Genomic DNA, 115,343 nt, shown 5'->3' on the forward strand with positions numbered 1-115,343 from the left:
ATGACTGAAAATGAACAAATTTTTTGGAATAGGGTCTTAGAGCTAGCTCAAAGCCAGTTAAAGCAGGCAACTTATGAATTTTTTGTTCATGATGCTCGTTTGATCAAGGTAGACAATCATGTCGCAACAATTTTTTTGGATCAGATGAAGGAATTGTTTTGGGAAAAAAATCTCAAAGACGTTATCCTAACAGCAGGATTTGAAGTTTACAATGCTCAAATTGCTGTAGACTATGTCTATGAGGATGACTTGATGATTGAGCAACAGCATCAGGGACAGCAAGGATATACTGAACAAGCCTTTCAGCAATTCCCAACAGTACAGTCCGATTTAAACCCTAAATACAGCTTTGACAACTTTATCCAAGGTGATGAAAATAGGTGGGCTGTTGCTGCATCAATAGCGGTAGCTAATACACCAGGAACAACCTATAATCCTTTATTTATCTGGGGAGGTCCAGGTCTTGGTAAGACCCATCTTTTAAATGCTATTGGAAATTCAGTTTTACTGGAAAATCCAAATGCTAGGATTAAATACATTACGGCTGAAAATTTTATTAATGAATTTGTTGTTCATATTCGTCTAGATACTATGGACGAGCTAAAGGAGAAATTTCGCAATCTTGATCTCCTCCTAATTGATGACATTCAATCCCTAGCTAAAAAAACCTTGTCTGGTACACAAGAGGAGTTCTTTAACACCTTCAATGCTCTACATAACAATAACAAGCAAATTGTTTTAACAAGTGACCGAACCCCTGATCACCTCAATGACCTAGAAGATCGCCTAGTGACTCGATTTAAGTGGGGACTAACGGTTAATATTACACCGCCTGATTTTGAAACACGTGTTGCTATTTTGACCAATAAAATTCAAGAATATAATTTCGTTTTTCCACAGGACACCATCGAATATTTAGCCGGCCAGTTTGACTCTAATGTCAGAGACTTAGAGGGAGCTTTGAAGGATATTAGTCTTGTGGCCAATTTTAAGCAAATTGATACGATTACAGTAGATATAGCAGCAGAAGCTATTCGAGCTAGAAAACAAGACGGTCCTAAGATGACTGTCATTCCAATTGAGGAAATCCAAGCTCAGGTTGGAAAATTCTATGGGGTTACGGTTAAGGAAATCAAGGCGACCAAACGCACACAGGATATCGTGCTTGCTAGACAGGTTGCTATGTTTTTAGCTCGTGAGATGACAGATAATAGTCTACCAAAAATCGGTAAAGAATTTGGAGGACGTGATCATTCAACTGTGCTTCATGCTTATAACAAAATAAAAAACATGATTGGACAAGACGAAAGCCTCAGAATTGAAATTGAAACCATCAAGAACAAAATCAAATAAGCAATGTGGATAACCTTTAGCAAAAAGGAAAATTTATCCACAGCTTGTGCACAAGCGTTTTAACTAGTAACGACTGGTACAAGGAGACTTATCCACTATTTTAACAAGACCTACTACTACTACTAGCTATAATACTTATATAACAAAGGAGTTACCATGATTCAATTTTCTATCAATAGAGCCCTTTTCATTCAAGCTTTAACAGCCACTAAAAGGGCTATCAGCAGTAAAAATGCTATACCGATCTTATCAACCATCAAGATTGAGGTTAATCCATCAGACATTACCCTGACTGGCTCTAACGGTCAAATCTCTATTGAAAATACCATTCCTGTTAGCAATGAAAACGCAGGCTTGTTGATAACCTCAACAGGGGCTGTTCTTTTAGAAGCCAGCTTTTTTATCAATATTATCTCAAGTCTTCCAGATGTTAGCTTAGAATTTAAGGAAATTGAACAGCATCAGGTGGTGCTAACCAGTGGGAAATCTGAAATCACCTTAAAGGGGAAGGATATTTCTCAATACCCACGTCTTCAAGAGGTATCAACTGAAAATCCATTAATTTTAAATACAAGACTCTTAAAATCTATCATTGCTGAGACAGCCTTTGCTGCTAGTATGCAGGAAAGTCGTCCTATTTTGACAGGTGTACACATTACCTTAAGTCAACATAAGGACTTCAAAGCGGTAGCAACAGATTCACATCGTATGAGTCAACGTTTGATTACTTTGGATAAAACCTCAGCCGATTTTGATGTGGTCATTCCAAGTAAATCCTTGAGAGAATTTTCAGCTGTCTTTACAGATGATATCGAAACTGTTGAAGTGTTCTTTTCTGCTAGTCAAATGCTATTTAGAAGCGACTACATTTCTTTTTACACCCGTCTATTAGAAGGTAATTATCCTGATACTGACCGTTTGCTGATGAAGGATTTTGAGACAGAGGCTGTTTTTAACACACAATCCTTACGACATGCTATGGAGCGTGCCTTCTTAATTTCAAACGCTACGCAAAATGGTACAGTGAAGCTTGAAATTGAAGCAAACCGTATTTCAGCTCATGTTAACTCTCCAGAGGTTGGTAAGGTTAACGAGGATCTGGACGTGGTGAGTCAAGCAGGGAGTGATTTAACTATTAGCTTTAACCCAACCTATTTGATTGAAGCCTTAAAAGCCATTAAAAGTGAGACGGTTAAGATTCACTTCCTATCGCCTGTTCGTCCTTTCACCTTAACACCGGGAGATGATGAAGAGAGCTTTATCCAATTAATCACACCAGTTCGTACAAACTAAGCGAAAAATGCTCCCTTTTAGGAGCTTTTTTTGTTATGATAAATAATAAGTATAAGAGATGAGTGAGTGGTAAAGTGATGTATCAAGTTGGATCCTTAATTGAAATGAAAAAGCCCCATGCCTGTGTAATCAAAGAAACAGGAAAAAAGGCAAATCAATGGAAAATCACAAGAGTAGGAGCAGATATTAAGCTGCAATGCACTAACTGTAATCATGTTATCATGCTAAGTCGTCATGATTTTGAGCGTAAGATGAAGAGGGTCTTGCAACCATAGAAGCTCTATTGTCATAAGGTTTTTAACTGTCTTCGCAACCAATTATTGCGTCAAAAATTGCTAGCTTGCCTTTTAAAAAAGAGTTATTGTAAAGGTATCAAAAAGGAAAGGCGGTCATTAGTGATGACTAAATTCGCAGAACAATTAAAGAAGTATCGGCTTGAAAAGCAGTTGTCGCAGGACACCTTAGCTGAGAAGCTTTTCATCTCCCGTCAGGCTATTTCAAAGTGGGAAAATGGAGATGCGACACCAGATTTGGAAAATTTAGTTACATTGGCAGCTGTTTTAGAGGTGACTTTAAATGAATTGGTGACCGGAAAAGAGTCTGCAATCAAGGTTACCAAGAAAACTGAAAAGCCAATGAACGTATGGGAATTTTTAACTGAGGAATCTAAACGGCCAATGAGTAAAGGTGATCTTCTCATGCTGTTATTGGTTCCGATTGTCTTGTTGGGTGTGTATCTTATTGTGATCCATTTTAGTTAAAGATCATTACTAGGCAAGCTTTTTCTTCTTTTTTTTGCTATAATGATAAGGATTGAAAAAATATAACGGAGACCGAAAAAAATATGGCTTTAACAGCAGGCATCGTTGGTTTGCCAAACGTTGGGAAATCAACCTTATTTAACGCAATTACAAAAGCAGGGGCAGAGGCTGCTAATTATCCTTTTGCTACAATTGATCCTAATGTTGGTATGGTAGAGGTTCCAGATGAGCGTTTACAGAAGTTGACAGAGCTTATCACGCCTAAAAAAACAGTACCTACAACCTTTGAGTTTACAGATATCGCAGGTATTGTAAAGGGGGCTTCAAGAGGAGAGGGACTTGGAAATAAGTTCTTGGCTAATATCCGCGAGGTTGATGCTATTGTTCATGTGGTTCGTGCCTTTGATGATGAAAATGTCATGCGTGAGCAGGGGCGTGAGGATGCCTTTGTGGATCCTTTGGCAGATATTGATACGATTAATCTTGAATTAATCTTGGCTGACTTAGAATCAATCAATAAACGCTATGCGCGTGTCGAAAAAATGGCTCGTACACAAAAGGATAAGGATTCTGTAGCAGAATTTGCTGTCCTTGAAAAAATTAAGCCAGTGCTTGAAGAAGGCAGGTCTGCTCGTACCATTAGCTTTACAGATGATGAGCAAAAAATTGTTAGGCAGTTATTTTTATTAACGACTAAGCCAGTGCTTTATGTGGCAAATGTTGATGAGGATAAGGTAGCAACTCCAGACGCTATTGATTATGTGAAGCAGATTCGTGACTTTGCAGCAACTGAAAACGCAGAGGTTGTTGTGATTTCAGCTCGTGCAGAAGAAGAGATTTCAGAGCTAGATGATGAAGACAGGAGTGAATTTTTAGAGGCTATCGGTCTGACAGAATCTGGTGTTGACAAGCTGACACGTGCAGCCTATCATTTGCTTGGACTTGGGACCTACTTTACAGCTGGTGAAAAGGAAGTGCGTGCATGGACTTTCAAGCGCGGCATTAAGGCACCGCAAGCGGCTGGTATCATTCACTCAGATTTTGAGCGCGGTTTTATTCGTGCGGTGACGATGAGCTATGATGATTTGATTAAGTATGGCTCAGAAAAAGCTGTTAAAGAGGTAGGTCGTCTGCGTGAGGAAGGAAAGGAATATATCGTTCAGGATGGCGATATTATGGAGTTTAGATTCAACGTTTAGTGATAACAATATCGTGTTCTAGGGTTGGGATAGTATTCCAGCCCTTTTGGTGCCTATCAAAAGCTTAGAAAGGACAAAAAATAGTGGGGGAAGAAGCTGATAAAGCTTTAATAATGATAGCAGGCTGCTATCATACCTCATTTCTCTGGTGTATTAGTATGGTAAAAATGATAGTAGGCTTAGGAAATCCAGGCTCAAAATATCAGCAAACAAAGCATAATGTTGGTTTTATGGCAGTTGACAGACTTGTCAAAGATCTTGACATTAGCTTTACAGAAGATAAAGCCTTCAAGGCTCTTGTTGGGAGTGCTTTTATTAATCAAGAAAAGGTTTATTTTGTTAAGCCGACTACCTTTATGAATAATAGTGGTCTTGCTGTTAGGGCTTTATTGACCTATTATAATATTTCAACTAAAGATTTAATGGTTATCTATGATGATTTAGATATGGCAGTTGGTAAAATTCGCTTACGTCAAAAAGGCTCTGCAGGGGGGCATAATGGTATAAAATCCATTATTGCTCATATCGGTACACAGGAATTTGACAGGGTTAAAATTGGTATTGGAAGACCAAGTCATGGAATGAGTGTTATTAATCATGTTCTAGGAAAATTTGATACAGATGATATGATAACAATCAATGTAGCACTTGATAAGGTTGACAAAGCAATCAACTATTATTTACAGGAAAAAAGCATTGAGAAAACAATGCAGCAATTTAATGGGTAGTTATGAATATTTTAGAATTATTTAGTCAAAACAAGTCAATCCAGACCTGGCAAAGTGATGTTACAAGCTTAAAACGGCAATTAGTTATGGGGTTGTCAGGCTCAAGTAAAGCCGCAACTATTGCCTCAGCCTATCTTAGCTTTCAAGGGAAGCTGGTCGTGGTGACGTCAACTCAAAATGACATGGAAAAATTAGCTAGTGATCTGTCAGCCTTGCTTGATGAGGACTCTATTTTTCAATTTTTTGCAGATGATACTGCTGCAGCTGAGTTTATTTTTTCGTCTATGGATAAAACAATCTCTAGAATAGAAGCACTGGCTTTTTTATCAAATCCAGAAGCAAGAGGAATATTGGTCATAAGCTTAGCAGGACTCAGAGTCCTACTTCCAAGTCCTAAGACTTTTCAGCAGGGTCAGATTGACTTAGCAGTAGGGATTGACACTGATCTTGACAAGATTGTCAAGAAGCTTGTCAAGATTGGTTATCAAAGGGTAGCTCAGGTTGTTAATCCTGGTGAATTTAGCAGACGAGGCGATATTTTAGATGTTTACGAGGTAACACAGGACTTGCCTGTTCGCATCGAATTTTTTGGTGATGAGATTGATGGTATTCGGAGCTTTGATGTGGAAAGTCAAAAATCTCTCCAAAGGAAGGACAGCACCAGTATCAGGCCTGCAAGTGATGTGATTTTTGAGCCGGAGGATTTTGATAGGGCTATCCATAATCTTGAAAAACAGCTTCAGCTTGCTAAGGCAGAACATAAAGGCTATCTGGAGGAGCTGCTCGCCGTAATAAAAGAAGGCTTGAAGCATAAGGATATTCGTAAATTTCAATCACTGTTTTATGATAATGAATGGACAATTTTAGATTACCTTCCTAAGGGAACACCAGTATTTTTTGATGATTTCCAAAAGTTAGTTGACAAAAATGCTACATTTGATTTAGAGCTTGCTCATTTGTTGACAGATGATTTACAACAAGGAAAGTCACTTCCATTTCTCCATTATTTTGCTGACAATTATCGTGAGCTGCGACACTATAAGCCTGCCACCTTCTTTTCAAATTTTCACAAGGGGCTTGGTAATATTAAATTTGATAAAATGCACAGCTTGACACAGTATGCCATGCAGGAGTTTTTCAATCAATTTCCATTACTCATTGATGAGATTAAGCGGTATCAAAAATCAGGAGCAACTGTTCTTTTACAGGTTGAATCTCATCAGGCCTATGAACGGTTGGCAAAATCCCTTGAGACTTATCAATGTCAATTGCCCCTTGTTTCTGCTGATGCAATAGTATTACGTCAAGCACAGATCATTATTGGTCACCTAGCAGGTGGGTTTTACTTTGCTGATGAAAAATTAGTTTTAATCACTGAGCATGAGATATATCATAAAAGGCTGAAGCGTCGTGCTCGTCGCACCAATATGAGTAATGCTGAGCGCTTAAAGGATTACAATGAATTGTCTAAGGGTGATTATGTGGTCCACAGTGTGCATGGGATTGGTCGTTTTTTAGGCATTGAAACGATTAATATACAAGGAATACATCGAGATTATGTCACCATTCAGTATCAGCAGTCAGATCGAATTTCTTTGCCTGTTGAGCAGCTTGAAAGCTTATCGAAATATGTGTCAGCAGATGGTAAAGAGCCAAAGATTAATAAATTAAACGATGGTCGTTTTCAAAAAGCAAAGCAGAGGGTTAAAAAGCAGGTTGAGGATATTGCAGATGACCTGTTGAAGCTTTATGCAGAGCGTAGTCAGCAAAAAGGATTTCAGTTTTCTCCAGATGATGAGTTACAAAGAGCATTTGAGGAGGATTTTGCCTTTGTTGAGACTGATGATCAAGTTAGGTCCATAAAAGAGGTTAAAAAGGATATGGAAAGTATCAAGCCTATGGACCGTTTACTAGTTGGTGATGTTGGCTTTGGTAAGACCGAGGTGGCTATGAGAGCTGCTTTTAAGGCTGTTGGTGACCATAAGCAGGTAGCTATCCTAGTGCCAACAACTGTTTTGGCACAGCAGCATTATGAGAATTTTAAGGAAAGATTTGAAAACTATCCAGTTGAAATTGCTGTCTTAAGCCGCTTTCGCAGTAAAAAGGAGCAAGCTGAAAGTCTAGAAAGACTAAAAAAGGGACAGGTTGACATTATTATTGGGACTCATAGGTTGCTGTCAAAGGATGTGATTTTTTCAGATTTAGGCTTGATTGTCATTGATGAAGAGCAGCGTTTTGGTGTTAAGCATAAAGAAACCCTAAAGGAATTAAAGACCAAGGTTGATGTCCTTACACTGACTGCAACACCTATTCCTCGTACCCTGCATATGTCTATGCTTGGTATTCGGGATTTATCAGTGATTGAGACGCCTCCTACGAATCGTTATCCTGTTCAGACCTATGTTTTAGAAAACAATCCTGGCTTGATTAGGGAAGCTATTATTCGAGAAATGGATCGTGGTGGTCAAGTCTTTTATGTTTACAATAAGGTTGACACCATTGACAAGAAGATGGCAGAGCTGCAAGAATTGGTTCCAGAGGCTTCTGTTGGCTTTGTTCATGGTCAAATGAGTGACATTCAGCTTGAGAATACCTTGATGGATTTTATCAATGGTGAGTATGATGTCTTAGTTGCAACAACTATTATTGAAACAGGGGTTGATATTTCTAATGTCAATACCTTGTTTATTGAAAATGCTGATCATATGGGACTATCAACCTTGTATCAGCTTCGAGGTCGTGTTGGAAGGAGCAACCGTATTGCCTATGCTTATCTCATGTATAAGCCTGATAAGGTATTAACAGAGGTTTCCGAAAAAAGATTGGAAGCTATTAAGGGCTTTACAGAGCTGGGGTCTGGCTTTAAAATTGCTATGCGAGATTTATCTATTCGGGGAGCAGGAAATATATTGGGTGCTTCGCAAAGTGGTTTTATTGACTCAGTTGGCTTTGACATGTATTCTCAGCTGCTAGAGCAGGCTATTGCAAGTAAGCAGGGAAGAGCGTTGACGCGACAAAAAGGCAATGCAGAGATTAATCTCCATATTGATGCTTATTTACCTAGTGATTATATCAAAGACGAGCGTCAAAAAATTGATATTTATAAGCGCATTCGTGAGATTGACTCTAGAGCAGCTTATTCTGATTTGCAAGATGAAATCATGGATCGTTTTGGTGATTATCCTGATCAGGTAGCCTATTTACTGGAGATCGGCTTGTTGAAATACTATTTGGATACAGCCTTTGCTGAATTAGTTGAGAAGAGGGACCATCAGGTTATGGTTAGGTTTGAGGTTGCTTCGCTTCAATACTATTTGACACAGGATTATTTTGAGGCTCTGTCAAAAACAAGCTTAAAAGCAAGGATTAGTGAGCATCAGGGTAAAATTGAAATTATCTTTGATGTTAGACATCAGAAAGACCATGTCATTTTAGAAGAATTGATACTTTTTGGAGAGACACTTGGTGAGATTAAATCTAGAAAAGCTTCCTCATAAAACTAAGCAATCAAGTCTTCTGATTGTTATTAGTGGTTTTATGTCAAAATTATTAGCAGCCAGTTACCGTATCCCTTATCAAAATTTGGTAGGGGATAGGGGCTTTTATGCTTACCAACAAATCTATCCTTTGCTAGGTATTATTTCAGCTTTAGGTCTAACTGCTTTACCCAATGTGATTGCCAGTATGGCCCAGAAAAAAAAGCAGCTACAGCTAGCAGCTCTATTTAAGTTGCAATGCTGTACCAGCTTCTTATTGTCAGGAATATTGGTGCTGAGTCATAAGGCATTGGCTAGCTGGATGGGAGCACAGCAGCTGGCACCATCAATTGTCATAACAGCAATGGTTTTGTTAACAGTACCCTTTATATCCTTTTACAGAGGCTTGGCCCAGGCTGATATGAATATGGCTCCTACAGCTCTGAGTCAGGTTCTTGAGCAGATCATAAGAGTTGCTATAATCATTGTTGCTGCACTGTGCTACAGGGTGCTTGGTTGGACGGTTTATTTAACAGCAAATGTTGCTGCTTTTGGAAATTTAGTAGCGAGCTTGGTTATTTTAGCTTATCTGAAGCGCTATAGCACTTATTCGTTAAAAAGCTTTTTCTCAGGAGATACGATTGCTATTAGAGATTTAACAAGTCTGGGCTTGCCGACCTTAGTTTTTTTACTTTTTTCAGTTTACCTGCTTGTTTTTCAATTAGTAGATTCTCTTTTGGTGAAAAATACTTTGGTTAATTCAGGCTTATCAGAGCTAACAGCTGAAATGACTAAGGGTGTTTACGATAGGGGACAGCCCTTGCTGCAATTTGGTCTCATTTTTTCGACAGCCTTATTTACAGCCTATTTACCGAATTTAACAGCCTTATTTCATGTTGAAAGGGGGATCTATAAAGAGCAGAGTCAATGTTTCTTTGAGTTTATCTTTTATTTTAGCCTGACGTTGACTGTTGGCTTTATTAGTATTCTCCATCTGATGAATCGAGCCTTATTTGAGGACAATAAGGGCTGGATGGCCTTAGTGATTTACCTGATGATTATAGCAGTGTCAAGTATGATTCAATTCTTTCATCAAAAATGCTTCATTGAGGATCACATCAAGCAGTCTTTGCTTATTTTGCTGTTTGGCTTTTTATTAAAATTAGGCTTAACACCTATATTAACTTACTATTACGCTATTGTTGGAAGCTCCTTATCAACTCTAATCCCCTTGCTGGTCGTTTTACTCCTATATACTGTGCTGGCTGATATTGATTTTAAAGCGATAGTGAATGCTAAATATGGGCTTGCTTTAGTGATCATGCTCATGTGTGTGCTTACAAGTCAATATTGTTTGCCATTATCAGGTCGGCTTGGTGCGCTGATTAGTCTTTTGGTGTCATCTGCTGTTGGTTTATCCTCTTTTTTAATAGCTTGCAAAAAGCTAGATGTCTTTAAGAAGAAATTGTGGTCTTTTCTACCATTTGTCAAAGAAAAATGATAGAATGAAAGGGATTGTGAGGCAAAAGATATGAGATTAGATAAATATTTAAAGGTATCAAGATTGATTAAGCGTCGATCAGTGGCCAAAGAGGTTGCAGATAAGGGACGTATTAAGGTTAATGGTATCCTTGCGAAAAGCTCAACTGATTTAAAACAAAATGATCAGGTTGAAATCAGATTTGGCAATAAGTTGCTGACTGTTCGTGTGCTTGACATGAAGGACAGCACGAAAAAAGAAGATGCTGTTAAAATGTATGATATTATCAGCGAAACAAGGATAAAGAGCGATGAAGAAGCCTAGTATCGTCCAGTTGAATAACCATTATATCAACGAAGAAAATATCAAAAAACGGTTTGAGGAAGAGGAAATTCAAAAACGGAACCGTTTTATGGGTTGGATCTTGGTTAGTATGATGTTCTTGTTTATTCTGCCAACCTATAACTTGGTCAAGGGTTATGTTTCACTGAAAAAACAAGGTCAGCAGATTATTACATTGGAAAAAGAGTATCGTGAGTTAGAAAAAAAGACTAAGTCTGAAAAACAGTTAGCTGAGCAGCTAAAAAATGATGATTTTGTCAAAAAGTATGCTAGGGCTAAATATTACTTATCAAGAGAAGGAGAGGTTATTTATCCAACTCCTGGATTATTACCAAAATAGTAATTGACTATGGATAATATTGTCGAAAAAATTGAAACATTTCTTGCCTTTTCTGATGACAAATTAGCAGAGCTAGAAAAGGAAAATCAAAAGCTGAAGAAAGACCATCATCACACAGAAGTAAAATAGGAAGGAGCCATTGTGAAAAAATTATTAGCAGCTATGTTAATGACATTTTTCGTGACTCCTTTGAAGGTCATTAGTACAGAAAAAATTCCAGTGTTTTCTGAAGCAACACGATACCATTTAAGTCAGGATATTGTTAGCTCTACTCTTTATTATAGTCGGATTCCGACTAATCCCAATGTTTTTGAGGAGACAGTTGCTTATAGGGATCCCGAATTGAGTGTGCCAAAGACGATGATCGCACCAGACAATAGAATTGTTATCAAGGATGTTTTGCTAAACAAGGCAGCTATTCCTGTCTTTAGACTGGCAGATGACACTTACCTTGAAGCTAGTCGTCAGATTGTTTACGAGGATATTATGTTTGAGCAGACAGCTGTGGATTTGGATTTTTGGACTCAAAAAAAGATGACCATGTATGCTGAGCCCTATGTTTTAGGGGTTCAGCCAATTGCATCAGATAGTGAGCCTGGCAGAAAGGTTCATGCTAGTAAGATGGCTCAAACAGAGCATGGGAGCTATTATTTCATTGATCATAAGGGCTGGGTTAATCAAAAGGAGTTGTCACCTACCGATAATCGCATGTTGAAGGTTCAGGAAATGCTATTGCAAAAATATAATAAAGAGAATTATTCTATTTTTGTAAAGCAGCTTAACACGCAGGCCAGTGCAGGTATCAATGCTGATAAACAGATGTATGCGGCAAGTATTTCCAAATTAGCAACCCTGTACAGTGTTCAAAAAAAACTGAAGTCAGGTAGCTTATCTGAAGGTAAGAGCTTAAAATACATTGATGAGGTCAATCATTTTTATGGTGATTACGATCCAACCGGCAGTGGTAAAATTAGTAAAATAGCTGACAAAAAGGACTATAATGTGATGGAGCTTTTAAAGGCTGTGGCTCAGCAGTCTGACAATGTTGCTACTAATATCTTAGGCTACTACCTATGTAATCAATATAATCAAGCCTTTCAATCAGAGATTAGGGCGTTAGCTGGAGTAGATTGGGATATGGAAAAGCGCTTGCTTTCTTCTCATGCAGCAGCAAATCTCATGGAAGCTATCTATTATCAAAATGGTCAGATTATTTCTTATTTGTCACAGACAGCATTTGATGATCAGCGCATTTCAAAAAATATTTCTGTGCCAGTGGCTCACAAGATTGGAGACGCCTACGATTACAAGCATGATGTTGCTATTGTTTATGGTGATAATCCCTTTATCTTATCCGTTTTTACAGATAAGGCTTCCTATGACGACATCACAGCAATTGCTGACGATGTTTATTCGATTTTAAAATGACTTATCAACATATTTATAATATCATAAAAAAGAAGGCCTATTTTGACGCTCATCAGGCTGTTTTGATAGCTGTATCTGGTGGAGTAGATTCGATGAATTTACTGCACTTTTTGCATGCTTTTCAAGCAGAATTGCAAATTCGGATTGGCATTGCGCATGTCAATCACAAGCAAAGACCAGAATCAGATGACGAAGAGGCTTATTTGAGGTCTTGGGCTAAAAAGCATGCTATTCCTATCTATGTTGCTTATTTTCAGGGCGCTTTTTCTGAGAATGCTGCGCGTCATTTTCGCTATCATTTTTTTGAAGAGATCATGCAGCAGGAGCATTATTCGGCCTTAGTCACAGCACATCATGCTGATGATCAGGCTGAAACTATTTTGATGAGGCTGATTCGTGGCAGTCGATTGCGTCATTTAGCTGGTATCAGAGAGGTTCAGCCCTTTGCTACTGGTCAGTTGATACGACCGTTTTTAACGGTATCAAAAGAAGAGTTGCCTAATCCCTTTCATTTTGAAGATCATTCTAATGACAGCATGGCTTATTTTCGCAATCGTGTTCGTCATCATTACCTGCCAGATTTCAAAAGAGAAAATCCTCAGGCTACTCAATCTTTGATTGCTTTATCTGCGGAAAGTCGCCTGCTGCTTCAGGCCTTTGATGATTTAACACAAGGACTTGCATTTCATCGATTAGATTGTTTTTTAGCTCAATCAGCTGCTGTTCAGTTTTTTTTGCTTCAGCATTATTTAGAAACGTTTCCGCAGCTAGCTATTAAAAAATCACAATTTGATGATCTTTTACACATTATCAGACGGCAAAAGCAGGGGATTTACCCAATTAAAAATACTTATTGTCTCCTCATTGAAAAAGAGTCTTTTGTTATTAAAAAAATCATTCCAAAGACTGATTTAAATCGAGAATCAAAAATGGTATCATACGGTGATCCTTTAGACTATAGGGGGTATCGATTTGCTTTTTCAGGTGATTTGACTGATAAAGGACATGATATAGCTATTCCTCTATATGGCTTATCACCAGTTACCTTGCGTCACAGGCAAGCAGGAGATCGGCTTTTTCTTGGTGAATTTTCAAAAAAATTAAGACGATTATTTATCGACGGAAAGTTTACAAACGAGCAGCGTCAAAATGCCATCGTAGGAGAACAGGCCGGAGTTATTATTTTTGTGCTGGTTGGCGATGAAACATATTTGAGAAAAGCATCTAAACATGATATAATGTTGGCTAAACTGTATATTGATAAATTAGAAAAAAGGTGACAGTATGCTTGAGCAAGATATTCAAAAAATTCTTTATTCTGAAAATGACATTATTCAAAGGACCAAAGAGCTTGGTGAGCAGTTGACGAAGGATTATCATGGTAAAAATCCATTGATGGTCGGTGTCTTAAAGGGCTCTGTTCCATTCATGGCTGAGCTCATGAAGCACATTGACACTCACGTTGAAATTGATTTTATGGTTGTTTCTAGCTATAATGGTGGAACAACTAGCAGTGGAGAGGTTAAAATCTTAAAAGACGTTGACACCAATATTGAGGGAAGAGATGTCATCTTTGTTGAAGATATTATTGATACTGGTCGAACACTCAAATATTTGCGTGACATGTTCAAATATCGTAAGGCTAATTCCGTTAAGATTATCACACTATTTGACAAGCCAGAGGGTCGTGTGGTAGACATTGAAGCAGATTATGTATGCTACAATGTTCCTAATGAATTTATTGTGGGCTTCGGATTGGATTATGCAGAAAATTACAGAAATCTCCCTTATGTCGGTGTTTTAAAAGAGGAAGTCTATTCAAAATAGGAGAAGGTCAATTATTGTTGTATGAAAAATAATAAAAATAATGGGTTTGTTAAAAATTCTTTTATATACATATTGATGATTGTTATTGTTGTAGCAGGGTTTCAATATTATTTAAGAGGAACTAGTACACAAAGCCAGCAAATTAGCTATTCAAAATTAATTAAGCACTTGAAGGCAGGTGATATAAAATCACTTAGCTATCAGCCTAGTGGCAGCATTGTTGAGGTCAAAGGAAAATACGAAAAACCTCAAAAGGTGTCTATTGACACAGGCTTGTCATTTTTAGGTAATAGTGCAGCCACTGAGGTAACCGAATTTACAGCCTTCATTTTACCGTCTGATTCTGTGTTAAAGGAAATGACTTCTGTCGCAGATAAAAATGGAACAGAAATTACTGTAAAACAAGAAAGCTCAAGTGGGGCTTGGATTACCTTTCTTATGAGCTTTCTGCCGATTGTGATTTTTGCAGCCTTCATGATGATGATCATGAATCAAGGCGGTGGTGGTGCTCGTGGTGCCATGAGTTTTGGTAAAAATAAGGCTAGATCACAAGCAAAAGGTGATGTAAAGGTTAGATTTACAGATGTGGCTGGTGCTGAGGAAGAAAAACAAGAACTGGTAGAGGTTGTTGATTTTCTAAAGAATCCTAAGAAATACAAGGTACTTGGTGCGCGCATTCCTGCTGGTGTTCTTTTGGAGGGACCTCCAGGAACAGGTAAAACATTGCTTGCAAAGGCTGTTGCTGGAGAGGCGGGAGTACCATTCTTTAGCATTTCAGGCTCAGATTTTGTTGAGATGTTTGTTGGTGTTGGTGCCAGTCGTGTGCGTTCTTTATTTGAAGATGCTAAAAAGGCTGAGCGAGCGATTATTTTCATTGACGAAATTGACGCTGTTGGTCGTCGTCGTGGTGCCGGCATGGGCGGTGGTAACGATGAGCGTGAGCAAACCCTTAATCAGCTTCTTATTGAGATGGATGGCTTTGAAGGTAATGAAAGCATCATTGTCATTGCTGCAACCAACCGTAGTGATGTTTTAGATCCAGCCTTGTTAAGACCAGGTCGCTTTGACCGTAAGGTGCTTGTTGGTCGACCAGATGTTAAGGGGCGTGAGGCGATATTGCGTGTTCACGCTAAAAATAAGCCGCTTGCCGAAGATGTCAATCTAAAGGTTGTTGCTCAACAAACTCCAGGCTTTGTCGGTGCGGACCTTGAAAATGTCCTTAATGAAGCTGCTCTTGTTGCAGCGCGTCGGAATAAAGCTAAAATTGACGCTAGTGATATTGATGAGGCAGAGGATCGTGTTATTGCAGGACCTTCTAAGAAGGATCGTAGCATTTCACAGAGAGAGCGCGAAATGGTGGCCTACCATGAAGCAGGTCACACTATTGTTGGTTTAGTTTTATCTAATGCTCGTGTTGTACACAAGGTAACAATTGTGCCTCGAGGCCGAGCAGGCGGCTATATGATTGCGCTTCCAAAAGAAGATCAAATGCTTTTATCTAAGGATGATCTGAAGGAGCAGCTTGCAGGTCTTATGGGTGGTCGTGTTGCAGAAGAGATTATTTTCAACGCTCAAACCACAGGTGCTTCAAATGACTTTGAACAGGCTACTCAAATGGCCAGGGCTATGGTCACAGAGTATGGTATGAGTGAAAAGCTAGGACCAGTCCAATATGAAGGCAATCATGCTATGATGCCAGGGCAATTGTCACCTGAAAAATCCTATTCTGCTCAAACAGCCCAAATGATTGATGATGAGGTTCGTGAGTTATTAAACGAAGCTCGTAACAAGGCTGCTGACATTATTAATGATCATCGTGAAACTCACAAGCTGATTGCTGAAGCACTTCTTAAGTATGAGACGTTGGATGCTGCTCAAATTAAGTCCATTTACGAGACTGGAAAAATGCCACATGATCCAGAAAATGATGAAGCAGAAGTGCATGCCTTGTCCTATGATGAAATCAAAGATAAAATGACAGAAGCTAACGAATAATGCTTAGTTGTTGTCATTACCTAAGATGAGTTAGGCTTCGTTCCTGGCTCATTTTTTAATAGGTTTTAAGCTATATTGGGGTCGTTTTAGTGAAATTTACAATTGTCAGGAACTATGATAAACTAAGTAGAACCATTTTAAGACTAGAAAGTGACAAGATGACAATCTTTCGTAAAAAAAGACAAGCTATTAATAAAACTGAGATGAATAGGCACTTAAAAATGCTGGATTTGATTTTTTTGGGCTTAGGATCAATGGTAGGAACAGGTATTTTCACTATTACAGGCATAGGAGCAGCTAACTACGCAGGGCCGGCATTGACCATTTCTATTATCCTTTCTGCTATTGCGATTAGTATTCTAGCCCTCTTTTATGCTGAATTTGCTTCACGAATTCCAGCAAATGGTGGGGCTTATAGCTATGTTTATGCGACATTAGGTGAATTTCCAGCTTGGATTGTTGGCTGGTATATTATCATGGAATTTTTAACAGCAATTTCAAGTGTAGCTGTTGGCTGGGGAAGCTATTTAAAAGGCTTGCTGGCTAATTATGGCTTACAATTGCCCACTGCTTTAAATGGTACCTTTGATCCTCAAAAAGGAACCTATATAGACTTACTTCCAGTATTGGTAATGCTCCTAGTTACCGCAATTGTATTGATGAACTCAAAGGCAGCATTGCGATTCAATAGCTTTTTAGTTCTGTTAAAATTTTCAGCCCTAGCTTTATTTATCATTGTAGGCTTATTTTTTATTGATACAGCTAACTGGTCACCTTTTGCGCCTTATGGCTTTGGCCAAATTTATGGTGGTAAGTCAGGTATTTTTGCTGGAGCATCAGTCATGTTTTTTGCTTTCTTGGGCTTTGAGTCTATTTCCATGACAGTGGATGAGGTCAAAGAACCACAAAAAACAATTCCAAGAGGTATTGTATTATCCTTAACGATTGTAACGATCTTATATGTTATTGTTACAATGGTTTTAACTGGGATTGTTCACTATACAAAATTAGATGTACCTGATGCAGTTGCCTTTGCTCTAAGAAGCATTGGATTGCGTTGGGCAGCAGATTATGTCTCAGTTGTTGCAATTTTAACCCTAATTACAGTTTGTATTTCAATGACCTATGCCTTAGCAAGAACGGTTTACAGTATCAGCAGAGATGGACTTTTACCAAGAGCCCTTTGTCAAATCACAGAAAAAACAAGAATTCCTAAAAATGCAACCTTAGTTGTTGGTGTATTATCTATGATTTGTGCAGGAATATTCCCCCTAGCTAGTCTTGCTGAGTTTGTCAATATCTGTACTCTTGCCTATCTTGTTATTATGTCCTTTGCTATCATTAAGCTAAGGAAAAACGCTGGAGAGCCTCAAAGTGGAGAATTTAAAACTCCTTTTGTGCCTCTTTTGCCAATTTTAGCTATTATTATCTGTGTAACCTTTATGAGTCAGTACATGGTATTTACGTGGATTGCTTTTGGTATCAGCACTGTACTTGGCATTTTAGTCTATACATGCTATGGCTATACCCATTCCCAAGAAAGAAGAAAATAAAAGTTCAAAACTAGTTGACAAGTGTCGGTAAGATATCGTATACTAATGAAGCTGTCGGCGAGCACTAGCTCGTTAATGAAAAAAGGTAAAAAAAGTAGTTGACAAAGGTAGCCTAAGCTGATAGAATGTAATAGTTGTCTCGTAAGACAAAGACCTTTGAGAACTGAATAAGACGACCAAACGTGCGGGTTACGGAAGTAACCTGTCAATAAAGAAACAAGTCAGTAATGACGTCGAGTTAAGAGCTCAAACTAAATTAAAGAGAGTTTGATCCTGGCTCAGGACGAACGCTGGCGGCGTGCCTAATACATGCAAGTAGAACGCAGAGGTCAGGTGCTTGCACTGGACTGATGAGTTGCGAACGGGTGAGTAACGCGTAGGTAACCTACCTGATAGCGGGGGATAACTATTGGAAACGATAGCTAATACCGCATAAAAGCCAATGACCCATGTCATTGGCTTGAAAGAAGCAAACGCTTCACTATGAGATGGACCTGCGTTGTATTAGCTAGTTGGTAGGGTAAAGGCCTACCAAGGCGACGATACATAGCCGACCTGAGAGGGTGAACGGCCACACTGGGACTGAGACACGGCCCAGACTCCTACGGGAGGCAGCAGTAGGGAATCTTCGGCAATGGGGGGAACCCTGACCGAGCAACGCCGCGTGAGTGAAGAAGGTTTTCGGATCGTAAAGCTCTGTTGTTAGAGAAGAACAGTGATGGGAGTGGAAAGTCCATCATTTGACGGTAACTAACCAGAAAGGGACGGCTAACTACGTGCCAGCAGCCGCGGTAATACGTAGGTCCCGAGCGTTGTCCGGATTTATTGGGCGTAAAGCGAGCGCAGGCGGTTTAATAAGTCTGAAGTTAAAGGCAGTGGCTTAACCATTGTATGCTTTGGAAACTGTTAAACTTGAGTGCAGAAGGGGAGAGTGGAATTCCATGTGTAGCGGTGAAATGCGTAGATATATGGAGGAACACCGGTGGCGAAAGCGGCTCTCTGGTCTGTAACTGACGCTGAGGCTCGAAAGCGTGGGGAGCAAACAGGATTAGATACCCTGGTAGTCCACGCCGTAAACGCTGAGTGCTAGGTGTTAGGCCCTTTCCGGGGCTTAGTGCCGTAGCTAACGCATTAAGCACTCCGCCTGGGGAGTACGACCGCAAGGTTGAAACTCAAAGGAATTGACGGGGGCCCGCACAAGCGGTGGAGCATGTGGTTTAATTCGAAGCAACGCGAAGAACCTTACCAGGTCTTGACATCCCGATGCTATTCTTAGAGATAAGAAGTTACTTCGGTACATTGGAGACAGGTGGTGCATGGTTGTCGTCAGCTCGTGTCGTGAGATGTTGGGTTAAGTCCCGCAACGAGCGCAACCCTTATTGTTAGTTGCCATCATTAAGTTGGGCACTCTAGCGAGACTGCCGGTAATAAACCGGAGGAAGGTGGGGATGACGTCAAATCATCATGCCCCTTATGACCTGGGCTACACACGTGCTACAATGGTTGGTACAACGAGTCGCAAGCCGGTGACGGCAAGCTAATCTCTGAAAGCCAATCTCAGTTCGGATTGTAGGCTGCAACTCGCCTACATGAAGTCGGAATCGCTAGTAATCGCGGATCAGCACGCCGCGGTGAATACGTTCCCGGGCCTTGTACACACCGCCCGTCACACCACGAGAGTTTGTAACACCCGAAGTCGGTGAGGTAACCGTTAAGGAGCCAGCCGCCTAAGGTGGGATAGATGATTGGGGTGAAGTCGTAACAAGGTAGCCGTATCGGAAGGTGCGGCTGGATCACCTCCTTTCTAAGGAAAAATGGAAGCATGTTTGGAAGTCTTATTTAGTTTTGAGAGGTCTTGTGGGGCCTTAGCTCAGCTGGGAGAGCGCCTGCTTTGCACGCAGGAGGTCAGCGGTTCGATCCCGCTAGGCTCCATTATCTAGGATACAAAGAAATGTTTGGGTTACCTAATTTTCTGTATTCTAAGATATATAAGATATCGTTCAAGTAATTGAACACGACCTCATTTTTTAGGAAAAAAGATAAATCTCCTCGTGTGTAAAGCACACATCGTCGATTTCCTATTTTTCTACAAAAATGCCCAACAAGTTGGGACGGTCTTAGTATCTTAATCTTGTCCATTGAAAATTGAATAACTATATCACATTCCGCAATCAAAAAAGATTGTAAGAAAGTAACAAGAAATAAACCGAAACGCTGTGATAACGAGTTTAAGAAAAAATAAGGTTAAGTTAATAAGGGCGCACGGTGGATGCCTTGGCACTAGAAGCCGAAGAAGGACGTGACAAACGACGAAATGCTTTGGGGAGCTGTAAGTAAGCAAAGATCCAGAGATGTCCGAATGGGGGAACCCACTAGCTAATGGCTAGTATCCATAACTGTTAAGGTTATGAGAAGGAAGACGCAGTGAACTGAAACATCTAAGTAGCTGCAGGAAGAGAAAGCAAACGCGATTGCCTGAGTAGCGGCGAGCGAAAAGGCAGGAGGGCAAACCGAAGAGTTTACTCTTCGGGGTTGTAGGACTGCGTTGTGGGACGACAAGATTATAGAAGAAGGCCTTGGGAAGGGTCGCCACAGAGAGTAACAGCCTCGTATTCGAAATAGTCTTTAACCCTAGCAGTATCCTGAGTACGGCGAGACACGAGGAATCTCGTCGGAATCTGGGAGGACCATCTCCCAACCCTAAATACTCACTAGTGACCGATAGTGAACCAGTACCGTGAGGGAAAGGTGAAAAGCACCCCGGGAGGGGAGTGAAAGAGAACCTGAAACCGTGTGCCTACAAGAAGTTCGAGCCCGTTAATGGGTGAGAGCGTGCCTTTTGTAGAATGAACCGGCGAGTTACGTTTACGTGCGAGGTTAAGTTGAAGAGACGGAGCCGAAGGGAAACCGAGTCTTAATAGGGCGCAAGTACGTGGACGTAGACCCGAAACCATGTGACCTACCCATGAGCAGGTTGAAGGTGCGGTAAGACGCACTGGAGGACCGAACCAGGGCACGTTGAAAAGTGCTTGGATGACTTGTGGGTAGCGGAGAAATTCCAAACGAACTTGGAGATAGCTGGTTCTCTCCGAAATAGCTTTAGGGCTAGCGTCGATATAAAGTCTCTTGGAGGTAGAGCACTGTTTGGGTGAGGGGTCCATCCCGGATTACCAATCTCAGATAAACTCCGAATGCCAATGAGATATGATCGGCAGTCAGACTGCGAGTGCTAAGATCCGTAGTCGAAAGGGAAACAGCCCAGACCACCAGCTAAGGTCCCCAAATAACTGTTAAGTGGAAAAGGATGTGGGGTTGCACAGACAACTAGGATGTTAGCTTAGAAGCAGCTATTCATTCAAAGAGTGCGTAATAGCTCACTAGTCGAGTGACCCTGCGCCGAAAATGTACCGGGGCTAAAACAGTTTACCGAAGCTGTGGATTACCGTTAAGGTAATGGTAGGAGAGCGTTCTATGTGTGATGAAGGTATACTGTGAAGAGTGCTGGAACGCATAGAAGTGAGAATGCCGGTATGAGTAGCGAAAGACAGGTGAGAATCCTGTCCACCGTAAGACTAAGGATTCCAGGGGAAGGCTCGTCCGCCCTGGGTTAGTCGGGACCTAAGGAGAGACCGAAGGGTGTATCCGATGGACAACAGGTTGATATTCCTGTACTAGAGTATATAGTGATGGAGGGACGCAGTAGGCTAACTAAACCGGACGACTGGAAGAGTCCGGCTAAGCAGTGAGGTGTGATGTGAGTCAAATGCTTACATCTATAACATTGAGCTGTGAAGGGGAGCGAAGTTAAGTAGCGAAGTTAGAGACGTCACACTGCCAAGAAAAGCTTCTAGCGATACGTATACTCTACCCGTACCGCAAACCGACACAGGTAGTCGAGGCGAGTAGCCTCAGGTGATCGAGAGAACTCTCGTTAAGGAACTCGGCAAAATGGCCCCGTAACTTCGGGAGAAGGGGCGCTGACTGCAAGTCAGCCGCAGTGAATAGGCCCAAGCAACTGTTTATCAAAAACACAGCTCTCTGCTAAATCGCAAGATGATGTATAGGGGGTGACGCCTGCCCGGTGCTGGAAGGTTAAGAGGAGTGCTTAGCGCAAGCGAAGGTATGAATTGAAGCCCCAGTAAACGGCGGCCGTAACTATAACGGTCCTAAGGTAGCGAAATTCCTTGTCGGGTAAGTTCCGACCCGCACGAAAGGCGTAATGATTTGGGCACTGTCTCAACGAGAGACTCGGTGAAATTTTAGTACCTGTGAAGATGCAGGTTACCCGCGACAGGACGGAAAGACCCCATGGAGCTTTACTGCAGTTTGATATTGAGTATCTGTACCACATGTACAGGATAGGTAGGAGCCATAGAAGTCGGGACGCCAGTTTCGATGGAGGCGTTGTTGGGATACTACCCTTGTGTTATGGCTACTCTAACCCACTAGGCTAATCGTCTAGGGAGACAGTGTCTGACGGGCAGTTTGACTGGGGCGGTCGCCTCCTAAAATGTAACGGAGGCGCCCAAAGGTTCCCTCAGATTGGTTGGAAATCAATCGCAGAGTGTAAAGGTATAAGGGAGCTTGACTGCGAGAGCAACACCTCGAGCAGGGACGAAAGTCGGGCTTAGTGATCCGGTGGTACCGTATGGAAGGGCCATCGCTCAACGGATAAAAGCTACCCTGGGGATAACAGGCTTATCTCCCCCAAGAGTTCACATCGACGGGGAGGTTTGGCACCTCGATGTCGGCTCGTCGCATCCTGGGGCTGTAGTCGGTCCCAAGGGTTGGGCTGTTCGCCCATTAAAGCGGCACGCGAGCTGGGTTCAGAACGTCGTGAGACAGTTCGGTCCCTATCCGTCGCGGGCGTAGGAAATTTGAGAGGAACTGCTCCTAGTACGAGAGGACCAGAGTGGACTTACCGCTGGTGTACCAGTTGTCTCGCCAGAGGCATAGCTGGGTAGCTATGTAGGGAAGGGATAAGCGCTGAAAGCATCTAAGTGCGAAGCCCCCCTCAAGATGAGATTTCCCATAACGTTAAGTTAGTAAGAGCCCTGAGAGACGATCAGGTAGATAGGTTAGGAGTGGACGTGTGGTGACACATGGAGCGGACTAATACTAATAGCTCGAGGACTTATCCAAAAGATGAAACCAGTCGCTATTGACAGCTTAAGGAATTCTTGTTAGACTATAGTTATTCAATTTTGAGTGGAGAAGACTCGTAAGTTAAGTGACGATAGCCTAGGAGATACACCTGTACCCATGCCGAACACAGTAGTTAAGCCCTAGAACGCCTGAAGTAGTTGGGGGTTGCCCCCTGTGAGATACGGAAGTTGCTTAGCTTAGATCCACTTGGGGGAGTTTAGCTCAGCTGGGAGAGCATCTGCCTTACAAGCAGAGGGTCAGCGGTTCGATCCCGTTAACTCCCATAAGTTATGAATAGGTCCCGTAGTGTAGCGGTTATCACGTCGCCCTGTCACGGCGAAGATCGCGGGTTCGATTCCCGTCGGGACCGTAGGACTCGTTAGCTCAGTTGGTAGAGCATTTGACTTTTAATCAAAGGGTCACTGGTTCGAGCCCAGTACGGGTCATAAAGGCGGGTTTGGCGGAATTGGCAGACGCACCAGATTTAGGATCTGGCGCTTAACGGCGTGGGGGTTCAAGTCCCTTAACCCGCATAAGATAGGCCGGCTTAGCTCAGTTGGTAGAGCATCTGATTTGTAATCAGAGGGTCGCGTGTTCAAGTCATGTAGCCGGCATTGATAGAGTTGCGAACGTAGTTCAGTGGTAGAACACCACCTTGCCAAGGTGGGGGTCGCGGGTTCGAATCCCGTCGTTCGCTTTTGGGGAGCCGGGGTGGCGGAACTGGCAGACGCACAGGACTTAAAATCCTGCGATGGTTAACATCGTACCGGTTCGATTCCGGTCCTCGGCATAGCATAAGGAAAAGCACCCTTAGCTCAATTGGATAGAGTACCTGACTACGAATCAGGCGGTTAGAGGTTCGACTCCTCTAGGGTGCATAGTTACGGGAAGTAGCTCAGCTTGGTAGAGTACTTGGTTTGGGACCAAGGTGTCGCAGGTTCGAATCCTGTCTTCCCGATTAGTTTGATGGCGGTGTAGCTCAGCTGGCTAGAGCGTCCGGTTCATACCCGGGAGGTCGGGGGTTCGATCCCCTTCGCCGCTATTTTGTTTTTGGATTGCTTTGGACCTTTAGCTCAACTGGTTAGAGCACTCGGCTCATAACCGAGCGGTCGTAGGTTCGAGTCCTACAAGGTCCATAATGGTGGAGGATTACCCAAGTCCGGCTGAAGGGAACGGTCTTGAAAACCGTCAGGCGTGTAACAGCGTGCGTGGGTTCGAATCCCACATCCTCCTTTAAAGAATATCGCGGGATGGAGCAGTTAGGTAGCTCGTCGGGCTCATAACCCGAAGGTCGTAGGTTCAAATCCTGCTCCCGCAATTATATTAATGATATATGATGGTTGGCTCGGTAGCTCAGTTGGTAGAGCAATGGATTGAAGCTCCATGTGTCGGCGGTTCGATTCCGTCTCGCGCCATTTTAGCGGGTGTAGTTTAGTGGTAAAACTACAGCCTTCCAAGCTGTCGTCGCGAGTTCGATTCTCGTCACCCGCTTTATAGTTTTCCCAAGCTATAGTATGCTTGGGCGCGTAGCTCAGGTGGTTAGAGCGCACGCCTGATAAGCGTGAGGTCGGTGGTTCGAGTCCACTCGTGCCCATCATTATTTGGAGAATTACTCAAGAGGCTGAAGAGGACGGTTTGCTAAATCGTTAGGTCGGGTAACTGGCGCAAGGGTTCGAATCCCTTATTCTCCGTATTGTAAAGGTGATTATCAGTATGATAATCGTTTTTTTATTTTTAGAGGTGATTTTATTGAAAAAGCTTAACCTATCTCGTCTCTTTTTTTGGTTAACATCATTAGCTTTACTGGCTTTGACCTTGGTTCTTCTTTTTAGAGTAGCTATTTCTCCATATTTATCAATGATTATCCGAAATCCCGTTACAAAAATTGATGCTATAATGTCTAAGCCTTTTGCTGTTATAAAGGAGGGTGCAAAGGAATTAGATAGCTTGATGTCTGCTTTTTCTGAAAATAAGCATTTAAAAAAGGAGCTTAGGTCCTATAAATTGGATCAGTTACAGGTTGACAAGCTAAAATCTGAAAATCGAGAGCTCAAGGAGCTGTTAGGGTTGAATTATAGTCCTAATAATCAATTTGCTGCCAGAATGATATCAAGAAATCCTTATAGCTGGAATAAATCGCTGGTCATTGATAGCGGCAAAAGGGAAATTAAGGAGAAGTCCTTGGTTACTTCAGAGCTTGGACTTATTGGTCGTGTTACAGCTGTTAGCCAGTCATCTGCTCATGTTGAATTGTTAACATCTGGGAAGAATATTGATTTGCCAATTAAAATTGTAGATAAGGATAAGGTGATTTATGGCAATTTAAAGGCATTTAAATCAGAAAGTAAAACAATAGTTGCCAGCGAATTTAATTCTAATGACTCAATATCATTAGATGCTAAGGTTTATACAAGTGGATTAGATGGTGAGACTGTGGCAGATATTCCTGTTGGAAAGGTTACGGGATTTAAAAATGCTGCTGATAAGCTAAAGCGTCGTATTTTTATAAAATTGTATGCTGATACTGATAATCTTGACTATGTTCTTGTTGTTGGAAAAGAGTGAATATGAAAAAATCTTCAGAGCTATTAGTCCTTTTGCCTTTTCTTTTATTTTTTGTTGATGCACACGTGTCAGACCTGATCAGCTCAATGTTACCTGAGGGTTACTCGGTAGTATCACACCTCTTTTTACTGTTTTTCCTGATCCTTATGGTAGCGTTTAGATCTAAGGGAGTTATTTGTTTCTTCTCTCTTCTTTTAGGATTATTGTTTGATTATTATTATTTTGATCATATAGGGATTTTGTCTCTTGCCTTGCCTTTTGGAACAATGATCGTTCTAGGGCTATTAAGGTTCTTTTCTGGTTCCATTAGTCAGCTACAATTTTTCCTTTTCTTTACTCTTTATATGTTTCTTGTAGATGTATCAAGCTTTATTTTGGCAAACAGCTATCAGTTAACTGATATGACTTTTCCTTATGTAATGACGTTTCAGCTTGCTCCGACTTTAATCGTCAATCTCCTTATTTTGTTTTGCTTTAGAAAATTAATATTAAGTCAATTTTATTGATTATTACATACAACTGTAACAGATGCGTAACATTAAACGCTTGATTTTTTGATAGAATATAATGTGTCTTATCGAAAAGGAGTAATTTTTTTAGTATGAAAAAAAGAATTCTATCAGCGGTTCTTGTAAGCGGTGTGACCCTTGGAACAGCAACTACAGTGGGAGCGGATGATTTAAGTGCTAAGATTGCCGAGAAAGAATCACTTATTTCAACTCTTACTAAAGAGCAACAGGCAGCGAAGAAGCAAGTAGTGGCTTTGCAAAGTCAGGTTAGCTCATTACAATCTGAACAAGAAAGGTTAGTCGCTAAAAATGGTGAGCTTGAAGTGCGATCTGCTCAGTTTGAGCAGGAGATTCAAGTGCTTGCCAGTCAAATTATTGCTCGTAATGAAAAGTTAAAAGGACAGGCTCGTAGTGCTCAAAAGGGAAATACGTTAGGTTACCTCAATGCACTTTTGAATTCTAAGTCAATTTCTGACGTTATTACTCGTTTGGTTGCTATTAATAGAGCTGTGTCAGCCAATGCACAGATGTTGGAAAAGCAAAAGGCTGATAAGCTTTCTCTTGAAGAAAAGCAACAGGAAAACCAAGAAGCGATTAATACAATTGCTTCAAATATTACAGCAATTGAATCAAACCAAGTAGCTTTAAAGACTCAACAAGCAGATTTAGAGGTTGCCAAGGTAGATTTGGCGCTTCAATTAGCAACTGCTGAGGACGAGAAGGCTAGCTTGATTACCCGTAAAGAGGCTGCAGAGCAGGCAGCAGCTCAAGCCAAGGCTCAGGCAGAGCAGGAAGCAGCAGCCAGAGCAGCACAGGCTCAAGCTCAAGCACAGTCTGTAGCGGCAGCTCAAGCAGCAGTGACTCAAGCCGTACCAACACCAGCTCCAGCGCAGGCACAGCCTGTTGTGGCGCCAGCAGCTATGGTTTCAGCACCAGCGGTGTCGTATGCGTATGATCCTTCTAATCCGTACCCTGTCGGCCAATGTACTTGGGGAGTTAAGGCTTTAGCTCCTTGGGTTGGCAATTATTGGGGAAATGGTGGTCAATGGGCATCAAGTGCAGCGGCAGCAGGTTTCCGTGTAGGTGGAACACCAATGGTTGGCTCTGTTGTTGTGTGGAATGATGGTGGCTATGGTCACGTTGCTTACGTAACAGGTGTTCAGGGTGGACAGATTCAAGTTATGGAAGCCAACTATGCTGGAAATCAATCTATTGGCAATTATCGTGGTTGGTTTAGCCCAGGTGCTGTATCGTATATTTATCCAAATTAGAAAATAAGTAAAGGTAAGAATCAGGATTCTTACCTTTTTATTTCCATTGAAAAATTGATTGAAAAGGGTTAAAATGGTATAGGATCAAAACTTTGGAGGAAAAAATGTCTTATTCTGATTTAAAGCTGTTTGCATTATCGTCAAACAAGGAATTAGCAGAAAAAGTTGCTGCTGCGATGGGAATTCAACTTGGGAAGTCTACGGTTCGCCAGTTTTCAGATGGTGAGATTCAGGTCAATATTGAGGAATCAATACGTGGACACCATGTTTTTATTTTGCAGTCAACAAGCTCGCCTGTTAATGATAACCTAATGGAAATTCTAATTATGGTTGATGCTTTAAAGCGTGCCAGTGCTGAGAAAATTTCTGTGGTAATGCCTTATTATGGCTATGCTCGTCAGGATCGTAAGGCTCGTTCGCGTGAGCCTATTACCTCTAAATTGGTTGCTAATATGCTAGAGGTGGCGGGTGTTGATCGTTTATTGACTGTTGATTTACATGCTGCGCAGATTCAAGGCTTCTTTGATATTCCTGTTGATCATCTCATGGGAGCACCTTTAATTGCTGATTATTTTGATCGTCATGGTCTAGTAGGTGATGACGTTGTTGTTGTTAGTCCAGATCATGGTGGTGTGACGCGTGCTCGTAAGCTGGCACAATTCCTCCAAACGCCAATTGCTATTATTGATAAGCGTCGTAGTGTTGATAAAATGAATACCAGTGAGGTGATGAACATCATTGGTAGTGTCGAAGGTAAAAAATGTATTCTGATTGATGATATGATTGATACTGCTGGCACTATCTGTCATGCCGCTGATGCGCTTGCTGAAGCAGGAGCAACAGCAGTTTATGCGTCATGTACTCACCCAGTGCTGTCAGGACCAGCTCTTGATAATATTCAAAAATCAGCGATTGAAAAATTGATTGTTTTGGATACGATCTATTTACCAGAAGAAAGACTGATTGATAAGATTGAACAAATCTCTATTGCAGATTTGATTGCGGAAGCTATCATTCGTATCCATGAAAAACGTCCATTGTCACCCCTATTTGAATTAGGGAAGTGATCGGGTTAGCCTGAGGTAGTAAGCCTTAGGCTTTTTTGTGTTTTAAAAGGCTGTTTGACTATCAAAGCAGTGTTTGATCTAACGTTATAGATGTGTTGCGATGTTTTGTGGTAGGTGCTGAGCTATTATAATAAAAAGTCACATGTAGGTGCTATGTTCAAATAGCTAGCCTTGTGATTCATATAGCTATGGCTAGTGACTGTTGAGCTTCTTATGCTCAGAGTCGTTAGGATCCTTAAATCCAGTGTTAGTCATGCAATTTTCCTGGATTTTGGGTATAATATAGCTGTATTAAGGTGCTTTAAAGTCTAGTAAGAAAGGCATGAGTATTAGCTGAGAAGCTTGGTTGTGGAGATGTATGCGTATTCAGAGATCACTTGGTATTGTCTTGTACAATAAAAATTATCGTGAAGATGATAAGCTCGTAAAAATATTTACAGAAGCGGCAGGCAAGCGTATGTTTTTCGTGAAACATAGCGGTCGCTCTAGGCTAGCTCCTGTGATTCAGCCTTTAACAGCTGCTGATTTTCTCTTGAAAATCAATGATTCGAGCCTTTCTTATATAGAGGATTATAATCAGGTGGAGGCTTATCGGCACATTAATGAAGATTTTTTTAGGCTATCTTATGCTAGTTATGTCTTGGCTCTGGCTGATGCGGCTATTTCAGATAATGAGCCTGATCCTCATTTGTTTGCTTTTTTGAAAAAGACACTTGATTTGATGGAAGAAGGGCTAGATTATGACATTTTAACGAATATCCTTGAGATCCAGATTTTGGATCGTTTTGGGGTGAGAATGAATTTTCATGATTGTGTTTTTTGCCACAGAACCAATCTGCCCTTTGATTTTTCGCATAAGTATTCAGGTGTTCTTTGTCCGCAGCACTACCATGAGGATGAGGGGCGATATGGCTTGGATCCCAATGTGATTTATTTGCTTAATCGCTTTCAAACGATTAATATTGATGAGCTAAGGACTATTTCTGTGAATACTGGTATGAAAAAAAAGCTTCGTCTTTTTATTGATGCCTTGTATGAGGATTATGTCGGTATTCGTCTAAAAAGTAAGGTTTTTATTGATGATTTGGCTAAGTGGGGAGATATTATGAAAAACAAGCAGGGCTTGTGAGCTATTCAGGTGTGGATTTGTCCTTTTATGGGAATTGTCTGGGGAATATGCTATAATAGTTACGTTATTCTCTAGGATATTTTTCGTTAAGAAAAATAGGATTAAAGGAGCAAAAATGAAAAAAATTGCAATAGACGCTATGGGTGGTGATCATGCCCCTAAAGCTATTGTTGAGGGTGTTAATCAGGCGATAGAGGTCTTTTCAGATATTGAGATTCAGCTTTATGGCGATCAATCAAGGATTGAGTCTTACTTGGTTAAATCAGATCGTGTGTCCATTGTTCATACAGATGAAAAAATTAATTCTGATGATGAGCCAGCAAAGGCTATTCGTCGTAAGAAGAATGCTTCTATGGTTTTAGCTGCAAGGGCAGTTAAGGATGGTCGGGCTGATGCAGTTCTTTCGGCAGGTAATACAGGCGCCTTGTTAGCTGCTGGTTTGTTTATTATTGGTCGTATCAAGGGAGTGGATCGTCCTGGTTTGCTATCAACTCTACCAACAGTTGATGGTTCAGGCTTTGACATGTTAGATTTGGGTGCCAATGCTGAAAACACAGCAGAGCATTTACACCAATATGCTATTTTAGGCTCTTTTTATGCAAAACATGTGCGTGGTATTGCCAAGCCTCGGATTGGCTTGCTTAATAATGGTACTGAGGCAACTAAGGGTGATTCTCTTCGCAAGGAGGTCTATAATTTTTTAGCTTCAGACAGCAGCCTACAGTTTATTGGGAATGTTGAGGCAAGAGATTTGATGTCTGGCGTGGCAGATGTTGTGGTAGCAGATGGCTTTACAGGAAATGCTGTTTTGAAGTCGATTGAAGGCACTGCTATGAGTATTATGGGACAATTGAAATCAGCTATAGCAGCAGGTGGTGTCAAGGCAAAGCTTGGAGCTCTTTTATTGAAGGGAAGTCTTTATGACTTAAAGCATACTTTAGATTATTCTAGTGCGGGCGGGGCTGTATTGTTTGGCCTTAAAGCACCTCTTGTGAAATCACATGGTTCTAGTGATGCCAAGGCTATTTTTCATACCATCAAGCAGGTTCGTACGATGCTAGAAACAGATGTAGTTAGCCAATTAGTTAAGGAGTTTTCTAAGGAGAGTGATGTAAATGACTGAGGAAGTTATTTTAGAGAAAATCATCGCATTAATCAAGAAGCAAAGAAGTCGTATAGACTTTGATATTACAGAAAAAACAGCACTAAAGGATGATTTAGGAATAGATTCGATTGAGCTGGTAGAGTTTGTTATTAATATCGAAGATGAATTTGGTATTGATATTCCTGATGAAGATGTTGATGGCATGGTATCTATGGGAGATATGCTAAATTATTTGGTCAAGCGTTTAAACCAAAGCTAAATAGTTTTAAAAGAGCACCAGCTCTTTTTTGTTTCCGAAAAACGAACATTATAAGTTTATTTTATATTAAATGTAAATAAATGTTGAATATTTAGTATGTTTGTGGTATTGTTTAGATATCAAATGCAAAGAAAGGCGAACAAATAAGTGTCTAATCAACTCATTTATTCAGGTAAGGCAAAGGATATCTATGAAACAGCCGATGACGGGATTGTCTTAATCTCCTACAAGGATCAGGTCACTATGCTAAATGGAGCACATAAGGAAATGATTGAAGGAAAAGGGAGCCTTAATAATCAGATTTCTGCCTTAATCTTTGATAGGCTAAATAGGGTTGGCGTATCAACTCATTTTATTAAGCAATTATCCGAGACAGAACAGTTAAATAAAAGGGTTGCGATTATTCCTTTGGAGGTTGTTTTACGAAACGTGGCCGCTGGCTCATTTTCAAAGCGCTTTGGTGTTAAAGAAGGTCAGGCTTTGGACGAGCCAATTATTGAGCTTTATTACAAGAATGACGCTTTAGATGATCCTTTCATTAATGATGAGCATGTCAGCTTTTTAAAGCTTGCGACTGATGAGCAGATAGCCTACATCAAACAAGAGACGCATCGTATTAATGCTTATTTGAAGGAGTGGTTTGCTAGTGTTGGGTTGACACTGATTGATTTTAAACTAGAATTTGGCTTTGATAAGGAGGGAAGGCTTATCCTTGCTGATGAGTTTTCTCCGGATAATTGCCGCTTGTGGGATCATACGGGGCGTCATATGGATAAGGACGTTTTTCGTCGTCAGCTTGGCAGTTTGACGCAAGCCTATGAGACTGTTTTAGAAAGGCTAAGAGCATTGGATCAATAAAGACCAGCTTATTTGTTGTCAGTTAAGAAAGGGAGCTCTTTTTTGTCCGTCATGTAAGAAAATAAATCAGTTCAGACTATTTGAGCTGCTGTCTAAGAAAGGCTGTCTGCTATTGGAGAAAAGAGTCAGGCTAGTTCTTATTTTGGGCTGGTTTCTGATTGGACTTGGTATATTAACTATGAATAAACGTATTTTTGTTGAAAAGAAGGCTGATTTTCAGATTAAGGCCCAGGCCTTGTTAAAGGAATTGAGACATCAGCTGCAGTTAAAGACACTGGTTGAGTTGCGTATTGTGCAGGTTTATGATGTGTTTCATTTGGATCAGGAGCTGCTTTTAATAGCTATAAAGCATGTTTTCTCTGATCAGGTCACTGATCAGGTATTGTCAGAAGAAGCTTTACAAGCAGATTTAAAAAGGTATGCCTTTTTTGCGATTGAAGCTCTGCCTGGACAGTTTGATCAGCGTGCGGCAAGCTCTCAGGAAGCCTTATTGTTGTTAGGAGCCTCAACTGATGTGACTGTTTTGACCTCACAGCTTTATTTGGTCAATCAAGACATTGCTGCTGAAGAATTAGAAACTTTAAAGCAGTACTTGTTAAATCCAGTGGATTCTAGGTTTAAGGACATATTAGCCGGTCTTGACGATCAGAATTTTTCAGTAGCAGATAAAGTGATTCCAACGCTTGATGTTTTTAATGATTATACAGCGGAAGATTTTGCTCGTTACAAGTCTGAGCAGGGTCTAGCAATGGAAGTGGAGGATCTGCTGTTTATTCAGGATTATTTCAAGTCAAAGGGGCGAGTGCCAACAGAGACTGAATTAAGGGTTTTGGATACGTATTGGTCTGATCATTGTCGCCACACAACCTTTGAAACAGAGCTGAAAACGCTTGATTTTTCAGCTTCTCATTTTGAAAAGCAGCTCCAAGCTACCTATGAGACCTACCTTGCTATGCGTGATGAGCTAGGTCGATCTGAAAGGCCTCAAACGCTTATGGATATGGCTACCATTTTTGGACGTTATGAAAGAGCTAATGGTCGTTTAGAGGATTTGGAGGTTTCAGATGAAATCAATGCTTGCTCAGTGGAAATTGAGGTAGATGTTGATGGTGTCAAGGAGCCTTGGCTGCTCATGTTTAAAAATGAAACACATAATCACCCAACAGAAATTGAACCCTTTGGGGGTGCTGCAACCTGTATTGGTGGAGCTATTCGTGATCCTCTGTCAGGCCGTTCCTACGTTTATCAAGCCATGCGGCTTTCTGGTGCAGGAGACATTACAAGCCCGCTGTCAGAGACTCGTAAGGGCAAATTACCACAGCAGGTTATTTCGAGGCAAGCAGCACATGGTTACTCGTCATATGGCAATCAAATTGGGCTAGCGACTACTTATGTTCGTGAGTATTTTCACCCAGGCTTTGTTGCCAAACGTATGGAGCTTGGTGCGGTAGTTGGTGCTGCACCCAAGGAAAATGTGGTTCGTGAAAAGCCAAGGACAGGTGACGTGGTGGTTTTGCTTGGTGGGAAAACAGGACGTGATGGTATTGGTGGTGCGACAGGATCATCTAAGGTTCAGACAGTTGAGTCTGTAGAAACAGCTGGTGCAGAGGTCCAAAAAGGAAATGCCATTGAGGAGCGTAAAATCCAACGTCTTTTTCGTCGTGGCGATGTGACACGCCTCATCAAAAAGTCAAATGATTTTGGTGCTGGTGGTGTTTGTGTAGCCATTGGGGAGCTTGCTGCTGGTCTTAACATTAACTTAGATAAGATTCCTTTAAAATATGCTGGGCTAAATGGAACAGAAATTGCCATTTCAGAATCCCAAGAGCGTATGGCTGTCGTGATTTGTCCAAAGGATTTAGAGGCCTTTATGAGCGCCTGCCATAAGGAAAATATCCATGCTGCTGTTGTGGCAGCTGTGACAGAAAAACCGAATCTTGTTATGACCTGGAATGGGCAGACGATTGTTGATATTGAACGCTCATTTTTAGAGACAAATGGTGTGCGCGTGTCTGTTGCTGCTAAGGTTGTTGACAGTGGTGCGCCAATACCAGAAGCTCGTCAAACTACTGCTGAGACACTTGAAGCAGATACCATTGCTGTCTTATCAGACCTGAACCATGCTAGTCAAAAGGGTTTGCAAACACTATTTGATAGCTCAGTGGGTCGCTCTACAGTAATACATCCGCTTGGTGGGCGCTATCAAATGACACCTGTTGAAGGCTCTGTTCAGAAATTACCAGTTCAACATGGAGTGACAAAGACAGCCTCTGTCATCGCTCAAGGCTATCACCCTTATATAGCCGAATGGTCACCTTATCATGGTGCTGCTTATGCTGTGATTGAGGCGACCGCTCGCCTGGTTGCAACAGGTAGCCATTGGCATAAGGCACGCTTTTCATATCAGGAATATTTCCAAAGAATGGATAAGCAGGCAGAGCGCTTTGGTCAACCGGTGGCAGCCTTGCTTGGAGCAATTGAAGCACAGGTTCAGCTTGGCTTGCCTTCTATTGGAGGTAAGGATTCAATGTCTGGTAGCTTTGAGGAATTGACAGTGCCGCCGACCTTGGTTGCCTTTGGTGTGACGACTGCTCATGTAGATCATATCCTTTCACCAGAATTTAAAGCTGCTGGCGAGAATATTTACTATATTCCAGGACAGGCTATTTCGGAAGTGATTGATTTTGAGCTGATCAAATCCAATTTTAGGAGCTTTGCAGCCATTCAGGCAAGGCATAAGATTAGCTCAGCTTCAGCTGTTAAATACGGTGGTATTATTGAAACACTTGCTCTTGCAGCCTTTGGTAATCAGTTAGGGGCTTGTGTAACCTTGGCAGAGCTTGACAGGAGCTTAACAGCTCAGCTTGGTGGCTTTATCTTTACATCAAAAGAGGAAATCACAGGTGTTATCAAGCTTGGTCAGACCACTAGTGACTTTACATTGGTTGTCAATGATGTCAAGCTATCTGGAGCTCGTCTCTTAAAGGCTTTTGAAGGGAGCCTGGAGCAGGTTTACCCGACGGTATTTCAGCAGGCAGGTGACTTACAGCCTGTTCCTGTAGTGACAACAGCACTTGCTGCTCAGTTTAAGGAAAAAATAGCTCAGCCAGTTGTGTATATTCCAGTTTTTCCAGGAACTAACTCAGAATATGATTCGGCTAAGGCCTTTGAAAGAGAGGGCGCAAGGGTGAACTTGGTGCCTTTTGTTACCTTGAATGAGGCAGCTATTGACGCTTCAGTTAACACGATGGTTGACCATATTCACCAAGCTCATATTATCTTCCTTGCAGGTGGTTTTTCAGCGGCAGATGAGCCAGATGGTTCGGCTAAATTTATTGTTAATATCCTGTTGAATGAAAAGGTTCGGGCAGCGATTGACACCTTTATTGAAAAGGGCGGCTTGATTATCGGTATTTGCAATGGCTTTCAAGCTTTGGTCAAGTCAGGGCTGTTGCCATATGGACGTTTTGAGGCTATACATGAGGCTAGTCCAACTCTGTTTTATAATGATGCCAATCAGCATGTGGCTAAAATGGTAGAAACGCGTATTGCCAATACCAATTCTCCTTGGCTAGCAGGTGTCAAGGTGGGTGATATTCATGCTGTTGCAGTGTCGCATGGAGAGGGCAAGCTTGTGGTAACAGAAAGAGAATTAGCAGAGCTTTGTGAAAATGGTCAGATTTTCAGCCAGTATGTTGACCTTGATGGCAAACCAAGCATGGATAGCAGGTATAATCCAAATGGCTCTGTCAATGCTATTGAAGGTCTTACCAGCAAAAATGGTCAGATTATCGGTAAGATGGGACATTCAGAGCGCTTTGAAGAGGGACTTTTCCAAAATATTCCGGGCAGTAAGGATCAATTCTTATTCCGAAGTGCGGTGCATTATTTTAGAGGAAACCATGCGGACATTAACTGATCTTGGATAGGAGCTTGCAATGTCTAAGATAGCTGGTATTATTGCTCAGCCTAGCTGCTGATCCTAGCTTAGTTAATGACACAATCATAATTAAAAGGGCATTGGCCCAGAGGTAAAGATGATATATGACGTAAAATCTCTTAACGAGGAGTGTGGTGTTTTTGGTATTTGGGGGCACCCACATGCCGCTCAAGTGACTTATTTTGGGCTTCATAGCCTACAGCACCGCGGTCAAGAGGGAGCAGGTATTGTTTCAAATGATAGTGGGGAGCTTCATCAGCATCGTGATGTAGGTCTCTTGTCAGAGGTGTTTAAGGATCCATCTGCTCTGGATAAGCTAAAGGGACATGCTGCCATTGGTCATGTGCGGTATGCAACTGCTGGGACGGCTTCCATTAATAATATTCAGCCCTTTTTATACCGTTTTACAGACGCTCAATTTGGCTTGTGCCACAATGGTAATTTGACTAATGCTATGTCATTGAAAAAAGCGTTAGAGAGTGAGGGAGCTATTTTTAATGCTTCTTCTGATACAGAAATTCTAATGCACTTGATTCGTCGCAGTCATCATCCAGAATTTTTAGGAAAGGTAAAAGAGGCACTCAATACTGTTAAAGGTGGCTTTGCTTACCTGCTGATGACAGAGCACCAGCTGATAGCAGCACTTGATCCAAACGGCTTTAGGCCGTTGTCTATAGGCCGTATGAAAAATGGGGCTTGGGTCGTCTCAAGTGAAACCTGTGCCTTTGAAGTGGTCGGTGCAAAGTGGGTTCGCGATGTGATGCCAGGTGAGGTCATTATCATTGATGATCAGGGGATCACCTATGACTGCTATACGACTACTACGCAGCTGGCTATCTGCTCTATGGAATATATTTACTTTGCGCGTCCTGATTCAACCATTGCTGGAGTCAATGTTCACACCGCTCGCAAGCGAATGGGAAAGAGATTGGCTCAGGAATTTCAGCATGAGGCTGATATTGTGGTTGGTGTGCCAAATTCCTCATTATCAGCGGCAATGGGCTTTGCAGAAGCATCAGGCCTGCCAAATGAAATGGGATTGGTCAAGAATCAATATACCCAACGAACCTTTATCCAACCAACTCAAGAGCTTCGTGAGCAGGGAGTTCGAATGAAGCTTTCAGCTGTTTCGGGTGTTGTCAAGGGTAAAAGAGTTGTGATGGTAGATGATTCCATCGTCAGAGGGACAACCTCACGACGCATTGTCAATTTGCTGCGTGAAGCAGGAGCTACAGAGGTTCATGTAGCAATTGGTAGCCCTGAGCTCAAATACCCTTGCTTTTATGGGATTGATATTCAGACAAGACGGGAGCTGATTTCAGCTAATCATACTGCTGCTGAGGTCTGTGATATTATCGGTGCTGATAGCCTGACTTATTTGTCACTTGATGGGTTTATCGAGGCTATTGGACTTGATACAAAAGCACCAAATGGTGGGCTTTGTGTGGCTTATTTTGACGGTCAGTATCCAACGCCGCTTTATGACTATGAGGAGGCTTATCTCAAGAGCTTAGAAGAAAAGGTAAGCTTTCACATTGATCAGGTGACGAAGTAGCACTTTATGGCTAACACAGAATAAATGATCTAGGCAGCTAAAATAAGGAGGAGAAAATGTCTAAAAATGCTTATGCTCAATCAGGTGTTGATGTTGAAGCAGGCTATGAGCTTGTTGAGCGAATAAAAAAGCATGCAGAGCGTACCAAACGATTGGGTGTTATGGGAGGTCTAGGAGGCTTTGGTGGCCTGTTTGACCTGTCAAAGACCGCTATTAAGGAGCCTGTTTTGGTTTCAGGGACAGATGGCGTCGGAACAAAGCTAATGCTTGCAATCCAGTACGATAAGCATGACACGATTGGTCAGGATTGTGTGGCGATGTGTGTCAATGATATTATTGCAGCAGGTGCCGAACCCCTGTATTTTCTTGATTATCTTGCAGCAGGAAAAAATGAGCCTGCCAAATTAGAGCAGGTGGTTGCAGGTATTGCTGAGGGCTGTGTTCAAGCAGGTGTTGCTCTTATTGGTGGAGAAACTGCTGAGATGCCTGGTATGTATGGCCAAAAGGACTATGATCTTGCTGGCTTTGCGGTTGGTATTGCTGAGAAATCTCAGCTGATTGATGGCTCAAGGGTGACTGAGGGAGATCATCTCTTGGGCTTGGCATCAAGTGGGATTCATTCAAATGGTTATTCCTTGGTTCGTCGTATTTTTGCTGATTATACTGGTGATGAGGTGCTTCCAGAGCTTGATGGGAAAAAGCTTAAGGAGGTACTTCTTGAGCCAACTCGTATTTATGTCAAGGCTGTGTTACCACTCATTAAAAGCGGCTTAGTGGCAGGAATCGCTCATATTACGGGTGGCGGCTTTATTGAAAACCTACCTCGTATGTTTTCCAAAGAACTAGCCGCTGAAATTGAAGAAGCCAGCTTACCTGTGCTGCCCATTTTTAAAGTCCTTGAGACATATGGTAAGATCAATCATGAAGAAATGTTTGAGATTTTTAATATGGGTATTGGCATGGTGCTTGCTGTCAAGCCTGAGCACGTTGAGCAGGTGAAGGCCTGTCTTGATGAGCCTGTGTATGACATTGGTCGCGTTGTGACCAGAACAGTTGCTAGTGTGGTGATGAAGCCATGACAAGAATTGCCGTTTTTGCTTCTGGTAATGGCTCCAATTTTCAAACGATTGCAGAACAGTTTCCGGTTGCCTTTGTTTTTTCTGATCATTGCGATGCTCATGTTTTAAGTAGAGCCTGTGCTTTGGGTGTTCTGTCCTACAGCTTTGAACTAAAGGACTTTGAGAATAAGCAAGCCTATGAGCAGACTCTTGTGGCATTGCTGCAGCGGCATCAGATTGATCTCATCGTCCTTGCCGGCTATATGAAAATTGTGAGTACAACCTTACTTGATGCTTACGAAGGAAAAATCATCAACATTCACCCAGCTTATTTGCCAGAATTTCCAGGAGCACATGGTATTTTAGATGCTTGGCAAGCAGGTGTTAGCCAGTCAGGAGTGACTGTTCATTGGGTTGATAGTGGTATTGATACAGGAAAAATCATCAAACAGGTACGAGTACCACGTTTGAGTGATGATACTCTTGAAAGCTTTGAAGCCAGAATTCATGAAGCAGAATACCAATTGTATCCAGAGGTATTGGATAGTCTTGGAGTAGAGCGGCTTAACCGCTGATTGTGTAAGATTAATAACTATTTTCCTTGTTGTGGCATGTCGTTTATCATAGCAGCTGCGCTAATGGTGGCTAACAAAGGCTAGAAGACTTGTTTGATGATGGCACTGCTATTGAGGAAAATAGACTTTTCTAAGGAGAACTTAAAATGACTAAACGCGCCTTAATTAGCGTATCAGATAAAAGAGGGATTGTGGACCTTGCTAGGGAGCTTAAGCATCTTGGCTGGGATATTATATCAACAGGAGGAACAAGGCTTGCTCTTGAAGAGGCTGGTGTAGTTACTGTTGCTATTGACGATGTGACAGGCTTTCCTGAAATGATGGACGGACGGGTAAAAACGCTGCACCCTCTCATTCATGGTGGCTTACTTGCTCGTCGTGACATTGAGCACCACTTACAGGCAGCAAAGCAAAACAGGATTGAATTAATAGACCTTGTTGTTGTTAACCTTTATCCCTTCAAAGAAACCATTTGCCGTCCAGATGTCACTTATGATGTCGCTGTTGATATGGTTGATATTGGTGGTCCTTCACTGCTGCGTTCAGCGGCTAAAAATCATGCTAGTGTTACGGTAGTGGTTGATCCGACAGATTATCCGCTCGTTTTAGGAGAGTTGGCTAGCACTGGCAGTACAAGTTACCAAACCCGTCAAAGCTTAGCAGCTAAAGCTTTTCGCCATACTGCAGCCTATGATGCAGTGATTGCAGATTATTTTACAAGACAAGCAGGTGAGACAAAGCCTGAAAAGCTCACGCTTACCTATGATTTGAAGCAAAGCATGCGTTACGGTGAAAATCCTCAACAGGCTGCAGATTTTTACCAAAGAGCGCTCCCAACAACCTATTCAATTGCTTCAGCCAAGCAGCTAAATGGAAAAGAGCTATCATTCAACAATATTCGTGATGCAGATGCTGCGATTCGTATTATTCGTGATTTTAAGGAGCGTCCAACCGTTGTAGCACTCAAGCATATGAATCCATGTGGTATTGGTCAGGCAGATGATATTGAGACAGCTTGGGATTTTGCTTATGCAGCTGATCCGGTGTCTATCTTTGGTGGTATTGTTGTCCTAAATCGTGAGGTGGATCTAGCGACAGCGGAGAAGCTTCATGCTATTTTTCTTGAATTGATCATTGCACCAGGCTATTCCAAAGAAGCGCTAGCTGTTCTCACCCATAAAAAGAAGCACTTGCGAATTCTTGAATTGCCATTTGCTGCTCAGGAGGCTAGTGAAATAGAAGCAGAATATACAGGAGTTCTTGGTGGTCTACTAGTGCAAAATCAAGATGTTGTCACAGAGTCTCCGGCAGATTGGATAGTGGTGACAAAGCGTCAGCCAAATGAACAGGAAATGGCTGCTCTAGCATTTGCTTGGAAAACCATCAAATATGTCAAGTCTAATGCGATTGTCATTGCTAATGATCATATGACTTTGGGCGTTGGTCCAGGGCAAACAAACCGAATAGCCTCTGTTCGTATTGCTATTGCGCAAGCAACGGGGCAGCTTGAGGGAGCAGTTCTTGCTAGCGATGCCTTCTTCCCATTTGCAGACAGCATTGAAGAAATTGCTGCCGCTGGTATCAAGGCTATTATCCAGCCTGGAGGCTCTATTCGTGATTCAGAATCTATTGCAGCTGCTGATCAGCATGGTATAACCATGATTTTCACAGGTGTGAGACATTTTAGACATTAATAAAGTAAAAAGAGACTGGAGCCAAAAGAGTTGCACTTTAGAAATTCTTGGTTAATATACTTTATTACCTAGCTGGATTCATTAAAAAGCAAACAAGTCTAGTTTTCTGAGATTATGAAAACTAGACTTGTTTGCTTGTTTTATGGCTCCATGTCAACTGTAGTGGGTAGTTGACAAGCTAACATCTGGAGAGGACCAAATTGGTCTTCTCTTTTTTCATATTGATAGCGATCAAAATCCGTCTTTTAAAGTTTTCAAAGTTCCGAAATCCAAAAGCATTGCGCTTGATGACTTTGATGAGATTATTGGTAGCCTCCAGTTTAGCGTTAGAATAAGGCAAATCCAGTGCGTTCTCAATCTTGTCTCTGTCTTTTAAAAAGGTCTTGAAAACGGTCTGAAAGAGAGGATTGCTGCTGTCTATCTGCTCCTCAATCAGGCCGAAAAAGTGGTCAGCTTGCTTTTCCTGGAAGTGAAAAAGCAGAAGCTGATAAAGGTCATAATGCTTTCTAAGCTCGTCAGAGTAGCTCAAAAGCCGCTCGACCACCTCCTTGTTTGTCAAATGCATGCGAAAAGTCGGGCGGTAAAAACGCTTGTCACTGAGTTTGCTACTATCTTGTTGAATCAGCTTCCAGTAACGTTTCAAAGCCTTGTATTCGTGGGATTTTCGATCAAAAGAGTTCATGATTTGAGTACGGATACGGTTCATGGCACGTCCCAAATGTTGCACAATGTGGAAACGATCAAGGACAATCTGAGCGTTTGGGAAAAGCATCTTAGCCAGGTTGTAATAGGGGGTAAACATATCCATGGTGATGAGTTTAACGTCGTTTCTGACCTGCCGAGGATATCTCAGGAAGTGGTTGCGAATGACAGCTTTCGTCCGTCCATCCAAAATAGCGATGATGTTGTTGGTGTCAAAGTCCTGAGCAATAAAGCTCATCTTGCCCTTCTTAAAGGCATATTCATCCCAGGACATATGTTCGGGTAAATAAGTCAAATGAGACTTGAACGTGAACTCGTTGAGCTTTCGCATGACGGTTGAGGTGGAGATGGATAGTCTATCAGCGATAGCGGTCATGGAGACTTTCTCGATGAGAAGCTGGGCCACCTTCTGTTTGACGATGGTTGGTATTTGATGGTTTTTAGGGACTAGAGAAGTCTCAGCGACAGTAATTTTTCCGCAAAACTGACATTTGAAACGGCGCTTTTTGAGGCGAATCAAAGTCTTGTAGCCTGCGCAATCGAGAAAAGGGACCTTGGATTCCCGTTGGAAGTCGTACTTGCCCATCTGACTTTGGCAGTTAGGGCAAGGTGGGGCATCGTAGTCAAGGACAGCTTTCAATTCCTTATGAGTTTTCATGTCGTGTATTTCTTTGGAGAATGTGATATGAGGGTCTTTAATTCCCAGTAGTTGTGTGATAACATGTGATTGTTCCATATGAGTCTTTCTAAATGATAGTTTAGTCGCTTTTCATTATAGGTCATATGGGACTTTTTTGATACTCATAAAGCCCTATAACCCCTGCAGTGGACTTACCCACTACAGAAATTATAGAGCCTGTTTTATTTGGTGGTCATACTATTGTTTCAGCCTCGTTTTACTGTGACTAATACAAGAATTTATGAAGGAACAAGGCTTTACTTTTTGTTGTGGTAACAGTGACCAGATCCGTTATCAATCAGTATTTGAGTGTTTTGAGCTCTAGACGCATCACCTAAAGAGGAGATTTCAAAGGAGACAGCTGCTGTATGTATTAGGAAAGCATTATCATAAAAGGCTTTTTCGTTAGCCTAAAGGTTTTAGACCTTCTTTGCCTTATCTATTGTTAACCATGTTCCACGTGAACCCATTTGCACGTAAATCCCCTTGCTAGGCTGATCAACCTTTAGAACCTTATAGGTTCCTGAAATGACAAAATAATCACCCACCTGCAAAATCTGATTTCCAGCAATACGTCCTTTATGGTCCGTTTCGTGGAGTGGAGCTGGGTCTATCCAGTTTAAGGAGGTTGGCTCTCCACCGGCTAATTCACTGCTTGCAATCATGTTCTGAGCGACCTGATCGACCCGAAAAACACCAGGAAAGGCTACAGTATCTCCAACCTTGATAGGAGTGGTCGCCACAGACTTTGGTTTATCTATAGAGGCTTGACTATGTTGCTGAGGCTGAACCGGCAATTTGTGAATTGGAATGTAGCGACGATTTCCTGAATGACCGATATAGCTGAGCCATTCATAGCCATCAGCGACAAGGGTTTGATCATAGTGCACTAACTGTCCAGTATGATAGTAAGCTAAATCAGGACTTGCTAATGTAGCTTCAGCCTTTATAGGACTTTGGCTTGAAAAATAATAGGTACCAGTTTTGGCTAAACTAGCTGGTCCTGCTTGAGAAGCATGCGACACCTGCGTGTGGCTGGTAGAGTTGTGATCCAGATCCTTGAAGTGAATGTAACCACTTACCTGATGCTTATGAATCTGTCGTTTATGGTATTTTTCAGGTCCTTGTCCGGCATTATAGTTGTATTCCTCAATAACAACAGTGTCACCATTGACCTCTGCTACCCAGGCGACGTGTCCATATAGAGCATGTGATTGGTTAAAGCCCTTATCCCACCAAGCAACAGCGCCAACTCTAGGTATATGATCAACATGATAGCCTTGGTGTTTAGCTATACGTCCCCAGCTTTCAGCATTACCATAGCCTCTAGGCAGGCTGAATCCATTTGAGGAATGCAGTCGGAATGCTACAAAAGAAGTGCACTGACGTAAGTACATGTTCCAAGGATCAGCTCCGAAGCCCTGTTTCCACTTACTTGGATAGTTATCCCCTAAAACAGCAGCGTGCACGATACCCGACTGGCCTTGTGAAATCGCTGTTGTGGTAGAGGATATTGCACCATTAACACCTAAAAGGATTGCTCCTGAAGTTAACAATTGATAGACTTTTTTCATTAATTACCTCCTGTAACTTACTATTCGCAAGAAAGAGGACAAAAATGTCCTTGATTTAAAAAATCGTAAGGAAAAATATTTCAGCCTCTAAATACTGCTAGTGCTCCCTAGCTTCCAAAGGCCAATAGGCAAGCCGCCTGATCCCTGTAGCAAAAGCAGTTTATAGTAGACACCAGCACCTCATCTGAAGGGGCAAGTTGTGGTTATATAAGATCTGGTGGTTTATTCTATAAACCTTATTTTTACAAAAGGTATCATTTTTTTATGTTTTGGGCTTTCTTTGGTGATTAGTTATTTATATAAACGAACAATTATGCTAAAATATGTTTATAAAATTCGTATTATGAGGTGTGTGATGAAGCTTTTAGTTATCGGTTCAGGTGGTCGTGAACATGCGATTGCTAAGAAATTGTTAGAGTCAAATGGCGTTGAACAGGTTTTTGTGGCACCTGGCAATGACGGCATGACCCTTGATGGCATAGAGCGGGTAAATATTGATATTTCCGAACATTATGCCTTGATTAACTTTGTTAAGGAAAATGACATTGCCTGGACCTTTGTGGGACCAGATGACGCATTAGCGGCTGGTATTGTTGATGAGTTTAACCAGGCTGGCTTGAAAGCCTTTGGGCCCTCTCGTTTAGCAGCGGAGCTGGAGTGGTCAAAGGACTTTGCTAAGCAAATCATGGTCAAATACGGTATTCCAACAGCAGCCTATGGCACATTTTCTGATTTTGCAAAAGCCAAGGCCTACATCGAAGAAAAGGGCGCGCCAATCGTAGTCAAGGCAGATGGTTTGGCGCTAGGAAAGGGTGTTGTCGTAGCAGAGACTGTAGAGCAGGCAGTTGAGGCGGCGCGTGACATGCTCTTGGATAATAAATTTGGTGATTCAGGTGCGCGCGTGGTGATTGAGGAATTTTTAGCTGGTGAAGAGTTCTCTCTCTTTGCCTTTGTGAATGGCGATCAGTTTTACCTCATGCCGACAGCGCAGGACCACAAGCGGGCTTTTGATGGTGACAAGGGGCCAAATACAGGTGGTATGGGGGCTTATGTACCAGTGCCTCATCTTTCTCAAAGTGTGGTGGATACAGCAGTTGAGACCATTGTCAAGCCTGTTCTAAAAGGGATGATGACAGAGGGGCGTCCCTATCTTGGAATCCTTTACTGTGGCTTGATTTTGACAGAAGATGGACCAAAAGTGATTGAGTTCAATGCTCGCTTTGGTGATCCTGAGACTCAGGTTATCCTTCCTCGCCTGACCTCTGATTTTGCACAGAACATTACTGATATATTAGAGGGCAACATAGCTAATATCACATGGTCAGACGAGGGAGTGACGCTCGGCGTTGTCCTTGCTTCAAACGGTTATCCGCTTGCTTACAAGAAAGGTGTGCTTCTGCCAGCAAAGACCACTGGTGACATCATTACCTACTACGCAGGGGCTAAGCTTGCGGAAAATAGCAAAGCACTGCTGTCAAACGGTGGCCGGGTCTACATGCTAGTCACCACAGCAGCTACCGTCCCAGCTGCGCAAGAAAAAATCTATACCGAACTTGCTCAGCAAAACACCGAAGGATTATTCTACCGAAACGATATTGGAAGAAAAGCAGTAAAATACATTAGCGCTAGCTCAAGCTACCGAAGGTCGCTATGATGACAATGACTTATTATCGGTGAGCAAAAGCGAGCCTAACACGATACTTTTCGCCGTAGCGCAAAGAGTGACAAGGTCACTCGGGGGAATTTGAAAGACCTTAGGCTTTCAAGTTAGTCATGAAACACCTATGGTGGCTACTGACGACCCCGCCACTTAAGAAAAGTATCAAAAATCTTTAAGGAGAAAATATGAAACCAATTATCTCTATCATCATGGGCTCAACATCTGACTGGGCTACCATGCAAAAAACCGCCGAAATCCTCGACCAGTTTGGTCTTGCCTACGAAAAAAAAGTGATCTCTGCCCACCGCACACCGGACCTCATGTTCACATACGCTGAGAAAGCACGCGAACGTGGTATTAAAATCATCATTGCTGGTGCTGGCGGAGCAGCTCATCTTCCTGGAATGATCGCTGCAAAGACGACACTTCCTGTCATTGGTGTGCCTGTCAAATCGCGTGCTCTTAGTGGTCTTGATTCGTTATACTCAATTGTGCAGATGCCAGGTGGTGTGCCTGTGGCAACCATGGCCATTGGAGAGGCAGGAGCAACCAATGCAGCACTGACTGCCCTTCGGATCCTTTCAATTGAGGACGAAACAATCGCAGAGCAGCTCAGACATTTCCACAAGGAACAAGGACGGATTGCAGAGGAGTCAACCAATGAGCTTAACTAAAACAATAGGTATTATCGGTGGTGGTCAGCTGGGGCAGATGATGGCGATTTCAGCCATTTACATGGGGCATAAGGTCATTACGCTGGATCCAACAGCGGATTGTCCAGCGTCGCGCGTGAGTGAGGTTATTGTGGCGCCTTACAGCGATGTGGAGGCGCTGCGTCAATTGGCTGAGCGCTGTGATATTTTGACCTATGAGTTTGAAAATGTAGACGCTGACGCTCTTGATACAGTGGTAAAAGAGGAGCAGCTCCCGCAAGGAACGGACCTGCTTCGCATGTCTCAAAACCGCATTTTTGAAAAGGATTTTTTAACTAATAAAGCTGGTGTGGCAGTAGCTCCTTATCGTGTGGTGTCCTCCAGCCTTGACTTGAAGCAGCTGGATTTCTCAAAAAACTATGTCTTAAAAACAGCAACGGGTGGTTACGATGGGCATGGTCAAGTCGTGATTCGCACAGAAGCAGACCTTGAAAAAGCTAATCAGCTAGCTCATTCAACCGAGTGTGTCTTGGAAGAATTTGTCAGCTTTGATCGAGAGATTTCCGTTATTATATCTGGCAATGGCAAGGAGGTGACAGTCTTTCCTGTTCAGGAAAATAGCCACCGCAACAATATCCTTTCAAAAACCATCGTCCCAGCCCGCATTTCAGAGGCCTTGAGCGCTAAAGCACAAGCTATGGCTGTCAAAATAGCAGAGCAGCTCAACCTTTTTGGAACTCTTTGTGTGGAAATGTTTGTGGCAGGCGACGAGATTTTGGTCAATGAAATTGCCCCACGCCCCCACAACTCTGGGCATTATTCTATCGAAGCCTGTGATTTTTCACAGTTTGACACCCATATTTTAGGCGTGCTAGGTCAACCCCTACCATCTATCCACCTGCATGCCCCAGCTGTCATGCTCAACGTCCTAGGCCAGCACATGGAACAAGCCCAAGCCTATATCACAGAAAACCCTAGCGCCCACCTCCACCTCTATGGTAAAATAGAAGCCAAGCACAACCGCAAAATGGGACACGTGACGGTGTTGGGGGGATCTCCTGATACTATTAATGAATTTGGATTAGGAGTTGATTTCTAGGAGGTTCATATGATACAAATCATTGTTCATGCCTTTATTGAAAATGGTGAAACAGGCGTTGTTGAAGTTGTCTTTGCTTCGGAAAATTCCCAAGCAATTTCTGGAAAAATGGCTGAGCTACAAAATCAATATCCAGCTGATTACCTTGCCATCTATGATTTGCCGTTGGATACAGATTTATCGCAATTGCCCCATTATCCGTCAATAGCGATAGGCAAAGAGGAGTTTGAGTAGCTAATGAAGAATTAGTATTTAGGACTGGGTGTTATTGGAACAATTTATGGCTATGCCCTTCAAAAGACTGGTCATGATGTTGAGCATGTTGTGAGAATTGAGAATTGTAATCAGAAAAGTATTTCGTCTAGCTTGACGACATATAGGTTTTCACATAATGAACTTACTAGAGGCATCATGACAAAGCAGATCTTTTATATACTTGCAAAGAGGTTTACAATACTGGTACAATCAGCTATTGATGCCCTAACTTTTAATCACAATATAGACATTATTGCGCATAAGACTTTAAAAGCATTACTATTAACTATGTAGAAAGGAAATGAGCGCTAGAATTTCCAAACTGAATTCGAGCAGAAAGCTCGGAATTTAGCTAAACTTCCTCAGGCGTAAATGACCGTCTTTAGTTTTCTAAAATTCAGTTGCTTTCTGGCCGCTCTTGGTATCTTAATTATGCTAAACCGTTATTCACGCCCTGAGATGGCGAAGATTTGGAGTGAAGAGAACAAGTATCGTGCTTGGTTGGAGGTGGAAATCCTGGCTGATGAGGCATGGGCTGAGTTGGGTGAGATTCCCAAGGAAGATGTGGCGAAGATTCGCACCAATGCGAGTTTTGACATCAATCGTATTTTGGAGATTGAAGAAGAGACCCGTCACGATGTGGTGGCCTTTACTCGTGCGGTGTCTGAAACGCTCGGTGAGGAGCGCAAGTGGGTCCACTATGGCTTGACATCAACCGACGTGGTGGATACGGCCTATGGCTATCTCTACAAGCAGGCTAATGACATTATCCGTCGTGACCTTGAAAACTTTACCAACATTGTGGCTGAGAAGGCTAAGGAGCACAAAATGACTATCATGATGGGGCGTACTCATGGTGTGCACGCGGAGCCAACGACCTTCGGTCTCAAATTGGCGACCTGGTACAGTGAAATGAAGCGCAATCAAGAGCGTTTTGAGCATGCGGCTGCTGGTGTTGAGGCCGGTAAAATCTCAGGTGCCGTTGGAAACTTTGCCAATATCCCGCCATTTGTTGAGGAGTATGTCTGTGGCAAGCTAGGCATTCGCCCGCAGGAAATCTCAACTCAGGTCTTGCCACGAGACCTTCATGCCGAGTACTTTGCAGTGCTTGCTAGTATCGCGACATCAATTGAACGCATGGCAACTGAAATTCGTGGTCTGCAAAAATCTGAGCAACGTGAGGTAGAAGAGTTCTTTGCCAAAGGACAAAAGGGAAGCTCTGCCATGCCTCATAAGCGTAATCCGATCGGCTCTGAAAACATGACGGGGCTTGCGCGTGTCATTCGCGGGCACATGGTGACAGCCTATGAGAACGTGGCGCTCTGGCATGAGCGTGATATTTCGCACTCGTCAGCAGAGCGGATCATCACACCAGATACGACTATCCTCATCAACTACATGCTCAACCGTTTTGGCAATATCGTCAAAAATTTGACAGTCTTTCCAGAAAACATGACTCGTAACATGAACTCTACCTTTGGCTTGATTTACAGCCAACGTGTGATGCTTAAGCTGATCGAAAAAGGCATGACGCGTGAGGAGGCGTATGACTTGGTACAGCCAAAGACAGCCTATTCATGGGACAACCAAGTGGACTTCAAGCCGCTCCTTGAAGCAGACGAAAATATCACTGCAAAATTAAGGCAAGATGAGCTTGATGAGCTCTTCAATCCAGCTTATTATACCAAGCGTGTCGATGCTATTTTCGACCGATTAGGATTATAGGAAGAAAACAGCGCGTCTTTTTAGACTGTAGCTAAGCCCAGATTTGTTTAAAAAGTCTTGAAAATGAATTCCTCGGAGCTAATTCTCAAAATGAAGAATAGTATTTCAAGAGAGGCTGTCACTAGCTATATCGCTTAAGAAAATGCTCTAAAATAGACATTTTTCAATCTGAGAAGGCAATAGGCCTTCTTTTTTTCTAAAAATACAGAAATGTTATTATAGAATGGAGTCAAAAAATTAATAATTAATTAATTTATGTGATATAATGAAAGAAATAGTGTCTTGAAGAGGGAAACATGTTAGACAATTTTGGTGAAAAGGTGAGAGACCTTCGGTATCAGAAAAAAATTACCAGAGAGGATTTATGTGGAGATGAGTCAGAATTATCCATTCGTCAATTGGCACGAATAGAACTGGGCCAATCGATTCCCAGCCTATCAAAGGTGATTTTTATTGCTAAGGCTTTGGACGTTAGTGTCGGCTTTTTGACAGACGGAGAGGATTTGGAGCTACCGAAGCGCTATAAGGAGCTTAAATATTTGATTTTAAGAACACCGACCTATATGGACGATGACAAATTAAAGCTACGTGAAGAGCAATTTGACGAAATTTTTGAAGATTATTATGATCAGCTGCCAGAGGAAGAAAAGCTTGTGGTGGACTGCTTGCAGTCCATAATGGATACGTTATTAACTGAGAATATCAATTTTGGAGTTGGGTTATTACAGGAATACTTTGAACAGACAAAAAGCAAGACTCAATTTAGAGAGAATGACCTTATTCTTATTGAGCTGTATTTAGCGTATCTGGATATTGTGGGAATGAATGGAGAGTATTCAGATAAAGGATTCTATGATTCTTTATTAGACATTTTGTTAAATCAGTTTGAACATTTTGAATTAGAGGAATTATTTATCGTCAATAAAATAGCTATAGGGATTTCCTCGTTGAGCATCAAAAACAATAAGCTGGAGATTCTTGAGAAGGTTATTGTGCTTAGTCAAAAAATTATTCTCAAGACTCAGGATTTTAATAGAATGCCTATCTTAAATTTGATAGAGTGGAAATACGCTTTAATGAAGAAAAAAGACGTAGAAATGGCAGAAAAATGTTATGATAAGGCATGCCTGTTTGCTCAATTAACAGGAGATCAGTATTTAGAAAAGAAATTAAGAGAAGAATGGGATAAAGATATAAAACAATATCAATAGGACAAAAATGTCATTTTTATTGAAAATGGAATAATATATAATCCTTATATAACAAATAATTGATTAAAGGAGTTCCATTTATATGTTTAAAAAATATCAATACTATCTGCTTTTAGCTGCTTTACTTCTACTTCATTCTGCCCAATTACTTAGTGATATTGACTGGTGGCGTGTTGGTTAAAGCTAAATCATCTATTTATGCTATAATAGCTCTATGACAAGAATTTTAGATAATGATCTGATAGGCGATGAAGGGTCTGTTGAGAGGACATTACGTCCACAGTATTTACGTGAGTATATCGGTCAGGATAGGGTTAAAGACCAGCTGATGATTTTTATTGAGGCAGCCAAGAGGCGTGAGGAGTCCTTGGACCATGTCTTGTTATTTGGTCCCCCAGGCTTGGGTAAGACAACGATGGCCTTTGTCATTGCCAATGAATTGGGAGTTCATCTCAAGCAGACCTCTGGACCAGCCATTGAAAAGGCTGGTGATTTGGTGGCGATTTTGAATGATTTAGAGCCAGGAGATGTCCTCTTTATTGATGAAATTCATCGTATGCCGATGGCTGTTGAGGAAATCTTGTACAGTGCCATGGAGGATTTTTACATTGACATCATGATTGGCGCTGGAGACACTAGCCGGAGTGTGCATTTGGAGTTGCCTCCCTTTACATTAATTGGAGCAACGACTCGTGCAGGCATGCTGTCAAATCCTTTGAGGGCTCGTTTTGGGATTACAGGACATATGGAATATTATCAGACAGCTGATTTAACAGAGATTGTGGAGCGTACAGCTGATATTTTTGACATGGAAATTAAGCATGAGGCTGCTTATGAGCTGGCACGTAGAAGTCGTGGAACCCCTCGTATTGCTAATCGTTTGTTAAAAAGGGTGCGTGATTATGCTCAAATTATGGGTGATGGGATGATTACGACTCAAATTACAGATAAGGCCCTAACGATGTTAGATGTGGATCAGGAAGGCTTAGATTATGTGGACCAAAAAATCCTTCGTACCATGATTGAGGTGTACCAAGGAGGGCCGGTTGGTCTTGGGACCTTATCTGTCAATATAGCAGAGGAGCGAGATACAGTAGAAGACATGTACGAGCCTTATTTAATTCAAAAGGGCTTTATCATGCGTACCAGAACAGGTCGGGTTGTAACCGAAAAGGCCTATCAGCACTTAGGCTATCCCTATGAGAAAAATCATTAAGACATAAATAGCTATGTAAGACTTGATTCCTTTGTTTTTACCGGTGTCAAGTCTTTTATATTTTCAATAGCTAGCTTAATAAGCCTAACGGCTACTGAGACTAGAACGATTAATGCGTTAGGGAAAAAAGTAAAACGATGTGAGGTTGGGGTTGATTGGTCAGGGAAGTAGAGGTGCTTTCACTAGACGAAGCGTTAAAAAAACATTTTTTAGATCAATTGAACGAAAATTATAAGAGTGATTTCTCCTTTTGGACCTATAATTTTGCTATAATAGGTAAAAGGAGTTTTTCATGAAAAAAGTATGCTTTGTTTGTCTTGGAAATATTTGTCGTAGTCCTATGGCCGAATTTGTCATGAAAAGCATGGCCAGTCCTGATGAGCTACAGGTGGAGAGTCGTGCAACCTCTGGCTGGGAGCATGGTAATCCGATTCATCATGGGACACAATCGCTACTGCAGCAGTATCAGATTAGCTATGATAGCAAGAAAACCTCTCAGCAAATCACCAGCCTTGACTTTGAAGCGTTTGACTATATTATCGGAATGGATAGCCATAATATCAGGGATTTGAAGCAAATGTCCAAGCATCAGTGGGATTCCAAGATCCATCTTTTTATTGAGGGAGGCGTTCCGGATCCTTGGTATACAGGAGATTTTGAAGAAACCTATCGCTTGGTTAAAGCGGGCTGTCAGCATTGGTTGAGTCAAATCAGCGCTGAACATGAATCACATGTAGAAATAGATGAGTAATAGTAATGAAAGCAATAATAGATAAGATTCAAAAATGGCAGATCACTCGGGCAAAGCTAGAGATTATCTCAGTTCTTGTGATTATTGTCTGTGGATTGTCGGTTTTAACCTTGACTGTATCCTCAAAAGCAAGCTTAACCTATGACAATGGGCAAATCAAGTACACCGGCTATGTCCTTAATCACAGAATGAATGGCAAGGGGAAACTGGTTTATCCAAATGGGGATACTTATGTTGGAGATTTTCATAAGGGAGTCTTTGACGGAGAAGGAACATTTACGGCTAGTACAGGGTGGTCTTACAGCGGACAATTTAAAAAAGGTCAGGCTGATGGCAAGGGCACTTTGAAGGCGAAGGATTCAAAGGTTTACAAAGGAACCTTTAAGCAGGGGATATTTCAAAAATGAGGATAAAATGGTTTTCGTTTATTAGGGTAACAGGTCTTTTGCTGGTGTTGCTCTATCACTTTTTTAAGCATACTTTTTCAGGAGGCTTTGTTGGCGTTGACATCTTCTTTACTTTTTCGGGCTATCTGATTACAGCCTTGTTGATTGATGAATATGTCTCAAAACAGGCCATTGATGTGGTTGCTTTTTTTAGAAGGCGTTTTTATCGTATTGTACCGCCGCTTGTCTTGTTAATTCTCTTAACAATTCCCTTCACTTTTTTAGTCAAAAGTGACTTCATTGCTGGTATTGGTCAGCAAATAGCAGCTGCCCTAGGGTTTACAACAAATAGTTATGAGCTGCTGACAGGCAGTAGCTATGAAAGTCAATTCATTCCGCATTTGTTTGTGCATACCTGGAGCTTGGCTATTGAAGTGCATTTTTATTTGCTTTGGGGGCTGTTGGTTTGGTTATTAGCTAAAAAAGGCTACAGTCAGAAGAAATTTAGAGGCATTCTGTTTTTAATTTCCTCAGCAGTATTTACACTTAGCTACTTCAGCATGTTTATCAGAGCCTTCTTTGTGTCAGATTTTTCTTCCATTTACTTTTCAACGCTTTCACACAGCTTTCCTTTCTTTTTAGGGGCCATGTTTGCAGCCATGACGGGAATTAAGGACACGACTGTTCGCTTTCAAAAGAATGTTAAACTGTGGCCAAGGCTACATGTTATTGGAGTGATGGCTGGTGCTTTTGCTTTGTTGTTGTTTCTAACGCTTGTGTTAGATTTTAACCATATCTTTACCTATCTTTTTGGCTTTGTCTTAGCCAGTCTTTTTGCTTCGGTGATGATTTATGCTGCGCGTGTTTTGAATGATCAGACACCAACCTGGCAGGAGCCACTGCTTGTGACTTATCTTGCGGATATTAGCTATGGGATTTATTTATTCCATTGGCCACTTTACATTATCTTTACACAGCTGATGTCTAACTGGCTGGCAGTGATCTTAACGGTTTTCTTTTCAGTAGTGTTTTCAACGCTTTCTTACTACATTATTGAGCCTTTGGTTCAAGGTAAGACGCCACAGCTTTTTGGTTTAGCAATTGATTGTAATCCCTATAAGAAATGGTTATCAGGGCTTGCTTTAGGACTCTTTTTGTTGATGATTGGTACCTGTTTGACAGCACCAAAGGTCGGTCATTTTGAGGCACAGCTTTTAGTAGATTCCTTGCAGCAATCTCAAAGTAACCTCAATAAGACACATACTTTGGCAGCAGGAGATGCGCATGCTCTTAGTGATGTTAGCATTATTGGTGACTCAGTTGCCTTGAGGTCTAGTGACGCTTTTTCAAAATTAATGCCGACTGCTCAGCTGGATGCTGCTGTCAGTCGAAATTTCAGTGAAGCCTTTGAGCTTTTTGAAAATCATATCCAATCCAAGAGCTTATCAAAAACAACGGTTTTAGCTGTTGGTGTTAATTCCCTTTATAATTATACTCAGGATATTCAAGGCTTTATCGATGCTCTGCCAAAGGGGTATCGCTTGGTGATTGTGTCGCCCTATGATGCTAAGAATGCAGCACAGGTAGCAGAGGCTAGAGAGCATTTGTTGCAGCTGGCTAAAAAATATAGCTATGTAACAGTTGCTGACTGGTACAAGGCGGCAGTCGAAAATCCAAATATCTGGTATGGTAGTGATGGGGTCCACTACAATAACGACGCCCAATTAAAGGGTGCTGACTTATATGTCTCAACGATCCAAGCGGCTGTTGAGCGAGCAGCAAAAAAAGATGCCAAATAGCGGCTGCTAATAACAAGTCGTTAAGGATTAATAACAAAGGCCTGGTCTTAGAAATAGATCAAGCCTTTTTATGATGTGAACCTTAGTTCGTCCTGCACTAAGGGCCGCAAGATAAATCTTCCAGCTATCTAACAGGTGTCATCACTAACTGTTGTTGCTGATGGTGAGGCAGCTCTAAAGAGTATCATTTGATCAATTAGCTTGCCCCTAAAAAGAAAGTGCTTTCTCAACAATATGAATGCATCTGCCATTATTTCAGAAAAAATCCACCAAGCTAAAACCCTTGTTACCAAAGGCTTTCAGAAATTAATTGAAAAAACTTCATTATTTTATTGTGAAATGATTTACAAAATGCCAAAAAATGATATAATATTTTTGTAAACAAATTGTGAAACTTTTAACAAGGTAAAGGAGTCTCAAATGACTGAAAAAAATAGTACTGTTGAAACAACAACTGTTGCCGCAACAATTGACGCTCTTGTTCAAAAAGGTTTAGTAGCGCTTGATAAAATGCGTCAATTAACCCAAGAACAGGTCGACTACATTGTAGCAAAGGCTTCTGTTGCTGCTTTAGATGCACATGGTGAATTAGCTAAACATGCCTATGAAGAAACAGGTCGTGGTGTTTTTGAAGATAAGGCTACTAAAAACCTTTTCGCATGTGAGCATGTTGTTAATAACATGCGTCACCAAAAAACAGTAGGTATCATTGAAGAAGACGATGTCACAGGTTTGACCTTAATTGCTGAGCCAGTAGGTGTTATTTGTGGGATTACCCCAACAACCAACCCAACGTCAACAGCTATTTTTAAATCTTTAATCTCCTTAAAAACACGTAATCCTATTATATTTGCCTTCCACCCATCAGCTCAAGAATCATCAGCTCATGCAGCACGCATTGTTCGTGATGCAGCCATTGCAGCAGGAGCTCCTGAGGACTGTGTTCAATGGATTGAAACCCCATCACTAGAAGCAACTAACGCTCTGATGAATCATGATGGCATTGCAACAATTCTTGCAACTGGTGGTAATGCAATGGTTAAGGCAGCCTACTCATGTGGTAAGCCAGCTCTTGGGGTTGGTGCTGGTAACGTTCCTGCCTATGTTGAAAAATCCGCTAACATTCGTCAGGCAGCTCACGACATTGTCATGTCTAAATCCTTTGACAACGGTATGGTCTGCGCCTCTGAGCAAGCAGTTATCATTGACAAGGAAATTTATGACGAATTCGTTAATGAATTTAAGTCTTATCATACTTACTTTGTCAATAAGAAAGAAAAGGCTCTTTTAGAAGAATTCTGTTTTGGTGCCAAGGCTAACAGCAAGAACTGTGCAGGTGCTAAATTAAATCCTAATATTGTTGGTAAGCCAGCAGCTTGGATTGCTGAGCAGGCAGGCTTTACAGTACCAGAGGGAACTAATATCCTTGCAGCAGAATGTAAGGAAGTCTCTGAAAATGAACCATTAACACGTGAAAAATTGTCACCAGTTATCGCTGTTTTGAAGGCTGAATCTCGCACAGATGGTGTTGAAAAGGCGCGTCAAATGGTTGAATTTAACGGACTTGGTCACTCAGCCGCTATCCATACTGCTGATGCAGACTTAGCTAAGGAATTTGGGACAAAAATTCGTGCTATTCGTGTGATTTGGAATTCACCTTCTACATTTGGTGGTATCGGTGATGTTTATAATGCCTTCCTACCGTCATTAACATTGGGCTGTGGTTCTTATGGACGTAACTCAGTTGGTGATAATGTTAGTGCTGTAAATCTCTTGAACATCAAAAAAGTAGGAAGACGTAGAAATAATATGCAATGGTTTAAAGTTCCTTCAAAAACATACTTCGAGCGTGATTCAATTCAATACCTTCAAAAATGTCGTGACGTTGAGCGTGTGATGATTGTTACCGACCACGCTATGGTTGAGCTTGGCTTCTTAGATCGTATCATCGAGCAGCTTGACCTTCGTCGTAATAAGGTTGTTTATCAAATTTTTGCAGATGTTGAGCCAGATCCTGATATCACAACGGTTATGAAAGGTACTGAGCTGATGCGTACCTTCAAGCCAGATACGATTATCGCTCTTGGCGGTGGTTCTCCAATGGACGCTGCAAAGGTAATGTGGTTATTCTATGAGCAACCAGAGGTTGACTTCCATGATCTTGTTCAAAAATTCATGGATATTCGTAAACGTGCCTTCAAGTTCCCTGAGCTTGGTAAGAAAACAAAATTTGTGGCTATTCCAACAACCTCAGGTACAGGATCAGAGGTTACACCGTTTGCTGTTATCTCAGATAAGGCCAACAACCGCAAGTACCCAATTGCTGACTATTCATTGACACCAACGGTAGCCATTGTTGACCCGGCGTTGGTGCTTACAGTACCAGGCTTCATTGCAGCTGATACAGGTATGGACGTGTTAACCCACGCAACCGAGGCTTACGTATCACAAATGGCTAATGACTTTACAGATGGTTTGGCCCTTCAAGCCATTAAGATTGTCTTTGAAAACCTTGAAAAATCTGTTAAGGAAGCTGACTTTGAGTCACGTGAAAAAATGCATAATGCCTCAACAATGGCAGGTATGGCCTTTGCTAATGCCTTCCTAGGTATTTCTCACTCAATGGCTCATAAGATTGGTGCACAATTCCATACTGTTCATGGACGTACCAATGCTATCTTGCTTCCATACGTTATTCGTTACAATGGTACCCGTCCTGCTAAAACAGCAACATGGCCTAAGTACAATTACTATCGCGCTGATGAAAAATATCAAGACATCGCTAAATTGCTAGGGCTTCCAGCATCTACTCCAGAAGAAGGTGTTGAATCCTATGCTAAGGCTGTTTATGATCTTGGCTGCCGCTTAGGCATTAAGATGAATTTCAGAGATCAAGGTATTGATGAGGAAGAATGGAAGGCACATACTCGTGAGCTTGCTTATCTTGCCTACGAGGATCAATGCTCACCTGCTAACCCGCGCTTACCAATGGTTGAGCACATGGAAGAAATCATGAATGATGCTTATTATGGTTACGCAGAGCGTCCAGGACGTCGGAAATAAAATCGATCATTAATAATAAAAATAGGAGCTGCTTGGCTTCTATTTTTTTATCTAGCTATGAAAAGGGCTGTGTTAGATGAAAAGGCCGGCAGTGCCTTGTGTTGAGATAGCTTAACTCAGGGGTAGTTTCTTAGATATCATATAAAGCTTTTAAGACAATGGTTTTACAGAGCATTCCATCAGAGGGGGAAGCTTCATTTGCCATATTCATAAAGTGGCTGATAGTTACGACTTAGCTGCACTTAGCAATTAGCTGAAGAAAATAACATGTTGCGTCTATCTGATGAGCTTTATTTTCTAATAAAACAAGGAGTGATTGCTTTTTTAATGATGGTAATGATGTTGAAAACCTTTATATATCAAACAAAAACCGAAATAATGATATTGTCAGACTTTTTCTAAAATTACCTTTTATTAATTGACAAAGAGGGTGTAAAAAATTATACTAAAAATGTAATCGATTACATTTTCTAGACTAAATTTGGAGACGTTTTATGAAAGCAGCTACATATGTTGCTCCAGGCCAGCTGGAGCTTATTGATCAACCAAAACCAGAGATTCTTGCTCCGACAGATGCTGTGGTTCGTTTATTGAAAACAACAATCTGTGGAACAGACTTACATATTTTAGGTGGAGATGTCCCAGAGACTACTCATGGTACCATTTTAGGTCATGAAGGTATTGGTATTGTCGAGTCAGTCGGCTCTGCGGTGAACAACTTTAAGGTAGGTGATAAGGTTATTATTTCCTGTATCACAGCCTGCAATACCTGCTATTATTGTAAAAAAGGAATTCCTGCTCATTGTGAAAGCGGTGGTTGGATTCTAGGGCATTTGATTAATGGGACACAAGCAGAGTATGTTCATATTCCTCAAGCAGATGGCAGTCTTTATCATGCTCCTAAAACCGTTGAGGATGATGCCTTGGTTATGCTGTCAGACATTTTCCCAACTTCCTATGAAATAGGCGTTCAGTCTGCAAAGGTAAAGCCGGGTGACACAGTGTGTATCGTTGGGGCAGGTCCTATCGGACTAGCAGCTCTTTTAACAGCACAATTTTATTCACCAGCTAAGCTGATCATGGTTGACTTATCAGAATCACGTTTAGAAGCGGCTAAGCGTTTTGGAGCGACAGATACGATTTGTTCTGGTGATCTTGATGATATTGTTAAAAAAGTCCATGAATTAACTGATGGTCGAGGCGTTGATGTTGCCATTGAGTGCGTGGGCTATCCTGCTACCTTTGATATCTGTCAAAAGATTGTTGCTATAGGCGGGCATGTTTCTAACGTTGGTGTTCATGGAAAACCAGTTAGCTTGGACCTACAGGACCTATGGATCAAAAATATTACGATGTCAACTGGCCTAGTAAATGCCAATACGACAGAAATGCTATTAAATGTTCTAAAATCAGGTAAGATTGATGCAACTAAGATGGTAACACATCACTTTAAGCTGTCAGAGGTTGAAAAAGCCTATGAGGTCTTTAAAAATGCCGGCAGCAATAACGCCCTTAAAGTGATTATTGAAAATGACATTACAGCCTAAAGGAATAAGGTATAAATAGATAAAAATGACAACAGCATTTGGAATGGTCCAGATGCTGTTTTTTAGCTAACTTAACTGGTTAAGTTTATTTTCAGAAAACTTTCAAGAAATTGGTTGACAAACCTTGTGAAAAAGTATACAATACAAATTGTAAACGGTTGCAAAAATAGATAAACCGAGACTTAGAAATTGGAGGCATCCTATGAAGGCTGTAGTTGTTAACCAAACCAGCAGTGGTGTAGAGGTTGTAGAGCATGATGTACCATCAATCGGTCATGGAGAAGCTCTTGTTAAAGTAGAATATTGTGGCGTATGTCATACTGACTTGCATGTTGCGCATGGTGATTTTGGTCAGGTTCCGGGGCGTATCCTCGGTCATGAAGGTATCGGTATTGTCGAAAAGCTAGGTGAAGGTGTTACTTCCTTAAAGGTTGGTGATCGTGTATCGATTGCTTGGTTCTTTGAAGGCTGCGGTCATTGTGAATATTGTACAACAGGTCGCGAGACTCTATGCCGTTCAGTTAAAAATGCTGGCTATTCAGTTGATGGTGGGATGAGTGAGTATGCAGTTGTTACAGCTGACTATGCTGTGAAAGTGCCAGATGGTCTTGACCCAGCTCAAGCATCGTCAATTACCTGTGCAGGCGTTACAACCTATAAGGCTATCAAAGAAGCAGGTGCCGCTCCAGGACAATGGATTGTTATCTTTGGTGCCGGTGGACTTGGTAACCTAGCTGTTCAGTATGCTAAAAAGGTTTTCAATGCTCATGTCGTAGCAGTGGACATTAACAATGATAAGCTAGAGCTGGCCAAGGAGGTTGGAGCAGATATCGTTGTCAATGGTAAAGAAATCGAAGATGTTGCCGGCTATATCCAAGAAAAAACAGGTGGTGCTCATGGCGTTGTGGTAACCGCTGTTTCTAAAGTAGCCTTTAACCAAGCTATTGATAGTGTGCGTGCAGGAGGAACTGTTGTTGCTGTAGGACTTCCATCAGAATACATGGAATTATCTATCGTAAAGACTGTCCTAGACGGAATCAAGGTAGTCGGATCACTTGTGGGAACTCGTAAAGACTTGGAAGAAGCCTTTGCCTTTGGTGCAGAAGGTCTGGTTGTGCCAGTTGTAGAAAAGGTTCCAGTTGAGACTGCTCCAGAAGTCTTTGACGAAATGGAACGTGGTCTCATTCAAGGAAGAAAGGTTTTGGATTTCACGATTTAAGGCTGATTTTAGAAAAAGTCAGCAGCCAGACAAGCTGATTGTCCCAAATGATGAATAAAGTCCTTAGAATTAGTTTTCTAAGGGCTTTTTTGGTGAAACTAACTGATAAAAAAGCTTGGTATCTAAAGATGTAAAAGAGTCAGCTAGTTATTAATACCATGATTGCCCCTTGAAAGACAGTACCAGAGAAAGCTGGACATATTGTAACCTCTGATAGAGGTACTAGGTTTGAACAATAAGGAACTCAATCTAGAAGTTTATTTTTCTGCTCCTCACTCCCCTTGGTAACGTAGGACAAATGAAAATACCAATGGGTTAATCAAAGAGTAGTTTCCTAAAGGAACTGACTTGACTGATATTGAGAGCTCTATCGTATAAGAGTGGGAAGATAAATGAAATGATCGTTCTAGAAGATGTCCTAACTGGAAACTACCTTATAAATTCTTTTATGGAAAAGCGTTGCACTTTATTTGACAATTCGTCTTCACAAATTTTAGGAAGCACTGTAGGAAAAAAGAATAATGACATAACATATTGCTAAAAACATGGGTTATAAGCTAAATTATTATCTACGTTTTTAGTAACAAGGTAGTATGATTTAAAATATAGATGAAAAATGTTGTGTCCCGAATAAGGGAAGTTTTTTAGGATACGATACTTGTACATTATAATTTATTTATAAAATCTTTTAGGTGGATTTATGAAAGAAATTGTAAGAAGTCATAGATTGTTATATGTAATAGTAGCTTTTTTTAGTGTAATCAGTGCATTTTTAATGACCTTATTTTCTATTCAACTGGGAAAAATACTAGATAGTATATCTAATTCAAGTAGTGAATTATTGTTTCAGATAGTAGTGTGTGTATGTACCATAATGGCATGGTTTATAATGATATGGTCCTATTCTTATTTTAAGAGTTACTATGTAAAAAAGGTCATTTTAGATTTAAAGGAGAGGCTTTTTATAGGTTATTTATTACGGGAATTTAATGAAATTGATACTTGTGATCGATATAATTCGGATTTTCTAAACAATGTAACAAAAAATATTGATATAATTCAGGAGAATTTATTGGTTCCTAGAGTGGCTGTTATTGTTGATCTGGCTTCAATGGTTACGAGTGTAGTAGCTATTGTACTTATAGAATGGCGATTAGCCCTAGTATTTTTATTGCTTTCTATTGTAACTGTTTTTCTATCTCAAATTCCTGGAAAGTTAATGAGTAAAGCAACTCGATATTATTCTGAAAAAAGTAATCAGTATTTAGCAGAAATGACTAGTTTTATTGAGGGATTTGAACAGATTAAATTATTGAATATTCAAAAATGGATACAAAAAATCGAACAAAATACTACTTTAGAATTTGAAGATTCTAGACAGAAATATCAATACAGAAAAGATTTAGCTTCAAATACAGGAATGTTTTTGAGCTTCTTTTCTCAAGTAGCTTGTATGGTTGCTGGTATATTTTTTGTAAGGAATAATCTACTAACAGTTGGACTATTAGTGGCCAGTATTCAGTTATTAAATGGAGTGTTTGGCCCTCTACAGTCTTTTCTTTACAATAAAAATTTGATCAAAAGTACAGGTACTATTTTAACAAGTATTCAAGAAGTTCTAGATAAAACAAATTTTGTTAATGGTTATATAGAAAATAAGACTTTTTATGAAGGAGACATCTCTAGCATTTCGATAAATAATTTAACTTATCAAGTTGAAAATAGAAAAATATTTACTAATTTTTCATTTGAATTTAAAAAGGGAAATACTTATGCCATTATTGGTCCTTCGGGGGTTGGGAAAACAACATTAGCAAAACTGATATTAAATTATTATCCAAAGCATTTATATGATGGGGAAATAAGAATTGATGGAAGAAATATTGCTGAAATTAACTCAGAAAGTTTGTATAAGAAGATTGCGTTTGTTCAAAAAAATGATTTTCTTGTGGAAGGTAATGTTTCAGACAACATTAAATTAGATGGGAGTTTGAATCTAACAAACAAGCTCAAAGATAGTTTAGGATTTGATGAAATATTTTTAAACAAAAAATTATTTAGAGTTCAGTCTTTAATCTCAGAAGGAGAAAAACAAAGAATTGATTTAGCAAGATTTTTAAACCGTAGATATTCTATTTATATTTTTGATGAACCAACTAGTAATCTTGATCCAGCTAGATCTAAAGCCATATTGGATTATATTTTATCAATAAAGAATGCAATCATCATTGTGATTACTCACAACCAAGATATAAAAACGTTAGAACAATTCGATGAAGTCATTTGTTTGTAAATGAAAGGGGGTGATGAACATGATTATGGAAAATTTTGAAGTTTTAGAACTAGAGTTTGTCGAAGTTCGAAATGAACAAACCACAAATTGGTATTTTATTTAATCACAAAGGCATGCAATGAGAATTTGCATGCCTTTGTAAAATATAGAAAGGACAATAAGACAATAAAATGAATAATTTTTTTCCAGAGTGGAATCAGGATAGGATTGTATATTCATGGCAAAATGATAAATTAAGGACGAAAAACCAATGGGTATATAATATAATTTCATTCCCAATCTTTTACAATGGGCTCACTATCCTAAAGATACCGACTAGAACGCCTGAAATTCATAAGCATCAAGTAGTACAAGTTCTAAAAGAAGACTTAGTAAATAGAGAAGACTTAAAAAATACGAAATTATTTGATAAAGCTAAAAAAAGAGTTATCAATGAAGTTCTTATGAGCTATGAAGTGAAGAAAGTCGAGTTTTTAAAGACACTTTGCAGGGAGAAATTATTTAATATACCTAGTTGGGAGAGTGTTACTGGGGAAATTGAGAAAGTTTCTCTCAATGAACTTAATCAATTTGCTAAAGATGCTCTCATGCAAAACAAGCAATTTCATATCATAATAAATTGCTAATATATTTGTTAAAGTGTTCTTGATAATTTTGATAAATTGTTTTATTTAAAGAATTGAAGATTTTTAAGGCTTCTTCTATCTTAGAGTTTGATTTTTCTGTGTGAATATTAAATTTCAACTCTAGGTATCCTTCTAGGTATAACAATATAGTTAACTCAAAAAAATAAGTTGAGTTAGATAACAGGTTTTTACTAGCTTGATTTAAAAATATTGCTTCTTCATAAAAATCATTTTCAATCATTAATAGAAGACTATTAAGGAGTAGTTGAATTAGCGACTGTTTATTACGAGGAATTGAATTGTATAATGTTCCTTTTTTTAGAGCTTCCTTAGTATACTTGAATAATAGCTTAGGAGGTAAAGAACGACAGCAATTTCCAAGAATAAGGGTTTCATAGTATCCCCAATTTTCTACGGAAAATAAATAATTTGAAAGATAAGAGATATCTTGATTAGTTAATTGGTGATTGTTATCAAGTCCAGAAATGATACTTTGGATAAAAATTGAATTTAATTTATGATAATGAGAGTTTGTCTCTTCAAACAATTTATTTTCTTGTTCTATCATACTTATTAGTGTTTCGACTTTATTATTGTATGCAGAATTTTGAACAACTTTTATTAGTGTATTAAATTCAGATGGTTCATAATTGTTACAGGCGAGCAAGAATTCTTCAAAGGTTATTCCGATTTTTTCTAGTAAATATAATAACTTGAAAATAGAAATTTCCGTCTCTCCTAATTCAAATCTTGAAATTTGAGATTTTGAAATTTCATATCCTGCTAATGAAGAAATAGAAATTCCTTTTTCTTCCCGCATTTTTCTATAGGTTTCACCTAAGATCATAGATTATCTCCGTTTGTAGTTAAAAAGTGGAAAACGTGACAAATGATGAGAAAAAGTTACAAATTACTTAAATTGATTCTTGATATTATCATTATTATAGGTTTATGTCAATAATTTTTGTAGATTGCATGAAGTATAATGCCTATAAGTTTTTAGTACTCAATTTTATGATTTAATATTTAAATTAAGCAATAGTCAAGTCACCTTTCACTAAGAAAAATCACTTGATTATTGCTTAGTTTTTTCTAATGGAGGATTTTTAGTTTAGAAGCTTTGAGTTTAGACCTCAAAACTTAGATATGGAATTCGAAAGGCAGTCACTGCTGTCAACATTACTTTGGGAAAGTTCCTATAAGAGACTTTTCATTAGACTGAAGTAGCTTCAATAGCTCTAAAACTACCTAGACTCAAGTAACAACAAGTCCTTAGAATTGATTTTCTAAGGGCTTTTTACATACCTAAAGTAATTGATTTCATATGACAAAATCAGACGATTACCCATTTTATAAAAAAAAAAACGAAACTGCGGAGAAAAGCTGCTAAAGAGCTATTTATCACTATCAGCTAGCATGTTAAACTTTTCTTAGAAAGCGTTGGCAGTAACCAACTGCCATGCCAAAAAATTATTTATCAAGGAGAGTAACAATGAAACGACTAAAAACGTTATGCTTTTTAGCAACTGCTATAACCCTAACTTTGGCTCCTATCAGCACAAGCCAGACACAACCACAGACCGTATATGCTAGTGCGGTTACTGAACAAGGATGTAGAAGCCTTGGGAAAGGCTGGTATCGCTGTCCTGATGGAGACGTCTTTGATGACGAGTATGTTGCTCCTAAAAAATCAATATGGTCTAGTTGGCTGTCATGGTTGTTTGATTCTATATGGGGAACAGTAAGAAAGTGGTTTTAAAGCTCGAAATCTAAAGTCCTTAGAATTAATTTTCTAAGGGCTTTTTTGGTGCCTCAAGGTAAAGACATGTTCAGCAACAAATTGGCTGCTGGGTCATTAGCACAGAAAATGGCTGTCTCAAAATCCTAGAAGGCTTATGATTGGAATATGATATAATAATCAAAAGAAATGATGAGGTGATGTGAAGCAATGCCAATGATGTACCAATCAACAAGAAATGCAGCTAATAAGGTAACCGCTAGTCAAGCGATTTTAAGTGGCCTAGCAGACGATGGTGGCTTGTTTACCCCTACAAGCATGCCAGTGCTGGATCTAGATTTTGAGGAGCTAAAGACCAAGTCCTACCAAGAGGTTGCCAAGCTTATTTTATCAGCCTTTTTTGATGACTATACTGAAGCAGAATTAGATGCTTGTATTTCTTCTGCCTATGATGATAAGTTTGATACAGCAGTGATAGCACCTCTAGCTACGTTAAAGGATTATCATAATTTGGAGCTATTTCATGGTTCAACCATCGCATTTAAGGACATGGCTCTATCTATTTTGCCTTATCTCTTGACAACTGCTGCTAAAAAGCAGGGTGTGGAGCGAAAAATTGCGATTCTAACCGCTACCTCAGGTGATACTGGTAAGGCAGCAATGGCAGGCTTTGCTGATGTTCCGAGAACGGATATTATTGTCTTTTATCCTAAGTCAGGCGTTAGCAGGATTCAGGAGCTGCAGATGATCACACAGGCCGGTCACAATACCCATGTTGTGGCGATTGAAGGCAATTTTGATGATGCTCAAACAGAGGTCAAGCGCCTGTTTAATGACCCTGATTTGCGTGAGCGGCTAGCGGCCCAACAGATACAGCTGTCTTCGGCCAATTCGATGAATATTGGTCGTTTGATTCCTCAGGTTGTCTATTATATTTATGCTTATGCCCAGTTGGTATGGCATCAGCGACTTGAAGCTGGAGAGACGATTAACATAGTAGTGCCGACAGGAAATTTTGGCAATCTACTGGCTGCCTACTATGCCAAAGAAATTGGACTTCCTGTTGCCAAATTCATCTGTGCTTCCAATGAAAACAATGTCTTGACAGATTTCTTTGCTAGTGGTAGGTATGATAAAAAGCGTCCCTTCAAGGTGACTACTAGTCCATCAATGGATATTTTGGTGTCTTCAAATTTAGAGCGCTTGGTTTTTCATTTACTAGGCAATGATGCCCAAAAGACAGCATCATTAATGAAGAGCTTGGCAGAAACAGGTCAGTATCAGCTAGCTGATGCAGATCAGTCTATCCTTGATTTATTTGCAGCAGGCTTTGCAACAGAGCAAGAGACTGCTAAAGAGATCAAAACGATATTTGAGTCTGATCATTATGTGCTTGACCCACATACAGCTGTAGCTTCAGCTGTTTATCGTGCTTATCGGGAGCAATCAGGTGACTCTAGACCGACTATTGTTGCGTCAACTGCTAGTCCTTATAAGTTTCCGCGGGTAGTTGTGGAAGCTATTAGTGGTCAGCAGGTTGCCAGTGATTTTGAGGCGCTTGAGCAGTTGGCTGATATATCAGGTGTAGTCGTGCCACAAGCTGTCAATGGCTTACAGGAGGCGCCCATTCGTCATAGCCTTTTAGTGACAGTAGCAGATATGCAGCAGGCAGTGGAGGCTTATCTTGGAGTATAGGAGGCATAAAGGAGCTCCCTTTCAATTGATATGAATATAATGACTCACAATAGAAAAAAGATACTGTCCTTAGCCCTTCCATCAATGGTAGAAAATATATTGCAAATGCTGATGGGAATAATAGACAATTATTTGGCTGCTCAAATTGGACTTACGGCAGTTTCGGGCATTGCGATTGCTAATAATATTCTGACGATTTATCAGGCTCTTTTTATCGCATTGGGTGCTGCAGTCTCCAGCCTCATTGCTAGAAGCATAGGGGAGCAAAACCATTCTAAAGAAATCAACTACATGGCAAATGCTATCTTAGTAACAGGAGCTCTATCAGTTCTTCTAGGCTTGGTGTCTATAGTGGGACACAAAAGCATATTAGCCTTTCTGGGAGCAGCTAGTCTGGTAGCTAGACTAGGTGGGCAGTATTTAGCCATTGTTGGTGGAATGATTCTTAGTCTTGGACTTTTAACGAGCTTAGGTGCGATTATTCGTGCTAAGGGTCAGCCTAGCATTCCAATGAAGGTCAGCCTTTTAACTAATCTGCTAAACGCTGTATTTTCAGCCCTTTCTCTTTACGTATGGGGATTTGGAGTAATAGGGATTGCTTGGTCAACCGTTGTGTCGCGTCTTATTGGAGTTGTTATTCTATGTCAGTTTCTTCCTATTAAAGAGATTATTAAGCGTTTTGTTAATCCCTTGGATAAAGAGATCTTTAGCTTATCTCTTCCAGCGGCTGGTGAGCGGCTCATGATGCGAGCTGGTGATGTTTTGATTGTGGCTATTATTGTTAGATTTGGGACAGAGGCCTTGGCAGGCAATGCGATTGGAGAAACCTTAACTCAATTTAATTATATGCCGGGACTTGCTATGTCAACTGCGACCGTCATTTTAGTTGCCAATCAGCTGGGCAGTGGCAAAGGGGCTACAATAGCAAAAACTGTAAAAGAAACCTTTTTGTTAGCCACTCTGATGATGCTTGTTGTGGGACTGATTACTTATTTGCTAGGCCCTAATCTACTGCCCTTATTTACAGCAGATGCCAAGGCTCAACAGGCTGGTATGGTTGTCTTGGTCTTTTCTCTTTTGGGTGTACCAGCAACAGCTGGGACCTTGGTTTACACAGCAGCCTGGCAGGGTATCGGACAAGCTAAGCTTCCCTTTTATGCAACAACGATTGGTATGTGGCTGGTTCGGATTACTTTGGGCTACTTTATTGGAGTAACCTTAAATTATGGATTAATAGGTGTTTGGCTTGCGACTGTTTTGGACAATGTCACCAGATGGCTCATTCTTGCAGTGGCCTTTAAGAAGCAGCAAAGGCAGCTTTCTTCGGACTGTCATAGCTAAACTTTGTATCTAGGTCTCAAGACTTCTGAGTGGTGACTTTCCTTTTGGGAGTCAGCCACTGTCATCAGAATGTAAAGTACGCCTGAGGCTCTGTTTGCTAATAGCTTCTCTTATCTGCGGAAGATCAAAGAGGATTGCTGGAACAGCTGAGATTTGTCTTCAATCTGGCTTGCCCTTTCTGAGGCCAAATTTCAAGTTCAAGTTAGCCAGTCTGTAAAAACTCTTTAGGAGATTTATAATTGAATAGTTTCTTTGGATAGTTGTTAATCCAGTTTTCAATAAATGCGACTTGTTGTTGAGTCGCATTTTTACTTCCCTTAGGTAACCAACGCCGGATGAGTCTGTTATGATTCTCGTTAGTTCCACGCTCCCAAGAAGAATACGGGTGGGCATAGTAGATATGATCAGGGTCAAAAACTTCTGCTAAACGACTGAATTCAGCTCCGTTATCAGCTGTGATGGAATTAATCTGATAATCTCTGAGGATAGTTTTCAGAGCTTTGTTCACTGAAGACGCAGACTTATCTGGAATGAGTCGGATGATTTGATAACGACTCTTTCTATCGATTAGAGTCAACAGACACTCGTTTTTTGCCCGAGTTTGAATAACCGTATCCATTTCAAAATCACCGATATTCTCACGCTTATTAATGCTTTCAGGTCGTTCCTCAATAGACTTTCCAGCTGGCTTAAAATTGGGACTGGCATGCTTTTTCTTAGCTTTCTCTTTTCGAGGATAAAGCATGTCAGCCTTGGTCAATCCTAAGTGGCCATGATGAATCCAGTAGTAAATGGTGGAGATGGGAACAGGTATCCCTTTTGCCTTAACCATCATCTCAGGAGAGTATTTTTGTTTGATGTAGTGAGTCATCTTTTCTTTGAGTTCCTTCGTTAGGGAGACCTGCTTAACAGAGCGTTTACGATTGTTTTGATAGGCTTTTTGAGCGAAGTCAGCTGAGTAAATCACTTCAAATTTTCCTTTACGCACTTGTTGTCTAACTTGACCACGTTTGACTTCGTTGTGAATGGTTTGAGGAGCTTTAGCCAATCTCCTAGCGATTTCACGATTTGAGAGCTCTTCTTGAAGCCAACGTTCAATCATTCTACGTTCAGTTAGTGTCAAATGTTTACTTTTTGGTGTATAATAGTGTTGCATCTCAGAGTCTTTCTAATTGTTGTTGTGGTGATTACAATTATATCTCTCTGAGATGTTTTTTGATACCCTTAGGTGGCTAACTTCATTTTAGAACTTTCCTTGCCCTTTCTGAGGGCAAGTTTTTTTGAAAAAATCCCCTGAAAGGCTTGCAATGCCTTATTAATTCTGCTATTATATTATGGTGCTGTAAAAATACAGCTTTAGCTATGATACGAGAGGTTGCGACACGCTCGGTTGCATTGCCACGTGACGGGTGTCGGTTTTCTCGAGGAGCTAGCCTATTATCGTAAATAGACGAGAGGAGAAAAGATGGCAAACAAAAAAATCCGTATCCGTTTGAAAGCGTACGAGCACCGTACACTTGATACAGCGGCAGAAAAAATCGTTGAAACTGCAACTCGTACAGGTGCAACAGTAGCTGGACCAGTTCCACTTCCAACTGAACGTAGTCTTTACACAATTATTCGTGCGACTCACAAGTATAAAGATTCTCGCGAACAATTTGAAATGCGTACACACAAACGTCTTATTGATATTGTGAACCCAACGCAAAAGACTGTTGATGCACTTATGAAATTGGACCTTCCAAGTGGTGTCAACGTAGAAATCAAGCTTTAATTGTTTGAAACATGAGCGAGGAACGAGTTCATATCTAATTGAACACAGGCTAAACTCTGTGTGAAAAAGAGACACAGCCGTTCTAATTTTAATTAGATTACGGATGTGGCTACCTGTAGGTGTAAATCTTCCTAGAAACAGAAGTTTCTTCGTCAGATTTCCTATTTTCACTGTGAGTTTGACGCCTTAAGTATCTTGCTTTGAGCATAAAAAACGCTCGTAAAAAACTTTTTTGAGCATAAAAAACGCTCACTAAAAACTTTTTGAAATATTATTAAGAAAAGGAATTATTTTCTCATGACAAAAGGAATCTTAGGGAAAAAAGTGGGAATGACTCAAATCTTCACTGAATCTGGTGAATTTATCCCTGTTACTGTCATCGAAGCAACTCCAAATGTTGTGCTTCAAGTTAAAACTGTTGAAACAGACGGTTATGAAGCAATTCAAGTTGGTTTTGATGACAAACGTGAAGTATTGAGCAACAAACCTGCCAAAGGCCATGTAGCGAAAGCTAACACAGCTCCTAAGCGCTTCATTCGTGAATTCAAAAACATTGAAGGCTTAGAAGTAGGTGCAGAAATCACTGTTGATATCTTCGCAGCTGGAGATGTTGTTGATGTAACTGGTACTTCAAAGGGTAAAGGCTTCCAAGGTGTTATCAAACGTCATGGCCAATCACGTGGCCCTATGGCACATGGTTCTCGTTATCACCGTCGTCCAGGTTCTATGGGACCTGTTGCGCCAAACCGCGTTTTCAAAAACAAACATTTGGCAGGACGTATGGGTGGCAACCGTGTAACAATCCAAAATCTTGAAATTGTACAAGTTATCCCAGAAAAGAACGTTATCCTTATCAAAGGTAACGTACCAGGTGCTAAGAGATCTCTTATCACTATCAAATCAGCAGTTAAAGCTGCTAAATAATAAGAAAGGAGAAAACAGTTAAAAATGGCAAACGTAAAACTATTTGACCAAACTGGTAAAGAAGTTAGCACAGTTGAATTAAATGATGCTATCTTTGGTATCGAACCAAACGAATCAGTTGTTTTTGATGTTGTAATCAGCCAACGTGCTAGCCTTCGCCAAGGTACTCATGCGGTTAAAAACCGTTCAGCAGTATCAGGTGGTGGACGTAAACCTTGGCGTCAAAAAGGAACTGGACGTGCTCGTCAAGGGTCTATCCGCTCACCACAATGGCGTGGTGGTGGTGTTGTCTTTGGACCAACTCCACGTTCATATGGATACAAACTTCCACAAAAAGTTCGTCGCCTTGCTTTGAAATCAGTTTACTCAGCAAAAGTTGCTGAAGATAAATTTGTAGCTGTAGAAAGCCTTTCATTTGCAGCACCAAAAACAGCTGAATTTGCCAAGGTGCTTTCAGCTCTTAGCATTGATACAAAAGTACTTGTTCTTGTTGAAGAAGGAAATGAATTTGCAGCACTTTCTGCACGTAACCTTCCAAACGTAGCTGTGGCAACAGCAGCGACTGCAAGTGTTCTTGATATCGTAAACGCAGACAAACTTCTTGTAACGAAAGAAGCAATCTCTACAATTGAGGAGGTTCTTGCATAATGAATTTGTACGACGTAATCAAAAAACCAGTTATTACTGAAAAATCAATGTATGCCCTTGAAGAAGGCAAATACACATTTGAAGTTGACACACGTGCGCACAAACTGTTAATCAAGCAAGCTGTTGAAGCTGCATTTGACGGAGTTAAGGTTGCAAGTGTCAATACTGTTAACGTTAAACCAAAGGCTAAGCGTGTTGGTCGTTACACAGGCTTTACTTCAAAAACTAAAAAAGCTATCATCACTCTTACAGCTGATTCTAAAGCAATCGAGTTGTTCGCAGCTGAAGCTGAATAATCTAAGGAGGAAATAACGTGGGTATTAAAGTTTATAAACCAACGACAAATGGCCGTCGTAACATGACTTCTTTGGATTTTGCTGAAATTACAACAAGCACACCTGAGAAATCATTGCTTGTTTCTCTTAAAAACAAAGCTGGTCGTAACAACAATGGTCGCATCACAGTTCGTCACCAAGGTGGTGGACACAAGCGTCATTACCGTTTGATTGACTTCAAGCGTAACAAAGATGGCGTTGAAGCAGTTGTTAAAACAATCGAATACGATCCAAACCGTACTGCAAATATTGCGCTTGTACATTACACTGACGGAGTTAAGGCTTACATCATCGCTCCTAAGGGTCTTGAAGTAGGTCAACGCATTGTTTCTGGACCAGATGCAGATATTAAGATTGGTAATGCACTTCCATTAGTAAACATTCCTGTTGGTACAGTTGTTCACAACATTGAGCTTAAGCCTGGTAAGGGTGGAGAGCTTGTACGTGCTGCTGGAGCTTCTGCTCAAGTACTTGGTCAAGAAGGCAAATACGTTCTTGTTCGTCTTCAATCAGGTGAAGTTCGTATGATTCTTGGAACATGTCGTGCAACTGTTGGTACAGTTGGTAACGAGCAACAATCACTTGTTAACATTGGTAAAGCAGGACGTAGCCGTTGGAAAGGTATCCGCCCAACAGTTCGTGGTTCTGTAATGAACCCTAACGATCACCCACATGGTGGTGGTGAAGGTAAAGCACCAGTTGGACGTAAAGCGCCATCTACTCCTTGGGGTAAACCAGCGCTTGGTCTTAAAACACGTAACAAAAAAGCTAAATCTAACAAGCTTATTGTTCGTCGTCGTAACGAAAAATAAGCAGCAAATCTAGCATAAGCTTATTCAATCATTCCGCCAGCTCGGTAGAGTTTGAGCTTGCTCTCATGCTCAAGCCGCTGTGGTACATTATTTAAAGGAGAAAACTACAAAATGGGACGTAGTCTTAAAAAAGGACCTTTCGTCGATGAGCATTTGATGAAAAAAGTTGAAGCTCAAGCTAATGACGAAAAGAAAAAAGTAATCAAAACTTGGTCACGTCGTTCAACGATTTTCCCAAGTTTCATCGGATATACAATCGCAGTTTATGATGGCCGCAAGCATGTACCTGTGTACATTCAAGAAGACATGGTAGGTCACAAGCTTGGTGAATTTGCACCAACTCGTACCTACAAGGGTCACGCAGCTGACGACAAGAAAACACGTCGTTAATAGGAGGAGGACACAATGGCAGAAATTACTTCAGCTAAAGCAATGGCTCGTACAGTGCGTGTTTCACCTCGTAAAACACGTTTAGTACTTGATCTTATCCGCGGTAAGAAAGTTGCTGATGCAATCGCAATCTTAAAATTCACTCCAAACAAAGCAGCTCGTGTTATTGAGAAAACTCTTAACTCAGCAATTGCTAACGCAGAAAATAACTTTGGTTTGGAAAAAGCTAACTTGGTAGTATCTGAAACATTTGCAAACGAAGGACCAACAATGAAACGTTTCCGTCCACGTGCAAAGGGCTCAGCGTCACCAATCAACAAGCGAACAACTCACGTTACAGTAGTTGTATCAGAAAAATAAGGAGGTAAAATCGTGGGTCAAAAAGTACATCCAATTGGTATGCGTGTCGGAATCATTCGTGACTGGGATGCAAAATGGTATGCTGAAAAAGAATACGCGGATTACCTTCATGAAGATCTTGCAATCCGTAAATTCATTAACAAAGAATTGGCAGAGGCTTCAGTTTCAACAATTGAAATTGAGCGTGCTGTAAATAAAGTTATTGTTTCACTTCACACTGCAAAGCCTGGTATGGTTATTGGTAAAGGTGGAGCAAATGTTGACGCTCTTCGCGCTCAGCTTAACAAATTAACTGGAAAACAAGTACACATCAACATCATCGAAATCAAACAGCCTGATCTTGATGCCCACCTTGTTGGTGAAAACATTGCTCGTCAGCTTGAGCAACGTGTTGCTTTCCGTCGTGCTCAAAAACAAGCTATTCAACGTACAATGCGTGCTGGAGCTAAGGGAATCAAAACTCAAGTTTCAGGTCGTTTGAACGGTGCAGATATCGCGCGTAGCGAAGGCTACTCAGAAGGAACTGTTCCTCTTCACACACTTCGTGCAGATATTGACTATGCTTGGGAAGAAGCAGATACTACATACGGTAAACTTGGTGTTAAAGTTTGGATTTATCGTGGTGAAGTTCTTCCAGCTCGCAAAAACACTAAAGGAGGCAAATAACAGATGTTAGTACCTAAACGTGTTAAACACCGTCGTGAGTTTCGTGGAAAAATGCGCGGTGAAGCAAAAGGTGGAAAAGAAGTATCATTCGGTGAATATGGTCTTCAAGCTACTACTAGCTCATGGATCACTAACCGCCAAATCGAAGCTGCTCGTATCGCTATGACTCGTTACATGAAACGTGGTGGTAAAGTTTGGATTAAAATCTTCCCTCACAAATCTTATACAGCTAAAGCTATCGGGGTTCGTATGGGTTCTGGTAAGGGTGCACCTGAAGGTTGGGTAGCACCAGTTAAGCGTGGCAAGGTTATGTTTGAGGTTGCTGGTGTTTCTGAAGAAATCGCTCGTGAAGCACTTCGTCTTGCTAGCCACAAGCTACCAGTTAAATGTAAATTCGTAAAACGTGAAGCAGAATAAGGAGAAGACATGAAACTTGAAGAAATCAAAAAGTTTGTTGCTGAGCTTCGTGGCTTGTCTCAAGAAGAGCTTGCTAAGAAAGAAAACGAACTCAAAAAAGAACTTTTCGACCTTCGTTTTCAAGCTGCAGCAGGTCAACTAGATCAAACTGCTCGTTTGAACGAAGTTAAAAAACAAATTGCACGTGTAAAGACTGTGCAATCTGAAATGAAATAATAGATTGGGAAAGGAGTATTCTAAATAATGGAACGTAATCAACGTAAAACCCTTGTTGGACGTGTTGTATCTGACAAGATGGACAAAACAATCACTGTTATAGTTGAAACAAAGCGTAACCACCCAGTCTATGGTAAACGTATCAACTATTCTAAAAAATACAAAGCACATGACGAAAAGAACCTTGCTAAAGAAGGCGATATCGTTCGTATCATGGAAACTCGTCCACTTTCAGCTACAAAACGCTTCCGTCTTGTAGAAATCGTGGAAGAAGCTGTTATTATCTAATCAAACTAAAAGGAGACAATTGAAATGATTCAACAAGAAACTCGCTTGAAAGTTGCTGATAATAGCGGTGCTCGTGAGATCTTGACTATCAAGGTTCTTGGTGGTTCAGGGCGTAAGTTTGCTAACATCGGTGACGTCATCGTTGCATCTGTAAAACAAGCTACTCCTGGTGGAGCAGTTAAAAAGGGTGATGTTGTTAAGGCTGTTATTGTTCGTACAAAGAGTGGTGCTCGTCGTCCAGACGGTTCATACATCAAATTTGATGACAATGCGGCTGTCATTATTCGTGATGACAAGACTCCTCGTGGGACTCGTATCTTTGGGCCTGTTGCACGTGAATTGCGTGAGGGTGGCTACATGAAGATCGTATCACTTGCACCAGAAGTACTTTAATTTTAATCATTAAACAAACTAAGTCCCCTAGGCTAGCCTAGGGTGCCCATAGGGGCGTAAGAAAATAATAGGAGAAACCCATAATGTTTGTAAAAAAAGGCGACAAGGTTCGCGTTATTGCTGGTAAGGACAAAGGTGTTGAAGCTGTTGTTCTTAAAGCACTTCCAAAAGTAAACAAAGTTATTGTTGAAGGCGTAGCCATCATCAAAAAGCATCAAAAACCAAATAGCGAAAATCCTCAAGGTGCTATCGTTGAAAAAGAAGCACCAATCCATGCATCAAACGTTCAAGTTCTTGATAAAAATGGTGTTGCTGGACGCGTTGGTTACAAGTTTGTAGACGGCAAAAAAGTTCGTTACAACAAAAAATCAGGCGAAGTGCTTGATTAATCACGAAGGAAAGGAGAAGCATAATGGCAAATCGTTTAAAAGAAAAATATACTAACGAAGTAATTCCTGCGTTGACAGAGAAGTTTAATTACACATCAGTTATGGCTGTGCCAAAGGTTGAGAAAATCGTTCTTAACATGGGTGTGGGTGACGCTGTATCAAACGCTAAAAACCTTGAAAAAGCTGCTGCAGAATTGGCACTTATCTCAGGTCAAAAACCACTTATTACTAAAGCTAAGAAATCAATCGCTGGCTTCCGTCTTCGTGAAGGTGTTGCTATCGGTGCGAAGGTAACGCTTCGTGGCGAACGCATGTACGAATTCCTAGACAAGCTAGTTAGCGTTTCACTTCCTCGTGTTCGTGACTTCCATGGTGTTCCAACAAAATCATTTGACGGTCGTGGTAACTACACTCTTGGTGTGAAAGAACAACTTATCTTCCCAGAAATCAACTTTGATGATGTTGATAAAGTACGTGGTCTTGATATTGTTATCGTAACAACTGCTAACACTGACGAAGAATCACGTGAATTGCTTAAAGGTCTTGGAATGCCTTTTGCAAAATAATAGGGGGTAACTAAATTGGCTAAAAAATCTATGATTGCTAAAAACAAACGTCCTGCGAAGTATTCTACACAAGCTTACACTCGTTGTGAAAAATGTGGACGTCCACATTCTGTTTACCGCAAGTTTAAGCTTTGCCGCGTTTGCTTCCGCGAGTTGGCTTACAAAGGTCAAATCCCAGGTGTTGTTAAAGCGTCTTGGTAAAATGATGATGTAAAGGACCTTGAAAAATCTGTATGAAAATAGGAGACTGACGCAGCGGTCTTTGGACTTCAAGGAAGTCTATCTTTTCACTAGGATTTTAGTCCGTACTCAAATAACATGATACAGAGAGCTTGACGGACAAGGTGAAAATAGGAAATCTGACGTAGATGCTTACATTCTAGGAAGCTTTGCACCTAAAGGTAGCTACAACTGTAATCTAGCTGAAGCTATAAACAGCTGCGTCTCTTTTTCACATCGTTCGTGGCTCGTGTTCAAATCAGCTGATAAGCTGTGCTGAACTATTTTGCCCTTTGTATCATCGATTAACTAGCAAGTGCAGCTTGCAAACTACTAGTAAGAGGAGAATATAAAATGGTTATGACTGACCCAATTGCAGACTTTTTGACACGTATTCGTAATGCTAATCAAGTAAAGCATGAAGTGTTAGAAGTACCTGCATCAAATATTAAAAAAGGGATTGCAGAAATCCTTAAGCGTGAAGGCTTTATCAAAAACGTTGAAGTTATTGAAGATGGCAAACAAGGAATTATTCGCGTATTTCTTAAGTACGGTCAAAATGGTGAACGTGTCATTACTAACTTAAAACGTGTTTCAAAACCAGGTCTTCGTATTTATTCTAAGCGTGAGGATGTTCCAAAGGTTCTTAATGGACTAGGAATTGCAATTATTTCAACTTCAGAAGGTCTTTTGACTGATAAAGAAGCTCGTCAAAAGAACGTTGGTGGAGAAGTTATCGCATACGTTTGGTAATTTACGATACAAAAGCCGTAACGAACAATCTAAAAATTAGAAAATTATTGTGGCTTGCTTGCAAACAAAATAGTTTGTCTATTTTAGATGGCAGTTCGTCGGCTGTGCTCAAATGATGAACACTATCAACATAGCAAACGTAAAAGAACTAATTGAATACGGGCCAAAGTCTGTGTGAAAAAGATAAATTTTTCTAGAAACCTTGGTTTCATAGTAAAGTTTCCTATTTTCACTTTGCCTTTTACGCCCTAAGTATCTTAGTTCGCCCCGTGAAAACTCGTCGCGTAAGCGGCCTGATAATTTAACAGGAGAAAAAATTAATATGTCACGTATTGGTAATAAGGTTATTATTATCCCTGCAGGCGTTGAAATCATTAACAACGACAATGTTGTTACTGTAAAAGGGCCTAAAGGAGAACTCACTCGTGAGTTTAACAAAAATATTGAAATCAAAGTCGAAGGAAACGAAATGACTCTTGTACGTCCTGACGACTCAAAAGAAATGAAAACAATTCATGGTACAACTCGTGCAAACTTGAATAACATGGTTGTTGGAGTTTCAGAAGGTTTCAAAAAAGAGCTTGAAATGAAGGGTGTCGGATATCGTGCACAGCTTCAAGGCTCAAAGCTTGTTCTTTCAGTAGGTAAATCTCACCAAGATGAGGTGGAAGCTCCAGAAGGGATTACATTTACTGTAGCTAACCCAACATCAATTTCAGTTGAAGGTATTAACAAAGAAGTTGTTGGTCAAACTGCTGCTTACATTCGCAGCCTACGTTCACCAGAGCCTTACAAAGGTAAAGGTATTCGTTACGTTGGTGAGTATGTACGCCTTAAAGAAGGTAAAACAGGTAAATAATGTTCTTAGTGGACTATGGCCTAGGCTTGCTTATGTCATGCTCTACAAGCTCAATTGATAATTTGTCGGAAAGACAAACTTAAATATTAAGAGGTGAAAATTGTGATTTCGAAACCAGATAAAAACAAAATCCGCCAAAAACGCCATCGTCGCGTTCGCGGTAAACTCTCTGGAACTGCTGATCGCCCACGTTTGAACGTATTCCGTTCTAATACAGGCATCTACGCTCAAGTTATTGATGACGTAGCGGGTGTAACGCTCGCAAGTGCATCAACTCTTGATAAAGAAGTTTCTAAAGGAACAAAAACTGAACAAGCCGTTGTAGTCGGCAAACTTGTTGCTGAACGTGCGGTGGCTAAAGGTATTTCTGAAGTGGTGTTTGACCGCGGTGGATATCTCTATCATGGACGTGTTAAAGCTTTGGCTGATGCAGCTCGTGAAAACGGATTGAAATTCTAATAGGGAGGACACAAAATAATGGCATTTAAAGATAATGCAGTTGAACTTGAAGAACGCGTTGTTGCTATTAACCGCGTTACAAAAGTTGTTAAAGGTGGACGTCGTCTTCGTTTTGCAGCTCTTGTAGTTGTTGGTGATGGAAACGGACATGTTGGATTCGGTACTGGTAAAGCTCAGGAAGTACCAGAAGCTATTCGCAAGGCAGTTGAAGCTGCTAAAAAGAGCATGATTGAAGTGCCAATGGTTGGTACAACAATTCCTCATGAGGTTTACACTAACTTTGGTGGAGCTAAAGTATTGTTGAAGCCAGCTGTGGAAGGTTCTGGAGTTGCTGCTGGCGGTGCGGTACGTGCCGTCATCGAATTAGCAGGTATTGCTGATATTACTTCAAAATCTCTTGGTTCAAACACTCCAATCAACATCGTTCGTGCAACTGTTGAAGGATTAAAACAGCTTAAACGTGCAGAAGAAGTTGCCGCACTTCGTGGCATTTCAGTTTCTGACTTAGCTTAAGAAAGGGGATCATCATGGCTCAAATTAAAATTACTTTGACTAAGTCTCCAATCGGACGTAAGCCAGAACAACGTAAAACAGTTGTTGCCCTTGGACTTGGTAAATTAAACTCTTCAGTGATCAAGGAAGATAATGCTGCTATTCGTGGTATGGTGACAGCAATTTCTCACTTGGTGACAGTTGAAAATGTCAAATAAAGAGTTAGCTAGAAATCTCTGATTTCTTGCGTTAGCATGCAAAACCGACTTTTGTGAGTTGTTCCCTTGAATGACAAACAGTGGTCGGTTGGTGCATATAGTATCAAGCTATGATATGGCTTGATCATGTATAGGCGAGTTTCTATGGAGAGTCCTTTCCCTTCATAGAGGCGCTAGCATTTTACAAAAAAGGAGAAAAAATGAAACTTCATGAATTGAAGCCTGCCAAAGGTTCTCGTAAAGTCCGCAATCGTGTTGGACGTGGTACTTCATCAGGCAATGGTAAAACATCTGGTCGCGGTCAAAAAGGTCAAAAGGCTCGTAGTGGTGGCGGCGTACGTCTAGGCTTTGAAGGTGGACAAACACCCTTGTTCCGTCGTATTCCAAAGCGTGGATTTACAAATATCAACACTAAAGAGTATGCTCTTGTTAATCTTGATCAATTAAACGCTTTTGAAGATGGTACAGAAGTAACTCCAGTTGTTCTTAAGGAAGCTGGAATCGTTCGTGCTGAAAAATCAGGCGTTAAGATTCTTGGTAACGGCGAATTGACTAAAAAATTGACTGTTAAAGCAGCAAAATTCTCAAAATCTGCTGAAGCAGCCATTACTGCTAAGGGTGGTTCAATAGAAGTCATCTAATGAGGGGATACTCATTATGTTCTTAAAAATACTCAAAGACGCATTGAAGATAAAGAATGTTAGAAATAAAATATTTTTTACAATCTTTATTATCCTTATATTCCGTATTGGAACACATATCACTGTTCCTGGTGTAAATGCAAAAAGCTTAGAGCAGCTGAGTGAGCTTCCCTTCCTAAATATGTTGAACTTGGTCAGCGGTAATGCAATGAGAAACTTTTCAGTTTTCTCAATGGGTGTTAGTCCCTATATTACAGCCTCAATCGTTGTTCAGCTATTGCAGATGGATATTTTGCCGAAGTTTGTTGAGTGGGGAAAACAAGGTGAGGTTGGCCGTCGTAAGCTAAACCAAGCGACGCGCTATATTTCCCTTGTCTTAGCCTTTGCCCAATCTATCGGTATTACAGCAGGCTTTAACACCTTATCAAGTGTAGCTTTAGTCAAAACACCAGATGTAAGAACCTATTTACTGATTGGAGCTTTACTGACAACAGGTAGTGTGATTGTGACCTGGCTTGGTGAACAGATTACCGATAAAGGCTTTGGTAATGGGGTGTCTATGATTATCTTTGCAGGTATCATTTCCTCTATTCCAAATGCTATTGCAACCGTTCGTGAGGATTATTTTGTCAATGTGAAGTCAGGTGACCTACAGTCATCTTATATCGTTGTTGGTATTCTCATTCTTGCAGTGCTTGCTATCGTCTTTTTCACAACGTATGTTCAGCAGGCGGAATATAAAATTCCAATCCAATATACAAAGCTTGTTCAGGGTGCGCCTACAAGCTCATACCTTCCCTTAAAAGTAAATCCAGCTGGTGTTATTCCCGTTATCTTTGCCAGCTCGATTACAACAATTCCAAGTACGATTATCCCGTTCTTTCAAAATGGCAGAGATATTCCATGGCTGACAACTTTGCAAGGGATTTTTAACTATCAATCTCCAACAGGAATGATTGTTTATGCCTTGTTAATTATCCTGTTTTCATTCTTCTATACCTTTGTTCAAGTAAATCCTGAGAAAACAGCTGAAAATCTACAGAAGAATTCGTCCTATATTCCAAGTGTTAGACCTGGACGAGAAACAGAAGAATTTATGTCATCCTTGCTAAAGAAATTGGCAACTGTGGGTGCTATCTTCCTAGCATTTATATCTCTTGTTCCAATTGCGGCACAACAAGCTCTTAACCTATCTTCTAGTATTGCATTAGGTGGAACTAGCTTGCTGATTTTGATTTCGACAGGTATCGAAGGTATGAAGCAGCTTGAAGGTTACCTTCTCAAGAGAAAATATGTCGGATTTATGAATATTACAGAATAGAATATGGGTTGACACTGTCAACCTTCTATTTTGTTTTTAAATGACAATAAGATTTACAGAGCCTTGGTTCCTATCTTCTTATTGCCATTTGAAAACAAAAACAAGGAAAACTAAATTTCCTATTATCTTTATGTCAAAAGAGGAGAAAAAGATGAATCTTTTAATCATGGGCTTACCTGGTGCCGGCAAGGGTACACAGGCTGCAAAGATTGTTGAAACCTTTGAGCTTATTCATATTTCAACAGGAGATATGTTCCGCGCTGCAATGGCTAATCAGACTGAAATGGGAGTTCTTGCGAAATCTTATATCGATAAGGGTGATTTGGTGCCAGATGAGGTAACCAATGGTATCGTTAAAGAACGCTTAGCACAAGCTGATATTAAAGAAAAAGGATTTCTTTTAGATGGCTATCCTCGTACCATTGAGCAGGCGCATGCCTTAGATGAAACCTTAAAAGCATTGGGACTTACATTAGATGGTGTGATCAACATTGAGGTTGATCCTGCGTCACTCATTGACAGGCTTAGCGGTCGTATCATCAACAAAAAAACAGGGGAAACCTTCCATAAGATCTTTAACCCACCAGTGGGAGACTATAAGGAAGAGGACTTTTATCAACGTGAAGATGATAAGCCTGAAACAGTTAAGCGTCGCTTAGATGTTAATATTGCACAAGGTGAGCCTATTATCAAGCATTATCGTCAAGCAGGCATTGTTCGTGACATTGATGGAAACAAGGACATTTCTGAGGTCTTTGCTGACATTAAAAAGGTCATCGAAAACCTGAAATAAATTCCAGAAAATCGCTTGCGAAAGTGATTTTATCGTGATATACTAGACTAGTCTGACTTATAATTGTTACCTCTGTGCTCAGAGGACATCAAATCGAAATTTAGGGGGTACTTTTGCGTGGCAAAAGAAGACGTGATTGAAATTGAAGGTAAAGTTGTCGAAACTATGCCAAATGCAATGTTTACTGTTGAATTGGAAAATGGACATCAGATTTTAGCAACCGTATCAGGAAAGATCCGCAAAAATTACATTCGTATTTTAGTGGGTGATCGTGTTACTGTAGAGATGAGTCCTTACGACTTGACACGTGGACGTATCACATACCGCTTTAAATAGTCGAAATAATTGGAGGGATTAAAACATGAAGGTAAGACCATCGGTTAAACCAATTTGCGAATACTGCAAGGTTATTCGTCGTAACGGTCGTGTTATGGTAATTTGTCCAACAAATCCAAAACACAAGCAACGTCAAGGATAAGATAGAAAGGAGAAAAAATGGCTCGTATTGCTGGAGTTGATATTCCAAATGATAAGCGTGTAGTAATTTCACTTACCTATGTGTATGGAATTGGTCTTGCAACATCTAAAAAAATCTTAGCAGCAGCAGGTGTCTCTGAGGACATTCGTGTTAAAGATTTGACATCAGATCAAGAAGACGCTATCCGTCGCGAAGTGGATACAATTAAAGTTGAAGGTGATCTTCGTCGTGAAGTAAACCTAAACATCAAGCGTTTGATGGAAATCGGTTCATATCGTGGAATTCGTCACCGTCGTGGACTTCCTGTACGTGGACAAAACACAAAAAACAATGCTCGTACTCGTAAAGGTAAAGCTGTTGCGATTGCAGGTAAGAAAAAATAAAATAGGAGGTAAAAAAATTGGCTAAACCAACACGTAAGCGTCGTGTGAAAAAGAACATCGAATCTGGTGTTGCACATATTCACGCTACATTTAATAACACTATTGTTATGATTACAGATGTGCACGGTAATGCTTTAGCATGGTCATCAGCCGGTGCTCTTGGTTTTAAGGGTTCTCGTAAGTCAACTCCTTTTGCTGCTCAAATGGCTGCAGAGGCTGCTGCGAAATCTGCACAAGAACATGGTTTAAAAACTGTTGAAGTTACTGTAAAAGGTCCTGGTTCAGGTCGTGAATCAGCTATTCGTGCCCTAGCTGCTGCCGGTCTTGAAGTGACTGCCATTCGTGATGTGACTCCTGTACCGCATAATGGTGCTCGTCCTCCAAAACGTCGTCGTGTATAATCACAGTAACAAATAGTACACAAGTTTCGTTTCGAGGGGTGAAAGAATGATTGAGTTTGAAAAACCAATAATAACAAAAATTGATGAAAATAAAGATTACGGTAGATTTGTAATCGAACCACTTGAACGTGGATATGGTACAACTCTAGGTAATTCACTTCGTCGTGTACTCTTGTCTTCACTTCCAGGTGCAGCTGTTACATCAATCAGAATTGATGGAGTACTACACGAATTTGATACAATCCCAGGTGTACGTGAAGATGTCATGCAAATTATCCTTAATGTTAAGGGACTTGCTGTGAAATCATACGTCGAAGACGAAAAGATTATCGAGCTTGATGTAGAAGGCCCAGCAGAGGTAACAGCTGGAGATATTCTCACAGATAGCGATATCGAACTTGTTAACCCTGATCATTATCTTTTTACTATTGCTGATGGTTATACATTGAAGGCTTCAATGACTGTCGCTAAAAAACGCGGCTATGTACCAGCAGAGGGTAATAAAAAAGATGATGCACCTGTGGGGACGTTGGCAGTAGATTCAATCTATACGCCAGTAAAAAAGGTTAATTATCAAGTTGAGCCTGCTCGTGTAGGTAGTAATGACGGCTTTGATAAATTGACTATTGAAATCGTGACAAACGGAACAATTATTCCCGAAGATGCCTTAGGTTTATCTGCTCGAGTTTTAATCGAACACTTGAATTTATTTACTGATTTAACAGATGTTGCAAAGGCAACTGAAGTGATGAAGGAAGCTGAAAAAGTGAACGATGAAAAGGTACTTGATCGCACTATTGAGGAACTTGATTTGTCCGTACGCTCATATAACTGCTTGAAACGTGCCGGTATTAATACTGTCTTCGATTTAACAGAAAAATCTGAGCCTGAAATGATGAAGGTCCGTAACCTTGGACGTAAGAGTCTTGAGGAAGTAAAGGTCAAGCTTGCTGACTTAGGTTTGGGACTAAAAAACGATAAATAACATAGGAGGATAAAATGGCTTACCGTAAACTAGGACGCACTAGCTCACAACGTAAAGCAATGCTTCGTGACTTAACGACAGATCTTTTGATTAACGAATCAATTGTAACGACAGAAGCACGTGCAAAGGAAATCCGTAAAACAGTTGAAAAAATGATTACTCTTGGTAAACGTGGTGATCTTCATGCTCGTCGCCAAGCAGCTGCATACGTTCGTAACGAAATCGCATCAGAAAACTATGATGAAGCTACTGATAAATACACATCAACAACAGCTCTTCAAAAACTTTTCTCTGAAATTGCGCCTCGTTATGCAGAACGCAACGGTGGATACACTCGTATCCTTAAAACAGAACCACGCCGCGGAGATGCTGCTCCAATGGCGATTATTGAATTAGTTTAATTTTTATCAATTTTGTTGAGTGTTATGATGATGGAGCAGTTCCTTTAAGCTGTTCTTAGTCTAGCTCTGGTCTACCGCTAGGACCTTTCCTAGCGGTAACACTCATCATGTTGAGAATAAGTAACGCTTGTTTACGAAAGGTCTCTAAGCTGTAGGTGCCCTTCGTAAGCAGGCGTTTTGTTGTTTTGCGGCTCTTTGGGACTCTTTTGTCAACTGTAGTGGGTGACTGATAGCTAAGCATGAGAGGAGACGAAGGTTGTCTTCTTTTTTGTGATGTTCAAAGCGAGGAAGATGCGTTTCTTGAAGTTATAAAAGTTCATGTAACCAAACGCCTTGCGCTTGATATCTTTGATCAGTTTGTTAGTTGCTTCAAGCTTAGCGTTAGAATAAGCAGTTCAATGGCATTAGTGATATCGTCTTTATAACGAATAAAAGTGTTTAAAGCCGTTTTGAAGGTGTGATTGATCTGTAGTGGGAGTAGCTTAGATCAATGGCGCTTAACTGCTTTGACAATTTCAGTGATAACTGCCTTTGTATCTTTGTTTAAAAATGGTATAATATTAAAAGATTAAACAAAATGTACATGAAAAAGCCATATAAAAGAATGATATTAAGATAATGCGATCAATAGTTTTAGAAAATGAATGTGTAAGGTTAAGGTATGCTTCCTTGATATAATGCTAGTTTTACAAAGAGGCATTCTGTACAGACATAATGCACTCTTACAAATGATACGGTAATTGCTCAGCAAGGCGCAACAGCTTTGGCAAATGTAGTATCTACCTTAGCAAGCAGCGGATTAGTTACGCTTGATACATAAGACAAGAGCTTCTGGAAATACCAGCAGCAGGCGGTATGCCTGTCTTAGGGAGTAGCTACTCAGCTTACCCTATCCATGTCCTAAAGCCTATAGGAGATGCTATGTAGCCTTTGGTTGATGGATATTTAGCTAGGTAAGTAGCTATCAGCTGTAGATATGAGGTAGGAGCTTTAGCTTACATGATGTTAAATGAATTGAAACAGGCTGAGGAAAGCTTGGCTTAGCGACTATCACGCAATCAGCAATCCCTTAACAGTAATAAAGACTGTATGGAAAAATATGATCAAACGTCAACAGATATGAGAGGTGTTTTCTGAAGAAACCATTATACTTTTATAAGACTTATTAGCTGTCTTTCTTTGCGGGTTGGCTTGAGAAGTAGTCTTTATAGGCAGTAGGCTCAGGCTTACAGCACTTAGGAGACATTAGAGCATGAGAAGCACTAACTGGCTAGTGATAGAAAAGCAATAGCACAGCGCTTTTATAACTACAAGAGGAGTAGAAATTCTATGAGTATTGACATGTATTTGAGCTTATCTGAAGAGCAGGCACAGAGTGTAGAGGCTGTCTTAGCTAGGCGACAAACAGCCTATCAATCCTTGCAGGCGAGCTTGATCCAATTGATTTCTAACAGTCCTGATTTATCAGGGCGGACCTATGATTCAGCTAAGGCTTATAGTAGTCAAGTGCTAATTCCTTTGTTAAAAGGGTGTATGCTTTTAGATGAGGCGATTATAGTAGCCTGTAAGGGGTTGCCTAGTGAGTATCGTAGTCAGGTAGACCAAATTGATTTGAAGGAGAGTGATCTGGTTGAGCGTATTGCCCAGATCGATCATGTGATTGGTCGGTACATGGATTTGATTAGTATTGAATACGGTAGAGAGGAGTCTAACTATTCCTATATCTCTCATTTAAGATCAGCAGAGCAGCTCCATCGGGCCGTTAAGCGGCGTCTTGAGGAGATATTGCGAAGGCTAAGGCATTTTGATGCCAACTCAGTTCACCTGTTTTCGACTATTCAGACTCTGGCAGCAGCGGTACAGATAGGCATGCGTCAAGCTAGGACCTCATGGCATGCAGGAAGTCAGGTATTTGTGATTTCAGAGGATATGGCATGGGCCGATACGATTAATTCTAAGTGGTCAAAAAGCAAAGGGTTAAGCCATCTTGGTGATTATGTTTACGACCCAGATGTTCTCTCTAAGGGATCAGCTATTAGTCACCCTTGGATTAAAACAGGCTATACTATGTCTAAACATTTTGGTAAAGCTGTTTCAAAAGATTATACAAAAGCAAGCTTTTTGAGCTATGGCAAGGCAGGTAAGAGAGCTAGTGATGACTTAAATCTTGCTTGGCGTGATATTAGAAATCTTGCTCGTCAAAAACACTGGGTATGGTATGAGAGGCTGGGGCATAAATGGAAAAAAGGAAGCTTTAGCCAGCTGCTTAACACGTTTCAAAAGACGATATTGAAAAAGATCTCAGATTTTAAAGTTTTTGGCAAATATTCTATAAAACAGATAAGTACAATTGTTGGAAAAGTTACAGATCCTATCAAAAGCTCTATTGAATCACTTGGAAAACACATTAAGAATTCTCGTTTATTTAATAAAATGAGATGGATTGGTAAGGTAGCCAAGGCGACTGACTGGACTTCTATGGCAGTAGATACTGGAATAACTAGTGTAAGGGAATACAATAAGAAAAATAGTAGAGCTTACGGTAGTGAGGGCAAGGCGCTTATTCATGCTAGTGTGGCTCAAATCAAGAGCATGGGACCTATAGAAGGGGCGATAATTGGCAGTAAAGCTGGACCTTGGGGAGCATTAATGGGGTTTGTTACAGGAGGCATTAATGTTACTTGGGGAGTAGTGCATCCAGATTCTAAGGATAATATGTTTTTATGGATACAAGATAAAATGGATGACGCTTACGATTCGATTGCCCAGACAGATCTTGGCAAAGGAACATATCATGCTAAAGAAAGTGTCAAAGGTCATATTGGTCGAGCTATTATAAGGACATGGGATTTTGTCAGTCAATCATTTGATAAGGGAGTGGGCTATGGTAGCTAAAGATCAGCTTTTTAGTGGGACATTTGAACAATCAAAAAAGATTGTGTCTAAAAGTATATTGACAGAAGAAGGTGCGCAGATTGGAGTATTTTCATCTATGAGTTTATGGAAGAGAATAACAGGCTTGATGATGTTGCCGCTATTCGCCATTTCATATGGAGTAGGAGTTGTGTTACCTGAACACTTTCAACAATCAACAGAAGGAGTTCAAGCTATTTCATTGGCTGCAATAGAGATTATTGCCAGGTTAGGGCAGTTCAGTCGATACTTTATCATCTGTTTCGTTTGTATGTCTGTTGGATTAATTATTAGTAATATCCTTCCAAAGCCTAACTATGCTTATCAATTATTATATGGCAATGTGACTCTTATTGTACTTAGTATTACAACTACTATCTCAGTCTTTCCCTTAACTGCTGGCCTTACAATTGCAGCTTTTGGCTGGATCGGTTTTTTACCTCAGCTATTGCTTTGCCTTTATTTGTGGAAGCTTTGTGTCATAGATAAGTGTCAACAGCTACGCACAGCAATTTATCACGAAAGTACCACAGCACCTGATTGGGGAAGTAAGCTAATAAGCTTTATCAAGACCTACGGTGGTATCTTATTAGGCCTTTCTATTCTTAACCGCTGGACTCTCAATCTAGGAGAGCTAGTCAAGGAAAACCCCGGTTTTTTGAGTTTTCTGTATGGCTGGATCTTTTTATTCTTCATGTTTTTGATGCTATTTGCACTGGGTCAAGCGTTCAAAAATACCATCATAGCCTATTATTTTTTTAAATACCAAAAAGAATACCGTAAGCACTTTAACATAAGTGATGAGCAATGGTACGGTAAATGGCGTTCAAAAATACTATCAAAATAAATAATATAAGGAGTAACCACATGCAAAAGGAATTATTACCGTTAGGAAGTGTTGTCTATCTAGAGGGAGCAACAAGCAAGCTAATGATTGTCGGACGTGGCCCTATATTTGAATCTAATGGCCAAAATGTCTACAGTGATTATGTTGGAGTAATGTATCCAGAGGGGATCAATCCAGAAGATGCGATTTTTTTCAATCACGAAGATATTGCAAAAACGGTCTTTGAAGGCTTCAAGGACGAAAAAGAACAACGCTTTTTAGAAGTGTACTCTGATTGGGAGAGTACTTTAGAAATTTCCAAAATAAAGCTATAGATGAATTGTAGCAAACATATTTGTCAGTAGATTGTCATGATTATATTGAGAGATGATGACTTTCTCTGGCTTAAATACCTCTAAAGTTTCAAAGTTTAGAAAAGGCTTTAAAATGGGTGTTATGAAAGTATTTATGCTCATTAAATAAACCTATAATTTCAATAAAATCACTAAAAAAATAAAAAAACCTGTCAAAACCTCTTGACAAGTGTCGGTAAGATATCGTATACTAATGAAGCTGTCGACGAGAGCTAGCTAAGGTTAATGAAAAAAGGTAAAAAAAGTAGTTGACAAAGGCAGCCTAAGCTGATAGAATGTAATAGTTGTCTCGTAAGACAAAGACCTTTGAGAACTGAATAAGACGACCAAACGTGCGGGTTACGGAAGTAACCTGTCAATAAAGAAACAAGTCAGTAATGACGTCGAGTTAAGAGCTCAAACTAAATTAAAGAGAGTTTGATCCTGGCTCAGGACGAACGCTGGCGGCGTGCCTAATACATGCAAGTAGAACGCAGAGGTCAGGTGCTTGCACTGGACTGATGAGTTGCGAACGGGTGAGTAACGCGTAGGTAACCTACCTGATAGCGGGGGATAACTATTGGAAACGATAGCTAATACCGCATAAAAGCCAATGACCCATGTCATTGGCTTGAAAGAAGCAAACGCTTCACTATGAGATGGACCTGCGTTGTATTAGCTAGTTGGTAGGGTAAAGGCCTACCAAGGCGACGATACATAGCCGACCTGAGAGGGTGAACGGCCACACTGGGACTGAGACACGGCCCAGACTCCTACGGGAGGCAGCAGTAGGGAATCTTCGGCAATGGGGGGAACCCTGACCGAGCAACGCCGCGTGAGTGAAGAAGGTTTTCGGATCGTAAAGCTCTGTTGTTAGAGAAGAACAGTGATGGGAGTGGAAAGTCCATCATTTGACGGTAACTAACCAGAAAGGGACGGCTAACTACGTGCCAGCAGCCGCGGTAATACGTAGGTCCCGAGCGTTGTCCGGATTTATTGGGCGTAAAGCGAGCGCAGGCGGTTTAATAAGTCTGAAGTTAAAGGCAGTGGCTTAACCATTGTATGCTTTGGAAACTGTTAAACTTGAGTGCAGAAGGGGAGAGTGGAATTCCATGTGTAGCGGTGAAATGCGTAGATATATGGAGGAACACCGGTGGCGAAAGCGGCTCTCTGGTCTGTAACTGACGCTGAGGCTCGAAAGCGTGGGGAGCAAACAGGATTAGATACCCTGGTAGTCCACGCCGTAAACGCTGAGTGCTAGGTGTTAGGCCCTTTCCGGGGCTTAGTGCCGTAGCTAACGCATTAAGCACTCCGCCTGGGGAGTACGACCGCAAGGTTGAAACTCAAAGGAATTGACGGGGGCCCGCACAAGCGGTGGAGCATGTGGTTTAATTCGAAGCAACGCGAAGAACCTTACCAGGTCTTGACATCCCGATGCTATTCTTAGAGATAAGAAGTTACTTCGGTACATTGGAGACAGGTGGTGCATGGTTGTCGTCAGCTCGTGTCGTGAGATGTTGGGTTAAGTCCCGCAACGAGCGCAACCCTTATTGTTAGTTGCCATCATTAAGTTGGGCACTCTAGCGAGACTGCCGGTAATAAACCGGAGGAAGGTGGGGATGACGTCAAATCATCATGCCCCTTATGACCTGGGCTACACACGTGCTACAATGGTTGGTACAACGAGTCGCAAGCCGGTGACGGCAAGCTAATCTCTGAAAGCCAATCTCAGTTCGGATTGTAGGCTGCAACTCGCCTACATGAAGTCGGAATCGCTAGTAATCGCGGATCAGCACGCCGCGGTGAATACGTTCCCGGGCCTTGTACACACCGCCCGTCACACCACGAGAGTTTGTAACACCCGAAGTCGGTGAGGTAACCGTTAAGGAGCCAGCCGCCTAAGGTGGGATAGATGATTGGGGTGAAGTCGTAACAAGGTAGCCGTATCGGAAGGTGCGGCTGGATCACCTCCTTTCTAAGGAAAAATGGAAGCATGTTTGGAAGTCTTATTTAGTTTTGAGAGGTCTTGTGGGGCCTTAGCTCAGCTGGGAGAGCGCCTGCTTTGCACGCAGGAGGTCAGCGGTTCGATCCCGCTAGGCTCCATTATCTAGGATACAAAGAAATGTTTGGGTTACCTAATTTTCTGTATTCTAAGATATATAAGATATCGTTCAAGTAATTGAACACGACCTCATTTTTTAGGAAAAAAGATAAATCTCCTCGTGTGTAAAGCACACATCGTCGATTTCCTATTTTTCTACAAAAATGCCCAACAAGTTGGGACGGTCTTAGTATCTTAATCTTGTCCATTGAAAATTGAATAACTATATCACATTCCGCAATCAAAAAAGATTGTAAGAAAGTAACAAGAAATAAACCGAAACGCTGTGATAACGAGTTTAAGAAAAAATAAGGTTAAGTTAATAAGGGCGCACGGTGGATGCCTTGGCACTAGAAGCCGAAGAAGGACGTGACAAACGACGAAATGCTTTGGGGAGCTGTAAGTAAGCAAAGATCCAGAGATGTCCGAATGGGGGAACCCACTAGCTAATGGCTAGTATCCATAACTGTTAAGGTTATGAGAAGGAAGACGCAGTGAACTGAAACATCTAAGTAGCTGCAGGAAGAGAAAGCAAACGCGATTGCCTGAGTAGCGGCGAGCGAAAAGGCAGGAGGGCAAACCGAAGAGTTTACTCTTCGGGGTTGTAGGACTGCGTTGTGGGACGACAAGATTATAGAAGAAGGCCTTGGGAAGGGTCGCCACAGAGAGTAACAGCCTCGTATTCGAAATAGTCTTTAACCCTAGCAGTATCCTGAGTACGGCGAGACACGAGGAATCTCGTCGGAATCTGGGAGGACCATCTCCCAACCCTAAATACTCACTAGTGACCGATAGTGAACCAGTACCGTGAGGGAAAGGTGAAAAGCACCCCGGGAGGGGAGTGAAAGAGAACCTGAAACCGTGTGCCTACAAGAAGTTCGAGCCCGTTAATGGGTGAGAGCGTGCCTTTTGTAGAATGAACCGGCGAGTTACGTTTACGTGCGAGGTTAAGTTGAAGAGACGGAGCCGAAGGGAAACCGAGTCTTAATAGGGCGCAAGTACGTGGACGTAGACCCGAAACCATGTGACCTACCCATGAGCAGGTTGAAGGTGCGGTAAGACGCACTGGAGGACCGAACCAGGGCACGTTGAAAAGTGCTTGGATGACTTGTGGGTAGCGGAGAAATTCCAAACGAACTTGGAGATAGCTGGTTCTCTCCGAAATAGCTTTAGGGCTAGCGTCGATATAAAGTCTCTTGGAGGTAGAGCACTGTTTGGGTGAGGGGTCCATCCCGGATTACCAATCTCAGATAAACTCCGAATGCCAATGAGATATGATCGGCAGTCAGACTGCGAGTGCTAAGATCCGTAGTCGAAAGGGAAACAGCCCAGACCACCAGCTAAGGTCCCCAAATAACTGTTAAGTGGAAAAGGATGTGGGGTTGCACAGACAACTAGGATGTTAGCTTAGAAGCAGCTATTCATTCAAAGAGTGCGTAATAGCTCACTAGTCGAGTGACCCTGCGCCGAAAATGTACCGGGGCTAAAACAGTTTACCGAAGCTGTGGATTACCGTTAAGGTAATGGTAGGAGAGCGTTCTATGTGTGATGAAGGTATACTGTGAAGAGTGCTGGAACGCATAGAAGTGAGAATGCCGGTATGAGTAGCGAAAGACAGGTGAGAATCCTGTCCACCGTAAGACTAAGGATTCCAGGGGAAGGCTCGTCCGCCCTGGGTTAGTCGGGACCTAAGGAGAGACCGAAGGGTGTATCCGATGGACAACAGGTTGATATTCCTGTACTAGAGTATATAGTGATGGAGGGACGCAGTAGGCTAACTAAACCGGACGACTGGAAGAGTCCGGCTAAGCAGTGAGGTGTGATGTGAGTCAAATGCTTACATCTATAACATTGAGCTGTGAAGGGGAGCGAAGTTAAGTAGCGAAGTTAGAGACGTCACACTGCCAAGAAAAGCTTCTAGCGATACGTATACTCTACCCGTACCGCAAACCGACACAGGTAGTCGAGGCGAGTAGCCTCAGGTGATCGAGAGAACTCTCGTTAAGGAACTCGGCAAAATGGCCCCGTAACTTCGGGAGAAGGGGCGCTGACTGCAAGTCAGCCGCAGTGAATAGGCCCAAGCAACTGTTTATCAAAAACACAGCTCTCTGCTAAATCGCAAGATGATGTATAGGGGGTGACGCCTGCCCGGTGCTGGAAGGTTAAGAGGAGTGCTTAGCGCAAGCGAAGGTATGAATTGAAGCCCCAGTAAACGGCGGCCGTAACTATAACGGTCCTAAGGTAGCGAAATTCCTTGTCGGGTAAGTTCCGACCCGCACGAAAGGCGTAATGATTTGGGCACTGTCTCAACGAGAGACTCGGTGAAATTTTAGTACCTGTGAAGATGCAGGTTACCCGCGACAGGACGGAAAGACCCCATGGAGCTTTACTGCAGTTTGATATTGAGTATCTGTACCACATGTACAGGATAGGTAGGAGCCATAGAAGTCGGGACGCCAGTTTCGATGGAGGCGTTGTTGGGATACTACCCTTGTGTTATGGCTACTCTAACCCACTAGGCTAATCGTCTAGGGAGACAGTGTCTGACGGGCAGTTTGACTGGGGCGGTCGCCTCCTAAAATGTAACGGAGGCGCCCAAAGGTTCCCTCAGATTGGTTGGAAATCAATCGCAGAGTGTAAAGGTATAAGGGAGCTTGACTGCGAGAGCAACACCTCGAGCAGGGACGAAAGTCGGGCTTAGTGATCCGGTGGTACCGTATGGAAGGGCCATCGCTCAACGGATAAAAGCTACCCTGGGGATAACAGGCTTATCTCCCCCAAGAGTTCACATCGACGGGGAGGTTTGGCACCTCGATGTCGGCTCGTCGCATCCTGGGGCTGTAGTCGGTCCCAAGGGTTGGGCTGTTCGCCCATTAAAGCGGCACGCGAGCTGGGTTCAGAACGTCGTGAGACAGTTCGGTCCCTATCCGTCGCGGGCGTAGGAAATTTGAGAGGAACTGCTCCTAGTACGAGAGGACCAGAGTGGACTTACCGCTGGTGTACCAGTTGTCTCGCCAGAGGCATAGCTGGGTAGCTATGTAGGGAAGGGATAAGCGCTGAAAGCATCTAAGTGCGAAGCCCCCCTCAAGATGAGATTTCCCATAACGTTAAGTTAGTAAGAGCCCTGAGAGACGATCAGGTAGATAGGTTAGGAGTGGACGTGTGGTGACACATGGAGCGGACTAATACTAATAGCTCGAGGACTTATCCAAAAGATGAAACCAGTCGCTATTGACAGCTTAAGGAATTCTTGTTAGACTATAGTTATTCAATTTTGAGTGGAGAAGACTCGTAAGTTAAGTGACGATAGCCTAGGAGATACACCTGTACCCATGCCGAACACAGTAGTTAAGCCCTAGAACGCCTGAAGTAGTTGGGGGTTGCCCCCTGTGAGATACGGAAGTTGCTTAGCTTAGATCCACTTGGGGGAGTTTAGCTCAGCTGGGAGAGCATCTGCCTTACAAGCAGAGGGTCAGCGGTTCGATCCCGTTAACTCCCATTTTAGCGGGTGTAGTTTAGTGGTAAAACTACAGCCTTCCAAGCTGTTGTCGCGAGTTCGATTCTCGTCACCCGCTTTATAGTTTTCCCAAGCTATAGTATGCTTGGGCGCGTAGCTCAGGTGGTTAGAGCGCACGCCTGATAAGCGTGAGGTCGGTGGTTCGAGTCCACTCGTGCCCATTAAGATATGATGGTCCGTTGGTCAAGGGGTTAAGACACCGCCTTTTCACGGCGGTAACACGGGTTCGAATCCCGTACGGACTATATTGTTATTGGAGGATTACCCAAGTCCGGCTGAAGGGAACGGTCTTGAAAACCGTCAGGCGTGTAAAAGCGTGCGTGGGTTCGAATCCCACATCCTCCTTTAAAGAATATCGCGGGATGGAGCAGTTAGGTAGCTCGTCGGGCTCATAACCCGAAGGTCGTAGGTTCAAATCCTGCTCCCGCAATTATATAAAAGATATATGCTGGTTGGCTCGGTAGCTCAGTTGGTAGAGCAATGGATTGAAGCTCCATGTGTCGGCGGTTCGATTCCGTCTCGCGCCATAGTAATTTAATATGTTTTGGAAAGATAGCGAAGAGGCTAAACGCGGCGGACTGTAAATCCGCTCCTTCGGGTTCGGGGGTTCGAATCCCTCTCTTTCCATCCTGAACGGGCATAGTTTAAAGGTAGAACTAAGGTCTCCAAAACCTTCAGTGTGGGTTCGATTCCTACTGCCCGTGTTCAGAATATGGCGGGTGTGGTGAAGTGGTTAACACATCAGATTGTGGCTCTGACATTCGTGGGTTCGATTCCCATCACTCGCCTATTTTATTGGGGTATAGCCAAGCGGTAAGGCAAGGGACTTTGACTCCCTCATGCGTTGGTTCGAATCCAGCTACCCCAGTTTAGTTTTATATTTAAAGCCGGCGTGGCGGAATTGGCAGACGCGCTGGACTCAAAATCCAGTGTCCGCAAGGACGTGCCGGTTCGACCCCGGCCGCCGGTATAGTTTAAAAGACAAGGTTTCTAAGCCTTGTCTTTTGTTTTATCTTTTCTATTGCTCTTTTTCAAGTTGCCAAAAAATTCCATTTTCTAAAAAATATCGTCCAATTTGTTCGCCAATGTCTTTTGTTTACTTGGGTATAAGTGGGAATATGTATCTATTGTAGTCGTGATAGAGGCGTGTCCAAGACGTTCTTTTACGACTAGATAATCTTCCCCTTGATTGATAAGTAAAGACGCGTGAGAGTGCCTTAAATCGTGTATTCGTATCTTTTTTAGATTGTCGTTCCTAGCCAGTATCTGCTTAAATTTTTTATCAATCATATTTTTTGTCATTGGTAGTGGTGTGCTTTGAATTACTTGAAGGTTTTCTGTATCTGTTGTAAATTCTTTAAGTAAGTCTTTTTGTTTTTCTTTCCAGTCTGCAAGCATTCTTGCTAATTTATGATTGATTGTAATACGTCTGGTACCTGCTCTAGTTTTTGTACTATTGATATGATTTGTACCGTTAACAAAATATGCTGTTTTTGTGATGTGAATGCTATTAGTGATTAAGTTTATATCGTACCAAGTTAACGCAACTATCTCGCCCAATCGCATTCCTGTAAAAAAGGCAATCGTAAAGAATAGGTCATAACTTATTTCATCACTTGTAATGAGTTTTCTAAATTCGTTAAATTCTTCTACATTCCAAAAATTTATAGTTGGCTTACTAATAGGCAATTTTCTTATATTTTCAACTGGATTTTTATCTATCAATGACTTTCTTACACCAGTATCAAAAATCTTTTTGAGAAGTATCATTATTTTATTGACTGTATTATGACTTAACGTAGAACTATCGTTTTGCTTTTTGGGCTTTATTTTGAGATACTCTCGAAATTCAAAAATGTGCTCATAAGATAATTTGTTTAAGTTTGTATTTATGAAGTAAGGTTTGATATGTCGCTCATAGTTGTTTCTTTGTGTGCTGATATAACTGATTTTTCTGTTATTTTGTCGGTCTTCTTCCTCAAGTATATCGAAGAGCATATCGGTTGTTACCAAAAAATCAAAACGTTTTTCTTTTAACTCAACAACACGGATATATTGTTCTAACTCTAAAGCTTCTTTCTTGGTCTTGAAACCTTTACGAATGATTCGTATTCGCTTTTTGGTAACTGGGTGGAAGCCGTCAGAAATATCAACAGTCCAAGTTCCATTTTTTGCTTTCTTAACTGTCATGATGAGCACCTAAAGAAACGTCAAAACCAAGTAATTCAGTAGCGATAGAAGCAGGGATAGTTCCGACACGCTTATTTTGATAAACCCTAAACCCTCTTGCTATTAGAAGCTCTTTCCCCTGTCTGATGATACGTTTAGAAGTTCCTTCAGAGAAACCAAGGGCAACTAGGTCATTCTTATTTACGGTTGCTATCATTGAACACTTTCCTTTCTTTTGTTATAATCTAGTTAGTTAATTTTAGGGGCGATTTTTCAAGTCGTCCTTTTTTGTCCCCATAATGGAGAGCTATTCTGCTCTCGGATATATTGCTCAATATCCTTTTCATCATTATCGGTTAGCCGAGACAATCCATCTTTTAGCAGACTCTGAATATAATCTTCTGCCTTTTGAACATCATAGGCTTTATATTTTGCTATATAAACCTTTGCTAATGTTTTAGCCACCTGTTTTTCTGTCCAGGCCTCTGATTGTCTGAGAGTTGGCTTAGTCCTTTCAACACTTAAGTATGTTTGATTTTCAGTCTTTAGATAATCTAGCCACCACCTGACCTTTTTTCTTCTCCAACGATTAGTATCTGTCGCATTTGGTTTCACAAAACGATAGTGACCATTGATAGCTTCAAAATAGATAGATGACAGAGGACGCTTTAGAAACAATTGCTCTGCAATAATATTCGCCTTATCCTGCCAACATCTAAGTTCTGCACGAATCCAAGAGGGATATTCTACAAGCTCTTGCTTGCTAAGTTGTTCCATACGTTTATTGTAGATACACCATTGTTGATTACCTCTGGAACCTATAGCAACCGTCTCTCCAACTCGTTCTCCATTTTCTAAGACAGATTTCTCATGATACTCAAAATGCTTTGCTTTCGAGATACATAAACCTTTCTTGCAATAGTCATATACTCGCTGAACATCTAAACTACCGTCAAATATGTCGTGAGCAATATCTAAGCGAGTAAAATTAACCGAATACTGATACAACCGACCTATCAAAGCTATCCAATTATTTTCGTTACCGTCCAAAAATTCTTCATATTGGCGACAACCTTGCCCTTTTAATTCGATAAAAACCCCCATTGAAGGTCTATCCTCATTAAAGTACACTTTAATCTCAGAACAAGCATAATGTCGCTGGTACTTGTTTATTCCCCAATTATTTAATGTGAAATCTTCTAAAGGAATTAAAAGAATATCAGTTAAAACACTTTCTGGAGGAATATTTTTAACGGTTACTGCAAAATAATCAATTCTGACTGTATTCATAGGGTTATGCTCCTAGAATTTTAATGTCCTCACATACTAATTTAACACCTGCCCAGTTACTTCGTGTCATGTTCCAAGCTAAACGAACTTTCGGCTTAACCAACTCAATCGGAACATTCAAAAGTGATTCATTTTGAGCAAGTGTAGCAATCTTATCTACATTACCTACAATTTCTAAGTTGATAGCTTTTAAGTCTTCAGTTGAAATTCCCAATTCTTTTAGTATTTTAACCTTATCAGCATCGAGTACATTACAAACAACTTTCACAACCTCATCAGTCTTTACTTGCTCACCATTAACCTCATTGTACTTGTTATTCACTTTAGCAGATAGGATAACAATTTTTTTCGGCACTTCAAACTGTGTCATATCCAAATCAAGTTGCCCAATCTTAAGGGTAGTATCTGTCATATTGTAAGTCATAATAATTACTCCATTTTCTATTCAAAAAGTCGTATCCTACACGAAAAGCGACTCAAGCCCTTCTCCCACAAGGGTTTCAATGACTTCGGTATAACCAACAAGCCGTAACCCCTTACGTATCAAGGGTTTAGAGTACATTTCATGTATGTGTGCACCCCCTATTAGTACTGGGGGCATTTTTCTAACCTCCTGCAAAGCAGTCGGTGGGCTCTTTCTCCCTAGCGAAAAGAGGAACGCTCCGCTCGATTCTGCCCCCTGGGCAATCGTCCCTATTTCGCTAGTCCGAAAGACCGTCATTATTTCTAATACTCCAGTAGCGGTCGCAAGCCTTATCAAAATATTCCTCAAAGTCTAGTTCATCAGACTTAAAAGGTGTTTCAACATATCTAGGTTGTGGAATCACTCCATCTATTTGAATGTATCCTGTGCCTATGTTACAAGTTTTATAATCAATATCTTGACTTGAAAACATCATGCGACAAGAATCTGAATCAGCAGTAGTCGAACCTAATAAGAGTGCTGTGCCAAAGTTTTGCCTCATATACGTCGGAATGAAATCACTTGAGGCTCTCTGCAGACCTACTATAACTTCGATAGAGGCTTGGCGAGATTTTACTAATAGACTTCCAAGGTTCGACATTGCCTCTTGATAGGCTTGTTTCCCTTCTTTAGTAGTCTCTGCCTCTGTTTTGAAAGCAATCCCCTCATCAAGCACGATAACAAGAGGATAATTGCCCTCGACATCCGCCCACGATAAAACTTTTCCTTTGGAAATATAAGTGTCTGGATTATCTGCCATTATTTGAAAGCGAATGTTCATCTCTTCAACTGCCTCTCTTAAACCTGCTGCAATCTGAAAAGGAGAATTATAAACTACCTTATAACCTAATCTATCTTCTAATTTCTTACCAACTAGCCAAGACAACTCCCCTTTTTTGGGGTCAAGCAATTTTATTTCAGCTCCTAAAGTTAAGTATTGAGCCACAAGGTTCTCTAGCATCACCGTTTTTCCCGACTTGGTCGAACCAGCCAAAAGGGCGTGAGGCGGAGAGCCAAACTGCCAACCTACTTTCTCGGAGATTGTCAAATTTGTAGTTTTGAGGGTGTCTTCCCAAGTCAGTCTATTTTCTGCATATTTAGGAAAAATATAGGTCACTTGCTTGATGGTCTCTGTCATCTCTCCCAAATCTAACGAAAGCGAACTAGATAAGAGTGACCCAATTTTAGAGGCTAAATCATTATATTTATCTCCATATTTCATAGCATAAATTTCTATATTCTGTTCTGTTTCCCTATATTTTAGAACTAAATGATTAGTGATTTGTTCTATGCCATTGATAACCTGACTCTCATAAAATTTGTTAGAGACAATCATATATTGCAAATTATAGTTGATTCCATTCAGATATGCTTGCTGACATTTTTTCCAAAAGCGAAATATGAACCAAAATATACTAATAAAAAATATACCAACGATTGAACTAAGAAAATTTTCTCGAAATGAAAGAATAGTAGTCAATATCAATATCGCAAAAATAAAATAGAAAGACTTAGAAATAATACTGCTATAAATAACTGGTATATGTAAGTTAGGTCTAACTGTTTTAAGCCTCTGTTTGTCCCATCGTAACACTCGCCTTATTATTCTCATTATCAACACTCTCTTCCTTCTCACTCTCAATTGAAATAATGTCCAACGACCATAACAAAAGTGGGATAACTAAGAACCCCCCAGCAACAAAAACCGTTTCTATTAAAGGAGTTCCGTATTCGCTTGTCATATCTAATAGCAAGTAAATAGAAAAGACTAACGCTGGATAAGTTATATAAAACAATAGTTTGTAGATTTTCATGAAATTTGTCCTTTCTTAAAACAAAAGGGGGAGGGGTTAGCTCCCCTTACATCACTAAGCTTCAATTATTGAGGTGTAAAAAGAAGCTTCCCTGTAACCTTGGTAAATCTCTTTGTTCATCAAGCTAATCCTAGATTCATCAGACATACGGTGTTTTTGACGATTAAGAATAATGATGTTTTCTGCTAACTTCTTCAAAGTCGGCTCGTAGATTACACTCGCAATTGGCAAGTTTTTCTTTAAAAAATCTCTGGATTCATCATCTAATATAAAGTTTACTGATTCGTCTGAATTAAAGCTCTGTACTCGCTTAATTCCATTGATATTTGGCATTTCCATTCCTTCGCTAAGGAAAATATCTTTAAATGTTTTCATCTGTTTATTTCTCCATTTTTTATTTTGTTGTTATAGTCAATATTTTTAATAAGTAAAGGCGAAGCTCTTGCTTTCATTTTTTCTCCTTTTATATATTCGTCTACCCAAAACTATAAAATATAAATATTAGTCAACATAACTAATATTAATATCTTTTTGTTCTAAAGCATATGCTTTTAAAATTATTCTTACAGTAAATGAACGATATACTGTTCGCTTCATATTAAGTATAGAATTGAGAATAGCTGTTAAGTCATCTAAGACAAGTATCGTTTCATCAGATAATGTTAATGCAGAAGGTGATAGAGAGGTGTAAGAAGAAATTACCTTTTCATATAAAGGTTGATTTTTTACAAATAGCCAATCTATTTCGTTTAATCTCTCTCTAAAATTTTTGCAAATTTCTTCTATGATATCTCCATAAGTAGCTATTACACCATTTTCTAGTCGCTTAAGCTTTTCTTTCTCTAGAATTATTTTAGCATCTTGAGATAATCTCAATTGCAATCTCATAATAACCAACCCCTTTATATAATCGTCTACCCAAATTTTATCATTTTTCCTGAATTTGTCAAGCAAAAATACCAAAAAAATTCCAAAAAATAGCTTCATATAGGTCCATTTTGTTATTTGACAAAGGAATAAACTCTCAAAATGCTTATTTAATAGGCTTTTGTGGTTAGAAGCTCTTCGCTATCAAACTCAAAATCCAGTGTCCGCAAGGACGTGCCGGTTCGACCCCGGCCGCCGGTATAGTTAAAAATATTGAAAAGACAAGGTTTCTAAGCCTTGTTTTTTGTTTTATGACTTGATGTCAGAGGATCAGATTGGTCCTCTTTAGATGTTAAAGGGCTCATTGTCAACTGTAGTGGGTGACTGATAACTAAGCACGAGAGGAGACGAAGGTTGTCTTCTCTTTTATGATATTCAAAGCGAGGAAGATGCGTTTTTTAAAGTTGTCAAAGTTCCGAAATCCGAAGGCATTGCGCTTAATATCTTTGATAAGTTTGTTAGTGGCTTCTAACTTAGCGTTAGAATAAGGCAGTTGAATGGCATTGGTGATGTAATCTTGGTAGCGACTAAAGGTATTTAGAGCTGTTTTAAAAGTCTGATTAAGATGTGGTAGTGTGTCATGAATTAAGCCAAAGAAATGCTTGGCATTCTTTTCTTGCAGGTGAAAAAGGAGCAGCTGGTACAGGTCATAATAAGAGTTTAACTCAGGCACTAGTGAGAAGATCTTATTGAGACATTCTCTAGGAGTTAAGGTTTGTCTGAAGGTCCGAGAATAGAAAGGCTTAAGAGACAGTTTTCTGCTATCCTTTTGAATGAGCCTCCAGTAGTATTTGAGAGCCCTACTCATGTGCTGAACAATGTGGAAGCGATCGAGAACGATTTTAGCCTTAGGAAATAGAATTTTAATGAGAGGAATATAACTTCCAGACATATCGACAGTAACGACTTTCACCTTGTTTCTAGCCTCTTTAGAGTACTTAAAGAAATGATTTCGGATGGTTGTTTGACGTCTATTATCAAGAATGGTAATGATTTTCTTAGTGTTAAAATCCTGAGCAATGAAGGCTAATTTGCCTTTCTGATAAGAGAACTCATCCCAAGAGAGAACTTCTGGTAAATTGGCGTAATCCTCTCGGAAATGATACTGCTTAAGCTTGCGATAGACGGTAGAAGTGGAGATAGCGAGCTTAGAAGCGATATGGGTGAGAGCCTCTCTGTTGAGTAGGAGCTGAGTAATTTTCTGTCTCACCATCTCAGAAATTTGGCAATTTTTCTTAACCAGGGTAGTTTCAGATACAGTGACTTTTCGACAGGATTTGCATTGAAATCTTCTTTTTTTCAAACGAATGAGACTAGGAAAGCCTCCAATTTCGATAAAGGGAATTTTAGAGGGCTTCTGGAAGTCATACTTAATTTGTTTACCCCTACAGTGCTTACGTTTAGGAGGGTTATAGTCTAGTGTAGCGATGACTTCGATATGAGTATCATGTTGGATAGCTTTAGTCAAGGTGATATGTTTGTCTTTGATTCCAATGAGTTGTGTGGTATTATTGAGGTGTTCCATAAGATACTTTCTAAATGATAGTTTAGTCGCTTTTCATGATAAGTCTTATGGGACTTTTTTGATATTCAAAAAGCCCTATAATCTCCACAGTAGCCTTACCCACTACAGAAATTATAGAGCCGGAAAAGGTAATGAGAATATTGGTTTTAAAGCTCCTAAAGCCAAAGTATTGCGCTTGATGTCTTTGATCACTTGTTAGTGGCGTCCAGCTTAGCGTTTGAATTTGGAATAAGGTTGCTCTAAGGCATGTGTGATGTGAGCTTTGGATACTAGGACTTTTAGCCAATTCTTTGTGGGTGAGCTTTTTCTTTACGTTTGGTTTTGATTAATGTCGCAATATCAGTTATCATGTGTTCTCTGGTTAATGACGCTTTAGGAAATATCGTATTGTCTTAGCGTCTTGTTTGAGAAATAAAGCAGACTAACTAAGATAAAGGAAAATGCAAATAGGACAACAAAGAGACGCCATGACAGGAAGTTGGCCAGAAAACCAAAAATTAGCGAACCCAGGGCAAGTGTTGGGATGGTTACGGTATAAAAAGCACTGAAAACTTCACCAAGATGCTCATCAGGAATTTCCGTTTGTAAAATAGGCTTTTGAGTAACATGCGTCACTCCGAGAAATAGACAGGAAAGAAACCAAAGAAGCAAGAAACCAAAACGGTTGGGTACTAATGCTGTAAGGCCAATACCAGTTCCAAAAAGAGCCGTTGCTAGCCAAAAGGCTTTCCCTACACTTAGCCTTTGTAACACAAGATTAGCACCAAGTGTCGTTCCCACCAGGGTTCCTATAGCGCTTGCAGATACTAAAAGACCATAAAAAGTTGAATCCCCTACCTCTCTTGCTATTAATAACTGATAGACATTTAAGCCGGCAAAAAGGAAATTAGCGATAGCACCTCCCAATGTGATGGCTAACACCACTTTATTGTGCCAGATAAAGCACAAGCCACTTAAAAAGTCTGTTCGTTCATTTGTTTGTTCAATTATTTCTTTAAATTCTATTCTTCTAAAAAATAGGATTGAACCTAAGAAGGTAACGATATCAATGAAAAGCAAAGGAATGTAGCTGATCACAGAAAGTAAAAAGCCACTAACGGCAGTAAAGACATAATCTGTTCCATTATAAGCCACTGACATATACATTTCTGCTTTAGCTAAATCTTTAGTAGGAATGAGTTTAGGTACAAGAGCATCTTGAACAGTATAGGTATTCAACCCAACCATAGAAGCCAGAAAGACACAAGTTAAAATAATGTTTAAACTAAGACTTGCATGTATCTCCCTTAAGGACATTCCTAAAATAATCCCCAAAACAGCCAATAATTGGGCCCACTCCAGAATTACTAGCAGGTTCTTCTTAGGGTGCGAATCAATCTTTTTTCCAAAGATAAAGGAGAAGGTGTTTGGAATAAAAATGAGAAAGTTCAATACTCCAACATACCAAGCACTATTAGTGGTTTCTAGTATATACCAAGACAGTACTAGGGTGTAAATCGAGTCACCACAATTGCTAATCAGTCGCCCCAAAAATAAACGGCAAAAATCATTATATTTCCTTAATATCATATTGTATCCTTTGATAAAGAGATTGAACATCTTTTATATTTATAGTACCAATAAATGATAAAAAATCACTGAATGATAGCTGTGTTTGATGTTTGCAACATTTTAGAAGATCTTTGCAAAAATCATACCTAGATATATATAACCCAACGTAGGTTTTAAAAGCATTCAATTGTCTTTTAAAGTCTTTATCAGTCATGCTTGTAAAGATAGCCTCTTGCAACGGATCTCTTAGTCCTTGATTATATCCAATAAAAAGCGGCTTTGTCAATACGGAAGCTGAATCTATTGACGAGGTTTTATCGGTAATGGAGCCTGTTGATGTCAATAACTGATATCAGATAATTGACTCTTTGATTAGAAAAAAAAAAAAAACAAAACTACGGAGAGAACCTGATGGCTGGCTATTTCTTGGTGTAAGTCAGCGTGTTAAAATCTTCTTTGGGAGAAAATTTAGAAAAAAGTAATATTTCTATCACTAAGGAGAGAAAGATGACAACCAAACTAAAGTGTACAAGAGTGATGCGTCAGTATGGTATTTGCTCAGCAGCTCTTGCTCTAGCAACACTGGCTAGTCTAGGAGTTGCCAGTACTGCTCAGGCAGAAGCACCAGAGTATCCTAAAACCTCAGAGTTTTCTTGGTATCCTAGGCCTTATGAAACTTTACAGGACGATGTTGAAAAATTCCTAAATAGGTTGAAGGCACATCTGGAATATAGATTGCAAGAGTTTGAGAACAGACAAACAGAGTTAGAAACACGTGAACAAGAAAGTATTGGTCAGCCTGGTCCAGTAGGCCCAAAGGGACAAAGGGGTGATATCGGTCCTAGAGGTCCTATGGGTCCAAAAGGACCGGTAGGTGAAGATGGAAGAGATGGTCAGCCTGGTCCTTCTGGTCCAGTTGGTCCTAAAGGACCGACAGGTGATCAAGGTATAAAGGGACCAAAGGGTGAACGAGGAGCGCAAGGTCCACGAGGTGATCAGGGAGCCAAAGGTGAACGCGGCGAACGAGGTGATCAAGGTCCACGAGGTGATCAGGGAGCCAAAGGTGAACGTGGTGAACGAGGCGATCAAGGTCCACGAGGTGATCAGGGAGCCAAAGGTGAACGTGGTGAACGAGGAGCGCAAGGTCCACGAGGTGATCAGGGAGCCAAAGGTGAACGTGGTGAACGAGGAGCGCAAGGTCCACGAGGTGATCAGGGAGCCAAAGGTGAACGCGGCGAACGAGGCGATCAAGGTCTACGAGGTGATCAGGGAGCCAAAGGTGAACGTGGTGGTCGCGATAACCAAGGTGACCAAATCCAAAAAGAGGGGCAAGGAAAGAGCATTAGCCCAAAAACAGCAAAGACTACAGAGCAACCAGCTAGCCCTAATGTAATAGCTCCTCAGTCAGCACCAAGTAAATTAGTGGTATCAGCAGCTCGAAAATCAGTTTTACCAGTGACAGGAGAGGCAGCTTATCCATTTTTCACAGCTACAGCTCTTAGCCTTATTGTTGGTGCTAGCATGCTGGTATTAAAGGAAAAGAACAATAAGGCTGATTATTAAATGCTTTCTTGAGAAGCTGTTAGTATCAGTCTAAAGAATAATCATAGCTAATATTGACTGTAATAGATTAATTAATACTGTATAAGGAGAAAACATGACAAATAAGAAAAATTATCATAAAGCAGCGCGTAGGTATGGGCTGTATTCAGTTCTTGCCCTAGCAGTGGCTGCTGGCTTAAGAACAGGTGGAGGAGTTAAGGCAGATGTAGGAATACCTAGTTATCCAAATACTAGTGTATTTAAAGGAGCTCATTGGACAGTTTTAGATGAGAGGCTTGCAGACTATCATGAAGAATTGGAAGAGTATTTAAATTTTAAATTTAATGTGCTTAATTCTCAAATGAATGGCCTAGACAAGAAAATTAAAGAAAATGCAGAGAGACCAGGTCCTCCAGGTCCCATTGGACCAAAGGGAGATACGGGACCTACTGGTCCAGTAGGTCCTGCTGGACCAAAAGGAGATAGAGGTAAGGATGGCAAAGACGGTCAACCAGGGCTTCCTGGCGTCCAAGGTCCAAAAGGAGACACAGGACCAGCTGGCCTTAAAGGAGACAAAGGCGAGCAAGGTCTGAAAGGCGATAAAGGTGAGCAGGGTCTTAAAGGAGACAAAGGCGAGCAAGGTCTGAAAGGCGATAAAGGTGAGCAAGGTCAACGCGGTGAAAAAGGTGAGCAAAAACCAAAGGGTGATCAAGGAAAAGATACAAAACCATCAGCTCCAAAATCACCTGAAAAGGCTCCTGCACCGAAAGCTCCAAAGGCTTCAGAGCAGTCAGCTAGCCCTAAGGTACCAGCTCCTAAGTCAGCACCAAGCAAATCAGCGGCACCAACAGGTCAAAAAGCAGTCCTACCAGCCACAGGAGAAGCAAGCCATCCATTCTTTAGCCTAGCAGCTCTCAGCGTCATCGCTAGCGCAGGCCTGTTAACCCTAAAAAGAAAAAACAACTAAATTAGCTTTTGCAACTTTCTCCTACTAAATGATGGCCTTTAGCTTGAAGGCAATTGATTAGTTTAAAAGCTGATATGAGCACTAGAGAGGCCTCTAATGGGGTCTCTTTTTGCTTGCAGTCGTAGATATTCTGTCTTCCTCTTTTATGAGGTGATGTAGTTGGTGTGCTTTTGGGTTGAGCTATTTTCATCAGGTCTTGGGTTTGCGGCCTTAAGGCTTTTCTGTAACTGACATGATGAGGCAAGTCAGCTGTGTGTATCACAATATCGTTAACTGATCAAGACGCTTGGGATCTTAAATACTGGTTTGTTAGCATGATGAGCTTTTTGATACATCTCGGAAAACAGATCTTTTTGTCCATTTTCTATGCAAGGTATTTTAAGGCAGGGGATTGTGGCGAAAAAGGATTAAGACAGGTTGGTAATTGTTGTTCTGTCTGGATCTGGTTGTTTTGGATATGCTAATTGTGATATGATTAATATATTGGATCTGGTAATAGCTGTGTCAAAGGAGGTGCGTTTGTGTGGTTGAGTATTGGGACGTTTATACGATGAATCGTCTTAAGACCGGTAGGGTCATGGAGCGTGGGGCTGCTTTTGTAGAGGGGGCTTATCATTTAGTGGTTCACGCCTGTGTCTTTAATGACAAGGGAGAAATGCTGATTCAGCAGCGGCAAAAGGATAAAGAGGGCTGGCCCGGCTATTGGGATATAACGGTAGGCGGCAGCGCTCTTGCAGGTGAGACGTCACAAGAAGCAGTGATGAGAGAGCTGAAGGAGGAGCTAGGACTTGCTCTTGATTTGGCTGGTGTAAGGCCTCATTTTTCAATTACCTTTGATAATGGCTTTGACGATACTTTTTTGGTTTTGCAGGCTGTTGATGTAACGAAGCTTGTTCTTCAGACAGAGGAGGTACAGGCTGTTCGATGGGCTAGTCGTGATGAGATTTTAGACATGATTGATGCTGGTATTTTTATTCCCTACTTTAAGAGCAAGATTGATATGTGTTTTGAGTTAGTGGGGCAATATGGAGCGATTAAGCGGTCATAGAGACTGCTGCTGTCTTAGCTTTGCTTGCTATGCTAGTAGTTGTCGTTTTTGGCTGCTGATCTGGTGAAGCCTCACGCTAGTAGGGACAAGTGGTTGGCTGTTTTGATACAAACATGCTGTCTATGCATCATTAGATACTAACTGTATTTATTTGAATTTTTCATGAAGATTGTGTATATTTGATACTATAATGACATCAAATAAAGGAGTATTATGACTGCAATCATTGAGAGAGCTCCTGCAAAAATAAATCTAGGCTTAGATATTCAAGGCAAGCGACCAGATGGCTATCATGACCTGTCTATGGTTCTAGTTAGTGTAGATCTTTGTGATTATATTACAGTGGATCATTTAGAGGAGGATAGGATTTTATTGACCTCTAATTGCCCTAGATTGCCTATCAATGAGCACAATGACGTTTACAAGGCGGCTTATTTGCTGAAAGAGCGATTTCAAATCTCAACAGGTGTCTCTATTTTCTTGGATAAGAGGGTACCTGTTTGTGCTGGTATGGGAGGTGGCTCAAGTGATGCGGCTGCAGCAATCAGAGCATTGAATCAGCTGTGGCAGCTAAAGCTTAGTCCCCGTCAGATGATTGACATTGGCATGCAGATTGGTAGCGATGTGCCTTATTGTCTTTTTGCAGGCTGCGCCCAAGTGACTGGCAAAGGCGAGGTGGTTAAGCCAATCAATGGCCGCTTGTCCTCTTGGGTGGTTCTAGTGAAGCCAGAATTTGGCATTTCTACTAGAACGATTTTTTGGGATATTGATTGTGAGACGATATCTCGAGTGCCGATTGAGGATCTGGTTTCAGCCATTGAGGCAGGTGATTATCAGCGCTTGCTTGCAACGATGGGAAATTCCTTAGAGGATATTTCCATTGCTAAACGGCCGTTTATTCAAAAGGTTAAGGATAAAATGCTACAGTCAGGAGCAGACATTGCCCTGATGACAGGAAGTGGTCCAACAGTATTTGCCCTATGTCAAACAGAAAAGCAGGCCAATCGTGTGGTGAATAGCCTGAAGGGCTTTTGTAAGGAAGTCTACAAGGTTAGAACGCTGTAGATCAGCCTTGAAGTTGCGTCTTTTGGGGTGTCATGTTATAATTAACTGGTTAATGAGGAGAGGGAAATCATGACAATTTTAGAAAAAAAGCTTGATAGTTTGGTTAATCGTATTTTGTTAAAGGCTGAAAATCAGCATGAGCTGCTCTTTGGTGCTTGTCAGAGTGATGTTAAATTAACAAATACTCAGGAGCATATTTTGATGCTTTTGTCACAGGAAAAGCTAACCAATACAGATTTGGCAAAAAGGCTAAATATCAGTCAAGCAGCAGTGACTAAGGCGATTAAAGGCTTGATCAAGCAAGAGATGCTGGCAGGAACAAAGGATACCGTTGATGCTCGAGTAACCTATTTTGAACTGACTGATCTGGCAAGACCAATCGCTAAGGAGCATACACATCATCACGATAAAACACTAGCTGTTTATCATCGTTTGTTGGCACATTTTTCTGCGGAGGAGCAGGTAATTGTTGAAAAATTTATCACTGCTTTTTCGGAGGAGTTAGAAGGGTAATTAATGAGATACATATCGGTGGAAAATCTCTCGTTCCAGTATGACAGTGAGCCTGTTTTAGAGGGAATCAGCTATCATTTGGATAGTGGAGAGTTTGTCACATTGACTGGTGAAAATGGTGCTGCCAAGTCAACCCTGATCAAGGCGACCTTGGGGATTTTAAAGCCAAGGGCTGGGCAAGTGACCATAGCTAAACAAAATAGTCATGGAAAAAAGCTGAGAATTGCTTACTTGCCACAGCAGGTTGCCAGCTTTAATGCAGGCTTTCCGTCGACTGTTTATGAGTTTGTTAAATCAGGCAGATATCCTAGAAGTGGTTGGTTTACCAGATTAAGTAAGCACGATGAGGAGCATGTTCGGACAAGCTTGGAGTCTGTTGGCATGTGGGATAGTCGGCACAAGAGAATAGGGAGTCTATCAGGTGGTCAAAAGCAGCGTGTGGTTATTGCGCGTATGTTTGCTTCTGACCCCGATATTTTTGTGCTTGATGAGCCGACTACAGGAATGGATAGTGGAACAACAGATACTTTTTATGAGTTGATGCACCACAGCGCTCATAGACATGGTAAGGCTGTTTTGATGATTACGCATGACCCAGAGGAGGTCAAGGCTTATGCTGATCGAAATATTCATTTGATTAGAAATCAACGGCTTCCTTGGCGCTGCTTCAACATTCATGATGCTGAGGCTGATGAGAGCAAAGGAGGGTCATTCCATGCTTGAGATTTTATCTTATGATTTTATGCAGCGTGCTGTTATGGCTGTTGTGGCGATCAGTATCTTTGCTCCGATTTTGGGTATCTTTTTGATTTTGCGTCGTCAAAGCTTGTTGAGTGATACGCTTAGCCACGTTTCTCTGGCTGGTGTGGCCTTTGGTGTTGTTCTTGGTATTTCGCCAACCTTCACAACGATTATTGTGGTGGTGCTAGCTGCCATCTTGCTAGAATATCTTAGGGTGGTTTATAAGCACTATATGGAGATTTCGACAGCTATTCTAATGTCCTTGGGACTGGCTATTTCCTTGATTATCATGAGTAAGTCAACTAGCTCTTCTAGTATGAGCTTGGAGCAATACCTTTTTGGTTCTATCATTACTATTAGTACGGAGCAGGTTGCTGCCTTATTTGTCATTGCTTTGATTATTTTAGCCTTGACGATATTATTTATTCGTCCAATGTATATCTTGACCTTCGATGAGGACACAGCCTATGTCGATGGCTTGCCAGTGCGTGTCATGTCTGTTTTATTTAATATTGTGACAGGTGTTGCTATTGCTCTAACGATCCCAGCGGCAGGAGCCCTTTTGGTATCAACGATTATGGTTTTACCAGCAAGCATTGCTATGCGGCTTGGTAGAAATTTTAAATCGGTTATTTTTCTTGGGATTATGATTGGCTTTACAGGTATGCTGTCTGGTATTTTCTTGTCCTATTTTTGGGAAACGCCAGCAAGTGCGACCATTACGATGATTTTTATTGTGATTTTCCTTGTGGTTAACCTGCTGTCCTTTATACGTCAAAAATAATCGTCAAAAAGCTAGGCTTTTTTGAGCTGTCAGATAAACACTTCTGTTCGCTCTGCCTTTTCTAGAATAGCTACTTGGAGAAAGGCTCTAATCAATACTAAAACCGTATGATATCATATGCTGCAAGGCTTGATATCATACGGTTTTTAATAGGTTATATTAGTCTTTCCAGCTGTCTGTGATTAGTAGGTTAGTACAGCGTATTTTTTCTTGCCTCGGCGAATGACAGTCAGCTGATTGTCAATGCGATCTGCTGTAGATAAGCTGTAATCCAGATCCTGAAGTCGTTCTCCATTGAGGTAGATCGCGCCATTTTGTAAATCCTCACGCGCCTGACGTTTTGATGGTGAAATGCCTGCTGTGACTAACATATCAACGATATTTAGGCTGTCTTCTGCTTGAACCTGATAGTTAGGGACATTGCTTAAGCCTTGCTTAAGCTCAGCTGCTGAAAGGTTTTTGATAGCTCCTGCAAAAAGCTGTTCGGTAATATTGAGGGCTTGCTGGTAGGCTGCCTCTCCATGAACCAGTGTCACCACCTCACGCGCAAGCGTCTTTTGAGCGAGGCGCTCATGGCGTGCTGCGTTGAATTGCTCCTCAATAGCAGCGATCTCATCAAGTGATAAGAAGGTGAAGATCTTCAGGAAGCGTACCGCATCATCGTCCATAACATTTAACCAGAACTGGTACATCTCGTAAGGAGATGTTTTTTTAGCGTCAAGCCAAATGGCATTGCCCTCTGACTTGCCGAATTTTTTACCGGTTGCGTCTGTAATCAATGGCACTGTCATCACATGCCCAGTCTTGTCAGCTTTTTTGCGGAGCAATTCGGTACCTGCTGTCATGTTGCCCCATTGGTCAGAGCCGCCGATTTGCAGTGTTACATTGTGCTTAGCATTTAGCTCGTAAAAATCGTAGCCTTGCATGACCTGGTATGCAAATTCGGTGTAGGAAATTCCGGTTTCGATGCGTTTTTTCACTGAATCCTTGCTCATCATGTAATTGACAGTGAAGTGCTTGCCAACATCGCGAAGGAAATCAATAAAGCTGATCTGTGAGAACCAGTCATAGTTGTTGACAAGCTCAGCCTTGTTGTTACCATTTTCAAAGTCAAGAAAGCAAGAGAGCTGTTCTTTAATCTTTTGGCTCCAATCAAGAACAGTTTCTTTGGTCTGGAGGCTACGCTCAGTGTCTTTAAAGGACGGATCACCAATCAGCCCAGTTGCCCCACCGACAAGAGCGTAGGGCTTGTGTCCTGCTAGCTGCAAGCGACGTGATGTCAAAATGGCAACGAGATGACCAAGGTGCAGGCTATCAGCTGTTGGATCATAGCCAGTGTAATAGGATACTTGCCCTTCTGTTAATGCTTTGACAAGGGCTTCTTCATCGGTCGTTTGAAAGACCAAGCCACGAGCTTTGAGTTCTTCAAAAATATTCATAGGCTTTCTCCATTTTCTTTATGATTTCCGAATCATTATATCAAAAATGCCTGTGGCTGTGCAAGCTCAATCAAAGTTTGGTATAATGAAGATTGAGGTACGTTATGGTGAAATGGAAAAAGAATCAAACAAGCAAAAATCATCAGCGATTAGAATTAGTTGATTTTGGAACGGTCTTTTTGCGCACATTAAAATTCATGTCGAGCTTTTTTTATGTAGCTGTCTTTTTGTTTGGCATGCTGGGTGCTGGCATGGCCTTTGGCTATTTAGCCAGTCAAATTGACTCGGTAAAAATTCCAAGCAAGGAAAGCCTTGTCAAGCAGGTTGAGTCATTGACCATGATGTCACAGATCACCTATTCAGACAATAGCTTGATTTCAGGCATTGATACGGATCTGCTTAGGACACCGGTTGCTAGTGATGCGATTTCAGATAATATTAAAAAGGCCATTGTCTCAACTGAGGACGACAACTTTCAGCGTCATAAGGGCGTTGTACCAAAGGCGGTTTTTCGTGCGACTCTGGCCTCTGTTTTGGGCTTTGGGGAGTCAAGTGGTGGCTCTACGTTGACACAGCAATTGATTAAGCAGCAGGTTTTGGGCGATGATCCGACCTTTAGGCGAAAATCAAAGGAAATTATCTATGCACTGGCCTTAGAGCGTTACATGTCAAAGGACGATATTTTATCACATTATTTAAACGTGTCGCCTTTTGGTCGTAATAATAAGGGACAAAACATTGCAGGTGTGGAGGAGGCTGCGCGTGGCATTTTTGGAGTCTCTGCAAAGGATTTGACGGTTCCGCAGGCGGCCTTTTTGGCAGGGCTTCCGCAAAGCCCGATTGTTTATTCGCCGTATTTGCCAACAGGGCAGTTAAAATCAGCCGAGGATATGGCCTTTGGAATTAAGCGCCAGCAAAATGTCCTCTACAATATGTATCGAACAGGTGTGCTGACAGAAAAAGAATATCGTGATTATAAGGCATATCCTATTAGCAATGATTTTATTAAATCTGAAACAGTCACTGCCAATACTCATGATTACCTCTACTACTCTGTCTTGGCAGAGGCACAAAAGGCTATGTATAGCTATCTGATCAAGCGAGATAAGGTGCCTGCTAAAGATTTAAAAAATGATGAGACTAAGGCTGCCTATGAGGAGCGGGCCTTAACGGAGCTACAGCATGGTGGCTACACTGTCAAAACAACAATCAATAAACCAATCCATCAGGCTATGCAAAAAGCGGCAACCCAGTTTGGTGGCTTGTTAGACGATGGCACTGGGACAGTGCAGATGGGCAATGTCCTAACAGACAATGCTACAGGAGCTGTTTTGGGCTTTATTGGTGGGAGAGACTATGCTCAAAATCAAAACAACCATGCCTTTAATACCGTTCGCTCTCCAGGCTCTAGCATTAAGCCGATTATTGCCTATGGACCTGCCATTGATCAGGGGTTAATGGGAAGTGCTAGCGTCCTATCCAACTATCCGACGACCTATTCCAGCGGTCAAAAAATCATGCACGTTGATAGTGAAGGAACAGCAATGATGCCCTTGCAGGAGGCTCTTAATACTTCATGGAATATCCCAGCCTTTTGGACCCAAAAGCTGCTACGTGATAAGGGAGTTGATGTTGAAAACTATATGAGTAAAATGGGGTATCGGATTGCTGATTATTCTATTGAAAGTCTGCCGCTTGGTGGTGGGATTGAGACTTCAGTTGCCCAGCAGACCAATGCTTATCAGATGATTGCTAATAATGGTCTTTATCAAAAGCAATATATGGTGGCTAGTATCACAGCAAGTGATGGATCAGTTGTTTATCAGCATGAGGCTAAGCCAGTTCGTATTTTTTCAGCTCCAACAGCCACAATTTTGCAGGAGCTCTTGAGAGGGCCGATTTCATCTGGGGCAACAACAACCTTTAAAAGCCGGTTAGCAGGGATCAACCCAAGCCTTGCAGGTGCTGACTGGATAGGTAAAACAGGAACAACCGAAAATTATACCGATGTCTGGCTGGTCTTAGCTACTCCAAGGGTTACTTTGGGTGGTTGGGCAGGCCATGATGACAATACCTCGCTTGCACCACTGACGGGATACAATAATAATTCAAATTACATGGCTTATTTGGTTAATGCCATCAGTCAGGCTGATCCAAATATTTTTGGCCTTGGTCAGCGGTTTTCACTGGATCCTGGCGTTATCAAGGCTTCTGTCTTGAAGGCCACTGGTCTAAAGCCGGGTACAGTGACGATCAATGGCCAAACCATCTCCATCGGTGGAGAGCTAACAACCAGCCTCTGGGCTCAAAAGGGACCCGGAGCAACTACCTATAGGTTTGCCATTGGTGGAACAGACGCAGACTATCAGAAAGCTTGGGGAGGTTTTAGTGGTAGAAGAAATTAGTTGTATTTTCCAGAAAAATAGTGTATAATGTCTATAACTATTTGTCGTCTAATCTAGCTGAAATATTGTCCAGCTAGAAAGAACAGCAGTTAAATCACACTGATAAGGTCAGATTTAGCTGCTCTTTTTGTGCCTATTTTTAGATAAAAATCAATTTTGTAACAAAAATTTAAAGATTCTAAAAAATACCACTTGAGACAAATATTGATGTTGCAATTGTTTGCTTGATAGCAAAGCTTAAAAAGAAAAAGGAGCTAAAAACTTGGCAGGACATGACGTTCAATACGGGAAACATCGTACCCGTCGTAGTTTTTCAAGAATCAAAGAGGTTCTTGATTTACCAAATTTGATTGAAATTCAAACTGATTCATTCCAAGATTTCTTAGATTCAGGCTTGAAGGAAGTATTTGAAGATGTGCTTCCAATCTCAAACTTTACAGACACGATGGAGCTTGAGTTTGTTGGTTACGAATTTAAGGAGCCTAAATATACCCTTGAAGAGGCTCGTATCCATGATGCAAGCTATTCTGCACCAATCTTTGTGACCTTCCGCCTGATTAATAAGGAAACTGGCGAAATCAAAACACAAGAGGTCTTTTTTGGTGATTTTCCGATTATGACTGAAATGGGAACCTTTATCATCAATGGTGGAGAGCGTATTATTGTTTCTCAGCTGGTTCGGTCTCCTGGTGTTTATTTCAATGACAAGGTTGATAAAAATGGTAAGGTTGGTTATGGCTCAACAGTTATCCCTAATCGTGGTGCTTGGCTAGAGCTAGAAACTGACTCAAAGGATATTGCTTATACTCGTATTGACCGTACGCGTAAAATCCCATTTACAACGCTGGTGCGTGCACTTGGTTTTTCTGGTGATGACGAAATCATTGATATTTTTGGTGATAGTGAGCTTGTTCGCAATACCATTGAAAAGGATATTCATAAAAACCAAAGTGATTCACGTACAGATGAGGCCCTTAAGGAAATTTATGAGCGCCTAAGACCAGGTGAGCCAAAGACAGCTGATAGCTCACGCAGTCTTTTGACGGCTCGTTTCTTTGATGCTCGCCGTTAT

General features: G+C 41.0%; 106 protein-coding genes, 31 tRNA genes, 6 rRNA genes and 2 pseudogenes (1 of these 145 running past the window's edge). 127 read left to right on the forward strand and 18 right to left on the reverse strand.

Going from position 1 to position 115,343, the window contains the following annotated elements; all coding sequences use genetic code 11:
* The 50 genes from dnaA to purH all read left to right on the forward strand — a co-directional run bounded on the left by dnaA (position 1) and on the right by purH (position 40,505).
* Positions 1–1,353, forward strand: coding sequence for a chromosomal replication initiator protein DnaA (gene dnaA / locus I2432_RS00005; protein WP_206158853.1), 1,353 nt, complete (start codon positions 1–3; stop codon positions 1,351–1,353).
* A gap of 156 nt (positions 1,354–1,509) precedes the next feature.
* Positions 1,510–2,646: a DNA polymerase III subunit beta gene (dnaN, locus tag I2432_RS00010; RefSeq protein WP_012677175.1), complete on the forward strand. Its 1,137-nt coding sequence runs from the start codon at positions 1,510–1,512 to the stop codon at positions 2,644–2,646.
* 77 nt (positions 2,647–2,723) lie between these two features.
* A complete protein-coding gene (locus I2432_RS00015; protein ID WP_012514683.1) occupies positions 2,724–2,921 on the forward strand; it encodes a DUF951 domain-containing protein in 198 nt (65 codons plus the stop codon).
* 123 nt (positions 2,922–3,044) lie between these two features.
* Positions 3,045–3,407 (forward strand): helix-turn-helix domain-containing protein, encoded by a 363-nt coding sequence (locus I2432_RS00020; protein WP_172453717.1) that lies wholly within the window; start codon positions 3,045–3,047, stop codon positions 3,405–3,407.
* A gap of 83 nt (positions 3,408–3,490) precedes the next feature.
* A complete protein-coding gene (ychF, locus tag I2432_RS00025; protein ID WP_206158854.1) occupies positions 3,491–4,606 on the forward strand; it encodes a redox-regulated ATPase YchF in 1,116 nt (371 codons plus the stop codon).
* Positions 4,607–4,764: 158 nt separating this feature from the next.
* Positions 4,765–5,334, forward strand: a complete 570-nt coding sequence (gene pth / locus I2432_RS00030) for an aminoacyl-tRNA hydrolase (protein WP_043031693.1) — start codon at positions 4,765–4,767, stop codon at positions 5,332–5,334.
* 2 nt (positions 5,335–5,336) lie between these two features.
* Complete coding sequence (gene mfd / locus I2432_RS00035; protein WP_206158855.1) at positions 5,337–8,831, forward strand: transcription-repair coupling factor; 3,495 nt, start codon at positions 5,337–5,339, stop codon at positions 8,829–8,831.
* Positions 8,800–10,311 carry an oligosaccharide flippase family protein gene (locus I2432_RS00040; RefSeq protein WP_115251456.1) on the forward strand — a complete coding sequence of 504 codons (1,512 nt, stop codon included), beginning with the start codon at positions 8,800–8,802 and terminating at the stop codon, positions 10,309–10,311. Before mfd ends, I2432_RS00040 begins: the two co-directional genes overlap by 32 nt.
* A gap of 30 nt (positions 10,312–10,341) precedes the next feature.
* Positions 10,342–10,614 (forward strand): RNA-binding S4 domain-containing protein, encoded by a 273-nt coding sequence (locus tag I2432_RS00045; RefSeq protein ID WP_043053535.1) that lies wholly within the window; start codon positions 10,342–10,344, stop codon positions 10,612–10,614.
* Positions 10,601–10,972, forward strand: a complete 372-nt coding sequence (locus I2432_RS00050) for an FtsB family cell division protein (protein ID WP_012677181.1) — start codon at positions 10,601–10,603, stop codon at positions 10,970–10,972. The genes I2432_RS00045 and I2432_RS00050 overlap by 14 nt, the downstream gene beginning before the upstream one ends.
* A 9-nt stretch (positions 10,973–10,981) precedes the next feature.
* Positions 10,982–11,101, forward strand: coding sequence for an SP_0009 family protein (locus I2432_RS10380; RefSeq protein ID WP_012677182.1), 120 nt, complete (start codon positions 10,982–10,984; stop codon positions 11,099–11,101).
* 12 nt (positions 11,102–11,113) lie between these two features.
* On the forward strand, positions 11,114–12,400 hold the full coding sequence (locus I2432_RS00055) for a serine hydrolase (RefSeq protein ID WP_206158856.1): 1,287 nt from the start codon (positions 11,114–11,116) through the stop codon (positions 12,398–12,400).
* The gene (gene tilS / locus I2432_RS00060) at positions 12,397–13,680 is read left to right on the forward strand and encodes a tRNA lysidine(34) synthetase TilS (RefSeq protein ID WP_206158857.1); all 1,284 of its coding nucleotides are present in this window, start codon (positions 12,397–12,399) and stop codon (positions 13,678–13,680) included. Before I2432_RS00055 ends, tilS begins: the two co-directional genes overlap by 4 nt.
* 4 nt (positions 13,681–13,684) lie before the next feature.
* The gene (hpt, locus tag I2432_RS00065) at positions 13,685–14,227 is read left to right on the forward strand and encodes a hypoxanthine phosphoribosyltransferase (protein ID WP_012514693.1); all 543 of its coding nucleotides are present in this window, start codon (positions 13,685–13,687) and stop codon (positions 14,225–14,227) included.
* Between the two features lie 21 nt (positions 14,228–14,248).
* Positions 14,249–16,222 carry an ATP-dependent zinc metalloprotease FtsH gene (gene ftsH, locus I2432_RS00070; RefSeq protein ID WP_206158858.1) on the forward strand — a complete coding sequence of 658 codons (1,974 nt, stop codon included), beginning with the start codon at positions 14,249–14,251 and terminating at the stop codon, positions 16,220–16,222.
* 158 nt (positions 16,223–16,380) lie between these two features.
* Positions 16,381–17,775: an APC family permease gene (locus I2432_RS00075; RefSeq protein ID WP_165627774.1), complete on the forward strand. Its 1,395-nt coding sequence runs from the start codon at positions 16,381–16,383 to the stop codon at positions 17,773–17,775.
* Between the two features lie 255 nt (positions 17,776–18,030).
* A 16S ribosomal RNA gene (locus tag I2432_RS00080) occupies positions 18,031–19,579 on the forward strand.
* A gap of 55 nt (positions 19,580–19,634) precedes the next feature.
* A tRNA-Ala gene (locus I2432_RS00085) sits at positions 19,635–19,707 on the forward strand.
* Between the two features lie 310 nt (positions 19,708–20,017).
* Positions 20,018–22,917 (forward strand): 23S ribosomal RNA (locus I2432_RS00090).
* Positions 22,918–23,001: 84 nt separating this feature from the next.
* Positions 23,002–23,117 (forward strand): 5S ribosomal RNA (rrf, locus tag I2432_RS00095).
* Together the 16S, 23S and 5S rRNA genes with 18 tRNA genes alongside form the textbook arrangement of a ribosomal RNA operon.
* A gap of 14 nt (positions 23,118–23,131) precedes the next feature.
* Positions 23,132–23,204: transfer RNA gene (locus I2432_RS00100), tRNA-Val, on the forward strand.
* 13 nt (positions 23,205–23,217) lie between these two features.
* Positions 23,218–23,290 (forward strand) — tRNA-Asp (locus I2432_RS00105).
* Between the two features lie 3 nt (positions 23,291–23,293).
* A tRNA-Lys gene (locus I2432_RS00110) sits at positions 23,294–23,366 on the forward strand.
* A 5-nt stretch (positions 23,367–23,371) separates the two neighbouring features.
* A tRNA-Leu gene (locus I2432_RS00115) sits at positions 23,372–23,453 on the forward strand.
* Between the two features lie 8 nt (positions 23,454–23,461).
* Positions 23,462–23,534 (forward strand) — tRNA-Thr (locus I2432_RS00120).
* A gap of 11 nt (positions 23,535–23,545) precedes the next feature.
* Positions 23,546–23,617, forward strand: a tRNA-Gly gene (locus I2432_RS00125).
* 8 nt (positions 23,618–23,625) lie between these two features.
* Positions 23,626–23,710, forward strand: a tRNA-Leu gene (locus I2432_RS00130).
* Positions 23,711–23,724: 14 nt separating this feature from the next.
* Positions 23,725–23,798, forward strand: a tRNA-Arg gene (locus I2432_RS00135).
* 6 nt (positions 23,799–23,804) lie between these two features.
* Positions 23,805–23,878 (forward strand) — tRNA-Pro (locus I2432_RS00140).
* 10 nt (positions 23,879–23,888) lie between these two features.
* Positions 23,889–23,962: transfer RNA gene (locus I2432_RS00145), tRNA-Met, on the forward strand.
* 20 nt (positions 23,963–23,982) lie between these two features.
* A tRNA-Ile gene (locus tag I2432_RS00150) sits at positions 23,983–24,056 on the forward strand.
* Positions 24,057–24,063: 7 nt separating this feature from the next.
* Positions 24,064–24,153: transfer RNA gene (locus I2432_RS00155), tRNA-Ser, on the forward strand.
* Positions 24,154–24,164: 11 nt separating this feature from the next.
* Positions 24,165–24,238: transfer RNA gene (locus I2432_RS00160), tRNA-Met, on the forward strand.
* A gap of 24 nt (positions 24,239–24,262) precedes the next feature.
* Positions 24,263–24,335, forward strand: a tRNA-Phe gene (locus I2432_RS00165).
* Positions 24,336–24,340: 5 nt separating this feature from the next.
* Positions 24,341–24,411, forward strand: a tRNA-Gly gene (locus I2432_RS00170).
* Between the two features lie 29 nt (positions 24,412–24,440).
* Positions 24,441–24,514, forward strand: a tRNA-Ile gene (locus tag I2432_RS00175).
* Positions 24,515–24,523: 9 nt separating this feature from the next.
* Positions 24,524–24,611 (forward strand) — tRNA-Ser (locus tag I2432_RS00180).
* Between the two features lie 22 nt (positions 24,612–24,633).
* Positions 24,634–25,485: a rod shape-determining protein MreC gene (locus tag I2432_RS00185; protein WP_249093259.1), complete on the forward strand. Its 852-nt coding sequence runs from the start codon at positions 24,634–24,636 to the stop codon at positions 25,483–25,485.
* Positions 25,486–25,487: 2 nt separating this feature from the next.
* Positions 25,488–25,991 (forward strand): rod shape-determining protein MreD, encoded by a 504-nt coding sequence (mreD, locus tag I2432_RS00190; protein WP_012514697.1) that lies wholly within the window; start codon positions 25,488–25,490, stop codon positions 25,989–25,991.
* Positions 25,992–26,086: 95 nt separating this feature from the next.
* Entirely contained in the window at positions 26,087–27,265 is a 1,179-nt protein-coding gene (pcsB, locus tag I2432_RS00195; protein WP_165628003.1) for a peptidoglycan hydrolase PcsB, read from the forward strand.
* Between the two features lie 104 nt (positions 27,266–27,369).
* Positions 27,370–28,332: a ribose-phosphate diphosphokinase gene (locus tag I2432_RS00200; RefSeq protein ID WP_021320231.1), complete on the forward strand. Its 963-nt coding sequence runs from the start codon at positions 27,370–27,372 to the stop codon at positions 28,330–28,332.
* Positions 28,333–28,690: 358 nt separating this feature from the next.
* Positions 28,691–29,461 carry a DNA repair protein RecO gene (recO, locus tag I2432_RS00205; protein WP_206158860.1) on the forward strand — a complete coding sequence of 257 codons (771 nt, stop codon included), beginning with the start codon at positions 28,691–28,693 and terminating at the stop codon, positions 29,459–29,461.
* A 115-nt stretch (positions 29,462–29,576) separates the two neighbouring features.
* The gene (gene plsX, locus I2432_RS00210; RefSeq protein ID WP_206158861.1) at positions 29,577–30,584 is read left to right on the forward strand and encodes a phosphate acyltransferase PlsX; all 1,008 of its coding nucleotides are present in this window, start codon (positions 29,577–29,579) and stop codon (positions 30,582–30,584) included.
* The gene (locus I2432_RS00215) at positions 30,577–30,825 is read left to right on the forward strand and encodes a phosphopantetheine-binding protein (RefSeq protein WP_206158862.1); all 249 of its coding nucleotides are present in this window, start codon (positions 30,577–30,579) and stop codon (positions 30,823–30,825) included. Before plsX ends, I2432_RS00215 begins: the two co-directional genes overlap by 8 nt.
* Positions 30,826–30,972: 147 nt before the next feature.
* Positions 30,973–31,683: a phosphoribosylaminoimidazolesuccinocarboxamide synthase gene (purC, locus tag I2432_RS00220; RefSeq protein WP_206158863.1), complete on the forward strand. Its 711-nt coding sequence runs from the start codon at positions 30,973–30,975 to the stop codon at positions 31,681–31,683.
* Positions 31,684–31,861: 178 nt separating this feature from the next.
* Positions 31,862–35,602, forward strand: coding sequence for a phosphoribosylformylglycinamidine synthase (locus I2432_RS00225; protein WP_206158864.1), 3,741 nt, complete (start codon positions 31,862–31,864; stop codon positions 35,600–35,602).
* 118 nt (positions 35,603–35,720) lie between these two features.
* Complete coding sequence (gene purF / locus I2432_RS00230; RefSeq protein ID WP_206158865.1) at positions 35,721–37,178, forward strand: amidophosphoribosyltransferase; 1,458 nt, start codon at positions 35,721–35,723, stop codon at positions 37,176–37,178.
* A gap of 56 nt (positions 37,179–37,234) precedes the next feature.
* The gene (gene purM, locus I2432_RS00235) at positions 37,235–38,257 is read left to right on the forward strand and encodes a phosphoribosylformylglycinamidine cyclo-ligase (protein ID WP_206158866.1); all 1,023 of its coding nucleotides are present in this window, start codon (positions 37,235–37,237) and stop codon (positions 38,255–38,257) included.
* On the forward strand, positions 38,254–38,811 hold the full coding sequence (gene purN, locus I2432_RS00240; RefSeq protein ID WP_012678772.1) for a phosphoribosylglycinamide formyltransferase: 558 nt from the start codon (positions 38,254–38,256) through the stop codon (positions 38,809–38,811). Before purM ends, purN begins: the two co-directional genes overlap by 4 nt.
* A gap of 146 nt (positions 38,812–38,957) precedes the next feature.
* Positions 38,958–40,505: a bifunctional phosphoribosylaminoimidazolecarboxamide formyltransferase/IMP cyclohydrolase gene (gene purH / locus I2432_RS00245; protein ID WP_043038324.1), complete on the forward strand. Its 1,548-nt coding sequence runs from the start codon at positions 38,958–38,960 to the stop codon at positions 40,503–40,505.
* 178 nt (positions 40,506–40,683) lie between these two features.
* On the opposite strand, the gene I2432_RS00250 is transcribed toward purH, so the two are convergent.
* Positions 40,684–41,943 carry an ISL3-like element ISSeq1 family transposase gene (locus I2432_RS00250; protein WP_014622390.1) on the reverse strand — a complete coding sequence of 420 codons (1,260 nt, stop codon included), beginning with the start codon at positions 41,941–41,943 and terminating at the stop codon, positions 40,684–40,686.
* Between the two features lie 362 nt (positions 41,944–42,305).
* Complete coding sequence (gene scrM / locus I2432_RS00255) at positions 42,306–43,460, reverse strand: peptidoglycan hydrolase ScrM (RefSeq protein WP_206158867.1); 1,155 nt, start codon at positions 43,458–43,460, stop codon at positions 42,306–42,308.
* 355 nt (positions 43,461–43,815) lie between these two features.
* Here scrM and purD point away from each other — a divergent pair, with 355 nt between their 5' ends.
* From purD to I2432_RS00335, 17 genes are all read left to right on the forward strand, one after another.
* A complete protein-coding gene (gene purD, locus I2432_RS00260) occupies positions 43,816–45,114 on the forward strand; it encodes a phosphoribosylamine--glycine ligase (RefSeq protein WP_206158868.1) in 1,299 nt (432 codons plus the stop codon).
* A gap of 191 nt (positions 45,115–45,305) precedes the next feature.
* On the forward strand, positions 45,306–45,794 hold the full coding sequence (gene purE / locus I2432_RS00265; RefSeq protein ID WP_206158869.1) for a 5-(carboxyamino)imidazole ribonucleotide mutase: 489 nt from the start codon (positions 45,306–45,308) through the stop codon (positions 45,792–45,794).
* Positions 45,781–46,872: a 5-(carboxyamino)imidazole ribonucleotide synthase gene (gene purK / locus I2432_RS00270; protein WP_206158870.1), complete on the forward strand. Its 1,092-nt coding sequence runs from the start codon at positions 45,781–45,783 to the stop codon at positions 46,870–46,872. The genes purE and purK overlap by 14 nt, the downstream gene beginning before the upstream one ends.
* Positions 46,873–46,881: 9 nt before the next feature.
* Positions 46,882–47,106, forward strand: coding sequence for a hypothetical protein (locus I2432_RS00275; RefSeq protein ID WP_012514713.1), 225 nt, complete (start codon positions 46,882–46,884; stop codon positions 47,104–47,106).
* 42 nt (positions 47,107–47,148) lie between these two features.
* Positions 47,149–47,421 (forward strand): hypothetical protein, encoded by a 273-nt coding sequence (locus I2432_RS10485; RefSeq protein ID WP_372585987.1) that lies wholly within the window; start codon positions 47,149–47,151, stop codon positions 47,419–47,421.
* Between the two features lie 138 nt (positions 47,422–47,559).
* Complete coding sequence (purB, locus tag I2432_RS00280) at positions 47,560–48,852, forward strand: adenylosuccinate lyase (RefSeq protein ID WP_206158871.1); 1,293 nt, start codon at positions 47,560–47,562, stop codon at positions 48,850–48,852.
* A gap of 296 nt (positions 48,853–49,148) precedes the next feature.
* Positions 49,149–50,063, forward strand: a complete 915-nt coding sequence (locus tag I2432_RS00285) for a helix-turn-helix domain-containing protein (RefSeq protein ID WP_115251528.1) — start codon at positions 49,149–49,151, stop codon at positions 50,061–50,063.
* A gap of 82 nt (positions 50,064–50,145) precedes the next feature.
* On the forward strand, positions 50,146–50,244 hold the full coding sequence (locus I2432_RS10490) for a quorum-sensing system DWW-type pheromone (RefSeq protein ID WP_200831644.1): 99 nt from the start codon (positions 50,146–50,148) through the stop codon (positions 50,242–50,244).
* Positions 50,245–50,277: 33 nt separating this feature from the next.
* Entirely contained in the window at positions 50,278–51,279 is a 1,002-nt protein-coding gene (gene ruvB, locus I2432_RS00295; RefSeq protein WP_111677625.1) for a Holliday junction branch migration DNA helicase RuvB, read from the forward strand.
* 292 nt (positions 51,280–51,571) lie between these two features.
* Entirely contained in the window at positions 51,572–52,030 is a 459-nt protein-coding gene (locus I2432_RS00300) for a low molecular weight protein-tyrosine-phosphatase (RefSeq protein ID WP_164336754.1), read from the forward strand.
* A gap of 5 nt (positions 52,031–52,035) precedes the next feature.
* On the forward strand, positions 52,036–52,437 hold the full coding sequence (locus tag I2432_RS00305; protein WP_164336752.1) for an MORN repeat-containing protein: 402 nt from the start codon (positions 52,036–52,038) through the stop codon (positions 52,435–52,437).
* On the forward strand, positions 52,434–54,215 hold the full coding sequence (locus I2432_RS00310; protein WP_206158872.1) for an acyltransferase family protein: 1,782 nt from the start codon (positions 52,434–52,436) through the stop codon (positions 54,213–54,215). The genes I2432_RS00305 and I2432_RS00310 overlap by 4 nt, the downstream gene beginning before the upstream one ends.
* 420 nt (positions 54,216–54,635) lie before the next feature.
* A complete protein-coding gene (gene adhE, locus I2432_RS00315; protein ID WP_164336748.1) occupies positions 54,636–57,278 on the forward strand; it encodes a bifunctional acetaldehyde-CoA/alcohol dehydrogenase in 2,643 nt (880 codons plus the stop codon).
* A gap of 494 nt (positions 57,279–57,772) precedes the next feature.
* Positions 57,773–58,825: a zinc-dependent alcohol dehydrogenase family protein gene (locus I2432_RS00320; protein ID WP_012514721.1), complete on the forward strand. Its 1,053-nt coding sequence runs from the start codon at positions 57,773–57,775 to the stop codon at positions 58,823–58,825.
* A gap of 202 nt (positions 58,826–59,027) precedes the next feature.
* The gene (gene adhP, locus I2432_RS00325) at positions 59,028–60,044 is read left to right on the forward strand and encodes an alcohol dehydrogenase AdhP (protein WP_012514722.1); all 1,017 of its coding nucleotides are present in this window, start codon (positions 59,028–59,030) and stop codon (positions 60,042–60,044) included.
* A 700-nt stretch (positions 60,045–60,744) separates the two neighbouring features.
* The gene (locus I2432_RS00330) at positions 60,745–62,337 is read left to right on the forward strand and encodes an ATP-binding cassette domain-containing protein (protein ID WP_206158873.1); all 1,593 of its coding nucleotides are present in this window, start codon (positions 60,745–60,747) and stop codon (positions 62,335–62,337) included.
* A 170-nt stretch (positions 62,338–62,507) separates the two neighbouring features.
* Positions 62,508–62,963 carry a hypothetical protein gene (locus I2432_RS00335; protein ID WP_249093262.1) on the forward strand — a complete coding sequence of 152 codons (456 nt, stop codon included), beginning with the start codon at positions 62,508–62,510 and terminating at the stop codon, positions 62,961–62,963.
* Here I2432_RS00335 and I2432_RS00340 read toward each other — a convergent pair.
* Positions 62,947–63,810, reverse strand: coding sequence for a helix-turn-helix domain-containing protein (locus tag I2432_RS00340; protein WP_037582370.1), 864 nt, complete (start codon positions 63,808–63,810; stop codon positions 62,947–62,949). The genes I2432_RS00335 and I2432_RS00340 overlap by 17 nt on opposite strands.
* A gap of 645 nt (positions 63,811–64,455) precedes the next feature.
* Between I2432_RS00340 and I2432_RS00345 the strand changes: the two genes are divergently transcribed.
* From I2432_RS00345 to I2432_RS00355, 3 genes are all read left to right on the forward strand, one after another.
* A complete protein-coding gene (locus I2432_RS00345) occupies positions 64,456–64,722 on the forward strand; it encodes a hypothetical protein (protein ID WP_111677630.1) in 267 nt (88 codons plus the stop codon).
* Positions 64,723–64,911: 189 nt separating this feature from the next.
* Positions 64,912–66,396: a threonine synthase gene (thrC, locus tag I2432_RS00350; protein WP_206158874.1), complete on the forward strand. Its 1,485-nt coding sequence runs from the start codon at positions 64,912–64,914 to the stop codon at positions 66,394–66,396.
* Positions 66,397–66,435: 39 nt separating this feature from the next.
* A complete protein-coding gene (locus I2432_RS00355; protein ID WP_206158875.1) occupies positions 66,436–67,737 on the forward strand; it encodes an MATE family efflux transporter in 1,302 nt (433 codons plus the stop codon).
* 202 nt (positions 67,738–67,939) lie between these two features.
* Here the strand turns inward: I2432_RS00355 and I2432_RS00360 are convergent, their stop codons facing one another.
* Entirely contained in the window at positions 67,940–68,893 is a 954-nt protein-coding gene (locus I2432_RS00360) for an IS30 family transposase (RefSeq protein ID WP_206158876.1), read from the reverse strand.
* Between the two features lie 309 nt (positions 68,894–69,202).
* Here I2432_RS00360 and rpsJ point away from each other — a divergent pair, with 309 nt between their 5' ends.
* From rpsJ to rplQ, 29 genes are all read left to right on the forward strand, one after another.
* Positions 69,203–69,511 (forward strand): 30S ribosomal protein S10, encoded by a 309-nt coding sequence (rpsJ, locus tag I2432_RS00365; protein WP_003046044.1) that lies wholly within the window; start codon positions 69,203–69,205, stop codon positions 69,509–69,511.
* 297 nt (positions 69,512–69,808) lie between these two features.
* Entirely contained in the window at positions 69,809–70,435 is a 627-nt protein-coding gene (gene rplC, locus I2432_RS00370) for a 50S ribosomal protein L3 (protein ID WP_206158877.1), read from the forward strand.
* Between the two features lie 24 nt (positions 70,436–70,459).
* Positions 70,460–71,083: a 50S ribosomal protein L4 gene (gene rplD / locus I2432_RS00375; RefSeq protein WP_012677212.1), complete on the forward strand. Its 624-nt coding sequence runs from the start codon at positions 70,460–70,462 to the stop codon at positions 71,081–71,083.
* Positions 71,083–71,379 carry a 50S ribosomal protein L23 gene (locus I2432_RS00380; RefSeq protein ID WP_012677213.1) on the forward strand — a complete coding sequence of 99 codons (297 nt, stop codon included), beginning with the start codon at positions 71,083–71,085 and terminating at the stop codon, positions 71,377–71,379. The genes rplD and I2432_RS00380 overlap by 1 nt, the downstream gene beginning before the upstream one ends.
* Before the next feature lie 17 nt (positions 71,380–71,396).
* Positions 71,397–72,230 (forward strand): 50S ribosomal protein L2, encoded by an 834-nt coding sequence (rplB, locus tag I2432_RS00385; RefSeq protein WP_043024907.1) that lies wholly within the window; start codon positions 71,397–71,399, stop codon positions 72,228–72,230.
* 111 nt (positions 72,231–72,341) lie between these two features.
* Positions 72,342–72,620 (forward strand): 30S ribosomal protein S19, encoded by a 279-nt coding sequence (gene rpsS, locus I2432_RS00390; RefSeq protein WP_000533765.1) that lies wholly within the window; start codon positions 72,342–72,344, stop codon positions 72,618–72,620.
* A gap of 15 nt (positions 72,621–72,635) precedes the next feature.
* Entirely contained in the window at positions 72,636–72,980 is a 345-nt protein-coding gene (gene rplV, locus I2432_RS00395; RefSeq protein WP_002986651.1) for a 50S ribosomal protein L22, read from the forward strand.
* A gap of 12 nt (positions 72,981–72,992) precedes the next feature.
* A complete protein-coding gene (rpsC, locus tag I2432_RS00400; protein WP_012514737.1) occupies positions 72,993–73,646 on the forward strand; it encodes a 30S ribosomal protein S3 in 654 nt (217 codons plus the stop codon).
* Positions 73,647–73,649: 3 nt separating this feature from the next.
* A complete protein-coding gene (gene rplP / locus I2432_RS00405; RefSeq protein ID WP_012514738.1) occupies positions 73,650–74,063 on the forward strand; it encodes a 50S ribosomal protein L16 in 414 nt (137 codons plus the stop codon).
* Positions 74,064–74,072: 9 nt separating this feature from the next.
* A complete protein-coding gene (rpmC, locus tag I2432_RS00410) occupies positions 74,073–74,279 on the forward strand; it encodes a 50S ribosomal protein L29 (protein ID WP_003046054.1) in 207 nt (68 codons plus the stop codon).
* A 24-nt stretch (positions 74,280–74,303) separates the two neighbouring features.
* On the forward strand, positions 74,304–74,567 hold the full coding sequence (rpsQ, locus tag I2432_RS00415; protein ID WP_196820072.1) for a 30S ribosomal protein S17: 264 nt from the start codon (positions 74,304–74,306) through the stop codon (positions 74,565–74,567).
* A 24-nt stretch (positions 74,568–74,591) separates the two neighbouring features.
* A complete protein-coding gene (gene rplN / locus I2432_RS00420) occupies positions 74,592–74,960 on the forward strand; it encodes a 50S ribosomal protein L14 (RefSeq protein WP_012514740.1) in 369 nt (122 codons plus the stop codon).
* Between the two features lie 83 nt (positions 74,961–75,043).
* Positions 75,044–75,349: a 50S ribosomal protein L24 gene (rplX, locus tag I2432_RS00425; protein WP_012514741.1), complete on the forward strand. Its 306-nt coding sequence runs from the start codon at positions 75,044–75,046 to the stop codon at positions 75,347–75,349.
* A gap of 23 nt (positions 75,350–75,372) precedes the next feature.
* On the forward strand, positions 75,373–75,915 hold the full coding sequence (rplE, locus tag I2432_RS00430) for a 50S ribosomal protein L5 (RefSeq protein WP_003046060.1): 543 nt from the start codon (positions 75,373–75,375) through the stop codon (positions 75,913–75,915).
* Between the two features lie 15 nt (positions 75,916–75,930).
* The gene (locus I2432_RS00435) at positions 75,931–76,116 is read left to right on the forward strand and encodes a type Z 30S ribosomal protein S14 (protein WP_012514742.1); all 186 of its coding nucleotides are present in this window, start codon (positions 75,931–75,933) and stop codon (positions 76,114–76,116) included.
* A gap of 372 nt (positions 76,117–76,488) precedes the next feature.
* The gene (gene rpsH / locus I2432_RS00440; RefSeq protein WP_012514743.1) at positions 76,489–76,887 is read left to right on the forward strand and encodes a 30S ribosomal protein S8; all 399 of its coding nucleotides are present in this window, start codon (positions 76,489–76,491) and stop codon (positions 76,885–76,887) included.
* A 322-nt stretch (positions 76,888–77,209) separates the two neighbouring features.
* The gene (rplF, locus tag I2432_RS00445) at positions 77,210–77,746 is read left to right on the forward strand and encodes a 50S ribosomal protein L6 (protein ID WP_012514744.1); all 537 of its coding nucleotides are present in this window, start codon (positions 77,210–77,212) and stop codon (positions 77,744–77,746) included.
* Between the two features lie 102 nt (positions 77,747–77,848).
* Positions 77,849–78,205, forward strand: a complete 357-nt coding sequence (gene rplR / locus I2432_RS00450) for a 50S ribosomal protein L18 (RefSeq protein ID WP_003010871.1) — start codon at positions 77,849–77,851, stop codon at positions 78,203–78,205.
* 18 nt (positions 78,206–78,223) lie between these two features.
* Positions 78,224–78,718 carry a 30S ribosomal protein S5 gene (gene rpsE / locus I2432_RS00455; protein ID WP_012514745.1) on the forward strand — a complete coding sequence of 165 codons (495 nt, stop codon included), beginning with the start codon at positions 78,224–78,226 and terminating at the stop codon, positions 78,716–78,718.
* Between the two features lie 14 nt (positions 78,719–78,732).
* Entirely contained in the window at positions 78,733–78,915 is a 183-nt protein-coding gene (gene rpmD / locus I2432_RS00460; protein WP_206158878.1) for a 50S ribosomal protein L30, read from the forward strand.
* A 200-nt stretch (positions 78,916–79,115) separates the two neighbouring features.
* Positions 79,116–79,556 (forward strand): 50S ribosomal protein L15, encoded by a 441-nt coding sequence (rplO, locus tag I2432_RS00465; protein ID WP_012514746.1) that lies wholly within the window; start codon positions 79,116–79,118, stop codon positions 79,554–79,556.
* Between the two features lie 16 nt (positions 79,557–79,572).
* Positions 79,573–80,877 carry a preprotein translocase subunit SecY gene (gene secY / locus I2432_RS00470; protein WP_043038345.1) on the forward strand — a complete coding sequence of 435 codons (1,305 nt, stop codon included), beginning with the start codon at positions 79,573–79,575 and terminating at the stop codon, positions 80,875–80,877.
* 151 nt (positions 80,878–81,028) lie between these two features.
* On the forward strand, positions 81,029–81,670 hold the full coding sequence (locus I2432_RS00475; RefSeq protein ID WP_012678795.1) for an adenylate kinase: 642 nt from the start codon (positions 81,029–81,031) through the stop codon (positions 81,668–81,670).
* Positions 81,671–81,787: 117 nt separating this feature from the next.
* The gene (gene infA / locus I2432_RS00480; protein ID WP_001040189.1) at positions 81,788–82,006 is read left to right on the forward strand and encodes a translation initiation factor IF-1; all 219 of its coding nucleotides are present in this window, start codon (positions 81,788–81,790) and stop codon (positions 82,004–82,006) included.
* A gap of 25 nt (positions 82,007–82,031) precedes the next feature.
* Positions 82,032–82,148 carry a 50S ribosomal protein L36 gene (rpmJ, locus tag I2432_RS00485; protein WP_000868345.1) on the forward strand — a complete coding sequence of 39 codons (117 nt, stop codon included), beginning with the start codon at positions 82,032–82,034 and terminating at the stop codon, positions 82,146–82,148.
* A gap of 17 nt (positions 82,149–82,165) precedes the next feature.
* Entirely contained in the window at positions 82,166–82,531 is a 366-nt protein-coding gene (gene rpsM, locus I2432_RS00490) for a 30S ribosomal protein S13 (protein WP_012514749.1), read from the forward strand.
* Between the two features lie 17 nt (positions 82,532–82,548).
* Positions 82,549–82,932, forward strand: a complete 384-nt coding sequence (gene rpsK / locus I2432_RS00495; protein WP_001118387.1) for a 30S ribosomal protein S11 — start codon at positions 82,549–82,551, stop codon at positions 82,930–82,932.
* Between the two features lie 46 nt (positions 82,933–82,978).
* Entirely contained in the window at positions 82,979–83,917 is a 939-nt protein-coding gene (locus tag I2432_RS00500) for a DNA-directed RNA polymerase subunit alpha (protein WP_206158879.1), read from the forward strand.
* 14 nt (positions 83,918–83,931) lie between these two features.
* Positions 83,932–84,318 (forward strand): 50S ribosomal protein L17, encoded by a 387-nt coding sequence (gene rplQ, locus I2432_RS00505; RefSeq protein ID WP_002986602.1) that lies wholly within the window; start codon positions 83,932–83,934, stop codon positions 84,316–84,318.
* Between the two features lie 233 nt (positions 84,319–84,551).
* Here rplQ and I2432_RS00510 read toward each other — a convergent pair.
* Positions 84,552–84,784, reverse strand: a pseudogene (locus tag I2432_RS00510) (transposase); the annotation flags it as partial.
* An 863-nt stretch (positions 84,785–85,647) separates the two neighbouring features.
* Between I2432_RS00510 and I2432_RS00515 the strand changes: the two are divergent.
* The 19 genes from I2432_RS00515 (at position 85,648) to I2432_RS00605 (ending at position 94,998) form a co-directional block, all read left to right on the forward strand.
* Complete coding sequence (locus I2432_RS00515; RefSeq protein ID WP_206158880.1) at positions 85,648–87,213, forward strand: LXG domain-containing protein; 1,566 nt, start codon at positions 85,648–85,650, stop codon at positions 87,211–87,213.
* Positions 87,203–88,078, forward strand: a complete 876-nt coding sequence (locus I2432_RS00520; RefSeq protein WP_206158881.1) for a hypothetical protein — start codon at positions 87,203–87,205, stop codon at positions 88,076–88,078. Before I2432_RS00515 ends, I2432_RS00520 begins: the two co-directional genes overlap by 11 nt.
* A 20-nt stretch (positions 88,079–88,098) precedes the next feature.
* The gene (locus tag I2432_RS00525; protein WP_206158882.1) at positions 88,099–88,392 is read left to right on the forward strand and encodes a DUF4176 domain-containing protein; all 294 of its coding nucleotides are present in this window, start codon (positions 88,099–88,101) and stop codon (positions 88,390–88,392) included.
* Positions 88,393–88,836: 444 nt separating this feature from the next.
* Positions 88,837–90,385: ribosomal RNA gene (locus I2432_RS00530) — 16S ribosomal RNA — on the forward strand.
* A gap of 55 nt (positions 90,386–90,440) precedes the next feature.
* Positions 90,441–90,513: transfer RNA gene (locus tag I2432_RS00535), tRNA-Ala, on the forward strand.
* A gap of 310 nt (positions 90,514–90,823) precedes the next feature.
* Positions 90,824–93,723 (forward strand): 23S ribosomal RNA (locus tag I2432_RS00540).
* Between the two features lie 84 nt (positions 93,724–93,807).
* Positions 93,808–93,923: ribosomal RNA gene (rrf, locus tag I2432_RS00545) — 5S ribosomal RNA — on the forward strand.
* 14 nt (positions 93,924–93,937) lie between these two features.
* Positions 93,938–94,010: transfer RNA gene (locus I2432_RS00550), tRNA-Val, on the forward strand.
* A 5-nt stretch (positions 94,011–94,015) separates the two neighbouring features.
* Positions 94,016–94,086 (forward strand) — tRNA-Gly (locus I2432_RS00555).
* Positions 94,087–94,115: 29 nt separating this feature from the next.
* Positions 94,116–94,189, forward strand: a tRNA-Ile gene (locus I2432_RS00560).
* A 12-nt stretch (positions 94,190–94,201) separates the two neighbouring features.
* Positions 94,202–94,273 (forward strand) — tRNA-Glu (locus I2432_RS00565).
* Positions 94,274–94,283: 10 nt separating this feature from the next.
* A tRNA-Ser gene (locus tag I2432_RS00570) sits at positions 94,284–94,373 on the forward strand.
* Between the two features lie 11 nt (positions 94,374–94,384).
* Positions 94,385–94,458: transfer RNA gene (locus I2432_RS00575), tRNA-Met, on the forward strand.
* A 24-nt stretch (positions 94,459–94,482) separates the two neighbouring features.
* Positions 94,483–94,555 (forward strand) — tRNA-Phe (locus I2432_RS00580).
* A gap of 19 nt (positions 94,556–94,574) precedes the next feature.
* A tRNA-Tyr gene (locus I2432_RS00585) sits at positions 94,575–94,655 on the forward strand.
* Positions 94,656–94,661: 6 nt separating this feature from the next.
* A tRNA-Trp gene (locus I2432_RS00590) sits at positions 94,662–94,732 on the forward strand.
* Between the two features lie 11 nt (positions 94,733–94,743).
* Positions 94,744–94,816, forward strand: a tRNA-His gene (locus tag I2432_RS00595).
* A gap of 8 nt (positions 94,817–94,824) precedes the next feature.
* Positions 94,825–94,896: transfer RNA gene (locus I2432_RS00600), tRNA-Gln, on the forward strand.
* Positions 94,897–94,914: 18 nt separating this feature from the next.
* Positions 94,915–94,998: transfer RNA gene (locus tag I2432_RS00605), tRNA-Leu, on the forward strand.
* 86 nt (positions 94,999–95,084) lie between these two features.
* Here the strand turns inward: I2432_RS00605 and I2432_RS00610 are convergent.
* The 12 genes and pseudogenes from I2432_RS00610 to I2432_RS00660 all read right to left on the reverse strand — a co-directional run bounded on the left by I2432_RS00610 (position 95,085) and on the right by I2432_RS00660 (position 104,110).
* Complete coding sequence (locus tag I2432_RS00610) at positions 95,085–96,218, reverse strand: site-specific integrase (RefSeq protein WP_206158883.1); 1,134 nt, start codon at positions 96,216–96,218, stop codon at positions 95,085–95,087.
* Positions 96,208–96,414, reverse strand: a complete 207-nt coding sequence (locus tag I2432_RS00615) for a DUF3173 domain-containing protein (RefSeq protein WP_011921695.1) — start codon at positions 96,412–96,414, stop codon at positions 96,208–96,210. The genes I2432_RS00610 and I2432_RS00615 overlap by 11 nt, the downstream gene beginning before the upstream one ends.
* Positions 96,415–96,470: 56 nt before the next feature.
* Positions 96,471–97,487 (reverse strand): replication initiation factor domain-containing protein, encoded by a 1,017-nt coding sequence (locus tag I2432_RS00620; RefSeq protein ID WP_196819752.1) that lies wholly within the window; start codon positions 97,485–97,487, stop codon positions 96,471–96,473.
* A 4-nt stretch (positions 97,488–97,491) separates the two neighbouring features.
* Entirely contained in the window at positions 97,492–97,911 is a 420-nt protein-coding gene (locus I2432_RS00625) for a hypothetical protein (RefSeq protein WP_196819753.1), read from the reverse strand.
* Between the two features lie 277 nt (positions 97,912–98,188).
* Complete coding sequence (locus tag I2432_RS00630; RefSeq protein WP_231191913.1) at positions 98,189–99,286, reverse strand: FtsK/SpoIIIE domain-containing protein; 1,098 nt, start codon at positions 99,284–99,286, stop codon at positions 98,189–98,191.
* Positions 99,287–99,515: 229 nt separating this feature from the next.
* Positions 99,516–99,764, reverse strand: a complete 249-nt coding sequence (locus tag I2432_RS00635; protein WP_196819754.1) for a hypothetical protein — start codon at positions 99,762–99,764, stop codon at positions 99,516–99,518.
* A 54-nt stretch (positions 99,765–99,818) separates the two neighbouring features.
* Entirely contained in the window at positions 99,819–100,139 is a 321-nt protein-coding gene (locus I2432_RS00640; protein ID WP_196819755.1) for a hypothetical protein, read from the reverse strand.
* A gap of 126 nt (positions 100,140–100,265) precedes the next feature.
* Positions 100,266–100,751: a hypothetical protein gene (locus I2432_RS00645; protein ID WP_206158884.1), complete on the reverse strand. Its 486-nt coding sequence runs from the start codon at positions 100,749–100,751 to the stop codon at positions 100,266–100,268.
* 271 nt (positions 100,752–101,022) lie between these two features.
* On the reverse strand, positions 101,023–102,216 hold the full coding sequence (locus tag I2432_RS00650; protein WP_206158885.1) for an ISL3 family transposase: 1,194 nt from the start codon (positions 102,214–102,216) through the stop codon (positions 101,023–101,025).
* Between the two features lie 22 nt (positions 102,217–102,238).
* Positions 102,239–102,446, reverse strand: a pseudogene (locus tag I2432_RS10495) (hypothetical protein); the annotation flags it as partial.
* 142 nt (positions 102,447–102,588) lie between these two features.
* Positions 102,589–103,785 (reverse strand): MFS transporter, encoded by a 1,197-nt coding sequence (locus tag I2432_RS00655; RefSeq protein WP_206158886.1) that lies wholly within the window; start codon positions 103,783–103,785, stop codon positions 102,589–102,591.
* A complete protein-coding gene (locus tag I2432_RS00660; protein ID WP_206158887.1) occupies positions 103,766–104,110 on the reverse strand; it encodes a hypothetical protein in 345 nt (114 codons plus the stop codon). Before I2432_RS00660 ends, I2432_RS00655 begins: the two co-directional genes overlap by 20 nt.
* Before the next feature lie 164 nt (positions 104,111–104,274).
* Between I2432_RS00660 and I2432_RS10385 the strand changes: the two genes are divergently transcribed.
* The 7 genes from I2432_RS10385 (at position 104,275) to I2432_RS00695 (ending at position 110,427) form a co-directional block, all read left to right on the forward strand.
* Positions 104,275–105,330, forward strand: a complete 1,056-nt coding sequence (locus tag I2432_RS10385) for an LPXTG cell wall anchor domain-containing protein (RefSeq protein WP_206158888.1) — start codon at positions 104,275–104,277, stop codon at positions 105,328–105,330.
* Between the two features lie 94 nt (positions 105,331–105,424).
* Positions 105,425–106,276, forward strand: a complete 852-nt coding sequence (locus I2432_RS00670) for an LPXTG cell wall anchor domain-containing protein (RefSeq protein ID WP_206158889.1) — start codon at positions 105,425–105,427, stop codon at positions 106,274–106,276.
* A 523-nt stretch (positions 106,277–106,799) separates the two neighbouring features.
* The gene (locus tag I2432_RS00675; RefSeq protein ID WP_206158890.1) at positions 106,800–107,324 is read left to right on the forward strand and encodes an NUDIX hydrolase; all 525 of its coding nucleotides are present in this window, start codon (positions 106,800–106,802) and stop codon (positions 107,322–107,324) included.
* Between the two features lie 213 nt (positions 107,325–107,537).
* Positions 107,538–108,389 (forward strand): 4-(cytidine 5'-diphospho)-2-C-methyl-D-erythritol kinase, encoded by an 852-nt coding sequence (gene ispE / locus I2432_RS00680; protein WP_012514767.1) that lies wholly within the window; start codon positions 107,538–107,540, stop codon positions 108,387–108,389.
* A 69-nt stretch (positions 108,390–108,458) separates the two neighbouring features.
* Positions 108,459–108,902: a zinc-dependent MarR family transcriptional regulator gene (locus I2432_RS00685; protein WP_014622123.1), complete on the forward strand. Its 444-nt coding sequence runs from the start codon at positions 108,459–108,461 to the stop codon at positions 108,900–108,902.
* A gap of 3 nt (positions 108,903–108,905) precedes the next feature.
* Positions 108,906–109,625, forward strand: coding sequence for a metal ABC transporter ATP-binding protein (locus I2432_RS00690; RefSeq protein WP_041785193.1), 720 nt, complete (start codon positions 108,906–108,908; stop codon positions 109,623–109,625).
* Positions 109,618–110,427, forward strand: coding sequence for a metal ABC transporter permease (locus tag I2432_RS00695; protein WP_206158891.1), 810 nt, complete (start codon positions 109,618–109,620; stop codon positions 110,425–110,427). The genes I2432_RS00690 and I2432_RS00695 overlap by 8 nt, the downstream gene beginning before the upstream one ends.
* A gap of 182 nt (positions 110,428–110,609) precedes the next feature.
* Here the strand turns inward: I2432_RS00695 and tyrS are convergent, their stop codons facing one another.
* Positions 110,610–111,866 (reverse strand): tyrosine--tRNA ligase, encoded by a 1,257-nt coding sequence (gene tyrS / locus I2432_RS00700; protein ID WP_206158892.1) that lies wholly within the window; start codon positions 111,864–111,866, stop codon positions 110,610–110,612.
* Between the two features lie 104 nt (positions 111,867–111,970).
* On the opposite strand from tyrS, the gene pbp1b reads away from it, so the two are divergent.
* Positions 111,971–114,271 carry a penicillin-binding protein PBP1B gene (gene pbp1b, locus I2432_RS00705; RefSeq protein ID WP_206158893.1) on the forward strand — a complete coding sequence of 767 codons (2,301 nt, stop codon included), beginning with the start codon at positions 111,971–111,973 and terminating at the stop codon, positions 114,269–114,271.
* Between the two features lie 262 nt (positions 114,272–114,533).
* On the forward strand, positions 114,534–115,343 hold the 5' portion of the coding sequence (gene rpoB, locus I2432_RS00710) for a DNA-directed RNA polymerase subunit beta (RefSeq protein WP_037580647.1). Its footprint extends 2,757 nt past the window's final position; only the first 810 of its 3,567 coding nucleotides appear in the window; its start codon is at positions 114,534–114,536; its stop codon lies off the right edge, out of view.

The sequence above is a fragment of the Streptococcus equi subsp. zooepidemicus genome, from assembly GCF_015689395.1.
In the GTDB taxonomy this organism is placed as follows: domain Bacteria; phylum Bacillota; class Bacilli; order Lactobacillales; family Streptococcaceae; genus Streptococcus; species Streptococcus equi.

Bases quoted from the DNA above. Each gene is read 5' to 3' on its own strand.
- dnaA (WP_206158853.1), top strand. From the start codon at position 1: ATGACTGAAAATGAACAAATTTTTTGGAATAGGGTCTTAGAGCTAGCT.
- dnaN (WP_012677175.1), top strand. From the start codon at position 1,510: ATGATTCAATTTTCTATCAATAGAGCCCTTTTCATTCAAGCTTTAACA.
- I2432_RS00015 (WP_012514683.1), top strand. From the start codon at position 2,724: ATGTATCAAGTTGGATCCTTAATTGAAATGAAAAAGCCCCATGCCTGT.
- I2432_RS00020 (WP_172453717.1), top strand. From the start codon at position 3,045: ATGACTAAATTCGCAGAACAATTAAAGAAGTATCGGCTTGAAAAGCAG.
- ychF (WP_206158854.1), top strand. From the start codon at position 3,491: ATGGCTTTAACAGCAGGCATCGTTGGTTTGCCAAACGTTGGGAAATCA.
- pth (WP_043031693.1), top strand. From the start codon at position 4,765: ATGGTAAAAATGATAGTAGGCTTAGGAAATCCAGGCTCAAAATATCAG.
- mfd (WP_206158855.1), top strand. From the start codon at position 5,337: ATGAATATTTTAGAATTATTTAGTCAAAACAAGTCAATCCAGACCTGG.
- I2432_RS00045 (WP_043053535.1), top strand. From the start codon at position 10,342: ATGAGATTAGATAAATATTTAAAGGTATCAAGATTGATTAAGCGTCGA.
- I2432_RS00050 (WP_012677181.1), top strand. From the start codon at position 10,601: ATGAAGAAGCCTAGTATCGTCCAGTTGAATAACCATTATATCAACGAA.
- I2432_RS10380 (WP_012677182.1), top strand. From the start codon at position 10,982: ATGGATAATATTGTCGAAAAAATTGAAACATTTCTTGCCTTTTCTGAT.
- tilS (WP_206158857.1), top strand. From the start codon at position 12,397: ATGACTTATCAACATATTTATAATATCATAAAAAAGAAGGCCTATTTT.
- hpt (WP_012514693.1), top strand. From the start codon at position 13,685: ATGCTTGAGCAAGATATTCAAAAAATTCTTTATTCTGAAAATGACATT.
- ftsH (WP_206158858.1), top strand. From the start codon at position 14,249: ATGAAAAATAATAAAAATAATGGGTTTGTTAAAAATTCTTTTATATAC.
- I2432_RS00075 (WP_165627774.1), top strand. From the start codon at position 16,381: ATGACAATCTTTCGTAAAAAAAGACAAGCTATTAATAAAACTGAGATG.
- I2432_RS00185 (WP_249093259.1), top strand. From the start codon at position 24,634: ATGATAATCGTTTTTTTATTTTTAGAGGTGATTTTATTGAAAAAGCTT.
- mreD (WP_012514697.1), top strand. From the start codon at position 25,488: ATGAAAAAATCTTCAGAGCTATTAGTCCTTTTGCCTTTTCTTTTATTT.
- pcsB (WP_165628003.1), top strand. From the start codon at position 26,087: ATGAAAAAAAGAATTCTATCAGCGGTTCTTGTAAGCGGTGTGACCCTT.
- I2432_RS00200 (WP_021320231.1), top strand. From the start codon at position 27,370: ATGTCTTATTCTGATTTAAAGCTGTTTGCATTATCGTCAAACAAGGAA.
- recO (WP_206158860.1), top strand. From the start codon at position 28,691: ATGCGTATTCAGAGATCACTTGGTATTGTCTTGTACAATAAAAATTAT.
- plsX (WP_206158861.1), top strand. From the start codon at position 29,577: ATGAAAAAAATTGCAATAGACGCTATGGGTGGTGATCATGCCCCTAAA.
- I2432_RS00215 (WP_206158862.1), top strand. From the start codon at position 30,577: ATGACTGAGGAAGTTATTTTAGAGAAAATCATCGCATTAATCAAGAAG.
- I2432_RS00225 (WP_206158864.1), top strand. From the start codon at position 31,862: ATGAATAAACGTATTTTTGTTGAAAAGAAGGCTGATTTTCAGATTAAG.
- purF (WP_206158865.1), top strand. From the start codon at position 35,721: ATGATATATGACGTAAAATCTCTTAACGAGGAGTGTGGTGTTTTTGGT.
- purM (WP_206158866.1), top strand. From the start codon at position 37,235: ATGTCTAAAAATGCTTATGCTCAATCAGGTGTTGATGTTGAAGCAGGC.
- purN (WP_012678772.1), top strand. From the start codon at position 38,254: ATGACAAGAATTGCCGTTTTTGCTTCTGGTAATGGCTCCAATTTTCAA.
- purH (WP_043038324.1), top strand. From the start codon at position 38,958: ATGACTAAACGCGCCTTAATTAGCGTATCAGATAAAAGAGGGATTGTG.
- I2432_RS00250 (WP_014622390.1), bottom strand. From the start codon at position 41,943: ATGGAACAATCACATGTTATCACACAACTACTGGGAATTAAAGACCCT.
- scrM (WP_206158867.1), bottom strand. From the start codon at position 43,460: ATGAAAAAAGTCTATCAATTGTTAACTTCAGGAGCAATCCTTTTAGGT.
- purD (WP_206158868.1), top strand. From the start codon at position 43,816: ATGAAGCTTTTAGTTATCGGTTCAGGTGGTCGTGAACATGCGATTGCT.
- purE (WP_206158869.1), top strand. From the start codon at position 45,306: ATGAAACCAATTATCTCTATCATCATGGGCTCAACATCTGACTGGGCT.
- purK (WP_206158870.1), top strand. From the start codon at position 45,781: ATGAGCTTAACTAAAACAATAGGTATTATCGGTGGTGGTCAGCTGGGG.
- I2432_RS00275 (WP_012514713.1), top strand. From the start codon at position 46,882: ATGATACAAATCATTGTTCATGCCTTTATTGAAAATGGTGAAACAGGC.
- purB (WP_206158871.1), top strand. From the start codon at position 47,560: ATGCTAAACCGTTATTCACGCCCTGAGATGGCGAAGATTTGGAGTGAA.
- I2432_RS00285 (WP_115251528.1), top strand. From the start codon at position 49,149: ATGTTAGACAATTTTGGTGAAAAGGTGAGAGACCTTCGGTATCAGAAA.
- I2432_RS10490 (WP_200831644.1), top strand. From the start codon at position 50,146: ATGTTTAAAAAATATCAATACTATCTGCTTTTAGCTGCTTTACTTCTA.
- ruvB (WP_111677625.1), top strand. From the start codon at position 50,278: ATGACAAGAATTTTAGATAATGATCTGATAGGCGATGAAGGGTCTGTT.
- I2432_RS00300 (WP_164336754.1), top strand. From the start codon at position 51,572: ATGAAAAAAGTATGCTTTGTTTGTCTTGGAAATATTTGTCGTAGTCCT.
- I2432_RS00305 (WP_164336752.1), top strand. From the start codon at position 52,036: ATGAAAGCAATAATAGATAAGATTCAAAAATGGCAGATCACTCGGGCA.
- I2432_RS00310 (WP_206158872.1), top strand. From the start codon at position 52,434: ATGAGGATAAAATGGTTTTCGTTTATTAGGGTAACAGGTCTTTTGCTG.
- adhE (WP_164336748.1), top strand. From the start codon at position 54,636: ATGACTGAAAAAAATAGTACTGTTGAAACAACAACTGTTGCCGCAACA.
- I2432_RS00320 (WP_012514721.1), top strand. From the start codon at position 57,773: ATGAAAGCAGCTACATATGTTGCTCCAGGCCAGCTGGAGCTTATTGAT.
- adhP (WP_012514722.1), top strand. From the start codon at position 59,028: ATGAAGGCTGTAGTTGTTAACCAAACCAGCAGTGGTGTAGAGGTTGTA.
- I2432_RS00330 (WP_206158873.1), top strand. From the start codon at position 60,745: ATGAAAGAAATTGTAAGAAGTCATAGATTGTTATATGTAATAGTAGCT.
- I2432_RS00335 (WP_249093262.1), top strand. From the start codon at position 62,508: ATGAATAATTTTTTTCCAGAGTGGAATCAGGATAGGATTGTATATTCA.
- I2432_RS00340 (WP_037582370.1), bottom strand. From the start codon at position 63,810: ATGATCTTAGGTGAAACCTATAGAAAAATGCGGGAAGAAAAAGGAATT.
- I2432_RS00345 (WP_111677630.1), top strand. From the start codon at position 64,456: ATGAAACGACTAAAAACGTTATGCTTTTTAGCAACTGCTATAACCCTA.
- thrC (WP_206158874.1), top strand. From the start codon at position 64,912: ATGCCAATGATGTACCAATCAACAAGAAATGCAGCTAATAAGGTAACC.
- I2432_RS00355 (WP_206158875.1), top strand. From the start codon at position 66,436: ATGACTCACAATAGAAAAAAGATACTGTCCTTAGCCCTTCCATCAATG.
- I2432_RS00360 (WP_206158876.1), bottom strand. From the start codon at position 68,893: ATGCAACACTATTATACACCAAAAAGTAAACATTTGACACTAACTGAA.
- rpsJ (WP_003046044.1), top strand. From the start codon at position 69,203: ATGGCAAACAAAAAAATCCGTATCCGTTTGAAAGCGTACGAGCACCGT.
- rplC (WP_206158877.1), top strand. From the start codon at position 69,809: ATGACAAAAGGAATCTTAGGGAAAAAAGTGGGAATGACTCAAATCTTC.
- rplD (WP_012677212.1), top strand. From the start codon at position 70,460: ATGGCAAACGTAAAACTATTTGACCAAACTGGTAAAGAAGTTAGCACA.
- I2432_RS00380 (WP_012677213.1), top strand. From the start codon at position 71,083: ATGAATTTGTACGACGTAATCAAAAAACCAGTTATTACTGAAAAATCA.
- rpsS (WP_000533765.1), top strand. From the start codon at position 72,342: ATGGGACGTAGTCTTAAAAAAGGACCTTTCGTCGATGAGCATTTGATG.
- rplV (WP_002986651.1), top strand. From the start codon at position 72,636: ATGGCAGAAATTACTTCAGCTAAAGCAATGGCTCGTACAGTGCGTGTT.
- rplP (WP_012514738.1), top strand. From the start codon at position 73,650: ATGTTAGTACCTAAACGTGTTAAACACCGTCGTGAGTTTCGTGGAAAA.
- rpmC (WP_003046054.1), top strand. From the start codon at position 74,073: ATGAAACTTGAAGAAATCAAAAAGTTTGTTGCTGAGCTTCGTGGCTTG.
- rplN (WP_012514740.1), top strand. From the start codon at position 74,592: ATGATTCAACAAGAAACTCGCTTGAAAGTTGCTGATAATAGCGGTGCT.
- rplX (WP_012514741.1), top strand. From the start codon at position 75,044: ATGTTTGTAAAAAAAGGCGACAAGGTTCGCGTTATTGCTGGTAAGGAC.
- rplE (WP_003046060.1), top strand. From the start codon at position 75,373: ATGGCAAATCGTTTAAAAGAAAAATATACTAACGAAGTAATTCCTGCG.
- rpsH (WP_012514743.1), top strand. From the start codon at position 76,489: ATGGTTATGACTGACCCAATTGCAGACTTTTTGACACGTATTCGTAAT.
- rplF (WP_012514744.1), top strand. From the start codon at position 77,210: ATGTCACGTATTGGTAATAAGGTTATTATTATCCCTGCAGGCGTTGAA.
- rpsE (WP_012514745.1), top strand. From the start codon at position 78,224: ATGGCATTTAAAGATAATGCAGTTGAACTTGAAGAACGCGTTGTTGCT.
- rpmD (WP_206158878.1), top strand. From the start codon at position 78,733: ATGGCTCAAATTAAAATTACTTTGACTAAGTCTCCAATCGGACGTAAG.
- rplO (WP_012514746.1), top strand. From the start codon at position 79,116: ATGAAACTTCATGAATTGAAGCCTGCCAAAGGTTCTCGTAAAGTCCGC.
- secY (WP_043038345.1), top strand. From the start codon at position 79,573: ATGTTCTTAAAAATACTCAAAGACGCATTGAAGATAAAGAATGTTAGA.
- I2432_RS00475 (WP_012678795.1), top strand. From the start codon at position 81,029: ATGAATCTTTTAATCATGGGCTTACCTGGTGCCGGCAAGGGTACACAG.
- rpmJ (WP_000868345.1), top strand. From the start codon at position 82,032: ATGAAGGTAAGACCATCGGTTAAACCAATTTGCGAATACTGCAAGGTT.
- rpsM (WP_012514749.1), top strand. From the start codon at position 82,166: ATGGCTCGTATTGCTGGAGTTGATATTCCAAATGATAAGCGTGTAGTA.
- I2432_RS00500 (WP_206158879.1), top strand. From the start codon at position 82,979: ATGATTGAGTTTGAAAAACCAATAATAACAAAAATTGATGAAAATAAA.
- rplQ (WP_002986602.1), top strand. From the start codon at position 83,932: ATGGCTTACCGTAAACTAGGACGCACTAGCTCACAACGTAAAGCAATG.
- I2432_RS00515 (WP_206158880.1), top strand. From the start codon at position 85,648: ATGAGTATTGACATGTATTTGAGCTTATCTGAAGAGCAGGCACAGAGT.
- I2432_RS00520 (WP_206158881.1), top strand. From the start codon at position 87,203: ATGGTAGCTAAAGATCAGCTTTTTAGTGGGACATTTGAACAATCAAAA.
- I2432_RS00525 (WP_206158882.1), top strand. From the start codon at position 88,099: ATGCAAAAGGAATTATTACCGTTAGGAAGTGTTGTCTATCTAGAGGGA.
- I2432_RS00610 (WP_206158883.1), bottom strand. From the start codon at position 96,218: ATGACAGTTAAGAAAGCAAAAAATGGAACTTGGACTGTTGATATTTCT.
- I2432_RS00615 (WP_011921695.1), bottom strand. From the start codon at position 96,414: ATGATAGCAACCGTAAATAAGAATGACCTAGTTGCCCTTGGTTTCTCT.
- I2432_RS00620 (WP_196819752.1), bottom strand. From the start codon at position 97,487: ATGAATACAGTCAGAATTGATTATTTTGCAGTAACCGTTAAAAATATT.
- I2432_RS00625 (WP_196819753.1), bottom strand. From the start codon at position 97,911: ATGACTTACAATATGACAGATACTACCCTTAAGATTGGGCAACTTGAT.
- I2432_RS00630 (WP_231191913.1), bottom strand. From the start codon at position 99,286: ATGATTGTCTCTAACAAATTTTATGAGAGTCAGGTTATCAATGGCATA.
- I2432_RS00635 (WP_196819754.1), bottom strand. From the start codon at position 99,764: ATGAAAATCTACAAACTATTGTTTTATATAACTTATCCAGCGTTAGTC.
- I2432_RS00640 (WP_196819755.1), bottom strand. From the start codon at position 100,139: ATGAAAACATTTAAAGATATTTTCCTTAGCGAAGGAATGGAAATGCCA.
- I2432_RS00645 (WP_206158884.1), bottom strand. From the start codon at position 100,751: ATGAAGCTATTTTTTGGAATTTTTTTGGTATTTTTGCTTGACAAATTC.
- I2432_RS00650 (WP_206158885.1), bottom strand. From the start codon at position 102,216: ATGGAACACCTCAATAATACCACACAACTCATTGGAATCAAAGACAAA.
- I2432_RS00655 (WP_206158886.1), bottom strand. From the start codon at position 103,785: ATGATATTAAGGAAATATAATGATTTTTGCCGTTTATTTTTGGGGCGA.
- I2432_RS10385 (WP_206158888.1), top strand. From the start codon at position 104,275: ATGACAACCAAACTAAAGTGTACAAGAGTGATGCGTCAGTATGGTATT.
- I2432_RS00670 (WP_206158889.1), top strand. From the start codon at position 105,425: ATGACAAATAAGAAAAATTATCATAAAGCAGCGCGTAGGTATGGGCTG.
- ispE (WP_012514767.1), top strand. From the start codon at position 107,538: ATGACTGCAATCATTGAGAGAGCTCCTGCAAAAATAAATCTAGGCTTA.
- I2432_RS00685 (WP_014622123.1), top strand. From the start codon at position 108,459: ATGACAATTTTAGAAAAAAAGCTTGATAGTTTGGTTAATCGTATTTTG.
- I2432_RS00690 (WP_041785193.1), top strand. From the start codon at position 108,906: ATGAGATACATATCGGTGGAAAATCTCTCGTTCCAGTATGACAGTGAG.
- I2432_RS00695 (WP_206158891.1), top strand. From the start codon at position 109,618: ATGCTTGAGATTTTATCTTATGATTTTATGCAGCGTGCTGTTATGGCT.
- tyrS (WP_206158892.1), bottom strand. From the start codon at position 111,866: ATGAATATTTTTGAAGAACTCAAAGCTCGTGGCTTGGTCTTTCAAACG.
- pbp1b (WP_206158893.1), top strand. From the start codon at position 111,971: ATGGTGAAATGGAAAAAGAATCAAACAAGCAAAAATCATCAGCGATTA.